Raw genomic sequence first — 115,343 nt, 5'->3', positions numbered from 1 at the left:
AAGTCATCATGCTGTAAAGCAGCGTGCCGCACAAAATCATCAACGGGCTCACAAACCACGGTATCTCCGACGTGTACGACAGCGTGGTGTAAGTCGCCACTGCCAACGTGCCGAAAGCAAAGGTGCGGTAACGCAAACCCACCGCGCCGGTTAAAGTAAACAGGAAAGTAAACGCCGTCATCATCAAGATAAAAGGCAAGCCCGTACCATGCGTCATCTGTGCGCCCAGCGACGACACAGAAAACAGCACCAGTGTAATCACAATGTTTTTCAGACGGCCTGTCAAACGGTTATCCAAATCCACCAAACCGCCCGCGATTACTCCCAGCACAAACGGCGTCGTCAGTTTGGGCACGTTGAAATACCAAACCAGCGAAGCGGCAATAAACACGCTGACGAAAATCGGCAGCGTGGCGATAACTTTAGGATTAACGGGAGGTGTTCTCATATCAGGTGTTTCGTGTGTCTGAAGCGCGAATTGTACAGGATTTGCAAGCTGTGTCGCCGAATACGGAGGCAAAGGTACCAAGAAACTGAAATCTTTCCAAACTCTTCATACGCTGCGCATTTTTGTGCACACACCGCTTATTCTCAATCTTGAGGTTTACAAACCATCAGGCCGTCTGAAAAATTTCAGACGGCCTGATCTTGCTAAACAATCAAGCAGCTGGTTTAGAATGTTTTTTCCAAGGTAATAAACCATTGTCTGTTTTGGCGTGAATAAAACACAGGAATATTACTGTCGATTTTCAGGTAGCGGAAATTCAGCTTGGGCGTAATGCCGTAAAGATGTACACTACGATGCCACAAAGCAACGTTGGCCTGATATTCCTTATCGCGCCGGATACTCGGTTCGTCAAAATCACGCACAGCATAGCGCAAATTCGCACGGGTACTCAAACCGTTGTTCCACTCTTTTATCACACCCACACGTCCGCCTTTACGGTCTGACGATTCAATTTTTTCAACCGTATGCTCACGGCTGTAATCAACACCACCGTAAATCATCAACCCGGCTGTCGGCAACCACGCGGCAGTAAACGAAGCACTGTTCAGATGGCCGTTGTAACGTTTGGCATGGTAATCTCGGGCATAGCGCCGCTGCATGTGTACGGCAGAACCAATCAGTTGCCAATTGTCATTTACCCAACCGCCGTATTCAGCAGTCGCACCGAAATTGCGGCTGTAAGATTCGCCGCCTAAACGGTTATAACCTACGAAAGGTTTAAACGAAGCCCAGCGGCGGATATTCTGGTTCTTATAGCCCGCACTCACACGCACGCTTTCCTCGCTGTAGTCTTTGTTATCCCAATACCAAGTGCCGTCTACCGATGCTTCGGTAGTTGCATAATGGTTACCGGTCAGATTCCAATCGCGCTCTACAGAAAAATTGTATTGCAGGCCGTTAGCACGCTTCGGCAGTGAATCCTCATCACGCACAAACCGTCTGCCGCCTATTTCAATATATTTAACAGAAGAAGCATTGTTCACATTGTCGTTGCGCTCATACTGTACCCCGGCATTAAACTGCCAACCGGCCTGCTTCTGAATACGCTCAAGATAAGCATCGGCCAGCATGCGGGCATTCGCGTCGATATTGTCAGCCTTGACACGCTCAAACTGATCTTTTGCCGCCTGATACTGTTTGTTTTCATATAGCATACCCGCCAAATCCAAACGTACATAGCTCAATTCGGGATGGGCAGAAATAATACGGCGGTAAGCCGCAATTGCCTGGGCATGCTTTTTCTGAGAACGCAAAAGCGCGCCCGATGCATAGTCATACAAAATCACATCATGCTCGGGTATCGTGCGGTAAAGGGACAACAGATCTGCCAACAACGGCCAGTTTTGGCTACGCATTGCACGCTCGATTAATTGGGCAGCCAACTCGGGATTCTGACGCAAATCATCTTCGTTCAGCTCTACCGATTCCGTCTGTTTTTCAGGTAAGGCATCTACGGCGGGAGCAACCTCAGGTTTTTTCGGTTTAGGTTTTGCCTCTATTTTCAAAGGATCATCAAAAAACGGGGTTTCTACAGTAGGCAAAACTTGAGGAGGCGGCTCATTAGCAAAAGCAGGAGCAAACACACCAATCGATGATATGATAAAAAGATATTTCAACATACTTAAGTGTCCGAAAGGCCGTCCGAAAGCTTTTCAAACGACCTTAATGGAATAAAAATAAAGAAGGATTCAGCCAAAACAATTATATAAAACAAAGGAATAATCGTAGCGGCAAATCATTCTTCGGAAATTATAAATAAACGTATTTTAACAAATTTCCTCCCCTTCCCATAATTTCCGGCAGCTTTAATCGAAAAGTGTCGTATATTGAACGTGCTGCCCGCCTTAATACTGAAGCCGTCTGAAACAAAACATCAGAAATGCCCCGTTTCCTTCCCATTCGCTCTATTCAAAACTTACCCAAATGATTACACTACATTTTTCGTTTGTTAAAAGTCTACAATGAAACGAATACTCACTTCTCTACCGATATGGATTGTCCTTACTGATATGGCATACGGTTTTTTTCTCAACATATCACAAAGCCTGAACCTGCACCAACAAGCTCGGCCCGTTAAAGACAACCTGCCTGTATCGCCCGATATAGCATTCAGTGGCCTACAAGTTTTAACCAACGGCGGTATGACCCTCATCATCGGCTTCGGGCTAATGGTTTTATTACAACTCAACCATTCTGTACTGCAAAAACAAATCCTGCCTATCGGCATCTTTCGTACCTTAGGTTTATTGGCTGTATTGGCATTCAGCTTACCTTCTCTTTGGGAATGGTTTTGGGCTGCTATCAACTTTGCGAAAGGACAATACACTATCGCTTTCGATAATCCCCGTTACCTGATTACCGCTATATGCCTCCCCTTAATCTCCTGCCTGTGCATAGTCCGTTTAACCGGCTGGTATCGATTGCATAAGAATCTATCGCAAGAAAACAATCTATAAAAAACTAAACACCATTCTCTCCAACCGGTATATCAGCGGATTTCTTTATAGGAAACTTTTCTTCATACACGGCACTTTAAAGTAAGCAGAGAAGAAATATATGAAAAAAGTGATAGTCTTTATTTATCTCTCTTTCTCAAGAAAGAAAAATTAACACTATTATTGTTGACTATGGCTCAAAAGAAATCGTACTTATTGTTATTATAAAAATTATATCTAACAACTTTACTCATAAAGAAAATTTAAAAATCATACCCACTTGGATGACTGTCGATTTCTACCATCATCGTATCAACCATAAAAATATTTTGCCAATACACAAAATCACACCAATAAATTTTCTTCGGTTTGTCCTGCCTTAAACGGGATACTGCATCCTATATTATTTCACCTGCCGAATGTAGCTAGCGATGCTCTAAAATATAAATAACTGCCAGCCTAATTCGGGATAAGGCCGCTATATTGCATGCTTTGTCCATACGGTCAGGTCGGGTGTTGAGCCCGCTTTCATGACAGGACTTCATCAACACCCACGACATTATCCCTCCCAACCTCCATTATCACCCTCTTTCCTGCCACATCGGCCTCTCCCACAAACGCCAAAGGCTGCGGAGTCACCCCCACAGCCCCAACATCCTTCCAGGCTTCCTTACTTCTTCAGCACCGGCTGCGCCTTCCCTTTCGCCGATCCATGACCGGATACCACCGCCTCCACTTTCAGCTTCGACAATATCCCCTCACCGATTCCCTTTACATTCTTCAACTCGTCCACACTCTTGAACTTGCCGTTCTGCGTCCGGTATTCCACTATCGCCGCCGCCTTCGACGGCCCGATTCCCGGCAGTGCCTTCAATTCTTCCGCCGTCGCCGTATTGATGTTCACCGCCGCCAACGACCACGCCGATACCAGCAGACCCACCAGAGCCAATACATACCGTTTCATGTTTTCCCTTTCATAATATGAATTCAAATAATCTTATTGCTGTCAATAACCGCACGAATCCGGAAACATACTTCCATATCGCAGAAACAGCTGCGCTATCATAAGCATATTTCCCCTCCCGCTCAAACATTTTCAGCGCAACGCTGCCGACCCACTCCCCCACTGTCGCCCTCCCGCGACAACACCCACGTCCCTCCCCTCCAAGTAAAAACCCCCGATACTTCTCAGTATCAGGGGTTAGCAATGAGTGTCTGGCAGTGACCTACTTTCACATGGGTATCCACACTATCATCGGCGCTGAGTCGTTTCACGGTCCTGTTCGGGATGGGAAGGCGTGGGACCAACTCGCTATGGCCGCCAGACGTAAACTGTACAAATCGGGAAAGCCGTCAGGGAAATGCATCCCTTCTCTTTATTCTTCAATCAACGGTGATGGGTATCGTCTTCAAGACTGATATAAGCTTTATTTTCGAAGCCTCAACACCCACTACGGTGCAAAAGTCCTTCAAATGATAGAGTCAAGCCTCACGAGCAATTAGTATCGGTTAGCTTCACGCATTGCTGCGCTTCCACACCCGACCTATCAACGTCCTGGTCTCGAACGACTCTTTAGTGCGGTTAAACCGCAAGGGAAGTCTCATCTTCAGGCGAGTTTCGCGCTTAGATGCTTTCAGCGCTTATCTCTTCCGAACTTAGCTACCCGGCGATGCGACTGGCGTCACAACCGGTACACCAGAGGTTCGTCCACTCCGGTCCTCTCGTACTAGGAGCAGCCCCCGTCAAACTTCCAACGCCCACTGCAGATAGGGACCAAACTGTCTCACGACGTTTTAAACCCAGCTCACGTACCACTTTAAATGGCGAACAGCCATACCCTTGGGACCGACTACAGCCCCAGGATGTGATGAGCCGACATCGAGGTGCCAAACTCCGCCGTCGATATGAACTCTTGGGCGGAATCAGCCTGTTATCCCCGGAGTACCTTTTATCCGTTGAGCGATGGCCCTTCCATACAGAACCACCGGATCACTATGTCCTGCTTTCGCACCTGCTCGACTTGTCGGTCTCGCAGTTAAGCTACCTTTTGCCATTGCACTATCAGTCCGATTTCCGACCGGACCTAGGTAACCTTCGAACTCCTCCGTTACTCTTTGGGAGGAGACCGCCCCAGTCAAACTGCCTACCATGCACGGTCCCCGATCCGGATCACGGACCTGGGTTAGAACCTCAAAGCCACCAGGGTGGTATTTCAAGGACGGCTCCACAGAAACTGGCGTCTCTGCTTCTAAGCCTCCCACCTATCCTACACAAGTGACTTCAAAGTCCAATGCAAAGCTACAGTAAAGGTTCACGGGGTCTTTCCGTCTAGCAGCGGGGAGATTGCATCTTCACAACCATTTCAACTTCGCTGAGTCTCGGGAGGAGACAGTGTGGCCATCGTTACGCCATTCGTGCGGGTCGGAACTTACCCGACAAGGAATTTCGCTACCTTAGGACCGTTATAGTTACGGCCGCCGTTTACTGGGGCTTCGATCCAATGCTCTCACATCTTCAATTAACCTTCCAGCACCGGGCAGGCGTCACACCCTATACGTCCACTTTCGTGTTAGCAGAGTGCTGTGTTTTTAATAAACAGTCGCAGCCACCGATTCTCTGCGACCCTCCAATGCTTACAGAGCAAGTCTTTCACATCGAAGGGCATACCTTCTCCCGAAGTTACGGTATCAATTTGCCGAGTTCCTTCTCCCGAGTTCTCTCAAGCGCCTTAGAATTCTCATCCTGCCCACCTGTGTCGGTTTGCGGTACGGTTCTGATTTAGCTGAAGCTTAGTGGCTTTTCCTGGAAGCGTGGTATCTGTCACTTCTTGTCCGTAGACAATCGTTATCACTTCTCGGTGTATAAACATCCGGATTTGCCTAAATGTTCCACCTACCGGCTTGAACGACCTATTCCAACAGGCCGCTGACATAACCTTCTCCGTCCCCACATCGCACTAAATCAAAGTACGGGAATATTAACCCGTTTCCCATCGACTACGCATTTCTGCCTCGCCTTAGGGGCCGACTCACCCTACGCCGATGAACGTTGCGTAGGAAACCTTGGGCTTTCGGCGAGCGGGCTTTTCACCCGCTTTATCGCTACTCATGTCAACATTCGCACTTCTGATACCTCCAGCAACCTTCTCAAGTCACCTTCATCGGCCTACAGAACGCTCCCCTACCATGCACTAGGTGCATCCGCAGCTTCGGTTATAGATTTGAGCCCCGTTACATCTTCCGCGCAGGACGACTCGACCAGTGAGCTATTACGCTTTCTTTAAATGATGGCTGCTTCTAAGCCAACATCCTGGCTGTCTGGGCCTTCCCACTTCGTTTACCACTTAATCTATCATTTGGGACCTTAGCTGGCGGTCTGGGTTGTTTCCCTTTCGACAACGGACGTTAGCACCCGCTGTCTGTCTCCCATGATTGCACTTTCCGGTATTCTTAGTTTGCCATGGGTTGGTAAGTCGCAATGACCCCCTAGCCATAACAGTGCTTTACCCCCGGAAGTGATACATGAGGCACTACCTAAATAGTTTTCGGGGAGAACCAGCTATCTCCGAGTTTGTTTAGCCTTTCACCCCTATCCACAGCTCATCCCCGCATTTTGCAACATGCGTGGGTTCGGACCTCCAGTACCTGTTACGGCACCTTCATCCTGGCCATGGATAGATCACTCGGTTTCGGGTCTACACCCAGCAACTCATCGCCCTATTAAGACTCGGTTTCCCTACGCCTCCCCTATCCGGTTAAGCTCGCTACTGAATGTAAGTCGTTGACCCATTATACAAAAGGTACGCAGTCACCTAATTAATAGGCTCCCACTGTTTGTATGCATCAGGTTTCAGGTTCTATTTCACTCCCCTCCCGGGGTTCTTTTCGCCTTTCCCTCACGGTACTGGTTCACTATCGGTCGATGATGAGTATTTAGCCTTGGAGGATGGTCCCCCCATATTCAGACAGGATTCCACGTGTCCCGCCCTACTTGTCGTATACCTAGTACCACTGATGAAATTTCGAATACGGGGCTATCACCCACTATGGCCAAGCTTCCCAGCTTGTTCTCCTATCTCAACAGCTATCATATACAGGCTCCTCCACGTTCGCTCGCCACTACTTGCGGAATCTCGGTTGATTTCTTTTCCTCCGGATACTTAGATGGTTCAGTTCTCCGGGTTCGCTTCGCTTATCCTATGTATTCAGATAAGGATACCGTACAAAATACGGTGGGTTTCCCCATTCGGACATCACCGGATCATAGCTTTATTGCCAGCTCCCCGATGCTTTTCGCAGGCTTACACGTCCTTCGTCGCCTATCATCGCCAAGGCATCCACCTGATGCACTTATTCACTTGACTCTATCATTTGAAGTACCTTTTTGACTTCGTTGCTACAGTGTTGACTACCTTCGCAACTTAAAGGCCTCTACTTTGATAAAACTTACTGCTTGTTGTGTACCGAACTGTGCCTTTTGTCTTTCACAGCCCGGTCGATACAATCATCACCCAAATACTGCGGCTTACCTGTTACGGCAAGCCGACATTGTCTTTGTTTGTTGATTTCGGCTTTCCAATTTGTTAAAGATCGATGCGCTTCTTAAAAAAAGGAATAAGTAAACTTTTCCTTCTCTAACCTACACAAATTAAAATATTCTTTACTTCATCTTTATCTATTCAGATGCCAAACATCTAAAGACTAAAGACAAACAAAAATACTTTGATTTGCAAAGTATTTGGTGGAGGCAAACGGGATCGAACCGATGACCCCCTGCTTGCAAAGCAGGTGCTCTACCAACTGAGCTATGCCCCCCAATCTCTTGGTGGGTCTGGGAGGACTTGAACCTCCGACCCCACGCTTATCAAGCGTGTGCTCTAACCAGCTGAGCTACAAACCCAGATTACTCCAACTTCGTCGGGATTCTCCCAACCAGTCTTGCATCTTTAATACACAGTTTACCGATAAGTGTGAATGCGACCAAACCTCTTTTTTCTCTAGAAAGGAGGTGATCCAGCCGCAGGTTCCCCTACGGCTACCTTGTTACGACTTCACCCCAGTCATGAAGCATACCGTGGTAAGCGGGCTCCTTACGGTTACCCTACCTACTTCTGGTATCCCCCACTCCCATGGTGTGACGGGCGGTGTGTACAAGACCCGGGAACGTATTCACCGCAGTATGCTGACCTGCGATTACTAGCGATTCCGACTTCATGCACTCGAGTTGCAGAGTGCAATCCGGACTACGATCGGTTTTCTGGGATTGGCTCCACCTCGCGGCTTGGCTACCCTCTGTACCGACCATTGTATGACGTGTGAAGCCCTGGTCATAAGGGCCATGAGGACTTGACGTCATCCCCACCTTCCTCCGGCTTGTCACCGGCAGTCTCATTAGAGTGCCCAACTTAATGATGGCAACTAATGACAAGGGTTGCGCTCGTTGCGGGACTTAACCCAACATCTCACGACACGAGCTGACGACAGCCATGCAGCACCTGTGTTACGGCTCCCGAAGGCACTCCTCCGTCTCTGGAGGATTCCGTACATGTCAAGACCAGGTAAGGTTCTTCGCGTTGCATCGAATTAATCCACATCATCCACCGCTTGTGCGGGTCCCCGTCAATTCCTTTGAGTTTTAATCTTGCGACCGTACTCCCCAGGCGGTCAATTTCACGCGTTAGCTACGCTACTAAGGCATCAAGTACCCCAACAGCTAATTGACATCGTTTAGGGCGTGGACTACCAGGGTATCTAATCCTGTTTGCTACCCACGCTTTCGGGCATGAACGTCAGTATTATCCCAGGGGGCTGCCTTCGCCATCGGTATTCCTCCACATCTCTACGCATTTCACTGCTACACGTGGAATTCTACCCCCCTCTGACATACTCTAGTCACCCAGTTTCAAACGCAGTTCCCAGGTTGAGCCCGGGGATTTCACATCTGACTTAAGTAACCGTCTGCGCCCGCTTTACGCCCAGTAATTCCGATTAACGCTCGCACCCTACGTATTACCGCGGCTGCTGGCACGTAGTTAGCCGGTGCTTATTCTTCAGGTACCGTCATCACCCAAGGGTATTAACCTCAAGCTTTTCTTCCCTGACAAAAGTCCTTTACAACCCGAAGGCCTTCTTCAGACACGCGGCATGGCTGGATCAGGGTTCCCCCCATTGTCCAAAATTCCCCACTGCTGCCTCCCGTAGGAGTCTGGGCCGTGTCTCAGTCCCAGTGTGGCGGATCATCCTCTCAGACCCGCTACTGATCGTCGCCTTGGTAGGCCTTTACCCCACCAACTAGCTAATCAGACATCGGCCGCTCAAATAGCGCAAGGCCCGAAGGTCCCCTGCTTTCCTCCTCAGAGAATATGCGGTATTAGCCATCCTTTCGGACAGTTATCCCCCACTACTCGGTACGTTCCGATGTATTACTCACCCGTTCGCCACTCGCCACCAAAAGAGCAAGCTCTTCCGTGCTGCCGTTCGACTTGCATGTGTAAAGCATGCCGCCAGCGTTCAATCTGAGCCAGGATCAAACTCTTATGTTCAATCTCTAACTTTAACTTCTGGTCTGCTTCAAAGAAACCGACAAAGATATTTATCTTGTCTGTTTTTGTCGCAGTGTGAGGCCCAATCGCACTCACACTTATCGGTAATCTGTTCTGTTAAAGAGCGTCCCGAACATCATCACAACCAATACTGCCTAACGCAAAATCTGTTATAATGAATATTCGCTTTCAAACACCGCCGAAGCAGCGAAGAACCGAACTATACCCGCCCTCCCCCAATAACGTCAACCCCACAGCAGAAAAATCCGACCGAAAAACAAACAGACCACTGTTTTATCAAGAAATTTTATTTAGCATACGATTTGCTCTATGTAAAACAAAATGAAATAAAGCCACCTGAATATGACAGGCGGCTTTATTTTACTGTTTGTTTGCTTTTTTAATCCGCAAATTGTTTTTTTAGTTGCTCGCGTCGCTCTTGAGCCTCTACGGATAAAGTGGCTGTAGGACGTGCCAGCAAACGCTTAAGTCCGATAGGTTCACCGGTATCTGTGCAGAATCCGTAGTCACCTTCATCTATTTTACGTATAGATGCTTGTATTTTGTTCAACAGTTTGCGCTCGCGATCCCGAGTACGCAATTCAAGAGCATATTCTTCTTCTTGAGTGGCTCGGTCAGCAGGATCGGGAGCAGACTCGTGTTCTTTCAGATGGCCTGTAGTAGTAGTGGCGTTTTCAATCAGCTCGTCTTGCAGCTTTACCAACAATTCTCGGAAAAAGGCCAGTTGATCTGCATTCATGTAATCTTCTTCCGGACCACTCCAGTTGAGAATATCTTGTTCTGTCAGCTTTGCCATAGTCGTTCTTTCTTTCCCAGTTAGTATTAAAGACTTTAAATATTAAAGTCTGCCATCATAGGCTTATTGTTGATTTTTCGACAAATTAATCAATATTTTTTTAGGCGAGCGGCATCATAACATGAATTTCAGTATACGGTTATGTTAAGAATAATTTCATCTGGCACTTTCGTTTTCAGACGGCCTGTCAATTTCCTTAATTCGTTGATAAATCAGTTTAACAGCCATAAATTCAACTTAGCAATCAACTGTGGCAAGATTACACTTAACCAGATCCACAGTATTAATACCAACACACTACCTGAAAAGTTGTAGCGTCTGAATTGTAGAAAGACAAACGGCTTGGATAATGGTTCAAAAATTTTATGCAAAGATACTTGCAAAGAAGAATAAGGATTGTTAAAACTCAAAATCATGCGCAACAGTAAACCGATAAATAATACGTAAGCAACAGCCTTGAATAAATTCAATACAGTAAGAAACAAATTGGCAGCGATAACTTTGATGCCGAACCCTTCAGGAAGAGCCAATAACGATAAAACTGTAAATACTAAGTAATACAATAGTATACAGGCTAAGATACAGGCGCTGTCCCACTGTCCTAACGGTGGAGTGGCTTTACGTAAAGGCTTTACCAGCCAATCTGTCGTCTGCATACAAAATTGTGCCAACGGGTGCCTGAAATCGAGTTTTGCCCATTGCAACAAACAGCGAGACAAACATACGATTGCCATGCTATCGGCAAGTAACATCAGCAGTTTGGGTAACATTTTCAGACGGCCTTCTTTATGATCGGAATTGTTTTTCTATCTCTCGCGAACGTACGATACACGCTTGTACGCCGGCATTAATACCTTCGGTAATCTGATGTGCTTTAAAGGTTTCTATTGCTTCATGTGTGGTACCGCCTTTGGAAGTAACATTTTGTTGCAGCAAAGTAAAATCTTCTCCGGTTTGTTCGGCTAAAGCTACCGCACCTTTGAAAACTGCCAAACTCAGCCGATGTGCTTCCTCAGGCTGAAACCCTTGTTGCCCGGCGGCTTCTTTTAAAGCATTTAAAAGATAGAATACATAAGCGGGGCCGCTGCCGCTGATGCCGGTAATGGCATGTATCCTGTCTTCTTCTTCGAGCCATACAATCTGGCCCGTTGCACTCATGATTCTTGCGGCAATTTGTTTATCCTCTTCACTTACCCCTTCTGCGGCAAACATACCCGATACACCCAAACCGATACGGCCGGGAGTATTGGGCATCACTCTTATGATTCGGCGTGTGCCGTTTAAATAACGGCTTAAAGTCTCCACGCTCAAACCGGCTGCCACCGACAGCACCAACGCGCCATTGGTTTGCACATTAATACATGCAGCCTGCATGTCTTGAGGTTTGACTGCCAGTATCAATACATTATCTGCGTTTAATTCAGGTAGTTTTTCCGATACGGCGACACCTAACTCCTGCTTCAGCTTTTCGCGCTTTTCCGCACCTCGGTTGGTAATGTGGACATGATACCCCTCCTCTTTAACCAATCTGCCTGCGATTGCCGCTGCCATATTGCCGCCGCCTAAAAAGTAGATATTCATGGTTTTCTTTCTATCTATAACTGATTTCAGGCCGTCTGAAATCTCTAATCAATAATTTTCTCGATACGGTAAACCGTATTGGGAGTAGTGTTCTAAAATGAACCAAGTTTTGCCGACCTGCTTAAAACCCACCGACTGCCAAAAACAACCTGTACGGATTACTTTCTCATCCTTTCAAAACGGATTTTCAGACGGCCTTGTTTTTTGAAACTGTTTTCCAACATTTGAAACGCTGCTTTACCTCAGCCTTTATTTCGACGGCTTGGCCGTTTTGCTGAATCAGGCCGAAATGCCTACAAACCAACAACGCGGCAAGTATTTCCACTGTGGCCGTCTGAAAACATCCCGCTTGCGAATAATACGCCTGCCAAGCCGATACTTTAGTCTTCCGGCATTAGGGTTTCCTGAAACGTTATTATGGTTTCAGACGGCCTTTTAGTTTCTCAACGGTAATCGCGCCGGCCGAAAATCGCACTGCCTGCCCGCACATGCGTCGCACCACATTCAACGGCAATCTCCATATCGGCGGACATCCCCATCGACAAGACATCCGCCGCAATACCTGCCTCATTCAAATCGGCCAAAAGCTGCCGCATTCTGCCGAACTGCCGCCGCAATTCTTCATCGCTGCTGCCGGCCTTGGCCACACACATCAAGCCGCGTACTTGTATATTCGGCAGCTTTGCCACTTCGACGGCCAGCGTAACCGCTTCTTCGGGCGCAACGCCGTGTTTGTTCGGTTCGGCGGCAATATTGACTTCAATACACACTTGCAGAGGCGGCTTTTCAGACGGCCTTTGGGCACTTAAACGCTGGGCGGTTTTCAGACGGCCTATGGTATGCACCCAATCCGCTCGTTCGGCCACATATTTGGTTTTGTTCGACTGGATATCGCCGATAACATGCCAAACGATATCGGGCAAATCGGCCAGCTCTTCAGTTTTCTCATACCATTCCTGAATATAGTTTTCACCGAAATCACGACACCCTGCGTCATACACTTTGCGGATATCGCTTGCGGGGAAAGTTTTACTGACCGCCACAAGTTTGGTGCCGCCCGGTTTGCGGTGTGCAGCCACTTCGGTTTGGGTGATTTCAGACAATACAGTTTGGTAATTGTGTTGCAGGCTTGTCATGATTGTTTCCGTATTGTGCCGTTTTTGGCTTGTTAGCAAAAATAATTAAATTTTTACTTGGTTTAACAGGCTATACCTATTTAAAATAACGGGCTATACCGATTAAATCGTCATTATTTTTTTACCTTAAACAGGTTATTTAATTTTAACTTAAAAAATCAAGGCCACATTATGCAAATTACCGACTTACTCGCGTTTGGTGTCAAAAACAAAGCATCCGACCTCCACCTTAGCTCAGACCTGCCACCGATGATCCGCGTACACGGCGACGTGCGACGCATCAATCTGCCCGAAATGGGCAGCGACGAAGTGGGCAATATGATTACTTCGGTGATGAACGACTATCAACGCAAAGTGTACCAGCAAAATCTGGAAGTGGACTTTTCTTTCGAGCTGCCCAACGTAGCCCGTTTCCGTGTGAACGCATTTACCACCAACCGCGGTCCTGCCGCAGTATTCCGTACTATTCCCAGCAACGTATTGACTCTGGAAGACCTGAAAGCTCCGCGTATTTTCCAAAAAATCGCCGATAATCCGCGCGGCTTGGTGTTGGTAACTGGCCCTACCGGTTCGGGTAAATCCACCACGCTGGCAGCCATGATCAACTACATCAACGACACCCAACCCGCACACATCCTCACCATCGAAGACCCAATCGAATTTGTGCATGAAAGTAGAAAGTCCCTAATCAACCAGCGCGAACTGCACCAGCACACACACAGTTTCGCCAATGCTTTGAAATCGGCTCTCCGTGAAGACCCCGACGTAATTCTGGTGGGTGAGATGCGCGACCCCGAAACCATCGGTCTGGCGCTCACCGCCGCCGAAACCGGCCACTTGGTATTCGGTACCCTACACACCACCGGTGCCGCCAAAACTGTTGACCGTATCGTCGACGTTTTCCCTGCCGGCGAAAAAGAAATGGTACGCTCCATGCTTTCCGAATCGCTGCGCGCCGTTATTTCTCAAACGCTGTTAAAAACCCGAGACGGCAACAGTCGTGTGGCTGCGCATGAAATCTTGGTATCCACCGCCGCCGTGCGCAACTTGATCCGCGAAAACAAAATCGCCCAGATCAATTCGGCACTGCAAACCGGCCAGGCCCACGGCATGCAGACTCTCGACCAAGCTTTGCAAAACCTCGTGCGCCAAGGCGTTATTTCTCCTGAAACGGCCCGCAGCAAAGCGCATAACAGCGATATGATTATCTAATTTTTCCTACACATTACCCGATGACGAGAAAACGACATGAGCGATTCAAACCAACTGCATAATCTGTTGACGGAAATGGTTCAGGCATATTCGCAAAAAAACCAACCGCCGCATATTCCCACGCCCGCCGAAATCGGTGTCCATCTGCATCCCATCCTCGACCGCATGTGTGCTGATGCCGAACAACGCAAAGCATCCGACATCTTCATCAGTGCCGGTTTCCCGCCTGCCATGAAGGTAAACGGCGTATTGACCCCGATGCCGCACAAAGCACTTTCCGGCGCAGATACAGCCGCTATCGTGCAATCAACCATGAACGAGAGCCAGCTTGAAGCATTCAACCGCGATCTGGAACTCAACTACTCGGTTCAATCCCGTTCAAACACCCGCTACCGTGTGAATGCTTATCACGAGCAAGGCCGTGTCGGTTTAGTAATGCGTCGCATCAACCAAAATATTCCGAGCATAGAAGAACTTGCCCTGCCGTCCAAGCTCAAGGATCTCGCCCTGACCCCTCGCGGCCTGCTGATTCTCGCCGGCCCTACCGGTTCGGGTAAATCCACTTCGATGGCTGCCATGGTCGACTACCGCAACCAAAAAATTCCCGGCCACATCGTTACCATCGAAGACCCGATCGAATACCTTTACAAACCGCGCCGCTGCATCATTACCCAACGCGAAGTCGGTATCGACACCCCCGACTGGAAAATAGCCGTACAAAGTGCCATGCGCCAAGCGCCGGATGTCGTATGTATCGGTGAGGTGCGCAGCGAACACAGTATGGAATACGCGTTGCAACTGGCGCAAACCGGCCACTTGTGCGTGTTTACCATCCATGCCAACAATGCCTCGCAAGCCATCGAACGTATCATCAACTTCTATCCCGAAGAACGCCAACATCAAGTATTGATGGACTTGGCTTTGAATCTGATCGGCATTATCGGCCAACGTTTGATTATCAAAAAAGGCCGCAGCCAACGCACCGCCATCATCGATTTGCTGCTGAACACCCCTGCCATGCAGGATACGATTTTCAAAGGCGAGTTGATGGAAATCAAAGACTTGATGGTACGTTCCACCGTGGAAGGCATGCAGACGTTCGACCAAAACCTGTTCGACCTCTATCTCAAAGGTCAAGTCGAATACGACGAGGCTTTGCGCCAAGCGGACTCTCCCAACGACTTGCGCTTGCGCATCCAATTGCATGAAGAAGGCGACAGCCCGGAAAAACTGTACGACCGCATCAGCGATTTAAACCTGATGTAAAACGACTTCCTGCCGTAAACAATCAAGGCCGTCTGAAAAATTTGTTTCAGACGGCCTTATCATAACCGGCCGTATCGGAGGATACGGCGGTAAAAACCAATGGTTCATACAAAACGGTAGGCCGCAAGCATAGTAAACGGCATGACAACGGTTTGATCGGTCTGCGACTATCGCATGATTCAATATCTGTCCGGTAAAAATACAAGGAGTTCCGCCCGTGCAGTTTGAGAAAAATCATATCAGGCGCAGAATGGCAGCTTTGTTTTTCCGTAAAATCGGTATAATTTAAGTCATTATCAATGAAGGCTGACATCATGAATACACTAAACTGGCTTACCCGTTTAATCTCCCACGACACCACCAGCCGCCATTCCAACCTTTCGTTGATTCACGAAGTGGCCGGTTTCCTTGAAGGGCAAGGTCTACAACCTTGGTTGGCCCATAACGCCGACCGCAGCAAAGCCAATTTATTCGTTACCATACCCGCTTCAGACGGCTGCACCGATGGCGGTTTGATTTTTTCGGGTCACACCGACGTTGTGCCGGTAGACGGCCAGCAATGGCATTCCAACCCTTTTCAGGCGGAAGTGCGCGAGGGCAAACTGTATGGGCGCGGTGCGGCCGACATGAAAGGTTTTATCGCTTCGGTGCTGGCCGCAGTGCCGCAAATGAAAGCCGCCCGCTTGAACCGCCCTCTGCATATCGCTTTATCGTATGACGAAGAGGTCGGCTGCCTCGGTGCGCCGGTGATGATTGAAGAATTGCAACGGCGGGGGCTGACACCGGAGCACTGCATTGTCGGCGAACCGACTTCGATGAAAATGGTGGTGGCACACAAAGGGCACCATTACTTCAGTTGCCGCGTACACGGCAAAGCCGTGCATTCTTCGTTGACTCCGCAAGGCGTGAATTCGATTGAGTATGCGGCCCGCCTGATTGTGTTTATCAACGATCTGGCAGGCCGTCTGAAAGAAGACTACGAGCAAGACGAGGCTTTCGACGTGCCGTTTTCCACATTGGGCGTGAACACCATACACGGCGGCACCGCGGTTAATATCGTGCCGCAGTTATGCGAATTTTCTTTCGACTACCGCAACCTGCCGCACATGGATGCCGCCGCCGTTATCGAACCGATCGAAGCCTATATCCGCAACGTACTGGAGCCGCAAATGCAAACCGTAGACCCTGCCTGCCATATCGAGCTGCGGCATCACGGCGCGGTACCGGCCATGCCGGAAGGTGATGCGCGGGCACTGTATGAATTGGTATCCGCTCTGGTGGACGAAAAAACCCGGCAGAAAGTGGCCTATGCCACGGAAGGCGGCCAATTCAAACAAGCCGGTATCCATACGGTCATCTGCGGGCCGGGCAATATCGAGCAGGCACACCGTCCGAACGAATTTATCGAGTTGGACCAATTGGCCCGCTGCGATGCATTCCTGAGCAAAATGATTGCCGCCCAAAGCCGTTAAAGCGGTCGAAAAACAGCTAAAGCCCCTGCAACATACCAATAGGCCGTCTGAACATAATGTTCAGACGGCCTTCTTCAGAAAAGGTCTGTTCTTCAAAAAACTAAGATTCTTCTGATAACCCCTTCAATTTATACACCCATTCCAAAGCCTCGCGCGGCGAGAGTTCGTCGGGGTTGACGGTTTTGAGTGCTTCTAATGCAGGATTAGGCGCGGATTCCGGTTCGGTTTCGTTTTCCTCCCATGCCGCATCTTGTCTTTCAGACGGCATCATATTAAAAATATCCATTTGCGGGCGGTTGGCGGCGGCTTGGGCTTCGAGTTCGTTCAAATGCTTGTGGGCGGACTTCAACGCGCGGGCGGGCAGGCCGGCGAGTTTGGCGACGGCGATACCGTAGCTTTTGCTGGCGGGGCCGGGTTCGATGTGGTGCAAGAACACGATGTCCTGCCCTTCTTCCAATGCCGACAAATGCATATTGACGGCGGTGGCATGGGCTTCTGGCAGGCGGGTCAGCTCGAAATAATGGGTGGCAAACAGGCTGAACGATTTGTTTTTCTGAATCAGATGCTCGGCGATGGCTTGCGCGAGGGCGAGGCCGTCGAAGGTGGAAGTGCCGCGGCCGACTTCGTCCATCAACACCAGCGATTGTTCGGTGGCGTGGTGCAGAATGTAGGCGGTTTCGCTCATTTCCACCATGAAGGTCGAGCGGTTGCCGGCCAAATCGTCGGACGCGCCGATGCGGGTGAAAATCTGGTCGATAGGGCCGATTTTGGCTGCGTCGGCAGGCACGAACGCGCCGGTGTGCGCCAGCAGCACAATCAAGGCCACTTGGCGCATGTAGGTGGATTTACCGCCCATATTGGGGCCGGTAAGCAGCATCAGGCGGTGTTTGTGGTCGAGGGCGGTGTGGTTGGCGGTAAAGTGGCGCACTTGTTGCTCGACGACGGGATGGCGGCCGTTGTCGATTTCGATTAAGGGGTAATCAGCAAACTCGGGGCAAACGTAACCGCGCTCTTCGCTGTGTTTGGCGAAGGTGGACAATACGTCCAGCGAGGCGGCGGCTTTGGCGGCTTTTTGAAGCTGCGGTAAGGCCGTCTGAAGTTCTTTCAGCAGGGTTTCGTAGAGTTGTTTTTCCAATGCCAACGCCTGCTCTTGCGCGGTTAATACTTTGTCTTCAAAAGTTTTGAGTTCGGGCGTGATAAAACGCTCGGCGTTTTTCAGCGTTTGGCGGCGTTGGTAATCGGCCGGTGCTTGTTCGGCCTGTACTTTGGAAAGTTCGATATAAAAACCGTGCACGCGGTTGAACTCTACTTTCAAGGTAGATAAGCCGGTGCGCTCGCGTTCGCGGGCTTCGAGGGCGAGCAAAAATTCGTCGCCGTGGTTTTGGATGTGGCGCAGTTCGTCCAATCCGGCGTGGAAACCTTCGTTGATCACGCCGCCGTCGCGCAGCCAAACCGAGGGTTCGGGCAGAATCGCAGCTTGCAGTTTTTCGGCAATCGGCAGGGTTTCGGGGAACACGTTTTGCAGGGTTTGCAGCAAACCGCTGCCGCCGGCGGGCAGTTCGGTTTCGGCCAAAACAAACAGGCTGTCGCGCAATGCGGCCAAATCGCGCGGGCGGGCGTTGCCCACGGCGATGCGGGCGGCGATGCGTTCGATGTCGGCAATGTTTTTCAGACGGCCTTGCAGGTCTGCATAATGGTTTTGCAGTTCCAACACCGCTTGTTGCCGAGCCTGAATATGGGCGCGATTGCGCAGCGGATGGTGCAGCCACAAAGCCAGCAGGCGGCTGCCCATATGGGTGGCGCAGTCGTCGAGCACGGAAAACAGCGTCGGCGATTTTTTGCCGGTAAGCGTTTGGGTGATTTCCAGATTGCGGCGGGTGGCGGCATCCATGCCGATATATTGGTTTTCGGTTTCGAGCGAGAGGCCGTCTAGATGCTGCGGCAGGTGGTTTTGGGTGAGGCGGATATAGTTGAGCAGTGCGCCGGCGGCACCGATGGCGGCGGCATGGTCGTCCAAATTCAAGCCGAAACCGAGCAAATCTTGACAGCCGAAATAATCGGTGAGCAGCTTGGCGGCGGTATCGGCGGCAAACTGCCAATGGTTCAGCCGCGTGATATTGGCCGCCTGAAGCGGCGGTGCGTTTTTGCCGTCGGGCAGCAGAATTTCGGCAGCCTGCAAGCGGGCAAGCTCGTCGGGCAGTTTGTCGGCGGTGGTAAGTTTCACTTTAAATTCGCCGCTTTGCAGCGATGCCCATGCCAAGCCGATGTGTTTTTTGTCGGCACACACGGCCACGATGCGGTTGGTTTCTTTGTCTTCGAGAAACGCGCTGTCGGTAAGCGTGCCGGGGGTAACGATGCGCACCACTTTGCGCTCCACCGGCCCCTTGCCTGCACCCACTTCGCCGGTCTGCTCGCAAATCGCCACGCTTTTGCCCATTTTCACCAGCCGCGCCAGATACTGTTCGGCGGCATGAAACGGCACGCCCGCCATCTTGATTGGCTCGCCGTTCATCTGCCCGCGCGTGGTGAGCGTAATATTCAGCAGCTTGGCCGCCTCTACTGCGTCGTCGAGAAACAGCTCGTAAAAATCGCCCATGCGGTAAAACACCAGCTTGTCGGTGTGATGCGCTTTAATGTCGAGATATTGCTGCATCATCGGGGAAACGGCAGGTTTGGTCATTTCAGACGGCCTTGTGGTGTGAATCTTGAAGAGGCGTATTGTATCGCAAATAAACTTAAATTTTGCTACGGCATTGCCGCGCCTTAGCTCGAAGAGAACGATTTTGTAAGCCGCTAAAGCGGCACAGAATCGCTTCCGTACTACTTGTACTGTCTGCGGCTTGCTGCTTTGTATCAAAATAAGTTTATTTGCTATAGCAAACGGAGGAAGGGTTGAGGCCGTCTGAAAGTTTTCAGACGGCCTCAAGAGCATGCAACCGGGCGTTTGCCTGCTTCAGGCGAATGTTCAGTTAAACTTTTTACAGCTCACACTATCATCTCTACAAAAGAAACCGTCTTGCTCTTTTGTACAGGCTTTACGGGAGGCGATGCGTGCCAAACCTTCGTTGTAATCGGTGGCTTCATAGGTTTTACCGAATACCGAAATACTGCATACATACACAGGATTTCTCGTTTTGCGGTGTTCGATAACGATACTCTGCTTATTCTGTTTTTCGAGCAATTCCAAGCGTTTTTCCAGATAAGTAATGCGGGATTCCAAGGCGGCAATACGTGCGTCGGTGTTGGCGAAGGCGGCAGTGGATGTTAAGAGTAAAGTGAGCAAGAGACCTTTTTTCATGTTTTCTTCCTAAAATTTTTCCAACAAAAATTGATTATGTCTTTTTATACTGAAATGCATAAATCGTCATAACCGTTATTAAGAAAGATTCATACTAAACTTAAAAGGCCGTCTGAAACAATCTTTCAGACGGCCTTTTACCTGAACATACAAGAATTAGCTGCGAATCCGCATCAACACTTCTTCTTTGCCGATTAATGCCAGTACTGCGTCCACGCTCGGGGTTTTGGCTGTTCCGCACACGGCCAAACGCAGCGGCATGCCGAGTTTGCCCATTTTTATGCCTTCGGCTTCGCAGAAAGGTTTGAACAAATCGTGGATGGATTCGGCATTCCAATCGCTCAGTCCTTCAAGTTTGTCGGCAAAGCGCAGCATGCGCGCGGGAGCCTCTTCGTCCCAATGTTTTTGTACGTCGGCTTCGGCCGGCGTGCCTTTTCGGTAGAAATAAATACATTCGTCGGCCAGCGTGTTCAAATCTTGGGCGCGGTCTTTAACCAAAGCCAACACGTCTTCCAAAGCGGGTTTGTCGGTAACGTCGACACCGCGCACGGCCAAGCGGGGTTTAACTAATTCTGCCAATTCTTCATTGGACGTGATTTTGATGTGCTCGCCGTTGATCCAGTAGAGCTTTTTCAAATCCATGCGGCTGGGCGAAGGGGAAACGTCTTTTAAATCAAACCATTCTACAAACTGCTTCATGGTAAAGAATTCGTCGTCGCCATGCGCCCAACCCAAACGGGCGAGATAGTTCAGCATGGCTTCGGGCAGGATACCCATCGCGCCGAAATCGGTAATCGCCACGGTGTCGCCACTGCGTTTGGAGATTTTCTTACCTTGCTCGTTCAAAATCATCGGCAGATGCGCGTATTCGGGCAGGGTGGCACCCATTGCTTTTAAGATGTTGATTTGCTTGGGGGTGTTATTCACATGGTCATCGCCACGGATAACATGGGTAACGCCCATATCGCAATCGTCCACCACCACGCAGAAGTTATAGGTGGGCGTGCCGTCGGCGCGGGCGATAATCAGGTCGTCCAAGGCTTCGTTGGGAATGCTGATTTGACCTTTAACCAAATCGTTCCATGTGGTCGTGCTGTCAATCGGGGTTTTGAAACGCACCACCGGCTCCACGCCTTCGGGTACGGGCGGCAGGGTTTTGCCGGCTTCGGGCCGCCAGCGGCGGTCGTAAGTGGCCGTGCCTTCTTTTTCGGCTTTCTCGCGCATGGCTTCCAGCTCTTCTTTGCTGCAATAGCAATGGTAGGCATGGCCTTTTTCGAGCAGTTCGGCAATCACTTCTTTATAGCGGTCGAAACGGCGGGTTTGATAAACCACGTTGTCGGCATTGTCGTAGTTGAGCCCTACCCAATTCATACCGTCGAGAATAATGTTGACCGATTCGGCGGTAGAACGCTCCAAATCAGTATCTTCGATACGCAACAAAAATTCGCCTTTGTGCTTTCTGGCAAACGCCCATGAAAACAGGGCAGTACGCACACCGCCGATGTGCAGATAACCGGTGGGGCTGGGGGCAAAACGGGTACGGACAGTCATGGTTTCGGCTCCGGTAATAGGGAAAGGCATTATTGTATAGAGGGGTGGGGAATTATGCTACTTTGCAGGTTGAACAGGCCGTCTGAAACTAAATTTCAGACGGCCTTTTATCCGTATCGATACAATTCCGCCGGTTACAGCACCCGTTCCAACAAATTCAACATATTCTGCCATGCCGCTGCCGCCGCAGTTTCATCATAAGCCAAATCCACACCGTTTTTCTCTCCGTTGCGGGTAGCCTGCGGGTTGGTAAAACCGTGTTTGGCATCAGGGAAAACATCCACATGATAATGCACTTTGGCGGCTTTCATTTCCTGCTCGAATGCGGCCACGTCATCCATCGAAACCATCACGTCTTTGCCCGCATGCTCAACCAGAATCTCACCCTTAACAATACCTTCCAGAGCAGGAACAACCGGCGCGAGAATGCCGTGGAAGCTGGTAACGGCTTTCAAATCTTCGCCGCGGCGCGCCATATCGAGCACCACTTTGCCGCCGAAACAGAAACCGATTGCTCCGATACTGTGCGGGTTCACTTCAGGCTGCGCTGCCAGAGTATGGAAAGCCAGTTTGGTGCGCTCGGCCAAAATAGCCGGGTCGGACAATACACCGGTCATCCATTCGTTGGCTTGGGCAGCTTCGTCGGTAAGCCGGCCTTCTCCGTATAAATCCATCACCATTGCGGCATAGCCTTCCGAAGCGAGCTTTTCGGCGGCTTGTTTGGCGTGATCGCTCATGCCCCACCATTCGGGAGCGACCAACACGCCGGAAAGGTCGTTAACGGCCTGTTCGGGCAGGCACAAATAGCCTTGCAGATTCAATCCGTCGGCAGTGGTGTAATTTACGGTACGGGTAGTAAAAGACATAATTTAATCCTCTATTTACGGTTTCAGACGGCCTTTAGCTTAATGGAACAAGCATTTATATACAAGGTGTCGGTATGATAGAGAAGGCCGTCTGAAAACAAACTAAAGTTTTCAGACGGCCTTATTTATATTGTTTACTTGCCGATACAGAATCTCGAAAAAATCACGCCCAGTAAATCGTCTGCCGTAAATTCGCCGGTGATTTCGCTGCATGCCGTTTGGGCCAGCCGCAGGTGTTCGGCCAGCAGCTCGATTTGGTTGTTGCCGCACAGGGCGGCGTTTTCGAGTTCAGTTTCGGCGGCGGAGAGCGCGGTAAGGTGGCGACTGCGGGCGAGAAAAAGGCTTTCGCTTTCGCCCTGCCAGCCGATTTCTTTCAATAATGCCTGTTTCAACAAGTTTAAACCTTCGCCGGTTTTGGCAGACAATCTGATTAAGGTATCGGCACCGCTGGCGGTGTTCAGGCCGTCTGAAATCATTTCCACGGTTTCGCCGGTGAGGTCGGTTTTATTGTGGATTTCGATTTTTTTCAGATTGTCGGGCAGGCCGTCGAGAATGGCTTGGGTTTTGGCGTTGATGCCTTCGCGCGGGTCGATCAGTATCAGCGCCACATCGGCTTCTTTTACGGCTTTATGGCTGCGCTCGATGCCGATTTTTTCCACCACGTCGTCGGTTTCGCGCAGGCCGGCGGTGTCGATGATGTGAACGGGCACGCCGTCTAAGGCGATTTGTTCGCGCACCGTGTCGCGGGTGGTGCCGGCGATGTCGGTAACGATGGCGATGTCGTCGCCCGCCAACGCGTTGAGCAGGCTGGATTTGCCCACATTAGGCGCACCCACCAGCACCACGTTCATGCCTTCGCGCAAAATCGCACCTTGTTCGGCGCTGGCCAACACGGTTTTGAGACGGCCTTGCAGCTCCGCCAGTTTGCCGCGTGCATCGGCGGCTTCGAGAAAATCGATGTCTTCTTCGGGAAAATCGAGCGTGGCTTCCACCAGCATCCGCAGAGTAATCAGTTCGTCCACCAGCGCGTGAATGTGCTGCGAAAACGCGCCTTTGAGCGAACGCACGGCCATGCGGGCGGCGGAACGGCTGGAGGCGTCGATTAAGTCGGCCACGCTTTCGGCCTGCGCCAAATCGAGTTTGTTGTTGAGAAAAGCGCGTTTGGTAAACTCACCCGGCTCGGCCATGCGCGCACCCAGTTGCAGGCAACGTTGCAGCAGCATATCCATCACCACCGGCCCGCCGTGTCCTTGCAGTTCGATCACGTCTTCGCCGGTGAAGCTGGCAGGCGCGGCAAAATAGAACAGCAGGCCGTTGTCGATGGCTTGGCCGTCTGAATCCAAAAAGTCGGTGTAAAGGGCAACGCGCGGCTTGGGGGTTTTGCCGCCGCTGATCTGCTGCGCCAACGGCAGCAGGTTTTTGCCGGAAATACGCACAACGCCTACGCCGCCGCGTCCGGGGGCGGTGGCGATGGCTGCAATGGTGGGAGTGGGTGCGGACATAGGGTTTATCTCGAAAAGTAACGGTGTGATTATAGCAAAAGGCCGTCTGAAAACGGTTTATCAGACGGCCTGTGTCGGAGGTCGGAATCTTCGCAAATTTAAAATACAGATTTAAACAATGCCTCAAACGGGTATTTTACAAAAAATCAAAACATAAAATACTTCTGTAAAGCCGATACGGAAGCGATATGCTTTTCAGACGGCCTTCCGGTTTTATTCGTAAACTTTTAATAATTCCACTTCAAAAATCAATGTGGCATTAGGCGGAATCACACCGCCCGCGCCATGTGCGCCGTAACCCATTTCTGGCGGAATGGTAAGTTTGCGTTTGCCGCCTTCTTTCATGCCGCCGAAACCTTCGTCCCAACCTTGAATCACTTGGCCTACGCCCAAAGTGATGGTCAGCGGCTGGCGGCGGTCGAGGCTGGAATCGAACTTAGTGCCGTCTTCAAGCCAACCGGTGTAATGTACCGTGATTTCTTTGCCTTTTACCGCTTCTTTACCGTGGCCGGTTTCGATGTCTTCAATAATCAGGCTCATACAGATTCCTTCTTTATCAGGTTGGAAATGCGGCAAGATTAACATAATTTACCGCAGGCGGCATGCGCATTTCAGTTGCCTACGCATTGATGCAGCGGAAAGCGGGCTTGCTCGGCTTCAACGTTTCTTTTACGTTCGATGCGGTTCCATGCTTTTTCGTGGAAATAGAAAACAACGGTGTTTACAATCGGCTCGATTAACGCCACCGCACCGGAAATACCGATGCTTCCGGTTAAAACGTAAGCGACACCGAAAGCGACGCTGAAATGTAAAATGGCAAAAGTAATGGTTTTCAACATAATGTATTCCTAAACAAACAGGCCGTCTGAAGATTTTGCAACCCGCTTCGGGTATCGGTTTAAAATCGGGTTAATGAATTATTTTGTTATGATAACTATTTTCAATCAAAAAATTAAAGTTAATTTTCTTAATCTATTATTAGCCAATTTTTATTGATTTTATAAACTTATAGAGAGAAGCAATAATGAAGACACTCAAAGTAGTTGTTCTCGACCGCGGTACCCTTCCCGAAAGGCCGTTCACTTTCCATTTCGAACATCAAACCGTCGAATACGAAAAAACGGCTTCCGAAGAAACAGCCGAACGCATTCACAATGCGGATATCGTCATCACCAATAAAGTGAAGATTTCCGCCGAACACATCGCCGCCAACCCGCAACTCAAACTCATCGCCGTTACCGCCACAGGGGTAAACAATGTGGATATTGCCGCCGCTAAAAAAGCCGGAACTGCAGTGTGCAATATCCGTGCATACGGCAATGAATCGGTGGCGGAACACGCTTTTATGCTGATGATTGCATTAATGCGCAACCTGCCCGCCTACCAACGCGACATGGCCGCCGGCATATGGGAAAAATCACCGTTTTTCTGTCATTTCAGTGCACCGATACGTGATTTGAACGGCAAAACCCTGGCTATTTTCGGCCGCGGCAATATCGGCGAAACTCTGGCGGGTTATGCACGCGCATTCAATATGAATGTAATTTTCGGCGAGCACAAAAACGCCGAAACCGTGCGTGAAGGTTATGTTTCTTTCGACGAGGCCATCCGCAGCGCAGACGCGGTTTCGCTGAATTGCCCGCTCACCGAAGAAACCGCCGATATGATCGGTGTAGAAGAATTGCAGCAAATGAAACCCGGGGCGGTATTGATAAACTGTGCCCGCGGCGGTTTGGTAGACGAGCAGGCACTTGTTGCCGCGTTGAAATACGGTCGTCTCGGCGGTGCGGGTTTTGACGTGCTTACCGAAGAACCTCCGCGCAACGGCAACCCGCTGTTGAAAGCACGTCTGCCCAATCTGATTGTTACCCCGCATATAGCATGGGGCAGCACCGAAGCCCATAACCGTTTGTTCGATATTTTGCTGGATAACATTAACGGGTTTGTTTTGGGGAACCCGCAAAACATCATATAAACCCGATACAAACCAAGAGGCCGTCTGAAAACTTATTTCAGACGGCCTCTTTAATCAAATAATATCTATTTAATTCAATCAAATATCGTAAGTGGTCGATGCCGTATCGCCGCCTTTGCCCGTCCAGTTGGTGTGGAAAAACTCGCCGCGCGGTTTGTCGGTACGCTCGTAGGTGTGCGCACCGAAATAGTCGCGTTGGGCTTGCAACAGGTTGGCAGGCAGGCGTTCGGTGGTGTAGCCGTCTAAGAAAGTGATTGCAGATGCCATGCAGGGCATGGGAATGCCGCACTCAACGGCTTTGGCCACCACTTTGCGCCATGCCGGCAAACAGTTTTCGAGAATGTTTTTGAAATACGGATCCGCTCCCAAGAAAACCAAATCGGGGTTGGCTTCGTAAGCATCGCGGATGTTGCCTAAAAACGCGCTGCGGATGATGCAGCCTTCACGCCACAGCAAAGCGGTTTGGCCGTAGTTCAATGCCCAATCGTTTACTTCGCTGGCTTCGCGAATCAACATAAAACCTTGTGCATAAGAAATAATTTTTGAAGCGAGCAAAGCTTCACGCAGGGCTTCCACCCATTCGGTTTTATCGCCTGCCACCGGCTTGATGGTTTTATTGAACAGTTTTCCTGCCTGAACGCGCTGTTCTTTAAAGGCGGAAACGCAGCGGGCGAACACCGATTCGGTAATCAGGGTCAACGGAATGCCCAAATCGAGGGCGTTGATGCCCGTCCATTTGCCGGTGCCTTTTTGCCCGGCGGTATCGAGGATTTTTTCCACCAGCGGTTCGCCGTTTTCGTCTTTGAAGCCGAGAATGTCAGCGGTAATCTGAATCAGGTAAGAATCTAACTCGGTACGGTTCCAAATGCTGAAGATTTCGTGCATTTGCGAATAATTCAAGCCCAAACCGTCTTTCATAAACTGATAGGCTTCGCAAATGAGCTGCATATCGCCGTATTCGATGCCGTTGTGCACCATTTTTACGAAATGTCCGGCACCGTCGCGGCCTACCCAATCGCAGCAAGGCTCGCCTTGCGGGGTTTTCGCGGCGATGGCCTGTAAAATCGGTTTCACATGCGGCCAAGCTTCTTCGTTGCCGCCGGGCATAATCGAAGGGCCGTTGCGCGCACCTTCTTCACCGCCCGATACGCCTGCGCCGACAAAGCGGATGCCTTTTTCGGCCAGCTCTTTGGTACGGCGGGTAGAATCGGGAAAATTAGCGTTGCCGCCGTCGATAATGATGTCGTCTTTATCCAATAAGGGAACAAGTTGGTCGATAAACTCGTCTACTACAGCACCGGCTCTCACCATTAGCATGATTTTTCTCGGTTTCTCGAGTTTGTCTACCAAGTCTTGCAAAGAATAAGCACCGATAATATTGGTGCCTTTGGCTGCACCGTTGAGAAAGTCATCTACTTTAGAAACAGTGCGGTTGAAGGCCACAATTTTGAAGCCTTTGTCGTTCATGTTCAAAATTAGGTTTTGACCCATTACGGCCAAACCGATAACGCCGATATCGCCTTTCATCGGAGAATCCTTTTGTTTGTGAAGTATCGGTCGTTTACTTTAACTGATTAGAACCGGATAAACAATGTTTGGCTCTCTGTTGCAGGAAATTTTTCTGAAGTTGGAACTGAGATCGGAGATTGTAAAAATATAATATTTAAATAATAAAAAGATTTTGATGTAGAGAAGCAGGCTATTTTGTGGATAAACCGTTTTTTGTTTTTATTTTAAATAAGATAGGCCGTCTGAAAGATTTGGGAAAAAACATATGGTTTATTGATGATAAATGTGGATAAATTTAAAATAGGACAGTGTTTTGTGGAAAACAAAAGAGCTGTACACAGTTTTCAGACAGCCTTCAACCGCTTAGGCCGTCTGAAAGACGGATACGGCGTATTTGTTTCAAAGAAATGGACAGTTGGGAGAAAAATGATGCAGATGAAAACCTTATACAGTTTGTTGGCTAGTTTGACACTGGCCGCTTATGTACAAACAGCTTCGGCCAACCCGCCGCCTTTGGACCGGCCTCAAGAAGTTCAGACGGCTGTGGAAAACCATGCACCCGAACAGGGCACGGGAATTACCGAGCAAAAGTTAGTGCGGGCCAAAGAGTTTATGGCAGCATCGGCCAACCCTTTCGCTACCGAAGCCGGTTATGAAATTTTGAAACGCGGCGGTAGTGCGATCGACGCCATGATTGCCATGCAGACTACATTGAGCTTAACCGAACCGCAGTCTTCAGGTTTGGGCGGTGGTGCATTTTTGGTGTATTGGGATAATAAAAAGAAAAAGTTGACAACATTTGATGCGCGGGAAACCGCACCGAAAGCCGCCAAACCGGAGCTTTTTTTAGATGAAAACGGCAAACCGCTGGAATTTATACAAGCGGTGGTTGGCGGCCGTTCGGTGGGTGTACCGGGCGTGCCGAAACTTTTGGAAGATGTCCACAAACGCTATGGCAGATTGCCGTGGCACACTTTGTTTGACAAGCCGATAGAGCTGGCACAAAACGGTTTTCCCGTATCGGCGCGGATGGCACGTTCCATCGAGCAAAATCGGGAGCAGTTGCAACGCCATCCCGCCACCGCTGCATATTTTATGCCCGAAGGCAAACCGCTTAAAGAAGGTACGCTGCTGAAAAATCCCGAATTTGCGGCTACGGTAAAACTGCTTGCCAAACAAGGCAGTTCACCGTTTTATAGAGGTATTCCCGCGTTCAATATCGTTAAAACCGTTATCGGTATGTCGGATAATCCCGGCCGGATTTCAATTGAAGACTTCAAAAATTATCAGGTAATCGAACGTGCCCCTGTTTGTATGCCTTACCGCGAATATGAAATTTGCGGTATGGATGCGCCGAGTTCCGGCGGCATCACATTAGGACAAATTTTCGGGATTTTGCAGAATTTCAATATGCGGGCCTTGGGTGCGGACAATATTTTAAGCTGGCGTTTGCTCGGTGATGCTTCCCGACTGGCTTTTGCCGACCGTAATCATTACATTGCCGATCCCGAATTTACCGATGTGCCGGTGAGTGCCATGTTGCATCCTGCTTACTTGAAATTGCGCGCCGATTTGATTGCCGACCATTACGGCGCATTGAAAGATGTGATGCCCGGCGGTTTTGCACGTACACAGGCTAAAGGCGAGGCTGTCGAGTTGCCGTCTACCAGCCATCTGGTGATTGTGGATAAAGACGGTAATGTTGTTTCTATGACCACGTCGATTGAAAATGCTTTCGGCTCTACTTTGATGGCCAACGGTTACCTGCTTAACAACGAGCTGACCGATTTTTCATTCAAACCCGTTGATGAAGAAGGCAGACCGGTAGCCAACAGCGTGGCAGGTGGAAAACGCCCGCGTTCTTCGATGGCACCGACTATCGTGCTGAAAAACGGCGAACCTTATCTGGCAGTCGGCTCGCCCGGCGGCAGCCGTATTATCGGCTATGTGGCCAAAACCTTGACCGCCCATCTCGATTGGGGCATGGATATTCAACAAGCTATTGATTTGCCGAATATGCTTAACCGAACCGGTACTTATGAGCTGGAACAAAACACGCCGGCCGCCGATAAAGCCTTTATTCTGGAAAGATTGGGCTATAAAGTGCAGGTGCGTGATTTGAATTCGGGCACACAAGGCATTGTTATCGGTGCCGATGGGTTGCAGGGCGGTGCCGATCCGCGCCGCGAAGGTAAAGTGATGGGGGATTGATTGTTTTAATACCACAGATGTATCAAGGCCGTCTGAAAACATAAATATGCTTTTTCAGACGGCCTTCGTATGGGTTTTCAATTCGTATTATGCAGCATTCGACAAGCTGTGGAACGCAGCGGGCAAGTCTTCATCATGCGGAAATTCCACCCATTCATAACAGGATTCGTCTGCCAAAATAGCACGCAGCAACGCATTGTTGATGGCATGGCCGGATTTATAGCCTTCAAACGCGCCGATGATCGGGTGGCCGACGATGTATAGGTCGCCGATGGCATCGAGAATTTTATGGCGCACAAATTCGTCGGGATAACGCAAGCCTTCGGGGTTCAACACATCGGTGTCGTCGATTACGATGGCGTTGGAAAGATTGCCGCCCAAACCGAGATTGTGCGAGCGCATCAGTTCCACTTCCTGCATAAAGCCGAACGTGCGGGCGCGGGCGATTTCGTCGATATACGATTTTCCGGCGAAGTCGATTTCAAAAGTGGGGCTGCTGCGGTTGAACACGGGGTGGTCGAATTCGATGGTCAGCGTTACTTTGAAGCCGTCGTAAGGGGTAAAACGCACCCACTTGCCGCTTTCTTGCACTTCTACCGGCTTCAAAATCTTTAAAAAGCGTTTTTGGGCTTTTTGATCGACAATACCCGCATCTTGCAGCAGATAAATAAAGGGCAGGCTCGAGCCGTCCATAATCGGGATTTCGGGCGCGTTCAATTCGATTAAAGCGTTATCCACACCGTAAGCAGCCAAAGCCGACATGATGTGCTCGATGGTGCCGACGCGCACGCCGTGTTCGGTAACCACGGTGGAAGACAAGCGCGTATCGTTAATCAAATAGGGATTGAGCTTGATGGTTTCGCCCTGCACGCCTTCCAAATCGGTGCGGCGGAAAGAAATGCCGCTGTTTTCAGGCGCGGGATTCAGCGTTAATGCCACACGCTCGCCGGAGTGCAGGCCGACGCCGGTAACATGAATGGATTTCGCCAATGTTCTTTGCTGCATGGAATGTTCCTCAACCAACGGGTATATCTGATCAGTATATCGTTTGAAACCTTTGCAAAACCCCCATCTGCGGCGCATTTCTGCGTTGTGCGCTGCTCGCTCGTTTGCCTATCTGTATGATATGTCTGCACTCGCTGTGCTGCTACGCCTTGAACTGCATCCGCATCTGGGGGTTTTGCAAAGGTCTCGGTTTGGATAATACGATAAAACACAACCACCAACATAATCTTTTTAATAGTATTTACTTATCGGCGGATTGGTTTTAAACGCTAAAGTAATAGATGCGGCGGCCGAAACGGCATGAAGTATGGGCTTACCGGATAAGTTGAAAGTTTATTTCATTTTTGCTACATATCGGCTAATGTTTAGAGCGCATCGTTTGATGCGTTTTTATTTTTTTAACTAGCTGTTTTTAAATTTTAAAACCGATTTTTCCTAATGTAAGTGCCTGAATGGTTTTATCATCTTTTTATTTTAAAATCATATATTAAATTATTCAGACGGCCTTTTGGGCCTTTTACTTAACTTAAATCAGATTTTATGTAGTTTTATGAAAATAATGCTATGAAGTAATTTTATTTCATGGTACAAATAAGGTATTGAAATCCATCCCTATCCGATTGCTAAGGAGCAGACAAATGAGCATTAAAGTAGCGATTAACGGTTTCGGCCGCATCGGCCGGCTGGCTTTGCGCCAAATCATCAAAACCGACGGTATCGAAGTAGTGGCGGTAAACGATTTAACGCCTGCCGATATGCTGCTGCACCTGTTCAAATACGATTCCACCCAAGGCCGTTTTCAAGGTAAAGCCGAATTAAAAGATGATGCGATTGTGGTAAACGGCAAAGAAATCAAAGTGTTTGCCGACCCCGATCCGGAAAACCTGCCTTGGGGCGAGTTGGGCATTGATGTGGTGCTGGAATGTACGGGCTTCTTCACAAAACAGGAAAAAGCCGAAAAACACATTAAAGCAGGCGCGAAAAAAGTGGTGATTTCCGCTCCCGGCGGCGATATGAAAACCGTGGTTTACGGTGTGAACGAACATGTTTTAGACGGCAGCGAAACCGTGATTTCCGCCGCTTCGTGCACCACCAACTGCTTGGCGCCGATGGCCGACGTGCTGCATAAAGAGTTCGGCATCGTAGAAGGCTTGATGACGACCATCCACGCCTACACCGGCGACCAAAACACCTTAGATGCGCCGCACCGCAAAGGCGACTTCCGCCGCGCCCGTGCCGCTGCATTGAACATCGTGCCGAACACGACCGGCGCGGCCAAAGCCATCGGCTTGGTGATTCCCGATCTGAAAGGCAAATTGGACGGCGCTGCGCAGCGCGTGCCCGTGGCTACCGGTTCGCTTACCGAATTGGTGTCTGTGTTGGAACGCCCCGTTACGGTTGAGGAAGTGAATGCGGCCATGAAAAAGGCTGCCAGCGATTATTATGCTTATAACGAAGACCCGATTGTGTCTTCAGACGTTATCGGCTTGGAAGCAGGCTCTCTGTTTGATGCGACCCAAACCAAAGTGATAACCGTAGGCGACAAACAGCTGGTGAAAACCGTGGCTTGGTACGACAACGAAATGTCTTATACCTGCCAACTGGTGCGTGTGTTGGCATATTTCGCCAAGCTGATCAAATAACCGGTTTACGCTTCACAAATTCAAAATAAAACTCAATATAACTCTGGCCGTCCGAAAAATATTTTTCAGACGGCCTTTTTTCAGGGTTTATATAAAAAAATCTGCTTCGGGTTGCCGACGGATTGATTTACAGGGATTTTTTTGCCGTTTTTGAAACCATCAGGCGAAAAAAATAGCCCTTGTGAAACAAGGGCCGGAATTCATTTGTTTTCCATAAAGGATAAACAGTTATGAAAAGTTGCTGTCTGGCATTATACTCACCACCTTGATAAAAGGCCAGTTTCAGACGGCCATGTGTTTATAATTGTGTGGTTTACGCTACAATGTTGTTGTTTTTAAAGATAATTTATTTGAAATGAATACAAATACCGTTTACGTGTCATTTTTGTTTTTCTTCACTTTCTCGACGGTTTTGCAACTTTACTTATCCGTGCGGCAAAGCCGTGCTGTATTGGCACACCGCCATGAAGTGCCGCGTGATTTTGCCGGTACGGTGTCGTTGGAAGAACATCAAAAAGCGGCGGATTACACTTTGGCCAAGCAGAGGTTAGCGCGTTACCATGTTTTGTTTGATGCGTTTTTGTTGTTGGTGTTCACTCTCGGCGGCGGTTTGAATTTACTGGCGGCATTGAGTATGAAGTTTTCAGACGGCCCTATCACACAGGGTGTGTTGTTGATTGCTCTGTTTGTAGTGGTAAACAATGTGCTTTCGTTGCCGTTTGACTGGTATGCCACATTTAAACTGGAAGCCCGTTTCGGTTTTAACCGCAGTACGGTGGCTACGTTTGTGGTCGATAACGTGAAAGCATTGCTGTTGGGTGCGGTAATCGGTGTGCCGTTGCTATATGCGGCGATTTATCTGATGGGTGTTACCGGTTCATTGTGGTGGATGTGGATATGGCTGTTGTGGCTGGCTTTTTCGTTTTTGCTGATGTGGGCATTTCCGAAGTGGATTGCACCGGTTTTCAATAAATTCGAGCCGATGCCCGAAGGTAGTTTGAAAATCCGTATCGAAAGCCTGTTGGAACGTACGGGGTTCAAAAGCAAAGGTATTTTTGTGATGGACGGCAGCAAACGTTCCGGCCACGGCAATGCTTACTTCACCGGTTTGGGCGACAACAAACGTATCGTGTTTTACGATACACTGCTGCAAGATATGCAGCCGGACGAAGTGGAAGCGGTGCTGGCGCATGAATTGGGTCATTTCAGGCGCAGGCATATCATCAAGCAGATGCTGGTTATGTTGGCTTTGGCTTTGGTGGTGCTGTTCATATTGGGTCAGTTGATGCCCGAAGCGGCGTTTTACCGCGGTTTGGGTGTGGTTTATCCCAGCCATGCGATGGCTTTGCTGTTGTTTCTGCTGGTGTTGCCGGTATTTACTTTTCCGTTTTCACCCTTACGCAGCCTGATGTCGCGCAGAAATGAATTTGAAGCCGACCGTTTTGCTGCGAAAACCGTATCGGTAAAGGATTTGATTACGGCTTTGACTAAACTTTACCGTAGCAATGCCGCTACTTTGGTGTCAGACAGATGGTATTCGTGCTTTTACGATTCCCATCCGAATGCGAGGGAACGGATAGCTGCTTTGAGGGCGTTGGAAAAAAATCAAAACCATGATAAGTCGCCGTAAGAAAGAAGCGGTGCGATACGGCAAGAAGCTTAGAGGCCGTCTGAAAATCTTTCAGACGGCCTCTTAATATTGGGAGCATACAGGCCGGACGATAAGCCGGGTTCTGTCGTCGGACAGTCATTCCTCTAGGCACACCATTGCTGATGCGCTCCAGCAACCTACCCGAACACTCGGCGAGCAGCGTCATGGTGTTCTGTTTGGTCTTGCTCCGAATGGGGTTTAGCCTGCTGCACCTTGTTACCAAGTGCACGGTGCGCTCTTACCGCACCTTTTCACCCTTACCTGTGCTGCCGAAGCAGCCATCGGCGGTATTGCTTTCTGTTCCACTTTCCGTCGCATTACTGCGCCCGGCCGTTAGCCGGCATTCTGCTCTTCGGAGCCCGGACTTTCCTCCCCGCATGCTTTAAGCAATGCGCAGCGACTGTCTGTCCGCCCTGTATGCGCAGTAGATTATAACATGGATGCGGGCGGTATCCGAACGGTGCGGCAACGGCGGAAAATAACCGAAGGCCGTCTGAAAAAAACTTTTCAGACGGCCTTCAGCTTATATGGAACGCAATATCATCAACGCAGCAGCTCGTCGGTAATTTTTTGCAGAAACGCCACCCTATCCCGCCGTACTTCTCCCGCTTCGGCTGCGTTTTTGACCGCACAGCCCGGTTCGGCGCGGTGGGTGCAGTTGTGGAAGCGGCATTGCCCCGCCAGATGGCGTAAATCGGGGAAATAATGCAGCAATCGGGCGGCATCGAGATGGAGCAGGCCGAATTCCTGCAAGCCCGGCGAATCGATTAACTGGGTTTCTTCATTTAAATCGTAAAGCTGGGCGTGGGTGGTAGTGTGTTTACCGGAATCGAGTGCAGTGGAAATATCGCCGACGCGGGCGGTTTGGCTGCCGAGCAAGGTATTGGTGAGGGTGGATTTGCCCATGCCGCTCTGCCCCAGAAAAATATTGGTATGGCCTTGCAAAACCGGTTTGAGCGGCTCGGCGTTATCGAGCGCGCTTACTTCCAAAACGGGATAACCGAGTGTTTCGTAAAATTTCAGTTTTTCGTGCCATGCGGCGGTTTCGGGCAGATCGGCTTTGTTCAGCACGATGACGGCGCGGATGTCGGCGGCTTCGGCGGCAAGCAGGGCGCGCTGGATGAAGGTTTCGCTGGGGCCGGGCACGGCGGCGGTAACGATTAAAAGCTGGTCGACGTTGGCGGCGATCAGCTTGGTTTTCCATGTGTCTTGGCGGTAGAGTAGGCTTTCTCGGGGCAGATAGTCTTCAATCACTGCCTGTTCGTTGTTGATCGGCGTGATGTGTACGTAATCGCCGCAGGCAAAATCGACACGTTTTTTGCGGGTGGTAGTGTCGTAGATGCGGCCGCTGCCGGTGCGGACGATGTAGCGTCTACCGTAGCTGGTGATGATTTGGGCGGTTTCGGGCATAGGGGAAAAGGGTTGGTGGCGGGAAAAGCCTATTCTACAAGATTTGATATGGAAAAGGCCGTCTGAAACGGAAGTTTTCAGACGGCCCCGATATTGCCTGCGGGTTAAGCGACGGTTAGACGTTACCTTTCAGCACGACACGGCTGTTCCAAGTACCGATATGGCATTCGTATTGGTCGCCGCCTACGGTTTTTTTGTCGAAATAGCTGACTAGGCGTACCGATTTGCTGTTATAGCGTTGGGCGGTGGACTGGAAGCGTTTTACCGCGCTCAGAAAAGCACGTTGGCAGGTTTCTTCCGGCGTTTTGCCTACGGCGTTGGCTATTTGGCGTGAAACGAGGGTTTTGCCGCCTACATTGCCGTAGCTCACGCGGATGTTGGGATTGAGCACTTGTTTGGCTTCGCTTGAATTCAATGCGGCGCGGGCGGAGCATAAGTAAGCGTCGTTTTTGCCTTTGTTGTTGATTTTACGGCCTTCGCCGATGCTTCGGCAGGCACTGCCGTTGGCGGCAGAAGCATGGGTATGTGCACCGTTTTCTTGTGCGGAAGGTGCAGTGTTGTTGGCGCAGGCGGAAAGGGCAAAAGCAGCGGCTCCTGCCAACAGCAATGTGGGGAAACGTTTGATTGTCATATTGATTCCTTTTAGGTTTCGGTTGCAACGGTAGCACTTACATTATACTGTTTTTTGTAAAGGTTTATAATGAAATGCCTAGCGGACCGGTGATGACGCGGACAACATTTCGGCATTTCTGCGTAATCCATTGTAATCATGACACAAATCAACAGTTGGGGCTGCGCGCCTTTACCGCTTTTTCCGCTTCCCGCATAATGCGGCCGATTGCTTTCATTTACTTCAGACAAGGAAACCGAACATGGCATTTTTGAAATTGACCGAACAAAACGTACAAGGCAAAACCGTATTGATCCGTGCCGATATGAACGTACCGTTTAAAGACGGTGCCATCAGCGACGACACCCGTATCCGCGCATCGCTCGCGTCGATTCAATATTGCTTGGACAACGGAGCGGCGGTGATTGTGATGTCGCACTTGGGCCGCCCCATCGAAGGCGAGTTCCACCCCGAAGACGACGTAGCGCCGGTTGCCGCCCACTTGGGCAAACTGTTGGGCAAAGAAGTGAAAGTGTTGAACGATTGGCGCGAAAACAAACCTGCGCTCAAAGCCGGTGAAATCGCCATGCTGCAAAACGTGCGCATCAACAAAGGCGAAAAGAAAAACGATTTGGAATTGGGCAAAGCTTATGCCGCGTTGTGCGACGTGTTTGTAAACGACGCATTCGGCACCGCCCACCGCGCCCAAGCCTCTACCGAAGCCGTAGCTCAAGCCGCGCCCGTGGCCTGTGCCGGTGTGTTGATGGCCGGCGAATTAGACGCTTTGGGCAAAGCCCTCAAAGAGCCCGCCCGCCCGCTGGCTGCGATTGTGGCCGGCAGCAAAGTATCGACCAAACTCACCATTCTCGAGAGCTTGGCCGACAAAGTTGACCAATTGATCGTCGGCGGCGGCATCGCCAACACCTTCCTGATGGCTGCGGGCAAACCCATCGGCAAATCGCTGGCCGAGCATGATTTGGTGGAAGAATCGAAAAAAATCATGGAAAAAATGGCGGCCAAAGGCGGCGTGGTTCCACTGCCGACCGACGTGGTAGTGGCCAAAGCGTTTGCCGCCGATGCCGAGGCAACGGTAAAAAATATCGACGATGTGGCCGAAGACGACATGATTCTCGACATCGGCCCGCAATCAGCCGCAGCCTTGGCCGAAGCCTTGAAAAAAGCCGGCACGGTGGTGTGGAACGGCCCCGTGGGCGTGTTTGAGTTCGACCAATTTGCCGGCGGCACAGAAGTGCTAGCCAAAGCAATTGCCGACAGCAGCGCCTTCTCGATTGCCGGCGGCGGCGACACTTTGGCGGCGATTGCCAAGTTCGGCATTACCGACCAAATCAGCTACATTTCCACCGGTGGCGGTGCGTTCCTTGAGTTTTTGGAAGGCAAAGAGCTGCCTGCCGTGGCGGTTTTGGGAAAACGCGCTTAAAAATGCTGAATCAACATAAAAAAGATTTCAGACGGCCTTTTTAACGACATGCACGGCTTGGTTTGGATATTCGCCATATTCGGTTAAAATATCGGATTTAAAACCAAAAATACCTTCTGTTTATGAATTTATACCGCAAGCTGCCCGTGCCGATTCTGCCTGAAAATATCCGCCGCGAAGTTCAGGCTAAAGAATCGTATCATGTGCTGAAGATTATTTCCGAGTTCGTCGAGGCAGGGGAAGAGTTACGTGCCATCCAGCCTGCCGTGAGTATTTACGGCAGTGCGCGTACACCGGTTGACAGTCCTGATTACCAGTTTACCGAACGCCTGTCGCGCAAACTTTCTGATGCCGGTTTTGCGGTAATTTCGGGCGGCGGGCCGGGCATTATGGAAGCGGCCAACAAAGGTGCGTTTGCCGGCAGAAGCCCCGCCGTAGGCTTGAATATCGTGTTGCCGCATGAGCAGACGGCAAACCCTTATCAAAACCTTTCGATTAAATTCCAGCATTTTTTCCCGCGTAAAGTGATGTTTGTGAAGCACGCCGTTGCCTATGTGGTGATGCCCGGCGGTTACGGCACGCTCGACGAACTGTTTGAAAGTCTCACGCTGGTGCAAACCGGCAAAACGCCCAGCCGCCCGATTATTTTGGTAGGCAAAGCATTCTGGCAGGGGCTGCTCGACTGGATACACCAACAACTGCACGGCAACAGCATGATTTCCGAAGAGGATTTGGATTTAATGAAAGTGATTGATGATGAAGACGAAATCATCGAACACATTTTCGCCCACTATGAAAAACGCGCCGACGGCTTGTGCGAACCGCAAGACAATACTTGGGAATTGGGTTTGTAGGCAGGCTGTCTGAAAACGGCTGCTGCCGCACATGGCGGCCGGAATTGAAATCCAGTAGAATACCTACAAACAAAATATTTCTAACCTTCAGATTTAAAAGAGAGAAAACCATGATAGAAGCAGAAGTAGTCAACCAATTGAATGCTGCGCTGGCCGACCTTGCCGAACGCAGCACCGACATTCGGGGGTATCTTTGACTACGACGGCAAAAAAGACCGTTTGGAAGAAGTAGTCGGCCTTTCCGAAGACCCCGATTTGTGGAACGACCCTAAAAAAGCCCAAGAAATCGGCAAAGAGCGCAAAGTGCTCGAAGGCATCGTGCTCACGCTCGACAACATCGCGGCCGGCATTGCCGACAACCGCGAGCTGTTGGAAATGGTGGTGGAAGAAAACGACGAAGACGGCTTTGCCGCCGTGCGGGAAGACATTGCCAACCTCGAAAAACAAATGGGCGAGCTGGAGTTCAAACGCATGTTTAACCAGCCGGCCGACGTAAACAACTGCTTTATCGATATTACTGCCGGTGCGGGAGGCACCGAAGCGGAAGATTGGGCGGGCATGCTCTACCGCATGTATCTGCGCTATGCCGAGCGTAAAGGCTTCAAAGTGGACGTGTTGGAAGAAGACGAAGGCGACATCGCCGGCATCAACCGCGCCACCATCAAGCTCGAAGGCGAATACGCCTACGGCCTTTTACGCACCGAAACCGGCATCCACCGTTTGGTTCGTTACTCGCCGTTCGATTCCAACAACAAACGCCACACTTCATTCTGCTCGGTATTCGTTTACCCCGAAGTGGACGACAGCTTTGAAGTGGAAATCAACCCTGCCGATCTGCGTATCGACACTTATCGCGCTTCCGGTGCGGGCGGCCAGCACATCAACAAAACCGATTCGGCCGTGCGGATTACCCACAACCCCACTGGCATCGTGGTGCAATGCCAAAACGACCGTTCTCAGCACCGCAACCGCGACGAAGCGATGAACATGCTCAAAGCCAAGCTGTTTGAATTGGAAATGCGCAAGCGCAACGAAGAAAAACAATCGCTCGAAGACAGCAAATCCGACGTAGGCTGGGGGCATCAAATCCGCTCGTATGTGTTCGACCAATCACGCATCAAAGATTTGCGTACTTCTTACGAAGTCGGCAACATCAAAGCCGTGATGGACGGCGATTTGGACGGCTTTATCGAAGCCAGCCTGAAACAGGGCGTTTAAACCGGCAGTAAGCTTGAGGCCGTCTGAAAACTTTGTTTTCAGACGGCCTCTTAGTATGCTTGTCTGGGCTGTTGTAATACGGCCGCCCTACCCTATCCGCTTAAACGGCGGCAGGCAGGCGAGCATTTGGCGGCCGTAGTTTTGGGTTTTGACGCGGTTGTCGAGTATGGTTACGCGGCCGTAGTCCTGCTCGGTGCGGATCAGCCGCCCGACGGCCTGCACCAGTTTGATGCTGGCTTCGGGCACGGTGATTTCGATAAACGGATTGCCGCCGCGCTGCTCGATCCAGCGGTTTTGGGTTTTTTCGATGGGGTTGTCGGGCATGGAGAACGGCAGTTTGGCGATGATGACCTGCACACAGGCTTCGCCGGGCAGGTCGAGTCCTTCGGCGAAGCTGTCCAAACCGAAAATGATGCTGGCGCGGCCGTCTGAAATGGCTTGGTAGTGTTTTTGCAGCAGCACGGCTTTGGGCAATTCGCCTTGCACGAGCAAAAGCGGCAGGTAGTCTTCGGGCAGGCGCAGGGCGACATCCTGCATTTGTTTACGCGAGGAAAACAGCACCAGCGTGCCGATGGCTTCGGCGGGCGAAATCAGCTTGGGCAGCCATTCGACGATGGCGGCGGTGTGTGCGGCGGGGTCTTTGGGGCTGGCGTGTACGGGCGGAATATACAATTCGCCTTGGGCGTCGAAATCAAACGGGCTTTGCAGGGCGAGCGTGGTGGTTTCGGGCAGCCATTGCAGGCCGGTTTGGCGCAGAATCAGGTTGAAGCTGCCGAGAGATTGCAGGGTAGCGGAGGTGAGCACAGCACCGGCGGCGCGCCGCCACAGGTTGTTGGCCAGATACGATGCGCTGCTGATGGGGCTGGCGTGGAAAAAGTAGTCGTTTTTGTCGTCGAGGCGGCGGGTTATCCATTTGGCCAGCGGCTCTTCGCCTTCGGCGGGCACGGTGGAAAGCAAATCCCATGTGGCGGTGATTTGTTCGATGCGGGCGCGGAATACGCCGAATTCGGTGCTCAGGCGGTCGATTTGCGCGCTGTTTTGGTCTTTGTCGCGGCGGGCGGCGGCCAAAGCGTCGTTGAGGCTGTTGATGTGTTTGTAGAGGCTGCGGGCGGTGATGGCGGTGTTGGACACGGCCAATTCCAACGCTTCGGGGATTTTGCCGTCTTGCCACAGCCACACCGATTCGTTGCTTTCAGACGGCCTCAATTCAGGCTCTTCGGATAAGTGGAACTGCCATTCGTGCAGGCTTTCGAGCAGCGCGGCGACGGCTTCGTCGGCAAGGTTCGCCAGCTCGGTTTTGTCGGTTAACGCGGCGATTTTGGCGATAACGGCGGGCAGTTTTTCCAACGCCCACACCGCTTGGTTCCACGAATGCTCGGCGGCAAACTGGCTCAGGGCTTTTTTGGGCAGGTGGTGCGCTTCGTCGATGCAGTAGAAGCTGTTTTCGGGAGCGGGCAGAATCACGCCGCCGCCCATGCTGATATCGACCATCAGCAAATCGTGGTTGGCCACGACGACATCAACGGTTTCCAGCGTGTCGCGGGCAAGGTAAAACGGGCACTCGGGGCGGTTGGGGCAGGCGGCTTTGAGGCAGCCGTAGTTGTCGTTGTTTACCTTCATCCAAACGGTGTCGTCGATTTTTTCCGGCCAAGTGTCGCGGTCGCCGTTGAAGCGGCGGGCGGAAAATTCGTCGGCGATGTCGCGCAGCAGCTTCAATTCTTCGGGCTTGGGTTTGCTGTCCCACAGTACGGCGGGGGCTTCGAAGCCGAGCAGGTTTTGCTGGGCGTTGCTTTGGGTGAGCTGGTAGAGTTTGTAGGGGCAGAGGTAGCGTCCGCGCCCTTTGGCAAGCGCGAAGGTTAATTCCAAGCCGCTTTGTTCCACCAAAAACGGCAAATCGCGGTCAACCAACTGCTCTTGCAGGGCAACGGTGGCGCTGCTCACAATCAGCCGCTTGCCACGCGTTTGCGCCATGATGCCGCCGGCCAAAAGATAAGCCAAACTTTTGCCCACGCCGGTCGGCCCTTCCACCACCACAATGCTCTCGCCTTCGCGTTTGGGCGCTTCTTCGCCTTCGGCGCGGGTTTGCGTGCGCGAAAAGGCGTTGGCAATGGCTGCAATCATCTCCCGCTGCGCGGCGCGCGGGCGGAAGTTGGGCAGGTTTTTACCGATGTTTTGGTAATGGTCGCGGATGGCGTTTTTTTCTAAATCGGTGAGCATTGAGGCCGTCTGAACATAGCTGGCAAGGGAAAGGAGTATTTTAACCGATTGCGGCGGGCGAGCCGAATCATTATGTTTGAAAACCGTGCTGCGGCCATTTTCTTCAACGGCCGGTTACATTGATGCGGAAAGGCCGTCTGAAAACCAACTTTTTCAGACAGCCCGGGGTTTGATTGCGGGTCGGTTTATCGGGATTCTTGCCCACCCAGCCATTTGGCGATGTCTTTACCCAACACATTGGCGGTACGGTTCAACACGGCGCATGAGCCTTTGAAGCCGCCCATAAAACCGCCTCCCGAGTGGCGCGTCAGGCTTGTTTTGCGAACTACTTCGCCGTTTTCAATCAGTTCCGCGTAGATGGAAATGCTTTTCGAGTGGCCGATATAGGCACTGCCGGCACTTACGGCCGAATCGATTTCGATCTTGGCATAGGTGTGTTGGCCGCTTAAATCTTCAGCCGCGCGTACAACGGTAATGCCTTGTTTTGCGGCATTTTTAGCTACCGATTCGGACATAAATTCGCCGATTTTGGTGCATTCCGAAGTGATGCGGCGGTCGATGCGGCTTTCGTCCTGATACGGAATACTGTGTGCAATGTGGATTTCGGTTGCGGAGGCGGAAGCGGCGGCTAATGCTGCGGCCAGAAAGATAGTATGTTTTTTCATATTGTCTCCCTTAAAGTGTCGGATGGTATCTGCAACAACTTGCTTTATACCGGTTGTTCGGTGCAGGTTCGGTTGATGCCGTCTGAAAAACCGCTCGAACGGCGGAGTGTTTGAAACGGATAGGGTTTTACCCATGCAATGTTAAATATTATTTTCGGCAAACTTGCCGTGTGGCCGTTGGAAAAATTTTGTTTTAAGACGGCCTTTTGGTTCCGGCATAGATTGAAAACGCTTATGCCGGCAAACGTTCCACAATACCCACGCCGATGGCGTTTTCGCCTATATGCACGCCTACTGCGGGGGAAACCGGTTTGCCGCATTCCAAATGCAGGCCGGTTTTCTGATGGAGTTTTTGGGTAAACCGTTGATACATTTCGTGGTTGCCGCAATAGCTGCCGCATATCACCAAATCGGCGGGGTTGATGTCTTTAATGGTGTCGGCAACGGTTTCGATGAGGGAATCGATCATATCTTCGCTGTCCGGCACTGTGGTAACGCGCGAAACGCCGCTTTGCGAGAAACGCAATATGTTTTTCAACCCCAGCCAATCGTTGAAAGATGCTCCCAGCCGCTCCAACGTGCCGGTGCGGGTGAGTTGTTTTAAAGAATGCAAGCCGAACAGCACTTGGCAGCGCGGTTTGAGCTTTTCGAGGTATTCCACCACTTCTTCCGGCGTTTTGCCCTCTTTGAGCAGGCGCACGGCTTCAAAAGCGAAAAAACCTTCGGGCATGCAGATCATGCCGGTGTCGACAACATAGATTTTCAGATCGTGAACCATCTCTTCGGCAATTTCTTGGATAATCGCGGCGGTTTGGCTTACCTTGCCGCTCACGGTAGTAACGATTGCTTCGTGATAGCCTTGCGTTTTCAGATAGTTGAATGTGTTGCGCAATGATTCCGGCGACGGTGGCGAAGTGGATGCTTCTTCGGCGGGATGGGAAAGCAGCCATTCGTGAAATTCTTCCGGTTTCAAATCAAGCCAGTCGGCATATTCGCGCCCGTCCAGATGGACGGTGGGGCGCAAGATATGGATAGGGCTGTCGCGGTCGACCACATTGTCCAAGGCACTTGTGGATGTGGCTAAAACTGCGCAACGGTAAAAAGAATATGAATGCGACATTTTAACAATCCTTCAGGGCAGAACATCAAATAATCGGTTTAAAATGATGATAAGCGGTATTTTTAATTTTGTCTATGGCATTAAAGTCAGTGATTGAAACTGATTTGGCATAACCATTTGAATTCAAAGCCATCTGAACAAACCGGATTGTAAAAATGCTTGATGCGGCCGTCTGAAACCCTTGTCAGACGGCATCGTGCGGCCAACCGAATGCTTTCGCGAGCTTCTGCCACTGTTCGTCTGCACCGGCAACCAGCCGCACGGTGTTACTGCTTTCAAGGCATCGGAACGTTAGCGAACGTGCATGCAGCATCAGCCGCGTGGTGCCGGTGTTTGCGGCAACGGCACGGTTTTGGGCGGTATCGCCGTGGGTGGTGTCGCCCACAATCGGGTGGAAAATGTGTTTCATGTGGCGGCGGAGCTGGTGTTTGCGGCCGGTATGCGGTGTCAGCTCCACCCATGAATAGCGGGAAGTCGGATAACGGGCGGCGGATTGGAACGGCTGCTCGGTTTGGGCGAGGCAGCGGTAATCGGTAACGGCGGGTTGTGCGGGTTTGTCGGGGTCGGCAAACAGGTCGGCGATTTTATCGGCTTCTTCTTTGAGCGGATAGTCGATGCGCCCTGCTCCGTTCAGATAACCGCGCACCACCGCCCAATAAGTTTTCTGCACGGTTTGGGCGGCAAATTGCTGTGTGAGGCCGTGTGCGCTTTTGCTGTCGAGTGCGAACAGCAGCACGCCGGATGTCGGGCGGTCGAGGCGGTGGACGGGATACACATGGCGGCCTATCTGGTCGCGCAGGGTCTGCATGACAAACTGTGTTTCGCGGCTGTCGAGCCAGCTTCGGTGTACCAGCATGCCGGCGGGTTTGTTGACGGCGATGCAGTAGGCGTTGCGGTAGATGATTTCGAGCATGGTAAGGTGTGTTTTATGATGCGGCCGCGGTATGTATGGAGGCCGTCTGAAAACAAAAGGAGGCTTTCAGACGGCCTGTTGCTGTCGGAATACGGTTTCGGTTCGGTAACGGCTGTGCCGTTTGGCGGACGGCGGCCTGTATCAGCTTGACGTGTCGGAGGTTTCGTTTTCCTGTGCCAGAATCGAGCGGATTTTGGCGACCAGAATGTCTATGGCGACGTTATTCGGTTGTTCGCTTGGGATAATCATGTCGGCGTGACGTTTGGTAGGCTCGACGAATTGGTTGTGCATCGGCCGCACCTGCCCGATATATTGGTTGACAACCGATTCCACCGAACGCCCTCTTTCGGCCTGATCGCGTAACAGGCGGCGGATAAAGCGCAGGTCGGCGGCGGTATCGACAAACAGTTTGATGTCCATCAGGCTGCGCACTTTTTCATCATGCAGGGCCAGCACGCCTTCGACGATGATCACGTCGACGGGCTCTTGCCGTTTGGTGTGCGGTGCGCGGGTGTAGCTTTTGTAGTCGTATTGCGGCAGTTCCACCGTTTCGCGTTGCAGCAGCAGTTGCAGGTGCCGGTAAAGCAAGGCGTTGTCGAATGCGCCGGGGTGGTCGTAATTCTGGCGCAGCCTTTCTTCAAAAGGCATGGTGGCCTGATCGTTGTAGTAGTAATCTTGTTCGATAATGGTAATCGGATAGCCGCTGAATTGCTCGAACAATGCGCGTGCAACGGTGGTTTTGCCCGAACCGGAACCGCCGGCCACGCCGATGATGATGGGTTTTTTAAACATAACGCTCGGTTGCAGTAATGGTTTGTATAAACCGGATAACGGCATTATAGCCGAATGATTGAGGCCGTCTGAAATCATATTCAGACGGCCTGATGGTTGCTTGCAACGGCGGTTTTACGAAATACGCTCGATTTTCGCGCCCACTTTGCCGAGTTTGGTTTCGATATGCTCGTAACCGCGGTCGAGGTGGTAGATGCGTTCGACGATGGTTTCGCCGTCGGCCACCAAGCCCGCCATCACCAAGCTGGCGGAAGCGCGCAGGTCGGTGGCCATCACGGTGGCGCCGGACAATCTTTCCACGCCTTTCACAATCGCGGTATTGCCTTCGGCGGTAATGTTCGCGCCCATGCGGTTCAATTCAGGCACGTGCATGAAGCGGTTTTCAAAAATGGTTTCCACCACTTTGCCGTTGCCTTCGGCGATGGCGTTCATCACCATAAACTGCGCCTGCATGTCGGTGGGGAAACCCGGGTGCGGCATGGTGCGGATATCCACGGCTTTGGGGCGTTGCTGCATGTCGATGGAAATCCAGTCGTCGCCTGCTTCGATAACGGCACCGGCTTCCACCAGTTTATCCAGCACCACTTCCATGGTTTTCGGTGCAGCGTTGCGCAACACCACTTTGCCGCCGGTCATGGCGACGGCGCACAGGAAAGTGCCTGCTTCAATGCGGTCGGGCACGACGCTGTGCTCGCAGCCGTGCAATTCTTTCACGCCTTCGACGGTCATGGTCGGCGTGCCGATACCACTGATTTTCGCGCCCATTTTGACCAAGCATTCGGCCAAATCCACCACTTCGGGCTCGATGGCGCAATTTTCCAAAATGGTGGTGCCTTCGGCCAAAGTGGCGGCCATCAGCAGGTTTTCGGTGCCGCCCACGGTAACCACATCCATTACCACGCGCGCGCCTTTCAGACGGCCTTTGGCTTTCACGTAGCCGTGTTCGATGGTGATTTCCGCGCCCATCGCTTCCAAGCCTTTCAAGTGTTGGTCGACGGGGCGCGAACCGATGGCGCAGCCGCCGGGCAAACTCACTTGGGCTTCGCCGAAGCGTGCCAGCGTGGGGCCGAGCACCAGAATCGAAGCACGCATGGTTTTCACCAATTCATACGGGGCAACGGTGTTGTTGACCGTGCCGCCGTTGATTTCAAATTCGTGCACATTGTCGGTCAGCACGCGCGCTCCCATGCCTTGCAGCAGTTTTTGGGTGGTTTTCACGTCGCGCAGCATGGGTACGTTTTTCAGGCGCAAAGTACCTGCGGTAAGCAAGCCTGCGCACATCAGCGGCAGGGCGGCATTTTTAGCACCGGATACGGTGATTTCGCCGTTTAACGGGCCGTTGGCGGAGATTTTGAGTTTATCCACAGTCGTTCTTTCGGTAGTTGGACGGCACAGGTTTTTTCAGACGGCCTGTGCGGGTGTGTCGATAGCTTCTTTATAAAGCGGTAAATCAAAAATTATAAAAGATTTTAAACGGTTCGGCAGACTTGCCCGGATAAACGGTATCAGGCCGTCTGAAATTGTATTTTCAGACGGCCTCTTCCAACTATGCAACGGTGGGTACGACGGCTTTCAGGTAGTTCAGCGCGATAAACTGTTTGTCTGCGTCCACTTCCGTTACCGACAGCAGCATCTGCGATTTGGGCAGCGCGTCGAACGGAATGCCGGTGGCGCGGGTCACCAGCGGCAGGCCGTCGATACGCACCAAGTCTTCTTTCAACAGCGTGGCTTTCAGCTCTTTGATGTTTTCCTGCTGCACATACACCAAGCTCCAATAGCTTTCCATCTGCCGCTGGAAATCGGCATAGGCGGTATAGGCCGAATCGAAATCGCGCAAGGCGGCAAACAGGTCGGCATCGTTGTGCTCAAACAGCGGCAGGCCGTCTGAAATCAGGCTGATAAGCTGTTTTTGGTTGATGTAGTCGGCGGCGCGGCGCAGCGGCGACGTAAACCAACCGTAATGCTGCACGCCCATGCCGCTGTGCGGTTCGGATTTGGTGCTCATGCGCACTTTGCTGTTGCCGGGCTGCACGCGGAAGAGACCGGGCAGGTGGTTGGCATCGAGCATTTCGGCCCATGTGCTGTTGGCGAGGATCATCATTTCGCTCACCAAAGTGTCGATGGGCGAACCGCGCTCGCGGCGGGCCACGCCTACGCTGCCGTCTGCGTTCAATTCGATGCTGTAATCGTATTGAACGGCGCGCTCCGGCTCGTATTTGCCGCGGGCTTTTTGGCGGGCGACGGCAAATCGGTGCAGCCAGATTAAATCGCGGTGGTGGTTGAACATGGCCTGCCCTTCGGCATCCAAACCGGTTTCGGCGTTGAAATGCGGCTCAATGGCTTGAATACGCAGGTTTTCGGCGATATACACGGCTTCGATTTTATGTTCCGGTGCGCTGATGTTGAAATCGGCATCCACGTCGAAATAAATGCTCACGGCGGGGCGGTATGCACCGGCATCGAGGCTGAAAGAAGCAATCCAGTTGTCGGGCAGCATGGTGATTTTGCCGCCGGGGAAATAGGCGGTGCTCAGGCGTTCCATGATGATTTGCTCGATGGCGCTGCCTGGCGCGACGGCCAGCGACGGGGCGGCGATGTGGATGCCGACGCGTTTGCTGCCGTTGCCCAGATCGGTGAGGCTGATGGCATCGTCGACTTCGGTGGTGCTGTCGTCGTCGATGGAAAACGCCTGCACGTCGGCTTTGGGCAGGTCGGCCAAAGCGGGGATGGCGGTATCGGGAAAGCCGATGCCTTTGGGGAAGTGCTTGATTTCAAAGCCGTCGTAGAGGTATTGCGGAATCGAAGCTACGCCGCCGGTTTGCATGGCGAGCGCGAGCGGTGCGAGTTTGAGGGCGTCGGCGGCTTTGGTGAAGGCTTTGTAGGTGAGTGCCTGTTTGTCGGGTGCGTGCAGGATGGTTTTTAAGTCGGCGGCGATTTCAGACGGCATCTGCCCTTGTTTCAATGCTTCGGCCCAGCTTTCGATTTGCTCTTCCTGCTGCTTTTTGCGCTCGATGGCGGCCAGCGCCTGCTTGAGGGTTTCTTCGGGCGCGGCTTTGAATACGCCTTTGGCCTTTTTGTAGAAGTACATCGGCGCGGCGTAGAGGGCGATCAGGGTGGCGGCCAGCTCGGTTTTGGTGGGCGCGTGGCCGAAATATTCTTCGGCGATGGCTTCGGCGGTGAACTCTTCTTCGCCGCACACTTCCCACAGCAAATCGGTGTCGATGTCGGCAGCTTCGGCTTGGGCTTTGTTCAGGAAGTCGTCGAGCGGGGTGTCGAATTCGACAAATACGTTGGCGGCTTTAACTTTGGTGCGTTTTCCGTGCTGGGTGTCGGCCTGATAGTTGGCATCGTTTTTCTGAACGACGGTAGCCACTTTGAATTGGCCGGATTCTTCGTAAAATATGTTCATAAATCAATCTGGTGTGCTGTGGGGTTGGGTAAAGGCCGTCTGAAACGATTTTTCAGACGGCCTTAATGTCTGTATGGGGTATCGGAACCGCTTCAGTTTTTCCGGGCGGTAACGAATTCGGCCAATAGCCGCAAGTGGGCGGCGTTGGCATCAAACGGTTCCAGTATGGCAACGGCTTCACCGACCAATGTTTCGGCATAGGTGCGGGCTTCAGTTAGCCCCATCAGTTTTACATAAGTGGGTTTGTCGTTGTCGGCATCTTTGCCGGCGGTTTTGCCGAGCGTGGCGGTGTCGGCTTCGCAGTCGAGCACGTCGTCGATCACTTGGAAGGCGAGGCCGAGTTTGCGGGCGTAATCGTCCAGACGTTCGATGTCGCTATCGTTCAAATCGGGGCAGCACAATGCGCCGAGCATCACGGCGGCGCGGATGAGTGCGCCGGTTTTGAGGCTGTGCATGTGTTCCAGCGCGGCTTGCGTCATCGGTTTGCCGACGTTGGCCAGATCAATCGCCTGCCCGCCCGCCATGCCGAGGCTGCCGGATGCTTGCGCCAGCATGCCGACCATTCTGAGTTGGCGTGCGGGCGGCAAGGCCGTGGGGCGGCTTAATACGTCGAAAGCCAAGGTTTGCAGAGCGTCTCCGGTAAGCAAGGCGGTGGCTTCGTCATATTGTATGTGGCAGGTAGGTTTGCCGCGGCGCAGGCTGTCGTTGTCCATTGCGGGCATGTCGTCATGTACCAGCGAATAAACGTGTATCAACTCCACCGCCGCCATCGCCTGCCCTACTGCTTCGACATCGGCACTGCCCAATTCGGAAGCAGCCAGCACCAACAATGGGCGCAGGCGTTTGCCGCCACCGAGGGTAACGTAGCGCATGGCTTGGTGCAGGGTGTGGTGCACCATGTTTTCAGACGGCATCATACGCTCGAGCACCAGCTCGGTTTGCGCCTGTGCTTTTTGCTGCCATGCTTTCAAATCATTCGCTTTGCTCAAGGTTCAGCTCCTTCAGTTCGCCCGCATCCAATACTTGCAGCTTCTGCTCGACTTCGGCGAGTTTGGCTTGGCAGTATTTCACCAGTTCGTTGCCTTCCTGATAGGCGGCAAGCGCGTCTTCCAGCGGCATTTCGCTGCTCTGCATGGCTTGGGTGAGGGTTTCCAGACGTTTGAGCGCGTCTTCAAACGATTTGGGCGCGGCAGATTTTTTCATAAGGCGGTAGGGTTGGATGGAAAAGGCGTTATTGTAGCATTTTTGGGGCGGTTCGGGCTGTTAGCATAGCGATGCAAATGCCGTGGATTGGAATGCGCTAAAGCAAGGGAAAAGGGATTAGAAACAGTATGGCAAACAAACTCATTTGGGATACTAGGGCAGTCGCAGACGGTACAAGCACCGATTACGTTGCCGCTTCGGCGGCTTACAAAACCGCTTTCTTCGAGCTGAGGTGCAGCAATGCCGTATGATCTCGGTTACGGCCGCGACAAGTCCGAGAAATCGTGTTATTCTAAATTTTCTAAAATAATCAAATATTTTAAATGACATCATCACGCAAGCAGGAGCTTAAAATGGCCTTCAGATTTTCTACTTTATTCGGATTGGCGTGTATTGGAGCGTCGGTGCAGGCGGCCGATTTGCCCCCGTTGCAAACGGTTGACCGGGTAGATATTGGCCGGTATGCCGGAACATGGTACGAAATTGCTCGTTTGCCGATGCCTTTCCAAAAGCAATGCGCCGCCAATGTAACGGCCACTTATACGCCCAACCCCGACAATACGGTTACGGTAATCAACCGTTGCTTGAAAGCCGACGGAAATTGGTCGGTTGCCGAAGGGCTTGCCCGTCCGCAAAGTGATGCAAATAACCGGTTGAGTGTTTCTTTTCTACCGAAAGTGTTGCGCCGCCTGCCGTTTGGTAAGGCACCTTATTGGATTATGGCGTTGGATGAAAATTATCGGACTGCTATGGTGGGCCAGCCTGATCGTAAATATCTCTGGATACTGTCGCGTACACCGCAAATCGATGAATCCGTTTATCAAGCCTATCTTAAACTGGCTGCCGAGCAAGGTTATGATTTGTCGGAATTAATCCGGACCAAACAAAATTGAATCATCTTGTTTGAAAGCAGCCGTCTGTTTTAAAAAACGGTGGTTGGAAGCAGTGCCTGCGATGCGGTTGCGACCGAATCGTGAAATGCTTGAGGCCGTCTGAAATAAAGTTTCAGACGGCCTCTTCCGATTTGACCGAATCAGGCTTTTTTCACGAATTCCGATTTCAGATTCATGGCACTGCCGTCGATTTTGCAGGCGATGTCGTGGTCGCCTTCTTGTAGGCGGATGCCTTTTACTTTGGTACCTTGCTTGATCACCATCGAGCTGCCTTTGACTTTTAAGTCTTTAATCAGCACTACGGTATCGCCGTCGGCCAGCGGAGTGCCGTTGGCATCTTTCACCACAAGGCTTTCTTCGGCGGCGGCTTCGCCTTCCTGCCATTCGTGGGCGCATTCTGGGCAGACGAGTTGTACGCCGTCGTGATAGGTAAATTCCGAGCCGCATCGCGGACAGGCGGGGTAAGTCATGGTGTTCCTTTATTCAGATTGTTATGGGTGGTTTGGGGCAGGCCGTCTGAAATTTTTTCAGACGGCCTCTGCGTTTTGGGACCTTTGGTAATGCACGAACGAGTAACGGATGCCGTTGGCGGCAGTGTGGCTTTTGCGGGCGGTTTCCTGCCATTCCGCGCGGTTGAAGGTGGGAAAAAATGCGTCGCCTTCCACGTTTAAATGCACTTCGGTAATACGCAAATCGGTGGCTTGCGGCAGGGCTTGGGTGTAAATCTGCGCACCGCCCATGATGATGATTTCTTCTGCTTCGGGGCATAAATCCAGTGCTTCTTGCAGGCCGGATACGGTTTCCGCGCCTTCGGCAACATAGCCTGTTTGCCGGGTAATCACGATATTGCGGCGGTTGGGCAGCGGTTTTTTAGGCAGCGATTCCCATGTTTTGCGCCCCATCACTACCGGTTTGCCCGATGTGTAGGTGCGGAAAAAGGCGAAATCTTCGGGCAGGTGCCACGGCATGGTGTTGTCGATGCCGATACAGCCGTTGTCGGCACAGGCGGCAATCAGGGTGATTTTTTGCATAACCGTTTTTTATGTGGGTTCAGACGGCTTCATTGTATAGCGAAAGAGGCGGGTTTGTCTGTTCGGACAGGAGATGGCAAATGGTAAAGGCCGTCTGAAAAATCGGATTTCAGACGGCCTTCGGCGGCTTTATTGCAAAGATTCGGCAGAGTCAACCGCCCTGCCCTCTTAATCCGACATTGATTCTACGATGCTGATAATATTGGCGTTTTTTCCTTGTATCTGAAATTTTACTTCGTAGTTGCAGATGGCCATTACATATATCCGCTCGGGAATATCCTGATAGGCGGGGCGCGGGTCTTGGGCGATGCTTTGGGCGATCACTTCGCGTTCGGCGGACGCAAGGTTGCCTGCACCGCTAGCCGGCAGCCAGTTTACGGTCAGCTCTTGCGGTTTTTCGGCGGCAAAACCGCCTGCCGCATCGGGTTTGGCTTCCACAAAAGGAATATACGGTTTGATGTCGATAACGGGTGTGCCGTCGAGCAAATCGGCACCGCTGCAATATAAACGTACGGTTTTACCGGTTTCGATGCGTTCGAGTTTCAACAGCGACAGGCCGATATGGTTGGGACGGTGCGGGCTGCGTGTGGCAAATACCCCCATTTTCTGCTTGCCGCCCAAACGCGGCGGGCGAACGAGCGGCGACCAGCCTTCAGTAATAACATCATGAAAAATAAAACTTATCCATACATAATCGAAAGTATCTAAACCGCGTATGCTGTCGGCGGTGAATTCGCGGTTCAGTTCGATGCATACTTTTGCGGCAGGCACCAGCCCGGGTTGGCGGGCAACGCCGAACTTTTGTTTGTATGGGGAATGTACGGTGGCAATGCTGTGAACGGTATGTTGCATGAGGCCGTCTGAAAAAATAAACACAAGTAAGCATGATAACAGCCGTTATCATGTATGAATACCCCTGTTCAGACGGCCTTTGTTATAATGGCGGCTGCTGGAATCGGAAAGCTGTATATGATAGTGTCGATAGATGTAGATGCACAGAAAACTTTTTCGCCTTTATGCCCCGGCGAATTACCGGTGGCTGAAGGCGATTTGATTGTATCGGAATTGAATGCACAGGCTGCATTGGCGGATTTGCGCGTGATGACTAAGGATGCGCACAGCCCGTCAGCCAAATGGCTGGTGGAAAATCCCACCGATATGCTCAAATCCACCGGTTTGCCGGATGCAGATTTAACATGGGTTTCCCACGCGATGGTCGGCACGAAAGGTTTCGAATTGCTCGACGGTTTACCTGCCGATAAAGAATACGATTATTGTGTATGGAAAGGCATAGACCCTGCGCTTCACCCTTACGGTGCATGTTTCCATGATATTGAAGAAAAACTCAGCACCGGTTTGATCGAATGGCTGCATTACAGAGGGGCGGAGACCTTAATCGTGGGTGGTTTGGCAACCGATTATTGTGTGAAAACAACGGTGTTGCAACTTTTAAAAGGTGGAAACTGGCAGGTAATTGTGAATGCGGCGGCTTGCAGGGGCATTGCTCCCGAAACGGTGGAAGCTGCGTGGAACGAAATGGTCGATAACGGTGCGATTGTGTTGGAAAACGCACGTTCGATTTATGATTATATTAAAAATCAATGAGTTGTTTATGTTTCACGTGAAACGTAAACACATATACGCACGGAAATCTTGATGAAAACGCTGCTTGTGCGACTTTCCAGTATGGGTGATTTAATCCACACATTGCCAGCAGTGGATGACTTGTCGCGTATGCGCCCCGATGTGGAATTGTATTGGCTGTGTGAGGCCGCTTTTGCCGATATTGCCCGCTTGCACCCTTTCGTGAAAGAAGTGCATGTCATGCGCTGGCGGCAATGGCGCAAGCAGTTGAAGCAAAAGGCAACATGGCAAGAGATAGGCCGTCTGAAAAGCAGTTTGCACCATAACCGCTTCGATTTTGTTTTAGACAGCCAAGGTTTATTGAAAAGCGCGTTGTTTGCCAAAACAGCCAATGCGCCGATAAAAGGGTTGGATTTCAATAGCGCCCGCGAGTGTTGGGCTGCGTTGCTGTACAACCAAACGTTTGCTGTGCCTAAAGGAAAAAATGCGGTTTGGCGCAATCGCGCGCTATTTGCCTCGGCTTTCGGTTATGAAATGCCTGCCGAGCAGCATTTCGGTTTGGTTGTGCCCGAAGCAGGCCGTCTGAAAGATTTGCCGTCGCATTATTATGTGGCCTTGCATGCAACTAGCCGCGACAGCAAATTGTGGCCGATTGAACATTGGTTGGCTTTGTCGGAAAAGTTGCACGGGCGTGATGGCGCGGTCGTATATTTGCCGTGGGGCAACGATACGGAAAAGCAGCGGGCTGAAAATATCGCCGGCAAGCTGCCTTTTGTGCGTGTGTGTGAAAAAATGAGCCTGCTGCAAGCAGCTTATTTGCTGGACAATGCAAAAGGCGTAATCGGCGTAGACACCGGCCTGCTACATTTGGCGAATGCGTTGGATAAACCGGTTGTCGGTATTTATACTGATACCGACCCGCTGCAAACCGGTGTGCAAGTTTCTGCATGGGCGAAAAATCTGGGTAATATCGGCAAAATCCCTAGCACCGATGATGTTTATCATGCCGTATTGCAATGTATGTCGGCAAAAGCGAATAGTGCGGATTAGATTTGCGGTTTTTGTCGGAACATTGATGCAGCCTTAAAATGGCTTAAAATCCCGTAAAAGCTGAAGAGTAATTGCTTTAATCGGGTATAATGTGAGGCCGTCTGAACAATAAATGCGTGGTTTTTACCAAGAAGGTTGGCAGAAGCCTGTTTGGTAAAAACTATGTTTTTAAGATTGATGATCAAATAATTATTGCCGGATCGCTCCGGCTTCAAGGAGATTTCATGAAAGCACTGGTCGCCGTAAAACGCGTGGTGGATTACAACGTAAAAGTCCGCGTGAAAACCGACGGTTCGGATGTGGATATCGGCAACGTTAAAATGTCGATGAATCCTTTTGACGAGATTGCCGTAGAAGAAGCGGTTCGTTTGAAAGAAGCAGGCAAATTGGCTGAAATCGTGGCGGTATCGTTGGGTGGTAAAAAATGTGAAGAAACCTTGCGCACGGCTTTGGCGATGGGTGCAGACCGTGCCGTGCATGTGGAAACCGACGAGAAGTTGGAGCCGTTGGCGGTTGCCAAGTTGCTTAAAGCCGTGGCTGAGAAAGAGCAACCCCAGCTTCTGCTGCTGGGCAAACAGGCGATTGACGATGATGCCAACCAAACCGCACAAATGCTTGCCGCCCTTTTGAACGCACCGCAAGGCACGTTTGCCAGTAAAGTGGAATTGGGCGAAAAAGAAGTGTTGATTAAGCGTGAAATAGACGGTGGCGAGGAAACATTGGCCTTGAGGTTACCCGCTATTATCAGTGCGGATTTACGGTTAAACGAGCCGCGTTTCGTGAAGCTGCCCAATATCATGGCCGCTAAGAAAAAACCGCTGGGAAAAACTACGCCGGCAGAGCTGGGTATTGACATTGCCCCGCGTTTGAATGTGGTAAAAGTGGCGGAACCCAAGGCGCGTCAGGCAGGCGTGAAGTTGGCGGATGTTGCCGAATTGGTTGAAAAATTGAAAAACGAAGCCAAAGTGATTTAAGGGGATGGAAATGAGTGTATTGATTATTGCAGAGCACAACAACCAACAGTTAAACCCCGCTACCCTTCACGCAGTAACGGCGGCTGCGAAACTGGGAGAAGTTCATGTTTTGGTGGCAGGTTCCAATGCCGTTTCAGTTGCGGATGCAGCCAAGCAAGTAAAAGGGGTTGCTAAAGTATTGCTGGCCGATGCCCCCCATTACGGTGAAGGTTTGGCGGAGGAAATTGCTCCTCTCGCGGTAAAACTGGCTGCCGATTACCGTTATATTGCAGCAACGGCTACCGCATTCGGTAAAAATCTGCTGCCACGCATTGCCGCCCTACTTGATGTGCCGCAAGTTTCTGATTTAACGGAAATTATTGATGGTAAAACATTCGTTCGTCCGATTTATGCCGGCAATGCTTTTGAAACCGTGCAAAGCGACGCGGCAAAATTAGTGCTGACTTTCCGTGCTACCGCGTTCGATGCGGCGGAAAATACAGGTGGCAACGCAGAAGTGGCTCATACCGAAGCATTAGCTGCCCAAAATCTGAGCCGCTTTGTAGGAAGAGAATTAACGCAATCCGGCCGTCCCGATTTAACGCAAGCCAAAGTGGTGGTGTCCGGCGGCCGGGCATTGGGTAGTGCCGAGCAGTTTCAAGCGGTATTAACGCCGCTGGCCGATGCTTTAGGGGCGGCAATCGGTGCTTCACGAGCTGCGGTTGATGCCGAATATGCACCGAATGATGTACAGGTTGGCCAAACCGGTAAAGTGGTTGCGCCGCAGTTATATATTGCGGTCGGTATTTCCGGAGCAATTCAACATACTGCCGGTATGCAAGACAGTAAAGTTATCGTAGCCATTAATAAAGATCCTGATGCGCCGATTTTCAATGTGGCTGACTATGGCTTGGTCGGCGATTTGTTTGACATTGTGCCGAAGCTGACCGCTGCTTTGAAAGATTAAGCAAAAGTGTTTCACGTGAAACATATTATATTATTGGATTAAACCGACAAAACTTTATACGGTTATTCGTATAAAGTTTTGTTTTTTTATTTCAGACGGCCTGATTTTTTTATAAAACCATCTTCGAGTTTAGTTATTGAAGGCCGTCTGAAAATGCGGAAAAGAAAAAATGACTGCTGCCGTTTATAAGACAATCACTGGGCCGGTTCAGGCTGAATTTAAAGATAAGGGGAGCCGTTTCATTGCTTTTGCTTATCCTATTCAATCTGCGGCGGAGGTAAAGCGGTATGTTGAATCTTTGCGTGAGGAACATCATAAAGCCCGGCATTGGTGCTATGCCTATCGTTTGGGCGTAGATGGTACCCAATTCAGGGCTAATGATGATGGAGAGCCTTCCGGCAGTGCAGGTCGCCCTATTCTCGGGCAAATAGATTCTGCCGAATTAACCGACGTGTTGATCGTGGTGGTGCGTTATTTTGGCGGCACGTTATTGGGTGTGCCCGGATTGATTCACGCCTATAAAACTGCTTCCGCAGAAGCGCTGAAAATAGCAGAAATGATTGAAAAGAATGTCGAAAAAACGGTTTGGCTGCGTTGCGAATACCCGAATTTAAATGATGCTATCCGAATTGCCAAGCAGCATCGCGCCGAAGTGGTTGAGCAGGATTTGCAGTTGGATTGCCGCTTAACCGTAAAAATCCCGTTAGCCCAATATAAATCGTGTGTCGCTGCATGGAGGCATACCCGATTGATTGATGTACAAGATGAGGCATTTTAAGTTTTGTTATATGTTTTATGGCCCGGAACTTAATATTTGTCGTATAGATCGGTTTGATGTTTTGCGTCGAATATTAAACTATAGAAATGGTTCTGCGTTATTGCTTAAGAGGCCGTCTGAAATGTTTTAAACTTTATCGGGAAACGTTGCGAGCGGCTTTGTTTTTGCTCAGGCCAGCAGATTAAATATATTGATAACACAAATATTTTGTTTTCAAGTTAATCGCCTAGTCAAAATAAGGCCGGCCATATCGTCATACAGAAAAATCGGAAAGTAAGATATTAGAACTATTCGGTTATTTGGGCATAAATTAGGCTATAATCCGACAGCTTTAATACCTATTTTAATCGGTTTTAATGGAAGGAAAATCCATGAAATTACTCGTTATCGGCAGTGGTGGGCGCGAGCATGCGTTGGCTTGGAAGTTAGCCCAATCGCCTAAAGTAGAAACCGTATTTGTAGCACCCGGCAATGCAGGAACAGCGTTGGAACCGAAGCTGCAAAATATTGTGTTGACCGCACATGCCGATTTGATTAATTTTTGTAAGCGTGAAAATATTGATTTTACCGTGGTCGGCCCCGAAGCACCGTTGGCGGCCGGCGTAGTGGATGATTTCCGAGCCGCCGGTTTGAAAATTTTCGGCCCTACCCGTTATGCGGCTCAGTTGGAAAGCTCGAAAGATTTTGCCAAAGCATTTATGGCGAAATACGGTATTCCTACCGCCGGATATCAGACCTTTGAAAATGTGGAAAAAGCACACCGATATGTAGAGGAAAAAGGTGCGCCGATCGTGATTAAAGCCGATGGCTTGGCTGCCGGAAAGGGTGTGATTGTTGCTATGACTTTGCAGGAAGCCCATGCTGCGATCGACGATATGCTGCTCGGTAATAAGATGGGCAATGCCGGAGCCCGAGTGGTGATTGAAGAATTTTTGCAAGGCGAAGAAGCAAGTTTTATCGTGATGGCTGACGGTATCCATGTGCTGCCGATGGCTACCAGCCAAGACCATAAACGGTTGTTGGACGACGATAGAGGCCCCAATACAGGCGGGATGGGTGCATACAGCCCTGCGCCGGTGGTTACGCCGGAAGTATACGAGCGGGCGATGAATGAAATTATTTTACCGACTATTAACGGTATGAAGGCCGAAGGCCATGAATTTACAGGTTTTTTGTATGCCGGTTTGATGATCGATAAAGGCGGTGCTCCATTTACCATTGAATTCAACTGCCGTTTCGGTGATCCCGAAACCCAGCCGATTATGAGCCGTTTGGATAGTGATTTTGTGGATTTGATAGAAGCCGGGATTAACGGTAAATTGGATGGTGTTAAAGCCGAATGGAACCCGCAAACAGCCGTCGGCGTAGTGGTGGCTGCCGAAAATTATCCGGAAACGCCGAAAAAAGGCGATGTGATTTCGGGTTTGGATGCTGCCGGAAAAATCGGTAAAGTGTTTCATGCAGGCACATCGGCAAATGAGAAAGGCGAAACGATAACCAATGGTGGGCGTGTTTTATGCGTGGTCGGTTTGGGTGATGATGTTGCTGCCGCGAAAAATAAAGCGTATCGAGCATTGGAAAACATTCATTTTAGCGGTATGCAGTATCGCAAAGATATTGCCGATAAAGCCATAAAACGTTAATGATATAGGCCGTCTGAAAAGTTTCAGACGGCCTCCCCCAATATTTGCCTGCCGGAATAGGCATATTTGCCTTTTTTGTATCCGTATCGCATCTATGATTGGGCGATAGTACCCATATGCTCCCGATAGCCTTCAAAGAAATCAACTGCTTTACCGCAGTATTTTCAATCATGATGGAATTTCCCGAATGCCTGCAGCCATTGCCTGTAAAAAACTTATTCATCATTTAAAGCATGGCGGCTTGATCGCTTACCCTACCGAATCTTGCTACGGCATCGGTTGTTTGCCCACACATCCGCATGCTTTAAAAAAATTGGTACGTTTGAAAAAGCGGCCTCAAAACAAAGGCATGATTGTGATTGGCCATAGTTTGGCGCAATTACAGCCGCTATTGGAGAGGCCGTCTGAAAAAATGCTTGCCTTGTTGCAAAACGAATGGCCAGCGCCTAAAACTTTCTTATTGGCTTGCCGCAGCCAAGTGTTGCCGCTTTTGCGTGGAAAAGGGCGCAGTAAACTGGCTGTGCGGGTGCCTGCGCATAATGGGGCACGGCGGTTGTGCAAAATGCTGAATATGCCTTTGGTGTCTACTTCATGTAATCGTGCAGGAAAACGCCCGTGCAAGAGCGAGCGCGAAGTGAGAAAGCAATTTGGTCGGCAGGTATGGGTTGTCGGTGGACGGGTAGGCAGCCGGAAAACTCCCAGCCAAATTATTGACGGCGAATCAGGTGTCCGCTTGCGTTGATTTAAATTTTAATCAAAATAATAACTCTGGGTATATTGTGCATTTTTTGTAGATTATGGTAACAAAGCAATAAACACGGCCGCATTATCATTCAAAGCAACCGAATACTCTATGATAATTAGGGCTGATTCAACAGAAGCCTGAGACATAGCTTGATGAAATGCAGCGCAGCTATTGCCAAATAGCTTGCAAGATTAATTTGTATCTTTGCCAACAAGTGCATTTTTGCTTTAACATTTTCGGGGTTTATGCGGATACCGACTTAACCCCAAATTATTTTCTCTGTTCTAACGTAAAGGCAAATTTGCACCGATAATGGTACGTTTAATGGCGGAAAAGACCAATTGGAGCGCTTGAACACTGCCGACACCGCTGATATGAAAGTCGATATTTCTACCTGACCCAACGATTGTGTATCGGCAAACCATTAATTTTCTCCAAGTTGTTCCGGCTTGCCTATAAATACGTTCACGTTTTCGGCAGGATTTTCTGACAATTCAAACATTCTATGAGTAATGGCGGCTTCTTGAGTTAATTCGGTGAACATAATATTTCCTTGCTTGATAGGCGGGCTTTTTATTACTCCTTTAGCTATATAAAAAATATTAATTTATTGATTTTATGTTAGAATATCGCCCAATTCTACCGACTGCCGACTTGATTTTCAGACGGCCTTTACTTTCCATATTAATGTGGAATCAAAATGAGTAAAAAATATCTGGAAAAGGAACCAAGTCGGCATGAAAACAGTCTTCTAAGTTTATCCGTTGATAACGATGCCGTCTGAAATGCTTACCCGGCCGGTTTCAGACGGCCTTAACATACAGCAAACCATGAATCGTCAGAAAATTTACCGTGTCGCCCTGTTGGGTATTGCCGCGGCTGTATTGGCAGCTTGCAGCTTCAAGAAGAGCAAACCTCCCGTTACCACTTTGCCTCCTGCTGCCAAAGTGCCGCCGGTTACCACGCCCAGTATGCCGATGCCTGTGGGTACGCCTGCGCCTCAAGGCCACGTTCATACTCCGGGCGGAGGTGCAAGCTACAAAGTGGTGTCGTACGGTGAATTACCCCAATGGCAGCAGCAAAGCTTCGCAAACAGTCTGCGCTCTTTCCGTTTGGGGTGCGAGAAACTGAAATCGCAGCAAAATTGGCGCAATGTATGTGCCCAAGCAGCCCAAACACCTTATCAAGACAGTGCCGCCAAAGCCTTTTTCGAGCGGTATTTTACGCCGTGGCAGGTAAGCGGTAACGGCAAGCTCGGCGGTACGATTACCGGTTATTACGAACCGGTATTACACGGTGATGTGAAAAATACCGGCAAAGCACGCTTTCCCGTTTACGGTATTCCCAGCGACTTCGTATCAGTCGATCTGCCCGCAAGCCTGCGTAACAGCAGGGCAACGGTGCGCATCCGTCCTACGGGGCAGAATAAAGGCGTGATTGACCCTGCCGGCCAGTATTCCGCCAACTTGGCCAAATTTCCGATTAGCGAGCGTACCAGAGCTTTAAAGGGCCGTTTTGTAGGCAGCCAGTTTGTGCCTTATTACACCCGTGCCCAGATTAACGGCGGCGCTTTGGACGGAAAAGCGCCGATTCTCGGTTATGCAGACGATCCTGTGGAGCTGTTTTTCCTGCATATTCAGGGATCGGGTCGTTTGAGAACGCCTGACGGTAGATATATCCGCTTAGGGTTCGCCGATAAAAACGAATATCCGTATGTATCTATCGGGCGTTATATGGCCGACAGAGGTTATCTGACTTTGGCGCAAACCACCATGCAGGGCATCAAGGCCTATATGCAGCGTAATCCGCAGCGTTTGGCCGAGGTATTGGGGCAGAACCCCAGCTATGTATTCTTCCGCGAGCTTCCCGGCAATGACGACGGACCGGTTGGTGCGCTCGGCACGCCTCTGATGGGGCAGTATGCCGGAGCGGTCGACCGCCATTACATCACGCTGGGTGCGCCTTTGTTTGTGGCGACTACTCATCCGGTGAGCAATTATGCGCTCAACCGGTTGATTATGGCACAGGACACCGGCAGCGCGATTAAAGGTGCGGTTCGTGTGGATTATTTCTGGGGCTACGGCGACGAGGCAGGTGCCGTGGCAGGCAGGCAGAAGCATACCGGCTATGTGTGGCAGTTGCTGCCCAATGGTGTGATGCCTGAATACAGACCGTAGGGAATGCCGGATATGCAAAGGCCGTCTGAAATCATTTCAGACGGCCTTTGCTGTTTTTAAATAACCGGTTACTTTTTGGTACATTTCATAAGTGCGTTTTGAACCGCTTCATCCAGTTTTTTAGCGGTTACTTCTCCGAGAAGGACTTGTTTGTAGCCGCATTTAGGCACTTCGACGGTAGTGAAAGGCAGTGCGCCGACGTTGTTACCGACCGACTTCATCCATGTGCGGCTGTCGTTGCCGGTATAACGCCAAATAGGATAACTGACCGGCGTTTGTTTCAAGAATTTGCCGATATTGTCGGTATTGTCCAGTGCGATACCCACCATATCCACGCTGCCTTTTTTCTGTTTTTTGTACCATGCCGACATTTCGGGCATTTCTTTGCGGCACGGGCCGCACCAAGTGGCCCACAAATTGATAATACGCACAGGGGCTTTCAGCGATTCGAATGTTTTGGGCGTATCGCTTTGCCAATCTTTAATATCGGCGGCAGCGGCTGCGGGCAAGCCTGCCGCCATTACGGTTCCAAGAAAAAGTGCGGATAGAATTTTCATAAAGGTTCGTCCTTCAGTTTCTGGTTGGATATTTTTCGGATACGGCTTTCCGGTGCGGCTTCATGTGCTTGCTGATTTCTTCCCATACTTTGTTGCCTTGGTGGGGAACACTGTCTTGAACCCAATACCACCAGAAGTAGCCGCCAACATAATTCGGTGTATATTTCGGCATGGAGTAGTAATGACGGATCATATCCGTTTTACTTTCAACCGATGCGTTTTTCCGTGTGTTGCCGCATTCGCCGATACCGAGTTTGGCATGGGGAAACAAGGTTTGCAATTCGTTGAAAACATTTTTCCAGTCGGGTTGGAATCCGTTGTTGTCGTCTTCATAATAGCTCACAAACACATAATCGACACGCTGTTTCATATCAGCGGGGATATGGCGTGCAAGCCAATTTCGCATGGTTGTTTTTTGCATGTTCGGTGCAAAGTAATAAGTTGTCAACGCAGTTGCCGCCTTTTTACTGCGAATGTAGCGGTAGGCAGCAGCAGCTTTGTCGGCAATGAATTGCGGGTTGTTACCGAGCCAGTTTTCGCCGTTGATCTCATTTCCGATTTCCCAAATATCTACATATTCCGCCAAGGCTTGGTAAGAGCTTTCAAAGCGTTTGAGATAGGCCGAAACGGTTGGATATTTCTTCATTTCGGAAGAATCTACCGGCGTGGCCATAATATATGCCGTTCGGTGTATGGCGGCAAACAGCTTTTTGTATTCGGCAGGCGGCTTTTCCGCCGACATCACAATACGCACGACCGGTTTTACCGGCATGGCTTTTAAAGCATTGGTAATGTGTATAGGTTTGATTTTGCCTTCCCAACCGTCGTCTATGGTTACGCCGTAGAAAAAATCGGGCAGCGGTCGGGCGGCATGGACAATACCGGACAGCACCGTCAAAATGCCGGTAAAAACCAGTGCCGCATTCTTATGCTGCATGGATTAAGTTCCTGTATGGCATTGATAAAATAAAGATATTACCGCCAAAATAGCCGAAATGGGGGCGACAAACTGTAAAGGGTAGTTTACAATCAAAAAACGGCCGAATTTGAATGAAGGAATTATTATGCCATTAACCGTAACGCTTTATCACAACAACCGGTGCAGTAAGTCCCGCGCCGCGTTGTCGCTTTTACAGGTGCGCGGTGTCAAAACCAAAGTGGTTGATTATTTGCACTCCCCGCCTTCTTTTGATGAGTTGCAGAGTATTTTTAAAAAACTCGGTGCAGAATCTCCGCGCGTGATGATGCGGGTAAAAGATGATTTGTATTGCGAGCTGGGTTTGGATAATCCTGATTTAAGCAATGATGATCTGCTCAGAGCCGTTGCCGAGCACCCCAAACTGCTTGAACGGCCGATTGTCGTGTCGGGAGACAAAGCCGCAATAGGCCGTCCGTTGGAAAATATCGAAGCATTGCTGTAAATAAAGAAAAGGCCGTCTGAAACATATGGGGATACCGCTTTTACGCAGCCGTACAGGTTTGCGCTGTTACTTGCTGCGGGGTATTGTACTGAGCCTGCTGCTGGTGTTGCTGATGTTCAGTAATTGCGTGTGGACGGTGTATCGTGCCGGCAACCGCACGTTACCTGCCGGCGTTCATGCAGATGCCGCAGTGGTGCTGGGTGCGGCGGCGTGGGACAAACGCCCGTCGCCTGTGTTTCAGGAACGTATCAATCATGCGATTGCACTTTATCAGGGCGGCAGGGTGGAAAAGCTGGTGTTCACCGGCGGTACGCCTAAAAAAGGCTTTATGACCGAAGCCGAAGTGGGGCGGCGTTATGCACTCAAGCAGGGAGTGCCCGCCCGTCATATCCTGTTTGAAAACACATCCCGCAGCACTTATGAAAATTTGTTAAATATCAAGCCGCTGCTAAGGGAAAACGGTATCCGGTCCGTTATTATCGTGAGTGATCCCTATCATACTGCCCGGGCAGCCGTGATGGCTCGGGATTTGGGTTTGAATGCAACGGTATCGGGTACGCCGACCAGCCGTTACAGTAAATCTCAAAAAAAAGCCAAATTTTTGATGCAGGAAAGTTATGCGCTGTTTTTGTATTACTGTGAGTATTGGGGCGATAGGATGTTGGCGTTTTTACGTTGAGTGAGATATCGATAAGATAGGAATAGAAGAGGCCGTCTGAAAACTTATTTTCAGACGGCCTCTTTGAATAATAAAAATTAGCGTTTTTTCTGATTGGTATTTTTACTGCCTTTGGGTTTTTTCTCGGCGGCAGCTAAACGCGCCGCTACAAATTCGACCATTAAATCTTTCTTTTCCCAAAAGAATTTCTGCATTTTTTCGAGCGAATATATTTTTTTCACCATCGCTGGCAGGCCGTCGTGAACAATGGCGGCAACTTCGCGGTTGAGCGGTTCGCTGTCCATGACGGTTTTCAAATCGGTGTTTTGCGCATCAAGATAGGCTTGAAGCTGTTTCTTCACTCCGCCGTGAATTTCAAATTGTTTGATCATTTTAGGTTTTCCTTTCCGTGAATGTGGGCGGTATTCTAGCAAAATACGCCGGCTTCCTACAAATCTTAACTTTTTGCGGCTACAATACGTTGTATTTTTGAAAAGGCCGTCTGAAAATGTATTTATGGTTCAAGCTGCTACATGTGTTTTTTATCATTTCATGGTTTGCGGGCTTGTTTTATCTGCCGCGTATTTATGTGAATCTGGCGCAGGTGGATACGGGCAACCGCGGCGAATACCAACGCTTGCTCGGCATGGCGCAACGGCTGTTTAAATTTATGACTCCGCTGGGCATCGGGGCGGTTATTGCCGGTTTTACCGTTCCGTTCGTTACCGGCTGGTGGGGCATGGGTTGGGTGCATACGAAAGTAACGCTTGGTGTGATTCTGCTCGGCTATCATTTCTACTGCTACCGTTTGCTTTTGGATTTTCAGGAAAACCGCAACCGCTATTCGCACAAGTGGTATCGTGCGTTTAATGAAATTCCCGTCGTGATTATGGCGGCTTCCCTATATTTGGTAATCTTCAAACCGTTTTAACAGTTAAAGGCCGTCTGAAAACATGACTATTGAAATCGAACGCCGTTTTTTATTGAAAAACGACTCATGGCGCGAACAGGCATCCACGCCGAAAATGCTGCGGCAAGGCTATTTGAGCGTGGATAAAGAATGCACAATCCGTGTGCGTATTGTCGGTGATAAGGCATGGCTGACTTTGAAGGGTTATATTTCCGATGCCGTCCGCAGCGAATTCGAATACGAAATTCCGCCGGCGCATGCCGAGCAAATGATGCAGACCATGTGTCCGTTTAAATTGGAAAAATATCGCTATGAAATCGAATACGATGGGTTTGTGTTTGAAATCGACGAATACTTCGGCGATAACGCCCCGTTGGTCGTGGCCGAGGTAGAGTTGCCGGACGAGCATACGGCATTTGCCAAACCGGATTGGTTGGGCGAGGAAATCACGTCCGACGGTAAATTTACCAATGCTTATTTGAGTAAGTATCCTTATTCAGCTTGGCATAGTCGAAAAACTTAAAGCCATCACGGTGCTTATTTCTCTGTTTCAGGCCGTCTGAAATCTTGCTTTGCGGTTTCAGGCGGCCTTTTACCGTTTGTCTCAGACTTTTCTTTTCCTGCTGGTTTTCTATTCAAACAAAACTTGATTGTTTTTAGCTTCTTTGAGCGGAAACTTGCTACGGCGGTTCATATCCAACCTGTTATGCAAAAAGTAATATTTTCCTGCGTTAAAAAGATTTTGGTGCTTGGCGCACTTTTTTTGTCGGCAGGGTGGTTTGCCGCCCTGGTTTGGGTTTGGTATGGAGATGTCCGCATTACCCGGCGGCCTGTCGGCAGTATTGAAGCGGCAGATAGTGCTGTTGTGTTGAGCACCAAGGTGCATCTGCAAGGCAAGTTGAATCCCTGTTTGGTTTCGCGTGTAGAGGCAGGCGTGGCACTGTGGCGGGCAGGTAAAGTAAAACGGTTGGTGATGAGCGGCGGTATCAATCGCGATTTTCATTACGGCTCGAAAACTATGAAAATCTTGGCGGAGCGGATGGGCGTGCCTGCCGAGGCAGTTGTGTTGGAAAGCGAATCGGCCGACACCTATCAAAATATTATTTACAGCACTGAATTGGTAAAAAACGACCATAGCGTGGTTTTGGTAAGCTCCGGTTTCCACTTGCGCCGAGCATCTTGGCTGGCCGCCCGACAATGGCCCGATAAATATATACAGGTATTTTCAGGCAGTTATTGTTATTCTGATATTGGTTTTTATCTATATGATTTAATTAGAGAAACAGGAGCCATCTTAAAAAACGGCCTATTAAACCGCTATTGAGAAAACCATTTGCCATAAGTGGTACAATAAGGCCGAATTTTTGACTTTTTAAATAATATGCTTAAAAAACAATACGTTGCTATATTTTTCGGCCTGCTGTTGATCGGTTGGTTGATATTGATGACATGGATTTATATGTCTGCTTTGCAAACACGGGGTATCAGTAAAGACGAAATCCGACCGGCTGATGCGGCATTGGTGTTGGGCAATGCGGTTAATAAAAACGGCCGTCCGAATCCGTGCCTGCGCTCCCGAGTGGTTGCTGCTGCCGAGCTGTATCACGCCGGTAAAGTGCCCAAGCTGGTGGTTGCCGGAGGTACGGGCAGCGATGGCAGCAATGAAGCCCAACACATGAAGGCGATTGCAATAGAATTAGGTGTGCCGGAGTCACGCATTGCGATGGAAGGGAAGTCTGAAAATACTTATGAAAACATCCATTTCAGCTCGGTGCAGCTTACCAATAACAGCAATGTGGTGATTGTAAGTGCCGATTTCCACCTGCAACGTGCTTTGTGGCTGGCTGAAAGGGAATGGGGAGATCAAAAAATGGTACAGGTTTATTCGGGCCAAGATTCATGTGAGGAACGAGGGTGGGATTATGCCCGCAAGCTGGTGCGTGAAAGTTTGGCATGGATAAAAGCGGTAGTAATCAAACCCGATTGATGCACCTATATTGGGATACCGTATTGTTTGAAGCGTAATTGTAATGCTGAATATCTGCAGCCTATGGGGTAAAATAGGTGTCAGGCCGTCTGAAAACGGTTTCAGACGGCCTGACATTTATCTAAGCACACATAACCTACTGATTCCTAAATACATGAATACCCCCGACCATTGGCAGATTCACCGCCATCTTGCCCGAGATATGGATGAGCGGTTGCAACTTGTCCGCCATGTTCCTCAACATATTATGCTTGTCGGTGCCGATGCCGACGAAAGCCGCAGTTTGTTGGCGGAGCGTTATCCCAAAGCCGTCTTTTCCGAATATGATCCCCGCCCTACATTTTTGCAGGCTGCCGCCGAAGTACGCAAACCGAATCTGTGGCAGAAGCTGACCGGCAAAAGTATTCCCCAGTACTGTCGGGATCTCGACGAACCTTTACCCGAAGCCGCTGCCGATATGTTATGGGCAAACCTCAGCCTGATTACCGCCGAATCGCCCGTGCCGGTGTTTGAAAACTGGGCGCGTGCTCTGAAAACCGACGGCTTGCTGTTTTTCACCCACTTCGGTATCGACAGCTTGCAAGCATTGGCAGGCCGTCTGAAAAAGTGCGGTATTGCTTGTGAAACGCCTATGTTGTTCGATATGCACGATCTGGGCGATATGTTGTTTCATCACGGGTTTTACGATCCGGTAATGGATACTGCCAAATTGGAGTTGAATTACCGCCATGCCGATACGTTTTGGCAGGATATGGATACGTTCGGTTTGTGGGCATCATTGGAGTTCGATGACAAGGCTGCCGCTAAAGCCGCTGTCGACAAAATGTTTGCCGACGGCAGCTTGAACAGTATCACGCTCGAAACCGTGTATGGCCATGCAGTTAAAAAACAGGCACTGTCGCAGGGCGAAAGTTTGTTACAGTTTTATCCAAAACATTAAGCGAAACACAGCTATCTGCTCAAATATATATGAAAAGGCCGTCTGAAAAAATTTCAGACGGCCTTTGAGTCGGTAAGTGTTACAGCTGGCCCTCTTTGCGTTGGCGGCCGTAATCCGCAGCAGCGGTAAACAGCACGTCGGTGGAAGAATTCAATGCCGTTTCGGCGGAATCTTGAATCACCCCGATGATAAAGCCTACAGCCACAACTTGCATGGCTACGTCATTGGAAATACCGAACAGGCTGCACGCCAGCGGAATCAGCAGCAGCGAGCCACCGGCTACACCGGATGCGCCGGCCGCACTTATTGTTGCCACCAAGCTCAATAGCAATGCCGTGGCAAAGTCCACTTGAATGCCTTGGGTGTAGGCGGCAGACATTGCCAACACGGTAATGGTAATCGCCGCACCGCCCATATTAATGGTGGCTCCTAACGGAATAGAAATGGAATACGTATCTTCATGCAGGTTGAGTTTCTTCGCCAAGGCCATGTTCACAGGAATATTAGCGGCTGAACTACGGGTAAAGAAAGCGGTCATACCACTTTCACGAAGGCAGGTTAACACCAGCGGATAAGGATTGCGGCGGATTTTCCACCACACAATGAGCGGATTGGCAACGAGGGCGATAAACAGCATGCAGCCCACCAACACCAAAATCAGCTTGCCGTAACTGGCAAGTGCGGTAAAACCGGTTTCGGCAATGGTGGAAGACACCAAGCCGAATATGCCCAAAGGCGCAAAGCGGATAACCCATTTCACCACTTGCGATATGGCGGAAGCCAAATCCGCCACCATAATACGGGTGGATTCCGCTGCATGGCGCAAGGCGAAACCGAGCACTAAAGCCCAAGCCAGAATGCCGATGTAGTTGGCGTTGGCAAGCGCGTTAATCGGATTAGACACCAGGTTCAACAACAGCGCTTTCATCACTTCGGTGATGCCGGAAGGCGGCGTGGTAGTTACATCGTCGGCATGAACCAGCACGATTTCAGTGGGAAAGAGAAAACTGGCCACTACGGCGGAAAAAGCCGCAGTGAAAGTGCCGATAATATAAAGAATCAGAATAGGGCGGATGTGTGCTTCATTGCCGCGTTGATGCTGGGCAACCGCAGCAACAACCAGCACAAACACCAGCACAGGGGCAACGGCTTTCAATGCGCCTACAAACAGCGTGCCGAGCAGGCCCGAAGCCAAACCGGCCGATGGCGACAGCCACGCCAATACAATACCTAAAACAAGGCCGACTGCAATTTGTTGAACCAAACTGATTCGGTTAACTGCATCGACAACCGGATTTCCGCTTGCCATGAGTGCATCCTTCTATATTAATGTTAAAAAAAGATAATATTTTAAAATAAAATGCCCATACTGGAATGGGTCTGAAAGAAAACAGCATAAAAGACCGCTAAATAGATGTATATTGCAATAAAAGCTATCAATTATCAGAAAAATTCAGAAAAAACAGATATTTTAGCATGATTAGTGAGACGAATATACTTCTTAGGGCCGTCTGAAACAAACCGTATCGGCTGGAAATCGGGAGCGGCACGGATGACCGTATCATTTTGCCGCATTACCGGTTTATTGATTCTGCATTTTGCATAATTATTTGGATTCCTCGCTACATCTCAACAGAAATTAAAGAAAATAATGCTAAAATCGACACTTAGTGAAAAGTATGCGATTTGATGCCATGAAAAAACACACAACTTCCCTGTTTCTGACCACGCTTTCGCTTGCCTGTGCCCAAGTGTTTGCTTCAGAACCCGTGCCTGAAGATTATGTGCCTATTAAAAAAGAAGCCAAAGACAGCGGAAAAAAAGATACTAACGGCAAACTGCAGATGAAATATCCGGTCGAAATCCGTACCGATAACGACGAAGTCAAAGCCATGCTCGAAGAGCACCTTCCACTGATTGTCCAGCAGCATGAGGAAGAGCTTGATAGGGAGCAAATCGGCTTTTTGGCGGAAGATGCGCCGGATAATGTGCGGACCATGCTGAAAACCAAAGGCTATTTCAACAGCAAAGTAAATGTCGAGTCTGCAGGGGCGGGCTATGTAGTGAATGTTACGCCCGGTAAGCGTACCAAGATCGACAATGTGGGCGTGGCGATTATCGGCGACGTGCTGCAAGACGATGATCTGGCTCAGTATTATAAAAGTGCGTTGGAAAACTGGTCGCTTCCGGTCGGCGATAATTTTGATCAAAACGAATGGAACAGCAGTAAAACATCGGTATTGTCTGCGGTAGTGCGCAAAAAATACCCGCTGGCCAGATTATCGCAAACACAAGCCACCATTGATCCCAATCGCAATACCGCCGATTTGAACGTAGTTGTAGAAAGCAACCGCCCCGTATATTTTGGAGACGTACACATTACCGGTACGGATCGTTATCCCGAAAAAGTAGTGCGGGGTATGGCGAAATTTCAGCCCGGTTCGCCTTATGATTTGGATTTGCTGCTTGATTATCAGCAAGCGTTGGAACAGGACGGGCACTATTCCGGCGCATCGGTGCAAGCCGATTTCGATAATATACAAGGCGACCGCGTACCGGTAAAGGTGGCCGTATCTGAAGTGAAGCGGCACAAACTTGAAGCCGGTGTGCGTTACGATTCCGAATATGGTCTCGGCGGGCGTATCGGATACGACTACTACAACTTGTTCAACCGCGGCTATATCGGTTCGGTTGTGTGGGATGCGGATAAATACGAAACTACCGTTGCAGCCGGTATCAGCCAGCCGCGAAACAGCAATGGCCATTATTTTACTTCCAATATCGGCTACACCCGTTCGACCACCCAAAATCTGGAAAAACATGCCTTAACCGGCGGCATTTGGCGGGTGCGCGACCGCAATAATATCGAATCCCGCCTCGGGGTCGAATACATCACTGAAAGCCGCCGCGTACCCGGTTCCAATTACGATTTGGGTCGAAGCAATGCCACTATGCTTACCGCTTCGTGGAAACGGCAGGAAATCCAAAGTACGCTGCGTCCTGAAAACGGTTACTATTTGGACGGTAAAGTCGGCTCCACGCTAGGCAAAATATTATCGTCTACCACCATTGCAAGGGCGCATGGTCGGGCAGGGTATTATTTCACGCCCGAAAATAAAAAAATCGGCACCTTTATTGCCCGCGGGCAGGTAGGTTATGTATATGCCCGCGAAAACGACGAAGTGCCGTCCACTTTGCAGTTCCGCACCGGTGGAGCTACGTCGATACGCGGTTACGAGTTGGACAGTATCGGTTTGGCCGGTCCCAACGGTTCGGTACTGCCCGAACGGGCGGTGGCGGTAGCAAGTTTGGAATATCAATATCCGGTAACCAAGAGTTTCTCTGCCGCCTTATTTCACGACATGGGCGATGCCGCGCGCAACTTCAAACGAATGTCTTTCAAACACGGCACGGGCGTGGGCGTGCGTTGGTTCAGCCCCGTTGCACCGTTTTCGTTTGATGTCGCTTACGGGCATCATGATAAAAAACTGCGTTGGCACATCAGCTTAGGAACACGATTCTAAAATGACGCAAAATACCGAAAACCTACAAAGGCCGTCTGAAACACCTTCCGGGCAGCCGGATACTCGAAGGCCGTCTGAAAAGCCTCGGAAAAGCGCAATCCGCCGTGTGCTGTTTGCCGTTCTGCTGGTGTTTCTGGCCGCTTTGCTGTTGCTGCTCGGCACCGTTGCATGGGTGTTGACGACAGAATCGGGATTGCGTTTCGGTTTATATAAAATACCGTCGTGGTTCGGTGTCAATATTACGTCGAAAACTTTGCAAGGCACCGTTTGGGATGGTTTCAGCGGCGATGGGTGGCGTATAGAAACCGCCGCCGCCGATGTGGACATCAGCCGCTTCGATTTTGTTTGGCAGCCGCAAGAGCTGTTGCGGAAAAAACTGCATGTACGCCGTATTGCCGCCGGAGATATTGAGATTGTGTCCAAACCCACGCCGCCGAAAGAAAAGCAGCCCCCTGCAGGCTTGCCTGAAAGTGTCAGTTTACCGTTTGAAATAGCGATAGACAGCATTGAAACCGGCAAAATCAGCAGTGGCCAGCGTAAAGACAAGCAAACCGTCTTTCTGAACCGCATCCGCGCTACCTACACCTACAACCACCAATTGCATAGTTTGAAGCTGGCCGAAGTAAGTACTCCGTGGAGCAGTGCGGCCGGTCGCGCCACTCTCGGCGTGAAAAGCCCGTTTGCTTTGAATGCTTCGGTAGACAGTGATGGCGAATTGGACGGCAAATCAGTCCATACCACCACCCGTTTTTGGGGCGATCTGAAAAATATGGAAACCGACATACGGCTCGACGGCGACGATATCCGCCTGCATGCCGAATCGGTGCTGCATCCCTTTGCACCCAAACTTAACGACAAAATTGACCATATCCAGATAAAGGGCTTCAACATCAACCCGCGGGCGTTTCTGCCCCAACTGCCTAAAGCAATGCTCGAATTCGATGCCACGGTTGTGCCGTCGTTTGAAGAAGGGTTGGCACTGGAAGGTTCGATTGATTTGGCCAATTCAGGTGCGGCTGCAGTCGATGCGGACGGCATTCCCGTACGGGAAATTCTGGGCGGGTTGACCATAAATGAAAACGGCTTGATCAAAATACAGGAAACCACCGTGAAGCTGCTTCAAAATGGTATAGTCAATGTGGGCGGCAGCGTCAATACTGCCAACAGCCAGCTTGCTGTGGCCATGGCCTTGCATAACATTACCGCAGCCGATGCCTTAAAACAGAAACTTGAAGGTAGCCTCAATGGAAACATTACCGTGGGCGGTAATTTCAATAATCTTGAAACCGGCTGGGAGTTGGATACCGGCACCGCCCAAACCAAAGGTAAAGTGCAGATGCAAACCGACCCGCATTTTGGTCAGCAAACCCTGCTTTTGAAAAAAGCCCAAATTTTGCCTAAAAGCGGCGGGGAAGTGAATGCGGAAGGTAAGTTGGAACTTTTTAAAGATCGGGTGTTAAAGCTCGTCGTAAGCAGCACAAACTTCAACCCGAACAAATTAAACAAGCAGTTTCCTGAAGGCAATGTCAACGGCACGATAAATCTCGACGGAGAAATCGCCAACAACAAATATGCAGGAAAAATGCAGTTCGGCACCAGCACATTATCCGGTGTGCCGTTGCAGGGTAAAGCCGACGTGGTGTATGAAAAAGAACACCTTTCCCGTGCCGTAGCCGATATTTTGTTAGGCAACAACGTGATCAAAACCAACGGCAGCTTCGGCAAAAAAAGCGACCGTTTGAACCTCGACATCAACGCGCCCGATTTATCCCGTTTCGGCTTCGGGCTGAACGGGTTGATTACCGCTAAAGGCTATATTTCGGGCGAACCGAAAAAAATCGAAGCCGATTTAAGCGGGCAGGCACGAAACCTGCGGATACAGAATGCATTGCAAATCAATGATTTGAATTTCAAGCTGCAGGGTTCGCCTGACTATACCCGTCCTGTTAATGTAGAGTTGAAAGGGCAGCGCATTGTGATACCGGGGCAGAGTTCGCCCACCGTTGTCGATGCCGTCAACCTCTTCATCAAAGGTACGGGGCGCAGTCACAGCATACGTGGCAATGCAGGTATGGCTTTGGGCGGCAAACCCTATCGTTTGGAAATTGCGGCAGACGGGGGATTGAACGACAAAAACCAATGGAAAGGCTTGGTTGATACCCTCGATATCAACGGCGCATTCAATCTCAAGCTGCAAAACCGCATGTCGCTTGAAGCCGGAGCCGAACGCGTGGTAATGAGTGCGGCGCGATGGGCGGCGATGGGCGGCAGCCTTAATTTGCAGAATTTCATCTGGGATAAGAAAAACGGCATCATCACCAAAGGCGATGCTTCCAATCTTGCCGTATCGCAATTGCACAATTTTTATACCCCGCCCGTACAGCATAATCTCGTTTTAAGCGGCGATTGGGATTTATCGTACAGCCAAAACGCACGCGGCTACTTCAATATCCGCCGTCAAAGCGGTGATGTTCAATTGCCCCACCGCAAGCAGATGCTCGGATTGAGTGCGCTTAATCTGAACACCCGCTTCCAAAACGGCCGTATCGAAAGCACGCTTGACGGCGTTACCGGTTACGGCAAACTCGACGGCAGCCTGATTATCAGCCAGCAGTTCGGTAACGACATCAAGCTCGCCCCGATTAGCGGCAAAATCAGCATCAGCGCGCCCAAGCTCGAAAACTTCCGTAATTTCCTGCCGGTCGGTCAAACTTTGAGCGGCAGCCTGCTTGGTGTGGCGACCATCGGCGGACGCGTCGGCCAGCCCCAGCTGAACGGCACGCTCAACGGCGACAACCTCTATTACCGCAACCAAGACCTCGGTTTGATCTTGGATAACGGCACCTTGCGTTCGCGTTTGCAAGGGCAAGCATGGGTAATCGACAGTTTGCGTTTCCACCGCGGCGGCACGGTAGAGCTGAAAGGCACCGTCGGCATGAACGATGCCGTGCCCAACGTAGACGTGGATGTGTTGTTCGACAAATACAACACGCTTGATAAACCGAACCGCCGTTTAACACTTAGCGGCGATGCCAAAATGCTGTATTCCGAAGCCAACGGCATCTCACTCAACGGTACGCTGAAGGCCGATTCCGGACATTTCGGTTTCCAGAAATCCAGCATGCCTACATTGGACGAAGATGTGGTGGTGTTGGGCGAGCCCGAAAAGCCACCGACCACGCCTACGCCCATCAGCATGAATCTCGTGCTCGATTTGAACAACAACCTGCGTTTCAGCGGCGAAGGTTTGGATGTTACCCTCGGCGGCAAGCTGAACCTGCTGGCCAAACCGGGCGAAGCCGTTCAGGGTGTCGGCACGGTAAGCGTGGTCAAAGGCCGCTATAAAGCTTACGGGCAAGACCTCGACATTACCAAAGGCCGCATCTCGTTTGTCGGCCCCTTGTCGGACCCCAACCTCAATATCCGCGCCGAACGCCGCCTTTCTCCTGTCGGTGCCGGTGTCGAAGTGCTCGGCAGCCTCAATAATCCGCGCGTTTCGCTGGTGGCGAATGAGCCGATGAGTGAAAAAGACAAACTTTCATGGCTGATTCTCAACCGAGCCAGCAGCGGCAGCGACGGCGATGAAGCAGCACTTTCTGCCGCAGCAGGTGCATTCTTGGCCGGCCGCATCAACGACAAACTCGGCTTGGTGGATGATTTCGGTTTTACCAGCAAACGTAGCCGCAACGCCCAAACCGGTGAATTGAATCCTGCCGAGCAAGTGTTGACGGTGGGCAAGCAATTGACCAACGAGCTGTATTTCGGTTACGAATACGGTATCAACAGCGCGCAGCAATCGGTAAAAATGATTTACCAACTTACCCGTGCGATTCAGGCTGTTGCACGTGTTGGTTCGGTATCTTGGGGGGGAGAAGTGAAATACACCGTTCGGTTCGATTAGCTTGATGGAAACCAAAAAGGCCGTCTGAAAATCACTTTTCAGACGGCCTTTTTGGTTTACTTTTATTCCTCAATATAAACCAGCCCGCTTTCTACATCTTTTTCAGACGGCCTCTTGTCTTGCAGCAAATCAACGGCAAGGCGTACGGCGGCGGCGGTAACGGCAGGGGCAATCATGAAGCCGTGGCGGAACAGGCCGTTGATTTCGATCAGCCGCCGGTTGCGGTTGAAGCGGATTTCGGGGTTGTGGTGGTTAAGCGTAGGGCGCAGGTTGGCAGCCAGTTCGAGAATGTGTGCTTCGCCGAATGCGGGGTGAACGGCGTAGAGGGCGGAAAGCAGTTCCAAGCCGGAGCGAACGCTGACGGGTGCATCGTTTTCGCTTTCGATTTGGGTGGCTCCGATAACAAACACGTGGTTTTCTTTCGGCGCGATGTAGAGCGGATAGCGCGGATGCAGCAGCCGCACGGGGCGGTTGAGGGTGATTTCGGGGGCATATACGCGGGCGACTTCGCCGCGCACGCCGCGAAGCCTGCTACGGTTTTCAGACGGCCTGTTCCACGCTTGTTGCGCCCCGAAGCCGCGGCAGTCGATTACCCAGTCAAACTTTTGGTGCAATGAGGCAGCATCGGTTTCATGCTGCCAATGGCAGGCAACGTTTTGCTGTTCGAGTGCGTCGGCCAAGGCGTTCAGCACTTGGCGGTTGTCGAGCTGGCCTTCTTCGGGCAAGTAAAAGGCCGTCTGAAAACGGCCGGCCAGTTGCGGTTCGTGGACGGCGATTTCGGCAGCCTGCCAGTGTTCGGCGGGATGGGGCGAACCGGTGGCGCGGCGCAAATGTTGCTCGAACTGCACGGCCAGCGGTTTGTCTTGCCCGTGCCATACGATCAGGCTGCCGTTCTGCTGCATGAATACGGGCGTGTTCAGACGGCCTAAGATATTGCGCCACAGAGGAAGGCTCTGCCTGCCCAAGGCAATCACTTCGGGTGTGGCTTCTATCGATTCGGCCAAAGGTGCGAGCATGGCGGCGGCAATATGGGCGGCGGCTTGCTCGCCTGCGCGGGTGCCTTTGTTGAATAAGGCCGTCTGAAAACCGTATCGGGCCAGTTGCAAGGCGGTGAGACGGCCGCACAAGCCGCCACCGAGTATGGCAATATTGGGCATGTTTTTCCCTTTATATTCAGAAGTATGTTGTTATAGAGCCGAGCCGGTTGCAATAATCCCGCCCTGTTTTCAGACGGCCTGATGATACAGTTTGGCCATCCACGCCAGCGGAAAGCCGATCTGCCACAGCATCAGCAGCAGGTTTTGGATAACCATGCCGCTGTCGCGCTGCCGTAGGGCGAGAATAACGGCGGCAATTGCAACCAGTGCGCCGGCAAACAGAAACACCACCGCCGCAAATGCCGCCATGCCTTGCGCTTGAGCATAGCGCCACAGCAGCAATGTGCCGACAACGGCAGTAAAGAGGGCGAGGTTGCGGTAAGGATGCGGGGTAAGCAGATAGGGCGTGGGCATGATGTTTTTACAGCAGTATCAGGCCGTCTGAAAAACACGGTTTCAGACGGCATCGGGTTGTTTGGTTCGGTTTTTAAACAAGGCAAGTGCTTTTTCGCGCTGCTCGGCATGGTTGACGATTGGGGCGGGATAGCCGTGGGTGTCGATGTTTTCTTTAACCAGCCACGGCGCATGAATAATTTCTTTGTTCAAATGCGCCAACTCGGGAATGTGGCGGCGGATAAATTTTCCGTCGGGATCGAATTTCTGCGATTGCAGCACGGGGTTGAAAATGCGGAAATACGGCTGGGCATCGCAGCCCGTGCTTGCCGCCCATTGCCAGCCGCCGTTGTTGGCGGCCAAATCGTAATCGACCAGTTGTTCGGCAAACCATGCTTCGCCCCAACGCGGGTCGATTAATAAATCTTTGACTAAAAAGCACGCCGTTACCATACGCATGCGGTTGTGCATCCAGCCGGTGTTTTTCAACTGGCGCATGGCGGCATCTATGATCGGATATCCGGTTTGGCCGGCTTTCCAACGTTCAAACCATCCGGCGTTGTTTTCCCAAACTATATCGCGGTATTCGGCGCGGAAACTTTCTTGTGCCGCCTGCGGATGATGGTAGAGAAACTGGCGGAAAAATTCACGCCAGATCAGTTCTTTCAGCCAAACCGACGCGCCTTCGTTATCGGCCTGCCGTGCCAGATACACTAAATGGCGCGGCGAAAGCAGACCCGAACTGATATAGGGTGAAAGTTGGCTCGTGCCTTTTTTGGCCGGAAAATCACGGGTAAGGTGATAGCTTTCGATGTGGGTAAGAAATTGGCCGAGCTGTCTTTGTGCGGCGGTTTCTCCGCCTTTGAACATGGTGCTTCGGTAATCGAAGCCGAGAATATCGGGGGTAGGGGCGGGCGGTACGGTGTTTGCGGATTCGGGCAGGCCGGTTTGCAGTGCCGCCAGTGTCGCCCAATCATCGGCGGGCTGCCATGTGCCGAAACGCTGTGCGTAAGTTTGCAGCCATGCGGTTTTGTAAGGCGTGAATACGGTGTAGGGCAGGCCGTTGTGCGTCATTACGGCGGCTTTGGGCAGCACCACTTGGTCGTCCACCCGCACCAATTCGCAGCCGGCGGTATCCAGCGTGCGCCAAATGCGGTTATCGCGTTCTATGGCTTGCGGCTCGTAGTCTTCCGCACAAATAACGACGGCGGCGTTCAGTTGCCGTGCGAGTTTGGGAATTTCCGTTTCCGCATTGCCGTGCAGTATATGCAGCGGTACGTTTTTTTCGGTTAAGGCCGTCTGAAGTTCGATAACGCTGTCGTAGATGAAACTCTGGCGGCGGTGGTTTTGCCGCTCTGTGCTTTCGGCTTCGGTGTCGAATACGAACACGCCCGCTACGGGTGAGCCGCGGCGGACGGCGGTTTGCAGGGCGGTATTGTCGAACAGGCGCAAGTCGCGGCGGAACCAAACAAGAGTAATCGGCGTGGACATAATAAAGAGGCCGTCTGAAAGTATAGGCGCATTGTAATACTAAACCGCAGAAAGAATCTAATCGCGGTGGTTTCAGACGACCCTGCCGGCCGATATAATTTCCGCTTTCCCGCATGCCTTGGAAAAACCATGACACCAAACGAACTACAAACCTTCCTCCATCAAAACATTCCCGCCTCGGCCGCGCTGCAACTGACCGTAGTCGACAGCCGCGCCGAAAAAGTGGCGTTGCTGGCTCCGTTTGCCGCCAACTGCAACCACCACCATTCCGTTTTCGGCGGCAGCATTTCACTGCTGGCTACTTTATGCGCTTGGTCGCTGGTGCATCTGAATTTTCCCGAATACCACGGGAAAATCGTGATTCAGGAAGGTTCGACCCGTTATCTGAAGCCTGCCAGAGGCGATTTGACGGCTGTATGCGAAACGGAAAACCCTGAGGAATGGGCGGAATGTGCAAAAATGCTGGCATCGCGCGGCAAAGGAAAAATCAATGTAAGCTGCCGTTTGTTCAGCGAAGGGGAGGTGGCGGCGGAGTTTGCCGGGCGGTATGTGGTGTTGGCGTAGGCCGTTATCGGTATGAAGCCGCTTGAACTTTTGTTTGTTTTTACTTGATTGTATCGGCAAATTCAAAGAGGCCGTCTGAAAACTTTTAGCTTCGCAGAAACAGCGTCGCACTTGTTTTCAGACGGCCTCTTTACAAACGGCAAACCTTATTCCGGCCGCATTTGCGGGAACAGAATCACGTCGCGGATAGACGGCGCGTCGGTGAGCAGCATTACCAATCGGTCCAAGCCGATGCCGCTGCCACCGGTGGGAGGCAGGCCGTATTCCATGGCGCGGATGTAGTCGGCATCGTAGTGCATGGCTTCATCGTCGCCGGCATCTTTCTGCGCCACTTGCGCTTTAAAGCGGGCGGCTTGGTCTTCGGGGTCGTTCAGTTCCGAATAGCCGTTGGCCAACTCACGGCCGACGATAAACAGCTCGAAGCGGTCGGTTAAGCCGGGTTTGGTATCGGATGCGCGTGCCAGCGGCGACACTTCCACCGGATAGTCGACGATAAACGTCGGGTTCCACAGTTTGCTTTCCGCACAGCCTTCAAACAAGGCCAATTGCAGGCTGCCGATACCGGGCGTCGGCGGGATTTTTTCGCCGTGTTTCACAATTTCTTTTTTCAGCCATTCGGCATCGTTCAATTGCTCGTCGGTATATTGCGGGTTGTATTTTTTGATGGCTTCGAGAATGGTCAAACGCTCGAACGGGCTTTCCAAATCCACTTCTTTGCCGTTGTAGCTCACTTTGGCGGTACCGCACGCTTCTTTGGCGGCATGTCGGATTACGCCTTCGGTCATTTCCATCATGCGCTCGTAAGTGCAGAACGCTTCGTAGAATTCCATCATGGTGAATTCTGGGTTGTGGCGGGTGCTCATGCCTTCGTTGCGGAAGCTGCGGTTGATTTCAAACACGCGCTCCAAACCGCCCACAACCAAGCGTTTCAGATACAGCTCGGGGGCGATGCGCAGGTAAAGCGGCATGTCGAGCGCGTTGTGGTGGGTAACGAAGGGCTTGGCCGTGGCACCGCCGGGAATCGGGTGCATCATCGGGGTTTCTACTTCGAGATAACGCTCGTTAACCATGTAGTTGCGCACGGCTTGGATGATTTTGCTGCGTTTGATGAAGGTGTCGCGCGAATCTTGGTTGGTAATCAGATCGGCGTAACGCTGGCGGTATTTCTGTTCTTGGTCGGTTAAGCCTTTGTGTTTGTCGGGCAGCGGGCGCAGCGATTTGGTGAGCAGATGCAGCTTGGATGCGCGCACGGTCAATTCGCCGTGGTTGGTTTTGAACAGCGTGCCTTCCACGCCGATGATGTCGCCCAAATCCCAATGTTTGAAGGCGTTGTGTACGTCTTCGCCTACGCCTTGGTTGTTCACATACACTTGAATCTGGCCGCTCACGTCTTGGATGGTGGCGAAGCTGGCTTTACCCATGGCGCGTTGCAGCATCATGCGGCCGGCCACTTTAACGGGGATTTCCTGCGGGTCGAGTTCGGCCTTTTCCTGCGAACCGTATTGCGTCTGCAAATCGCCTGCGAAAGCATCGCGCTGGTATTGGTTGGGGAAGGCGATGCCGTGTTTGCGCAGTTCGTTTAATTTTTCGCGGCGCAGGGCGATGATTTGGTTTTCGTCAAGCTGCGGCTCGGTTTGTGGGTTGTTCTGTTCGCTCATGGTGTTGTTTTCCAAAAATAAGCAGGCCGTTTGCTGCGGCCTGAAGCGGTTGAATATTTGGGGCGTTATTGTACGCGGTTTCTGTATTTTTATCCATGATAAAGGCCGTCTGAAAACGTTGCCGGTGCTTTCAGACGGCCTTCGGGCGGGGTGTTGGCAGGGCGGTTGGAAAGCCGCCGCCGATTTTGATGCCGGCGATTGAAGCTCCGTGCCGCTCCGACTGCTTGCCGTTTTTAGCGGGGCAACGCGATTTAACCGAGTGCCGGTTTGTGTAATAAATCAGAAACTTCTTGACCTGTCGCTCCATGCCCCCCATACTGCACATACTTAGTTGGTACGAAGTTGCTTAGTTTCTGTTGTTCTCTGTATTCCGTTTGGCATTCTGTTCAAGTTTCTCATCTGTGTTTCCGTAGTATTCAGTTTCCCTGCTTTTAGTTCTGACTGGTTTATTTATTTTTTTAAGGAAATACACATGGATACCCAACAATTCGGTTCAGTAAAATGGTTTAACGAGAGTAAAGGTTTCGGTTTTATCACGCCCGAAACAGGCGGCAAAGATTTGTTTGTGCACTTCTCCGCCATCGCTTCGGACGGCTTCCGTACTTTGCAGGAAAACCAACGCGTAAGTTACACTGCAGGCAATGGCCCTAAAGGCCCGCAGGCATTAAACGTTAAAGCTGTCTGATGGCCGCATCGCAAAGACGGGCGCGCATTTTTTATATGCTGCAAAAGCAAAAAGAGCTTGCCGCCGCCCGCAACGATAAAGTTTGAATAAAAAAGCCCGGAACATAACGTTCCGGGCTTTTTTATTCAGTTTACGTTTCGTTTGGCTTTCGATTGGGAATCGACAATAGATAAGTTTTTGTCTAGCCATAATTTAGCGTCTTGGTATTGGTAAGCATGGTAATCCACACCGTTTTTCTGTGTGGTTTTACCAGTTTTCTGCCATTGGCTGCCGAGCACGACGTTGCTTTGCGGCGAACCTTTCACCCACACATTCAAACCTTTGCGCTTGTTTAGGCTGGCTTCCTGAAGCAAATGCAGAGTTTGCTTGTTGTTGACTTTCAAATCGACAATGGTTTCGTTTTTAATCTGTTCTAAATCCAGATAGGCCTGTTCCAACAGAGGAGCGTTGTGGGTTATGGCGTTTCTTTTCTGTCCTGTAACCGTTACGGGTTCGTTCCCCCGGGTTTTCCATATCACCGACTCCAACAGCCCCGCGGTATATTTTTGAATAGTGCTGCTGTTGAGTGAGCCGGCATTTTCTCCCCAGATAGCCAATGAAGCACCTAATATTTTGCTGGTGTCTTTAATGGCGTTGTGATGATTTTCACCGTCCCACACGCCCAAATTCCAACGTTTTAACACATCGCGTGCGGCAAAGTCACTGTTGTGTGAAGTGCCCCAATTTTGTTTCGGCACAACGTATAAATAGTAAGAGTTGTAGTTCATCACGCCGAAACCTTTTTCCACCAGTTCGGGCATGCTGGAGCGGATTTTACGCCGCTGCACAGCAGTGGCTTTGTTTTCGGGATCACCGTCGTAGCTCCAATAGGTGATTTGGATATTGCGGTCTAGTTGGTCAAGCGTGGATTTGATCAAGCCGTCGTTCCACATGCGGGTTTTCAGTTTTTTTTCAGACAAAAAGGCAGCCAGCGAATTGGCATAGGTAATGAATTGGTGGTTGCTGTCGGCGCTGTAACTGAACTCATCTCCGCCGATGTGGAAATGTTTGCCGCTGCCGCTAAAGGCATCGGCCACTTCGGTAATCAGCGATTTTACCAATGCAACGCTTTTAGGGTTGGTAATATCAATTTCTTCGTCTTCGGAATCTTTTAATTTCAAAGACTGCACGTAATTTTTGCCGCGGTGGTGTTCGAGCAGTTGGAAAATGGCAGCCATGTGGCCGGGACTGTCTACTTCGGGAATAAGTTCTATATTTTTAGATTTGGCATAGCGTTTGATTTCGTCAAGCTGGCGGTAACTTAAAAACGGTTTGCCGGTGTTGGGATTGATGTAAACACCTTCTGCATTTTGGGTGGCATTTTTCGCCAATTGGTTGAGTATCTTGCTTTCTAGGGCATAGTTTTCATTGTCGGAAAAGTGCAGATGCAAGAAATTGCCGCCGGAAGCTGCGATGGTGTCGATGAAGTCTTTTATAACAGGCACCGGGTAAAAATGCCGTGCGGTATCGAGCATCAAACCGCTTTGTTTGCCGGCAATTTCTTCTTTTTTAGGTGCGGTTTTCATATTCTGATGTTTAACGGTTGCTGCATCGCATGCGACATTAGCAAAGGAAACCAAGGCTGCTAAAGCAGGCAGAGCAAGTTTACTTAAATATTGTGAAGCGGAAAAATTTTTCATAATTATAGCGTGTGATGTTATGAGGTTATTTACAAAGAGGAGCCGAAATGCAGGCTGCTCCGTTAGATTTGTTTAATTTTATTTTATATCTTGATTCTCTTTAAAGTTGCGATAATTTTTATAATATTTTGCTTAGATGCGCAGAATAATTGTGGAGATGATACCGTGAGGCCGTCTGAAACAATGTTGCTTCAGACGGCCTGATTCGGCTATACAGCTAATGCTTGCGGATTGCGATACAATGCCGTCGTTTCTCCCATTTAAACAACAGATAACGTAAAAATATAATGAAATTATTTCCCGCTTTAGAAGAACGGTATTCCACAGAACAACTTTCCGCCGAAGCGGCCCAGCGTCTTGCCCAAGAAATCGCATTCGCACCGGTGGTTTTTCAAGTATCGCGTTTGATGGTCAAATTCGGCATTTTAGACTGCTTGAACGGGCGGCAGGAGGGTATGACATTGGCTGAAATTGCCGAAAGTGTAGGCCTGAGCCGTTATGCCGCCCAAGTGTTGCTTGAAGCCTCGTTGTCTATCGGCACTGTTATCACACAAAACGACCGTTATCTGATCACTAAGGCAGGCTGGTTTCTGATTAAAGACTGGATGGTAGGCGTGAACATGGATTTTATTCATGAAGTTTGCTATCAGGGGCTGTTTGATTTGGAAGCCACTTTGCTGAACGGCAAACCCGAAGGACTGAAAGTGTTCGGCAACTGGCCGACAATCTACGAAGGCCTGTCGCAACTGCCAGAAACCGCACGCGAAAAATGGCTGGCATTTGACCACTATTATTCCGACAACTCCTTTCCCGAAGCATTGGAAATCGTGTTCGCCAAACCGGTGGCAAAACTGCTTGACGTCGGCGGCAACACCGGCCGCTGGGCATTACAATGCGTGGGCTACAATCAAGGTGTGGAAGTAACGATTATGGACTTGCCGCAGCAGCTCGACCTGATGCGCCAAGCCGTGCAGGGTAAAGAAGGAGCAGAGCGCATACACGGACACCCGGCCAATTTGCTTGATCCCGCCGTGCCGTTTCCCGAAGGTTTCGACGCGATTTGGATGAGCCAGTTTCTCGACTGTTTCTCCGAAGAAGAAGTAACCAGTATTTTGAGCCGTGCTGCTAAATCAATGGGTGCCGATACCGACCTCTATATCATGGAGCCTTTCTGGGACAGGCAAAAATACGAAACTGCCGCCTACTGCCTTACCCAAAGCAGCATATATTTTACCGCTATGGCCAACGGTAATAGCAAATTCTACCACTCCGAAGACATGATCCGCTGCGTGGGCGATGCCGGATTGAAAGTAGCGGAAATACACGACGGTTTGGGCAGAGGCCACAGCATTTTACGATGCCGTAAAGCCTGAATGCTCTTTGATTAAAAGGTGCCAATAAACATAAAGAGAGACATGAAGAGGCCGTCTGAAACAGGTTTTCAGACGGCCTCTTCCATAAAACCCACTCTGTAAATAAGGTGGCATTTCTTATTGAAGCAGGGTGGGGTTCCGATAATCAGTCTTTAAACTTATCGTGGCAGGCTTTGCAGCTTTGGCCCACTTTGCCGAAAGACACTTTCACCGCATCGTAACTGCCGGTTTTGGCCGCTTTATCCAATTCGGCAGCCGCATCGGTAAAACGCTTGATGGCCGCTTGGAATTCCTGCGGTTTTTCCCAAACTGCCGCTTTAGCATCCGAACCTTCACCTTGGCTGTCGGCATCATAATGTTGCCACGGCTCGTTGGCCGTTTCGTTTAATTGCACCGCCAGCAAAGCAAATTCTTTGGCAGGGAAAGATTGCGCATCGCTTTTTTTAATAATCGCGCCCATTTTCTTATTCAGGCCGCGCCAGTCTTTCATATACTGCTGGCGAGCCTTGATATCGCCCGCGTCGGCATGAGCAAAAGGAGCGGTTAGAGAAAGGCACAATAGTGCCCAAAAACATTTTTTCATGGCGTGTTCCTTAAATATTTTTTAATTAAGATTATTGGTAATGTTTAGAAAGAAAACCGATATACATTCGGCAAGGATGGAAAGATACGCTAACTGAAGTTAGTCGTCTAGCATTACAAAAAGGCTGTTTTAAAATCATGTTTTCAGACGGCCTTTTTTCATTAAAATAAGCCGAGCGGCGGATAATACAGTGCCGCTGGCAAGGAGGATATTTATTTTGCCGGCATTGCAATATCAGCCAGCAACTAAAGTACCCGCAACTGCGCCGCCGAAGTATTGATGAACGGCACAGAAGCCAAACTCATCCACCATTACGAGATCATTGGACAGCAACTTGCTAACGAACAGGTCTGTTTATAACGAATATCGGTCATAACGCTCGAAATCGTTGAAATACAAGAAGGTTGTCTGAAAATGAATTGCCTTGAGTTTAAGGGGTGGTTTATTTTCAGACGGCCTTATTGCTTCTCAAGGCTCGATCAATGCACCAGTAGGTAGTGTGTGTGGCATAGCCACGCACGCGGTTTTAGTTCACATCGGCACACAACGCGTGCGTGCCAAAGGCACACATCCTACATGCAGGCTGCGGATTGCTGTGAGTTTTGATAATCTTAAATTTACTGATTCAATTCTTCGGGATTAGATAAATTCATTTTAATCAAATCAAGATTTTTGAGATTATTATCTTTGTGTCCTAAATCTTTTCGTATAGCCATATACATGTCATTTGCTTTTTGTAGAGGAGTAAGTAAATCTGAATTTGGGGAAGAGATGTTTCTAAAATTTAACCATGCTTTAATAACATCATCAGATGCCCACAGAATTAATCCTCTTGTCAATTTCTGAAATTTGTCTTGCAGTTCCTTGTTATCAATGTTGATTTCTTGATTACGTTTTATTGACGCTTGAAATTCTTCAATAATGTCAAAGAATAGCATATAAACTTCAATTTTTTTTGTACGATGACTTTCTTGAATTTCTCGTGATTTAGATTGCCATTGAACATACATAATACCAATTAAGCTGATTAGAGCTGTAATTACAGGTACTACTAGAGTGGAATTGTCCTTAATCCATATTCCTGTTAAATAGACAAAATATATGAATAGAATAATAAGTGCTATTCTAAAATTTAAGTGAATAATTTTTTTCATAACAAAATATCTTTCATTAAAATACTTCCTCCTTATTTTTATTCAATTACTCACAAATAGTACAGTCAATATCTTATAGACAATTAGGTAAATTGATAGCCAAAGACATAACGCAGTGAACATATAGTTTAATTTGCTATTTTTTGAATGTATTGGGTTACGCTTTTGTAAAGCTCAATTAAGCTTACATGTATTATTGGTTTTTATTGTTTAATTTTGGAAGAAATTTTTGTATTGCAAGCCATCGGATTAAATATATAACCATCCTTTGTTTTTCTTATTGTAATAATTTCATTCTCATTTATTGGAAGAACTCTTGTATTTAATGGAATATTTTTACATCTTGAAAATCGTACGGATTCTACATAATAGATAAACGCAGACGTATAGTCTTTAAGAAATTTACTATAACTAGGAAGAAGATTTGTCAGCAGAGTAAAGGTAAATGAAAATACTAGAATGTATGATATAAACCTTATTGTAAAAGTCCACCATGGATAATATTCTAATTTAATTTTAATTTTTAAGTCTTTAATAAGTTGAATGAATAATATATAAAAATATCCTAAAATACCAAAAATAACAAAAATAATAGCAAGTATTATGAAAATAAATAAAGGAATTAATAATATGGCAACAAAGTTTATCGTTCTTGTCATTGCTGATGTGTCAAATTGGATTATTTCATTTACGATTTGCCCTGATAATCCGTAAGCAATTGTTGTTCCTAAAGCATATATAATGAGAAGAAATGCTTTTCCTATTAAGGTTGACCAAATTTTGTTATAAATTACCAATGTATCTGAAATAACTCCTAAAAAAAGAAGAAAGATGCCAAAAGAAAACCCGTGTAGCCATATTTCTTGACTGAAAGGATACCAAACAAAACTATAAATTGTGAATAGTGTTCCTACAAAGAATAACTTTTGACTTCTATTCAATCTAGAGAATATTCGCTTTGTCAGTACATTAATTTTTCTACATAATTTTCTTATTTTTGTTACGGGGAGAATGTTTTGGTTACCCATTTCTTAAATCCTTGGTTATGTATCTAACAAATTTGTATTCAGCCATATTTCAAAGGTATTTGAAAACACATTGTGAGTACTGAAAATCAATGCGCCTCTTCCCAATTCTCCCCCACGCCCACTTCGGCCACCAACGGCACGCCCAGCATGCCTTCTGCCACGCCTGCCATAATTTCGGGCAGTTTGGTTTTCACTAAATCCAGTTCCGATTCGGGCACTTCCAGCACCAATTCATCATGCACTTGCATGATGAGCTTGCTTTGGAGGCCGTCTGAAACGAGCCAGTTGCGGACGGCGATCATGGCGCGTTTGATGAGGTCGGATGCGGTGCCTTGCATGGGGGCGTTGATGGCGGCGCGTTCGGCTCCGGCGCGGGCGTTGGCGTTTTTGTTGTGGATGTCGGGTAGGTAGAGGCGGCGGCCGAACAGGGTTTCTACGTAGCCTTGGGCGGCGGCCTGTTCTTTGGTGCGCTGCATGTAGTCGGCCACGCCGGGGTAGCGGGCGAAGTAGCGGTCGATGAAGTTTTTTGCGGAAAGGTTGTCGATGCCCAGCGATTTGGCGAGGCCGTATTGGCCCATGCCGTAGATGAGGCCGAAGTTGATGGTTTTGGCGTAGCGGCGCTGTTCGCTGCTCACGCTCTCTTGGGCGACGCCGAACACTTCGGCGGCGGTGCGGCGGTGGATGTCTTCACCGTTTTTAAAGGCTTCGATCAGGGTTTTGTCGCCGCTCAAATGCGCCATGATGCGCAACTCAATTTGGGAATAGTCGGCGGACACGATTACGCTGCCTGCGGGAGCGGTAAAGGCGCGGCGCACGCGGCGGCCTTCTTCGGTGCGGATGGGGATGTTTTGCAGGTTGGGGTTGTTGCTGGCCAGCCGCCCGGTGATGGCGACGGCTTGGGCGTAGGTGGTGTGCACGCGGCCGGTGTGCGGGTTGATCATTTCGGGCAGTTTGTCGGTGTAGGTGGACTTGAGTTTGGCTAGGCCGCGGTTTTGTAAGATGATTTTGGGCAGCGGGTAGTCAGGCGCGAGTTGTTCGAGCACGGCTTCGTTGGTGGAAATGCCGCCGGACGCGGTTTTTTTCAGGCCTTTGGTGGGAATGCCCATTTTGTCGAACAGGATTTCTTGCAGTTGTTTGGGCGAGTTGAGGTTGAAGGGCTGGCCTGCGGCTGTGTAGGCTTGCTGCTCCAGCGCCAGCAGTTGGGTGCCGAGTTCGTGGCTTTGTTGGGCGAGTTCGTTTTTGTCGATGAGCACGCCGTTGCGCTCCATTTCAAACAGCACTTGGGCTACGGGCAGCTCCATGTTTTGATACATTTCAAGCTGTTTTTCGTCCATTTGTGCTTTCAGATGGCCTTCGATACGCAGGGCGAAATCGGCATCTTGGGCAGCGTATTCGGTGGCTTGTTCGAGGCCGACATCGGCAAACGAAATCTGCTTGGCGCCTTTGCCGCACAGGGATTCGTAGGTAATGGTGGGCAGGCCGAGCCAGCGTTCGGAAAGCTCGTCGAGGCCGTGCCCCAAGTGGCTTTCGATGATATAGGAAGCGAGCATGGCATCGCCGGCAATGCCGTTCAGGGCAATGCCGTAGTTAGCAAAAATGTGCTGGTCGTATTTGAGGTTTTGGCCGATTTTTTTCAGACAGGCATTCTCTAAATGGGGTTTCAGACGGCCTAATACGTCTTGCAAATCAAGCTGTTCGGGCGCGGCGGTGGGCGTGTGGCCAAGCGGGATATACACGGCTTCGCCTGCTTTGAAAGCGATGCTGATGCCGACGAGCTGGGCTTCCATCGGATTGAGGCTGGTAGTTTCGGTGTCGATGCCGATGATGTCGGCTTGCGACAATTTGCTCAGCAGGGCGGCGAATTGGCTTTCGGTGGTAATGGCTTGATAATCCAGCGTTGCAGGGGCTTGGGCGATGCCGATTTCTTTTTCAGACGGCCTCTCTGCGGCTAAAGCGGCTTGTTCGCCGATATGTGCCGCGCCGAACAAATCGCCGTTGCCTTCGTGCATGCGCTCTTCGGCTTCTTTCAGCCAGGTGCGGAAGTTGAGGCGTTTGAATTCCACTGCCAGTTGCGACCATTTCGGCGTGGTGCGGCGCAGGCTTTCGAGGCCCTCTGAAAGATCGCCGTGCAAGTCCACATCGGTTTTGATGGTAACGAGTTGGTAAGACAGGGGCAGTTGCGGCAGCGCGGCTTGCAGGTTTTCGCCGACTTTGCCTTTGATTTCAGACGCATTGTCCATCACGTTTTGCAGCGAGCCGTATTGATCCAGCCATTTCACGGCGGTTTTGGGGCCGCATTTGTCCACGCCCGGCACGTTGTCCACTTTGTCGCCGATTAAGGTCAGATAATCAATGATTTGGTCGGGGCGAACACCGAATTTGTTTTTCACGCCTTCGATGTCGAGCTTTTCGTTGCTCATGGTGTTGACGAGGGTAACGTGCTCGGACACCAGCTGCGCCATATCCTTATCACCGGTGGAAATCACCACGTTCCAGCCCGCTTCCTCACCTTGTTTGGCCAGCGTACCGATCACGTCGTCGGCTTCCACATCCGGCACAATCAGCACCGGCCAGCCCATCAGCCGCACCATTTCGGGCAGCATTTCGGCCTGCGGGCGAAGTTCGTCGGGCATCGGCGGGCGCGTGGCTTTGTAGTCGGGATACATTTTGTGGCGGAAGTTTTCGCCCTTGGCATCAAACACCACCGCGCAATAGTCATGCACATAATCGGCACGCAGGCGGCGCAGCATGTTGAGTACGCCGTAAAGTGCGCCGGTGGGCGTGCCGTCGGGCGCGGTGAGCGGTGCCATGGCGTGAAACGCGCGGTAGAGATAGGAAGAGCCGTCGACAAGAAGAAGGGTTTGGGACATGGTATGAGGCCGTCTGAAAAGGTTATAGATGGGTGGATTATAAAGGATAAGGCTGTCTGTTTCAGACAGCCTTTGTTTAAAAAACGGTTTCGAAAGAAATAAAAAAGCCCGTCAGTGCGGGCTTGGGTTGTTTAAATAATTTGCATATAGAACAATTAATTGTTGTTCAACCAATCATCAAGCTCTTTTTCGGCCTGCTCTTTGGTATATCCGTAACGCTCTTGGATTTTACCGGCCAGTTGGTCGCGTTTGCCTTCGGCAACTTTCCAGTCGTCATCGGTTAGTTTGCCCCATTTTTCTTTGGCTTTTCCGACAAATTGCTCCCATTTTCCTTCGATTTGATCCCAATTCATATTATCAATTCCTCTCTAAAGTTTATAAATATCAATCATTTGAAATAACGCATTGTGCGTAAAAAAGAATTAGAGATACTTTGGGCGTTTTTCAAGGAAAAAAGGAGTGATTTAACATAATTAATATGAAATTATTATAAAAATCAATAAATTGATTTTATTTTTTGGTGTTTTTTTACAAAAAACAGGCATATGTTAATAATAAACATATGAGATTTTTTATAAAAGATGAATTAAATTAGGTGCTTAAAAAATAATTGTACTTGCGAGAAACAATAAATCAAATGATTGCCAGTTGTTTTTTTGATTATCATTAACAAACTTTGCCCGAGATGTAAAAACTATTTCGAATCATAATGTTGTGAAAATACATGTAATTGGTGAAGTATGGATGCTATGTTAAGATAAACCACATCCTCTTGTTTATAAAAGAAAAACTAGAGGATTTTGCAGTAAAGGTACTGTAAGCCATTTTTTAATAAAAAGGAAAAGCCATGTTACGTTATTCTGTAATCTTTTTTATCATTGCAATTGTTGCCGGTGTATTAGGTTTTGGCGGCATTGCAGGTAGTGCTGCGAGTATTGCGAAGATTTTGTTTATCGGCTTTTTGATTTTGGCAGTGTTATCGTTAATTTTCGGCCGTAAAAAATAAAAAGCATAATGAAGTGAATTTAGTTTTATTGTTATTCGTTATGGATCAGTAGACTAAGAGGCCGTCTGAAAAATTTTCAGACGGCCTCTTAATTTATTCAAGCTGTAAGCATCCTGGAGTATCATTTGGTTTTACGGCAGAGAGTTGCTAAGCTGAACAGCCATATATTTCAAATCGTTAACATAAAAAATCAACGAACTTCCAAAACAAAATAAGCTTTCAGTTTTTCGTATACATCATTGTTAACATTGATACAGCCGTTAGTCATAATGCGGTCTTTAACGTTTGAAGAAGCAATCCGTTCCAAGCGGCGCTCTTCCGGTTTGAGCGTCCACACCCTGTGAACGGCAAACATAAAATCGTTTTCTTCTTTGAATTTCATCACATCGCCACCGTAACCACGCCAGTTGGTTTTGACAATATTTAAGTCAAATGTACCTTTAGGAGTGGTTTTACCGATTAAAACGGGATGACAGCGGTTGTCTTCAAGGCAGATTTCGGCTCTGTCGGTGTAAACAACCGCTTTGCGTTTTTTCACATGCTGAATGCTGCCGGCTTGAATAATAGAACTCAAGCCGAGCAGCATTGTAAGTACTACCAATTTTTTCATTACAAATTATTGACGGATACGTTTGGGAGAAGTTTCCACTTCACGGATAATCACTTCACGTACAGGTTCTTTTTCTTTCGGGCCGCAGCCTTCGGGTAGCCAGAAGAAGCTTTGGGCATTCATTTTCTTGTCAAATAGGATTTTGTATTGGCAAGTTTTGTGTTCGCCGTTTTCACGGTAGTTGAATAAGTAATCCCATTCGCGAACGCCATACAGACCTTCGTTGAAATGAGGACGGCCGATCAGGTTGTAAATTTGGTCCTTATTCATACCGGCTTCGATTTGGCGCACATTGTCCCAGTTCGGCCAAGAACCATGCTGTGAACCACTGTGGCGGAATGTGGTTTTTTCCGGGTTCGGCCATACCGGATTATCGGTAGTGCCTTCTTTGCTTACTTTGCTTAAGTTACCGCATGCAGCTAAAGCCAACGCAGCAGCCAAAGGTAAAATCAGGGCAGACAGTTTCATGGAAAATCCTTTCTCTTATCTTATCTCAGGAGGCCGTCCGCTTTTCAGACGGCCTGATTCGGTTTTTTACCACTGGTAGCCTATGCTGCCACCCCAGTTAAGGTCTTTGCGGGTATTCACACCAACACCCAATTTAGTTGACCATTTATTGTTGTCAGAATTGGTTGCATAACCGATAGCCAAAGCTTGTTGGTTTTTATAACCGCCAACTGCGGCAGATACCAGACTTTTACCTGCTTCGTTGGGGCGTTGCAGGAAGCTGATTGCAGTGGCTCCGGCGATACCGGCACGAAGATCTTTATCTATATCGCCGATGCGGTTGTTTTGGTTTTGAAGAACACTGTAAAGCTGGCTACCGTTGATTGCATCTGTACTGTCGGCAGTAATGCGGCCGGCTGCTACGTTAGTAAGTGTACGTTCGAGCCCAGGAGCACCAACACTTACTGTACCAATGGGATTGCTGCCGGCAAAACCGCCGTAACTTACACCGCCCACAGTAGCACTGTTGGTTCCAACTACTGGAGCCGTAACAGAGTTACTACCCAAGGCAACGGAGAAGTTGTCTTTGGCATTTGCACCGACACCGATTGCTACTGAGTCGGCACCGCTCGCTTGTGCACTGGTTCCGTTGGCAATACTGTTCGCGGCAGTTGCTTTAGCACCGCGACCGACGGCAATCGAATTAGATGCGCTGGCAGAAGCATTATTACCTTGGGCAATGGAACCCAAGCCGATTGCTTTAGCACCTGCACCGATACCTACGGAAGCAATACCGTTGGCTTCTGCTCGGGTACCGAAAGCGATAGAAGAGTGGGCCGAGGCTTTGGCACCGCTGCCTATCGCGGTACTATGGGTACCAGAAGCAGTAGCATTCGCGCCGAAGCTATTGGCAGATTCTGCCAGTGATTTCGCATTGGTGCCTATAGCAGTGCTTTGACCGCCTTTTGCATGTGATTGGCGGCCGAGTGCGGTTGTAGCGTTACCTTCGGCTTTAGCTTGATGGCCTATTGCGGTAGCTTCCTTCCCTTCAGTTTTTGCGCTGGAACCGACACTCACTGAAGCGTCTGCGGGAGTGCCGTCTTTACTGGGATTATTTGACGAGTTGACACCAATAGACACAGAACCGATACCGGTTGAAGTGGAATTCGCTCCGATTGCAATGGCATTCAGACCGGTTGCGCCATCACTGGCTTTATTGCCTGCAATACTACTTTTGATACTTACATAACTAGCGGTCGCAGCTTGTGTGTACGGAGCAAAGGCCAACAAACCTGCAGCAACGGAAATGGCTAGTAAATTAGGCTTTAAATTATTTTGAACAACTTTATTTTTGCGGTTCATGACTATCTCCCAAACAAGTATCAAAGCTAACCTTAATTCTGCTTTCTGCTGCGTAACTATTTCCCGCAGTCTGTTGGGCAGGTTATGCTTGATACAGTTGTAAATTAATTAAACATTTGGAACCCGGTAAAGCAGCTCCCACAAATTAAGGCCTATTTAGCACGGCCTGTTTTGTGCAGCATTAACAACATAATATAGCTTTACAGAATTTTGTCCAAAGTAAAATTGAACAGGTGGAGTGTTGGATTAAGGGACATTTTAGATAATTGGGGAAATGTGAATTTATAGGTATAGTAAATCAAGTTATATTTTTTAATTTTGTTATTTACTTTTTTCAAACTATATGAAAATAAAAATTTACATATTTTAAATATAGAAAATAAAAATCATGCAAAAATTAATAAAAAAAGGTAGGCTAAGTATTTTTTGTGTTAAATACTCAAATCTTAGAATGGTAATATTAAATTTGTTTAATTATGAATAATGCATATTGAGAGATATAATATGCCATTTCCCATTATGAAAGTCTAGCCTTAAAACTGTTGTATTTTGTACACTTTGGTAAAGTGTGGCGGTCGGATTTATACTTTTCAGCAATGTATTAATAGCCATGCCGTGCGATACCATAAGTACCCGTTCATTTCTATGCGAATGAAATAAAATCTTTTCCATTCCTCGTTTCAAACGCCGGATAAATGCCTCTTCTGTTTCTGCCAAACCCAGAGGATCAAGCTCGCTAACGCTTTCTGCCAACATGTTGTAGCTTCCGTGCCGGTATTGTTCCAACCAGGTGTCTACATCAGGCAAACCTCGGTGTTCTGCAATGGTTTCATGGACTTTTCGTGCAAATTCGCCTTCAAAACCGCCGAAACAATATTCACGCAGCTCTTCGATAGTATTTAAGGGCAGGTTTTCCTGTCCTTTGGCTGACAAAATAATACGGGCGGTTTCGACAGCACGGGGGCTGGTACTGCTGAAGGCGGCATCAAAATCTACCTTGCCGCTCAGAGCGTGCCCGAGTTGTGCGGCAGCTTCCTTGCCTTCTGCGGTGAGAGGTGAATCACTCCAACCTTGAAGACGACCTAAGGTGTTGAATACGGTTTTGCTGTGGCGGACAAGATAAAGCTGTACGGTCATAGAGAAGTCCTGATATTCGGAAAGTCGGGTAAATTTAAACCGATGGAGGCCGTCTGAAAAGATAAAAATGCAAAGAAATAATTTTAACTCAAGTGATAGATGTAATATGATGTTGTTTTTGCCAAGAGTTAAAATGTTGCCAGTAATGTTTGATTTAGCGCAAACTCAAGGCTAACTGTCACCTAACTTTTACCATTGAGGTAAAATAGTAATCCACAAAAAAATCTAAAACGGCTTAATCACTATGTATTCTTTTCTCCGTCCTTTTTTATTTAAAACTGATCCTGAAAAAGCCCATAATTTTGCGCTTTCAGGCTTAAACAGTGCCTATAAACTCGGATTGTTACCCAAGGTCAGCCACCAAACTTGTCCCGTAAATTTGATGGGGCTTGATTTGCCCAACCCTGTGGGATTGGCGGCCGGTATGGATAAAAACGCTGAATATATCGATGCCTTAGCTGCATTAGGGTTCGGCTTTATCGAAGTGGGCACAGTAACACCGCGTCCTCAGCACGGTAATCCTCAGCCTCGTTTGTTCCGTATACCGGAGCATCAGGCAGTTATTAACCGTATGGGGTTTAATAACCATGGTATTGATGCTGTGGTTAAAAATATTCGAAACAGCCGTTACAGCGGCGTGCTCGGCATCAATATCGGTAAAAATGCCGATACCCCTATAGAGAAAGCGGTGGAAGATTATCTGATCTGCTTGGAAAAAGCTTATGCTTATGCAGGCTACATCACGGTAAATATTTCTTCCCCCAACACTAAAAATCTGCGTGCGTTGCAGGGTAGCGACGAATTGAGTGCACTGCTTTATGCGTTGAAAAACAAACAAGCGCGTCTTGCGGCCATTCACCGTCGTTATGTGCCGTTGGCAGTAAAAATCGCTCCGGATTTGGATGAAGCACAAATTGCCGATATTGCACACGTGGCGCTACAAACCGAAATGGACGGTATTGTTGCCACTAATACGACGATAGATAAAGCTGCACTCGGCAACCATACGCTTGCAGGAGAACAGGGCGGTTTAAGCGGCCTGCCTGTACGTGAGAAAAGTAACCGGGTATTGAAACTCTTGGTCGAGCACCTTGAAGGTAAACTGCCTGTAATCGGAGTGGGCGGCATTATGAGCGGCGAAGATGCGGTCGAGAAGATGCAGTTAGGCGCGGCGGCCGTTCAGGTTTATAGCGGCATGATATATACCGGGCCTCAGCTGGTGAAAGAGTGTATTCGCGCTTGCTGTGCTGCAAAAGGATAACGGATATTTTTTTAATGATATTCGTGCGACTGCTATGTTCAAACTGATTTGGGCATAGCAGTTGTGTGTGTTTGAAGTTCAAGCGTTTAATCTTGTTATGGTTTGCCTGTGCTTGCATTGCTCCTGCATTCATAGAGCTTTTACAAAGGTTGGAGGCCGTCTGAAAAATATGATGGGGTTGCTGTTTGGGTCTGCCAAAGTAACGGCTTGAAAAATTATGGATTCAAGCCGTTGTAAAGCAGATAGGATTAATAATCAATGCGCGAAGACAAGATTTTGCCGTTGCGGGCATCGATAACGACATCATATTCTCTGCCGTCTTTGGTAATCAAATCGACATCGTAATGTGCGCCGCGGTAACGGTTCATGTCGAAATCAACTTCTTTGATGTAGGCATTGGGAAATTTTTTTAACGCAGCTTTGGCTGCGGCATCATGGGTAATCTATTTGCCCGGGTTTTGATGCAGGTAATAGTCATCGTCGGCCATGACGGGCGGGGCGGCAACTACGAAAACGGAAGCCAGCAGGACGGCGATGGTTTTATTCAGGTTTAACATAACGGTATCCTTTTTAAGCCATTTAAAACAAGAAATCTCTGTCCCGATGTTTTATTGTATGTCGGTACCATTAGCTAAAAATTAGCCCGCTATGGCAAATAAAATTAACTCGCAGCGTCTTAGCTTGAAGGGAACGGTTTTATAAGCCGCCGAAGTGGTACGGCATCGGTTCCGCGTTGCTTATACTGTCTGCGGCTTGCCGCCTTATATTAGAAATAATTTTATTTGCCATACCAAAACGGACGAAGTGTTTCAGACGGCCTGAGGCTAAAGTAATCCGCAAGATCAAATGAAAAAAGCAGACCGATACCGGTCTGCTTTTACTTTTTCCAAAGATTAGCGTACAACAAATACTTGCAACATATTGGTCGAACCGGTTTCGCGCATACGCGAACCGCTGGTAATGATGTATTTATCACCGCTGGAGAGCACTTTGCGCTCGACCAGCATGGCTTCCACTTCGTCCAAAGCAGTATCGTGATCGGTGCTGGTGGCGAGCCTCAGCGGGCGCACGCCGCGATACATGGCCATGCGGCGTTGGGCGGAAATGCTTGGCGTGAGCGCGTAAATCGGCAGTTGAATGCTGTGGCGGCTGATTTCGAAGGCAGTGGAACCACTCTCCGTTAAGGCCACAATCGCCTCTGCATTAACGGCACGGGCTACATTGACTGCACCGCCGGCAATCGCTAGATTGATGCCGACCGCTTCTTCATTGTGTTCTTCGCTGACACCGTTGAGCGAGTCTTGTTCGGCTTCGGCGGCGGCGCAGATAATCGCCATTTGGCGCACGGTTTCAAACGGATATGCACCTACGGCGGTTTCGGCGGAGCACATTACCGCATCGGTACCGTCAAGTACCGCATTGGCCACGTCGCTCACTTCGGCGCGGGTCGGCACGGGATTGGTAATCATGCTTTCCATCATTTGGGTGGCGGTGATGCTGAAACGGCGCAGCTCGCGGGCGCGGCGTATCATGCGTTTTTGCAGGGCTGGTACGGCGGCATTGCCGACTTCCACCGCCAAATCACCGCGGGCAACCATGATGCCGTCTGAAGCCAGAATGATTTCGTCCAAATTGGTAATGGCTTCCACACGTTCGATTTTAGCCACCAAACCGGGGCGGACGGCATCGCTGCCTTTCATTTCTTGCTCGACCAACTCACGGGCAATTTTCATGTCTTCGGCGGATTTTACAAAACTGACGGCCAAATAATCGCAACCGATACCGACGGCGGTTTTCAGATCGCGGAAGTCTTTTTCGGTCAGTGCGCCGGCAGACAGGCCGCCGCCTTGTTTGTTGATGCCTTTATTGCTTTTCAGTACATGGCTGTTTTGGACAGTGGTCAGGATTTCGCTGCCGTTGACGCTGTCGACAATCAGGGTCAGCAAGCCGTCGTCAAGCAGTAGGATGTCGCCCGCTTTCACATCGTTGGGTAAATCGCGGTAGTCAAGGCCGACGCGCTCGCGGTTGCCTTCACCTTCCAGTGCGGCATCCAAAAGCAGTTTTTCGCCCGCTTCCAGTTCGATGCTGCCGCCTTCGAGTTTGCCCACGCGGATTTTCGGGCCTTGCAGGTCGGCCATAATCGCCACTTCGCGGCCGGCGCGTTGGGAGGCTTCGCGTACGATACGGGCGTTTTCTTGATGGAATTCGGCGGTGCCGTGGCTGAAGTTGAAGCGTACTACATTCAGGCCGCCGATACGGATCATATCTTCAAGCAGTTGGACATTATTACTGCCGGGGCCGAGTGTGGCGACAATTTTGGTATTGTGTCTGATGCGGGTTAAATCGCGTTTTGGCGTGCTCATCGACATTGTCCTTTCATTAGAACTGGAATTGGGTTTGTTGCGGAATTGTAACTCGAATTGTTTTTATATGTTGGAAAATTACAGGTTTTTATGATTTAGGCTAAACATTTAGATAATTTTTATAGAAGACAGTGTTTGTATTGTGGGAAAGATAACAATGATATTTGGATTAATTTTTTGAAAGAAAGGGAATATTTTCCGTTTCTATATAAGAAAGGCCGTCTGAAATATGGAGTAGTAATATTTCAGACGACCTTGGGAACGCCGTTATTTATATTGTTCAAACAGCCAATCACGGATGTTTGCAATACCGTAGGCAATGCGCCATGTGTTCATATGGTTTGCGTAGGAATCGCCATTCTGGCCTTCGGGTGCGGGTGCGCCTTGTCGCAAAGCAACGTAGCGGATATCAGCATCTTGGGCGTGCATGGCTTTGGCCGCAGCATTGAGTTCGACGGGGGTGGCAAAACCACTCCATGTCGCGCGGGCTACTTTTGCACCGTGGTTTTCCAAATTTGCGGTAACGGCACTCATACCCGGGTGGGCTTTTTCATCGCTTTCGGCAACGGTAATCCACATTTTGTGATTAAGCGGCGGTATAACCGGTGCGGCATCCCATTTTCCGGCCACAAGGTAAGAGGCGGCAAACAAATCGGGATATTTGATGTTCATCACCATAGCCAGCGTAGCGCCGTCGGATTGGCCGGTAACGTAACGTCGGGCGGGGTTGATGCGGTATTCGGTTTCCAGATGTTTAATCAGGTTGGCAATAGCTGCAGGAATAAGGGCGGTTTGGTGCCGAACGTTGGCAACGGAATAGTCGAATTGCGGTGCCAATACGAAAGCGGAGTGTTTTTCCTGCTCTTCGGGAGAAGCCCATACCACAGCTCCCAAACCCTGCCGTAAAGCCGTTTGCGTGTCGCTGCCGTTTACGCCTGCATCGTGGAGGAACAGCACTAATGGGTAGGTTTTTTGCGGATTATAGTTTTTCGGCACAAACAGGTTGTATTTGACGGTAATGCCGGTCTGCGGATCGGTAAAGCCGTATTGTCGGAAATCATCGACAATACGGTTGATGACTTGGCTGCTTCGGACGGCATTGTCGGCGGCTGCCAAAGTACGGCCGTGTACGGTGGTGATCGTGCCTTTCTGCATCACGTTCAATACGGGCTTGCGGCGGATGATGTCCCGTCCTTCGCGTCCGAAAGCCACGGCATCTTCGTCGGCGGGAGAAAGCTCGATAACGACATATTCACCGTTGTTTTTAGGTTGTCCGGTTTCGGTGGTGTCGCTGGCATAAACATGGGTAACGGTGCGCCCCGAAACGCTGTAATCGTTTGTGCTCAACGAAGCGCCGTTGATGGGCGTATCGTATTGTATGATGGCGGAGGTGATTTTCTGGCCGTCGCCGAATACTTCGGTTACGGCGGTGATATTGCGGATATGGCGGTTGCTGTCGGCCGACGGCAGCAGGCTTTGGCAGGCCGATAGTGAGGCAGTTAAGCTTGCGGCGGCTAAAACAGTAATGATTTTTTTCATGGGTTCCTGCTTTCGGTGGAAAGGAATAACAGTAAGGTTTATGCAATTGATATAATATACCGTTCGTGAAAATACTGTCCTTAAAGAAAGTCGGAGCGGCGGTATAGATGAATAAGCGTTGCTATTTATGGCAAGAGGCCGTCTGAAATGTTTCAGACGGCCTCTTTGAAAAGGAAACCGATAAACGGCATTTTGATTGTCCTAAACCACGATGGCTCCCAAAGAATCGGTGGGTTTGAAGGCAGCCAAAACGCCTTCGATAATACCCACCACAGTGGGAATGAATGTCCAGCTGAACAGAAAATACAGAATGCCCATCCCAACCCGACCGGCACAGAATTTGTGTACGCCGAACGTACCGAACAGCAGAGCCATCGCTACATACAGGGCTTTGTTGCAAGTGTGCGGGTAAGACGCGGCATAAGAAACGGGTACTTGCATGGGTTTTCCTTTTGAATGTGAAAATATTACGGCTTTTTAAATGGCGTTGGCCGTCTTAAATTAAAGTAGGCGTTGAGTAAAAACAGGCAAACCGTAGGTTGATATGCGGCTTTCAAGTGGGTGCGGCAGTTTTTTCAGACGGCCTCTCCTCCGTTTTGTTATAGAATACCGCCACACACGATTGAGAGATTCAGCTTTATGAACATTTCAGCCATACAAGCCGCACTCGATGCGGTGTTTGTTCCCCAAAGCAGCCGCACGCTCGGCGGTGAAAAAGCCGTTAAATCAGTAGAAGAACATTCAGACGGCCTGCATATCGGATTGCAGTTCGGCTATCCCGTCAGCCACATCAGACAAGAGCTGGGCCAACGCATTCAGACGGCTTTAAACGGACTTGCCGGCGATATGGCGGTGCATCTGAGCATAGACGTGCTTATCGACACCCATAGAGTGCAGCCCGGCGTTTCCACCATCAAAGGCGTAAAAAACATCATTGCCGTTGCATCGGGTAAAGGCGGTGTGGGTAAATCGACCACCACTGCCAATCTGGCAGTGGCCATGTCGCGTATGGGTGCACGTGTAGGAGTGTTGGACGCAGACCTCTACGGCCCCAGCCAGCCGACCATGCTCGGCGTGGCTGACGGTAAGCCCGATCAGAAAAATAAGAAGCTGATACCCGTTACGGCCGAAAGTGGTGTGCAGGTAATGTCTATCGGTTTTTTGGTGGATACCGACCAAGCCGTTGTCTGGCGCGGCCCGATGTTGAGCCAAGCCTTGCAGCAGTTGCTGTTCCAAAGTGAATGGGACGATGTGGACTACCTCTTTATTGATCTGCCTCCGGGCACCGGCGACATACAGCTTACCTTATCGCAGAAAATCCCCGTTACCGGTTCGGTAGTGGTTACTACGCCGCAAGATATTGCCCTGATTGATGCCCGCAAGGCGGTGGATATGTTCCAAAAAGTGAATATCCCGATTTTCGGTGTGTTGGAAAACATGTCGGTACATATCTGCTCGAAATGCGGCCACGCCGAAGCTATTTTCGGCAGTGACGGCGGCAAAAATCTGGCGGAAAAACTCGGCGTGCCGCTGCTCGGCCAGCTGCCTTTGAGCCTGCCCGTACGCGAAGCCATGGATAAAGGCACGGCGGAGCAGTTGCAGGCGGGTAACCCGGCCGTTGCCGAAATTTATGCTCGGGCTGCATGGCAGATTGCCCAAGCCGTTGCAGACAAAGGAAAAGATTTCAGCAGCCGCTTTCCGAAAATCGTGGTCGAATAAAATATCCCTCGCAGCATAATGCACAATCGGAATCCTTTCCCAACGGATTCCGATTGTTTGATTTTGATCCGCCCAATGCCGGTTTTACACTTGCAAATTGCCCTTTTCATAGAATTTCAAAACAGTTCACGATATAATTCCCGTTCGCTCTTAAGGGAGTAGCCATTCGGCCTGTTTCATGCAGGCCGGAGCTGTTGTCAACATAATTGCCTGCGGGCATGGCAACGGCATCTTCTGCGCAAGCCGGAGACAGGCAAGACTTAAGGCACGTTAGCCGTCGTTTGGGCGCGGCTGCCGTGCTTTTTTAGTCTGCCCATAACGGTTTGAATGTCTAGATGGAAGCTTTATTTTCTTCAACGATAGGTGTGTCTATTGCCGAAATTGGCGATAAAACCCAATTGCTCGCTTTGTTTCTTGCCGCCCGGTTTGCCCAAAAAAACGCTATTGTGGCCGGTATGTTTGTCGCTACTTTGTTAAACCATTTGATTTCCTCCGTAATCGGTGTGTGGTTGGCGCATCTTATTTCGCCAGACATGATGAAGTGGGGCGTGGGAGTAAGCTTTATCGTCATCGGTTTATGGGTGCTTTTACCCGATAAAGGCGGCAATCCCGACAGCCGTTGGTTGAAATACGGTGCATTCGGTGCCGCATTGACGCTGTTTTTCTTGGCCGAAATCGGCGATAAAACCCAAATCGCCACAGTGCTGCTAGCGGCAAAATACCAAGAAATGTTTTGGGTGTTGAGCGGCAGTGTGTTGGGCATGTTGCTGGTTAACGTGCCGGTGCTTTATCTGGGTGAAATGCTGTTGAAGAAAATTCCAGCCAAAGCCATGCGTATTTCGGCATGCGTGCTGTTTTGTTTTTTGGGTATGCTTACTGTGATAGGGCAGGGTATCTTATTAAGTTAGGTTGGGGCCGTCTGAAAAATGTTGGACATTTTATTTCGACATCATGATTTTGTGGCCGTGAACAAGCCCCAAGGGCTTTGTGTACAAGGCGGAGACGGTTCAGACGGCCTCACAAGTATGCTGGCAACGCAACTCAACTTGCCGCGCGTATGGTTGGTGCACCGTTTGGACAAACCCACCAGCGGCGTACTGTTGTTGGCTCTGAATGAGAAGGCTGCTTCCATGTTGGCGCAACAGTTTGCCGCCAAAACCATGCGTAAAACCTATATTGCTTTAAGCGACCGCAAGCCGTTGAAAAAACAAGGCTGGGTAAAAGGCGGCATGGAAAAGGCGCGGCGCGGGGCGTGGAAACTCACCCGCAATATGGAAAAACCCGCCGTTACCCGTTTTTACAGCCACAGTATTTCTCCCAACCTGAGGCTGTTTGTGTTGGAACCGCATACCGGTAAAACCCATCAATTAAGAGTGGCGATGAAAAGTTTGGGCAGCCCGATTTGGGGCGACGCGTTATACGGCGGCACGCCTGCCGAACGGTTGTTTTTACATGCTTCAAACCTCTCATTCGACTATGGCGGTACGCACTTTGACATTACCGCACCGCCAGATGAGGTATGGTTGCGAGCCGTGCCGGATTGGGAAGAGTTTGTTCCGCAAAATTGCCGTTTAACCATTTGAACTTATTTTTACAGGCGGTATGGTTATAATTACCGCCCATGTTTTTTTATTAACACCTGAATATTGTCTGAATGAAACTGATTGTTTACTGCCTGATTATGGTTTTCGGCTTCACCGTTTTTTTGCCTGCCCGTGCTGCTACTTATATTTGTAACGACGGCGGCAGAGCCGTGTTTTCGACCGAAAAAATCGGCAGAAACTGCAGGCTCTCGCAGATGAACGGTATCAGCGATACATGGCCTGCCGATGCTTTGGAAGAAAGGCAGCCCATCGACCAAATCGAGCAGATTTGGGAAGTGGAGCAGTTCGGTACTTATGACGACATTAAAATTGTGCCGTCTCAGCGCAACGGCGGCATAACCAATACGATTGATGCCGCTTCTACGCCGGTGGAAATCAAATTGCGCAACCAACCGAGAAAAGGCTCCCGCAAACCGCGCGTACCGGCTCCGGTAGTTACCGAACCGGCCAAACCGAAATTTTCCCGCACGCAGATTCTGCAAAACGAAATCCGCAATGAGCAAACCGCATTGGTGCGCACCCAAGCCCAGTTGAATGTGGCGCGTAAAAAAGGCGAAAAAGAAAAAATTATTCGTTTGGAGCAAGCCGTGCGTGACCGGCAGGCCAATATCCGTGCGATTCAGAACGAGATGAAACGCTAATGCCGATTGCTGTAAATACTGTCAGGCCGTCTGAAAAAGGTTTTCAGACGGTTTTGTTAGGTTTTGCAATAAACACCGTCAAAATAAAGTAAATAACAATTGTTGGAAAACATTAAGTACCCGAATAGAGAGTAGCTGTGTTTGCCCGATAGTTTTCAGACGGCCGTCTAAAATATAACCGCAGCCGTATCCTTTATATTTCGATACAATAATCACCTGCCATAAACCACGCTTTATTTCATGAACCCACCTACTCAACACCACCGCCCCGTTACCATCGCCTTGTGCGTAGGCGAAGCATCGGGCGACCTACTCGGCGCGCACTTGATGGATGCCGTCAAACAGCGTTGCCCGCAGGCGCGTTTTGTCGGCATCGGCGGCCCGCGTATGCTGGCCCGTGGGTTTGAAAGCCTGTACGACCAAGAAAAACTGGCCGTGCGCGGTTTTGCCGAAGTGGTGAAACGGTTACCCGAAATTTTGGGCATCCGCAAAGGGCTGGTGCGCGACATGAAAAACATCCGCCCCGATGTGTTTGTGGGCATAGACGCGCCCGACTTCAACCTCGGCGTGGCGGAAAAACTCAAAAAAGCCGGCATTCCCACCGTGCATTACGTCAGCCCTTCCGTATGGGCTTGGCGGCGCGAGCGGGTCAACACCATTGTCCACCAGACAAACCGCGTGTTGTGCCTGTTTCCGATGGAACCCGCTCTGTATCACGAAGCCGGCGGACAAGCCGAGTTTGTGGGGCATCCGATGGCGCAAACTATGCCGCTGGATGCCGATCAGCAAGCCGCACGCCGGCAAATGAAAATCGATTTGTGGGAAACCGTGTTCTGCTTGATGCCCGGCAGCCGTGTGAGCGAAGTGGACTATATGGCACCGCTGTTTTTTCGTACGGCCAAACTGCTGTTGCAGCGTTATCCGAGCGCACGTTTTCTGTTACCCGTCGCTACCGTCGCCACCCGTTTACGCTTATTGCAGATTCTCGACCAGCCCGAATTCAGAGCTTTGCCGATACAGCTGATGTCCGCCCATGCCGACCTCGCCTGCACCGCCGCCGATGTGGTGCTGGTAACCAGCGGCACGGCTACGCTGGAGGTGGCTTTGTGCAAACGGCCGATGGTTGTCAGCTATAAAATTTCGCCATTGACCTATGCTTATGTGAAGCGCAAAATCAAAGTGCCGCATGTCGGTTTGCCCAATATCCTGCTGGGCAAAGGAGCCGTGCCGGAGCTGCTGCAACATGATGCCAAGCCGCAAAGGCTTGCAGCTGCCGTGGCCGAATGGTATGAGTCGCCGCAAGACGTAGCCGCATTGCAGAAAGATTTTCATAATCTGCATCTGCTGTTGAAGAAAGATACTGCGGCATTGGCGGCAAAGGCCGTGCTGGCGGAAGCAGGTGTCCATATAGCGGAGTAAAATATTTTCAGACGGCCTCTCGATAACAAGAGGCCGTCTGAAAAACAGGAGCCACATAAGAAATGACTACTTCCTTTACTGCCGGAGTAGACGAAGCAGGGCGCGGGCCGTTGGTGGGCAGCGTGTTTGCCGCCGCCGTGATTCTGCCGCCCGATTACCATCTGCCGGGCTTGACCGATTCTAAAAAGCTCACTGAAAAAAAGCGCGACGAGCTGGCCGTGCAAATTAAAGAGCAGGCGGTGGCGTGGAACGTAGCATCGGCGAATGTGGCCGAAATCGCGGAATTGAATATCCTGCATGCCACTATGTTGGCGATGACCCGTGCCGTGCACGGCTTGGCGGTGCCGCCGCAGAAAGTGCTGATAGACGGCAACCGCATTCCGAAAAATCTCGGTATCGAAGCCGAGGCGGTGGTGAAGGGCGACAGCAAAATCATCGAAATCTCCGCCGCTTCGGTGCTGGCCAAAACTGCCCGCGATGCCGAAATGTATGCGTTGGCGGCGCGTTATCCGCAATACGGGTTTGATAAACACAAGGGCTACGGCACGGCGGCACATCTGGCAGCGTTGGCGGAGTTCGGCGTATTGGGCGAACACCGCAAAGACTTTGCGCCGGTGAAGCTGCTGCTGGCACAGGGAAAGTTGTTTGAATAATGCAGGAGGCCGTCTGAAAGTTTTCAGACGGCCTCAATCTTTAGTGAACCGTAGGGTCGGCTTAAAAAACAATGCGAGCCATATTCGGGCTTGACCGGAGTATAACCAGCCGCGATAAAGCAAGTTTATCCTCTATATCCGCCTCAGATTAAACATGTTAAAAAACTTGAGACGGCTGTCTTTGTAAACTTTCAAAATGCAGGATTTAGGAGAAACATGACTGTCATAATTGACAGAGTAATAGGCGATACACATGATTAAGCCCCTTTCACTTGGCTGAGTTAAAGGGGCGTTAAAGTTTGTGAGTTATGCCCTTCGTATGGGGCGTGGTATATAAGGCCGTCTGAACATCTTTTCAGACGGCCTCTTTTCGTTTGTACCGCTTATTTGGCTATCGGGCGGTAATCTTCGGCTCGCGGCATAAACGGCGGCACGGTAACGGATGTAGCGGATTTGGGCAGGCGCGGATTGGACGTGCCCCAGATGGTATACAAGTCGGCCAGCAGCGCGCCGTTGATTTCTTCTATTTCCGCCTGCGTGATTTCACTCTCGCCCTGTTTGCCGAACAAAACCGCTTCGTCTCCGGCGCGGATGTCGGGGAAGTCGGTTACGTCGACCATCGTCGTGTTCATCGACGTTTTGCCGACCACCGGCACTTTATGCCCGCGGATCAGCACATGGCCTTTGTTGGTAAAGGCGCGGCGGTAGCCGTCCGAATAGCCGATGGGCAGGTTGGCGAGCTTGGAATCGCGTTGTAGGGTGAAAGTGCGGTCGTAGCCCACGGTGCTGCCTTTGCCGTAATAGTTTACGGTGGCGACGCGGCTCTTCAGGGCGAAGGTTTTTTTGTATTCGGTGCGTTCGGGAATGGAATCGCCGTAAAGCAAACCGCCCGGGCGCACCATATCCAAACGGGATTCGGGTACGGCCAAGGTGGCAAACGAGTTGGCCGCGTGCAGAATGATGTCGCGGCGTTTGAGTTCGGCGTTGTGCAGCAGCCAGCCGCTTTCTTTATGGAAGGCTTCCAAGCCGCGTTTTACATCGTCGGCATCTTCCACGGCAAAGTGAGTCATGATGCCGACGGTTTGGAGGTTGGGCAGTTTAGTAACGGCTACGGAAGATTCACGGATATCGGGGTCGGTCATATCAAAGCCGTTCCGCCCCATTCCGCCGGAGTTCAGCGCGATATGGATGCGCAGGGTTTTGCCCGCCGCTTGGGCAAGTTCGTTGATGCGGCTGGCTTGGCCGTAGTTGCCGACCAGCTCTTCCATATCGTATTGCATGCCGTGAACGATTTCATCTTCGGTAGCCGCCCGCACCCGCATAATTTGGCCGTTATAACCGTGTTCGCGGATGATGCGGGCTTCTTCGTTGCTGGCGATACCGATGCAGGGAATGCCTGTTTTGATAACAGTCGGCATCAGCAAATCAATGCTGTTGCCGTATGCGTCGGCTTTCATGACGGCACAGATTTGCGATTTGCCGTCGAGTTCTTTTTGTAGGGTGCGGATGTTGTCTTCAAAGGCCTGCACGTCGATTTCCATCCATGCGTTGGCACCGTGGATGCTTATTGCGGCACTGTCGGCAGGAGTGCCCAGCGGCGGGGCGGCATAAAGCGGAGATGCGGCCAGCAGAGCGGTCAGGCAGGCGGCCAACAAGGTTTTTTTCGGGTTCATTTCAGCCTCTCTATGATTTTATTTTGGGTAAAAGCACGATAGGCAGGCGATTATCGTTGTATTGTTTGCCGCACCTGCCGTTATCTTTAACTAAGAGGCGGATATGACGTAAAAATTCCCTGAAAACCGTTGCCTTGCATAAAAAATTGCGCCCGTACGGGCATGCTTCGGCAACGGCGGATTGCACATACCGCCGCAGCAGCAGTACACTTTTGTCAAATACAACAGATACATCCGATATCAGATTGCAATCGAGAGGCCGACATCATGATGAATATCGTCAACCGGCTCCCCGTACCGGTATATCCCATCGACCGTGACCGTGCCGATTACGCGGTTTCTAAAAACAAGCTGCGTGATTATTTTGTACGCAACCCCGAAATGTTCCGGTTGGCAATGGATGCCGCGCGAACCGAGCAAGCCGTGAAAATGGCGGCACATGCCTGCGGTTTGTGGTTTTCGCGCTGGGAAAATCCCGAAAGCGGCAAAGCAGTTATCGTGGTAGCAAACAAGGAAGTGATGCCGTTTCAGAATATGTTCCGACACGCTTTGCAAAGCGAAGCGGTGCAGGCGGCGTTGAAACGGCGCAGCGGATGAGCGGGGAAGCTGTGATGCCGTCTGAAAACAGCATATCTTGATTAACAAAGAATATTGATTACGGTTCTAAGCCGGAATATACGGTGGGGTAATTGAGTTTTGCGGGCACCAAACGTAAAAAACACAGGGCGGAAGCAAATCCACCTTGTGTTTATCAGGTATGCTGGTGTTTTCAGACGGCCTGAGGGTTTGGGCCGCTATCGGTAAACAGTTATTTTAAGACGGCACCTTCTCTTCAAAACGCTTGGCCGCTTCGTCCCAATTCACCACATGCCAGTAAGCTTTGATGTAGTCGGGGCGGCGGTTTTGGTATTTCAGATAATAAGCGTGTTCCCACACGTCCAAACCGATAATCGGCCAGCCTTTGCAGCCCGCTACCGCCTCGCCCATCAGCGGCGTATCCTGATTGGCAGTAGACACCACTTTCAGACGGCCTTCATCCCATACCAGCCAAGCCCAGCCCGAGCCGAAACGGGTGGCAGCGGCTTTTTCGAATTCGGCCTGAAAATTCTCCACCGAGCCGAAATCGCGTTCGATGGCTTCTTTCAGACGGCCTTTCAGCTCCGTACCCTGTTTTAGGTTTTTCCAGAAAAACGTATGGTTGGCATGGCCGCCGGCGTTGTTGCGCAGCGCCGTTTGCTTGTCGGCGGGCAGCTCCGCCAAACGCGCCACCAACTCTTCCGCGGGCAGGGCGGCGAATTCGGGCAGCGATTCCAGCGCGGCGTTGGCGTTGTTCACGTAAGCCTGATGGTGCTTGGTGTGGTGGATATTCATGGTCTGCTCGTCGAAATAAGGTTCGAGCGCATCGTAAGCGTAGCCGAGTTCGGGCAGAGTATAGGCCATATCATTGTCTCCTGTTGGCGGTAAACGGTCTTTACTTAAAACGATATTAATTATTATTCAGTATTGAGGCAAGCGGGAAAAGCCCGAAAAGCAGTAAGGTTTTTTCAGACGGCATCCGGCTTCCCATGTTCCCGGCTGGATTTAGGTACTTCTAAGCCGTACAATCCGCACCATGAATACCGAACTGCTCAAAGGCTTGAATGCCGAACAACTTTCCGCCGTAACTTGGCCGCCGCAATCCGCCCTCGTGCTTGCCGGAGCGGGCAGCGGCAAAACCCGCGTGCTCACCACCCGCATCGCATGGCTGCTGCAAAGCGGCCAAGCAAGCGTGCACAGCATTATGGCCGTTACCTTCACCAACAAAGCCGCCAAAGAAATGCAAACCCGCTTGAGCGCGATGCTGCCCGTTAACGTGCGCGCCATGTGGCTCGGCACTTTCCACGGCCTGTGCCACCGCTTTTTACGCCTGCACCATAAAGATGCAGGGCTGCCTTCCACCTTTCAGATTCTCGACAGCACCGACCAGCTCGCCTTAATCAAACGCCTGCTCAAACAGCTCAACATCGCCGAAGAAATCATCGCCCCGCGCACCTTGCAAGGCTTTATCAACGCCCAAAAAGAAAGCGGCCTGCGCGCCTCCGCCCTGCAAGCTCCCGATCCGCATACCCAGCGCATGATCGAGTGCTATGCCGAATACGACAAAGCGTGCAATCGCGAAGGCGTGGTCGATTTTGCCGAACTGATGCTGCGCAGTTACGAAATCCTGCAAGCCAACGAAATCCTGCGCCGCCATTACCAAAACCGCTTCAACCATATTTTGGTGGACGAATTCCAAGACACCAACAAACTGCAATACGCATGGTTGAAGCTCATCGCAGGCGAACACGCCGCCGTATTTGCCGTGGGCGACGACGACCAATCCATCTACCGCTTCCGCGGCGCACACGTCGGCAACATGACCGCCCTGATGCGCGAGTTTCACATCGACGCACCCATCAAGCTCGAGCAGAACTACCGTTCAGACGGCCACATTCTTACCGCCGCCAACGCCGTGATCGAAAACAACGCCGAACGCCTCGGCAAAAACCTGCGCACCGATGCCGCCGCCGGCGACAAAATCCGCTTTTACTCCGCCCCCATAGATTCCGACGAAGCCCAATTTATCGTAGACGAAGCCAAATCCCTGCAACGCGAAGGCCGCACACTCGACCAAATGGCCGTGCTTTACCGCAGCAACGCCCAATCGCGCATCATCGAACAAGCCCTGTTCCGTGCCGGCATTCCCTACAAAATCTACGGCGGCCTACGCTTCTACGAACGGCAGGAAATCAAACACGCACTCGCCTACCTGCGCCTCTCCGTCAACCCCGACGACGACAACGCCCTCCTGCGCGTTATCAACATGCCCCCGCGCGGCATCGGCACCCGCACCATCGAAAACATCCAAGCCGCAGCCGCCGAACAAGGCATCTCCCTATGGCAGGCCGCCTGCGGCATGGGCGCAAAAGCCGCCAAAGTCGCCGCCTTCGTACGCCTGATAGAAAACCTCCAAGCCCAAGCCCCCAACGTATCCCTGCAAGAAATGATGCTCGGCATCACCCGCGACAGCGGCCTCGTCGAATACTACCAAACCCAAAAAGGCGACCACCAAGACCGTCTCGACAACCTCGACGAACTCGTCAACGCCGCCGTCGCCTTCAGGCCGTCTGAAAGCAACTTCGAAATCCTGCCCGAAAACGCCGCCGAAAACCCGCTCTTCCCCATCCTCGCCTTCTTAAGCAACGCCGCCCTCGAATCCGGCGAAAACCAAGCCGGCGAAGGCGAAGAAGCCCTGCAAATGATGACCGTGCACGCCGCCAAAGGGCTGGAGTTCGACACCGTATTCCTTACCGGCATGGAAGAGGGTCTCTTCCCCAGCGAATACAGCCTCGCCGAACGCGGCGGCCTCGAAGAAGAACGCCGCCTCATGTACGTTGCCATCACCCGCGCCAAAAAACGCCTCTACATCAGCATGTCCCAACAACGCCTGCTGCACGGCCAAACCCACTTCGGCATCGTCTCCCGCTTCGTCGAAGAAATCCCCGAAGACGTGCTGCACCGCCTCTCTCCCCCGCCCAAACGCTTCAACAGCTTCACCGACATGCCCAAAACCAAAAACCGCACCGCCGTCGAACACTACGACCTGCCGCAAGAATACGCAGGCTTCCGCATCGGCCAAAACGTGCGCCATGCCAAATTTGGCACCGGAGTCATCATCGATGCAGTCAACAAAGGCGAATCTGCACGGCTCACCGTCAATTTCGGAAAAGAAGGGATTAAAGAACTGGATACCAAGTTTGCCAAACTGGAGGCCGTCTGAAAAAAGGCCGTCTGAAAAAGGTAGGCAGTTGGGAAGTTTGATGCGCTGTTTTTCAGACGGCCTCAGATGCGAATGATGTAGGTCGGATTCTTGAATCCGACATTGTGGGGCGTTGCGGGAAGTTTGGGCAGATTGTCGGATACGAGTATCGGACCTACGATCAGGAGGCCAGTTTGCCAAATTGGAGGCTGTCTGAAAGAGATATAGGCAGTTGGGAAGTTTGGTGTGCTATTTTCAGACGGCCTCGTTGTTTATTTCAGGTAGGGTGTGTGCCACCGGCACGCACGCAGGCTACTAAATACACTTATGATTTTTTTAGGAAAAACATAGTGATTTGAAAAGCATAGCATGTTTAATTAATTTAAATAAGAAAACTAAATTATGGATACTGAATTTAATACAAATGAATTTACAAAAATTCTTCAAGAGCATAATTTATGGATTAATAGCGGAGGGGAAAAAGGAACACAAGCCGACCTTAGAGGGGCAAATCTTAAAGGTATTAATATTGCGAATGGGAACCTTAAAAAAGCTCTTCTTCGCTCAGCTAATTTTGAAAATGCTTACCTTGAAAAGATTAACCTCGAAGAAGCTGAACTCTTGGGAGCAAATTTTCGCGGAGCTAACCTTCAAGGTGTAAATTTTCAATGGGCTAATTGTGAAGATTCAACTTTTGAAAGAGCCAACCTTCAAAATGCTAATTTCCAAGGAGCATATTTGGGATATGGCAATCTTAGAGAAGCTAATCTTAGAGAAGCAAATTTAGAGGGAGCGTATTTACGAAGTGCTAATCTTGAAGGCGCTAATTTAGGAGCAGCCAACCTTAAAAGAGCAAGTTTTGAATTGGCTAATCTGGAGAGGGCCAATTTGAGAGAAGCCAATCATGAAGGAGCCAATTTTAGGGATGCGCATTTTGGGGCCTCGTTAGGTACAGCTATTGCTTTAGGCATTATTAATTCTGCCGATATATTTCAATTAACACAAAGTATTCATCAATATGAGCTAGTAATTGATGAATTAAATAAACAGCTACAAAATACTCAATATAATGGTAGACAAGTAGAAGAGATAAAGCAAAAGCTAGAAGAAACACTGACTAGTAAGCAGCAAACCGAAGTACAACTGAAACAATTACAAGAGCAAAATGAAAAGTTAAAGGGTGAATTAAACAATCGTATTGGCGATGCTAAAAAATCATTAGAAAATTCTCTGAAAAATACAACCGACCAAATTAACAAAAATGTTGAACTCGCAGAAGAATTCGGAAAAATTGCTAAAGTTATCCTTGCTTTGGTTGCTTTGGGAATATTCCTTATTCCGCTTTATGCTATTTGGAGGCTTGAGCAATTTCCGAAAGAAAGTTGGCATATGGTGTTCTACACCTTCCCCGTGATTGCCATGATTTTGATCGCCACCACCTTATTGCGCCATCAAAAAGCCCTGCTTAACGAAGTCCGCTATTTTTCGATGATGAAGCACCAAATTGAGCTATATAGCGGCTTACTTGAAGCCTCACAACACACAGCTGCAAGTATGGGTGATCCTCAAAAAGCCAACGAATATGTACAGGAAACCTTTACCCAAATCCGCAACCGCTTGCTGTCGGAACAGATACGGCAAGATCATTATCAAATGTCGGAGGGTAAAGAAGAAGACTTGGGTTCGGATAAGATCATCAATCTGCTGGATAAAATTACCAACTTGGCCAACAAAAGGCCATCTTAAAACCGTAGGTCGGGTATCATTGCCCTACTTTACTATTGGATAAGTTTTTTTTCGGTTTGGCGGTAAAAATTACGGAGGTATAAGGCAGATGCAAACCTGCCTTTATCTTTTTTAGACGGCCTTACCAGTTAAATCGCAGTGGTGCAATTTAACCATGCCGGAAGATGTATGGTATTCAATTTACGGCTCTTGAGGGAGCCATTGTGTTTTGCCACATTATTGTGCTGTATGCGTTTTGCCACGCTGTGGCGGGTGTGTTGAATATTTCTAAAAATCTCAAAAAATCAAAATTTTATTTTATTTTGGGTGGATTCGTTATTTGATCCTGCTTAATAAAATACAACATATGCAAAATCTTTACACCCTTCATCTTGTCTATTTTATTTCAAATTCGTACACTTATTAATCATAAAGTTGCATGTTTGTAGGGTTTTGTGGTTGTTCGGAAGTTCGGATACTTGATTTCTATTTAAATCTGACTAACTTTAAGGAAACATTATCATGAAAACGTTTAATTTATTAATTGCAACAAGTATCGCATGTTTGGCGCTTTCTGCCTGCGGTGCGAAGGAAGCTATTGAGTCCATCCGTCCGCCTTCAGGTAAAAATGGCTATCGTGTGATTACAACGCCTGATTTAAGCAGTACTAATACCTATAATGTGAAGCTCAAAATCAACGGTAAAACGTATCAAAGCGGCGACAAAATAGACATTGCTACTTTGCATCAGGATACAGTGCATAACCAATCTTATGAAATGTCTGCTGAAAGAGTGGGAATGCCGGGGTTATTAGAAGAAAAAGGTACGGCACGGATTTATAAGAATAAGTATTCCGTTGTATTGGCCGCACATGTTGAAAAAGAAATACAAAATAATATCAGCAAGGATGTCGATAAATCCAAAGTACTTGCCATACAAGGGGAAGCTACTGAGTTGGCCAAACTACCTACACGCGGAAGTTTCCTTTATGCAGGCCAAGCGTTTACAGGGAAAAATGATACTGGTAGGCTGATTTACAATGTTGATTTTGATCGTATGGAAGGTTCGGGTACGATCAGTGGTTTAGGGGGATACAATAGCATTTCCTTAGAAAAGGGCAAGATTAAAGGGTTTAATCCTAATGGAACCTTTGGCGGTAAAGCAGGTATTGAAGGTAAAGCCAGTTATGGTAATTCTTCTGGTTCATATAAATTGGGCTTTTTCGGACCGAAGGCAGAGGAAATTGCCGGTCAAGCAGGGCTTAAGATCGGAGATAAAGACGTGAATATAGGCTTCGGCGGCAGAAAACAACCGGGTTCCAAATAACTTTGCTCGGGCCGTCTAAATACGTGTAGGGTAGGTTACAATAAGGTATCGTCCGCCTCCGGTATAAACGTTTTGTAATCGGTTTGTTTCCTGCTGTTGTTTTCAGACGGCCTACTTTGATTTGATATTTCTGTTTTTATTGTGCTGTTGTACAGACGGTTGCTGGTTTCTCTACCGGTTGTTCGTAATACGGTTTCGGCGGTTTTCATCAGATGGCGGTATAACCGCCTGATTCCTAAAGTGAAACGGATTGCAGAGCCATGTGGGAAACCATCAACCATTATCTTTATAACGGCCCGGTAAAGGCGGAAATCATTGAGTCAGTGTTGATGATTGCCGGTGTTTTGCTGTTGCGCGGAGTGGTGTTGCAAATGCATTTCCGCAGCCACCCGCAAATGGAGATTGAAGACAAGCGCCGTTGGGTGGTGGCCAGCCGTAATATCACATTGATTATGGTGGTTTTCGGTTTAGCAATCATTTGGGCAGCGCAAATCCAAACGTTGGCGTTGTCGATGTTTGCGGTAGCCGCTGCAATCGTACTGGCAACGAAAGAGCTGATTATGTGTTTGTCAGGTAGCTTGTTGCGGGCGACAACTAATCAGTATTCGGTGGGAGATTATATTGAAGTGGGTGGCCTGCGCGGGCGGGTTGTCGACATCAATATGCTTAACACCTTGATGATGCAGGTAGGACCTAATCTGTTGATTGGGCAGTTAAGCGGTAAAACGGTTTCTTTCCCCAACAGCCTGTTGCTGTC

General features: G+C 49.9%; 102 protein-coding genes, 2 tRNA genes, 3 rRNA genes and 1 other RNA gene (2 of these 108 only partly in view). 48 read left to right on the top strand and 60 right to left on the bottom strand.

Annotation, left to right across the window (positions count from 1 at the left end; translation table 11 throughout):
* Together yccS and EL216_RS07155 are read right to left on the bottom strand one after the other, a co-directional pair.
* Positions 1–448, bottom strand: partial view of a YccS family putative transporter gene (yccS, locus tag EL216_RS07160; RefSeq protein WP_085390551.1) — the 5' portion only. Its footprint begins 1,706 nt before the window's first position; only the first 448 of its 2,154 coding nucleotides appear in the window; the start codon lies at positions 446–448; its stop codon lies off the left edge, out of view.
* Between the two features lie 224 nt (positions 449–672).
* Positions 673–2,127 (bottom strand): surface lipoprotein assembly modifier, encoded by a 1,455-nt coding sequence (locus EL216_RS07155; RefSeq protein ID WP_085390549.1) that lies wholly within the window; start codon positions 2,125–2,127, stop codon positions 673–675.
* A gap of 342 nt (positions 2,128–2,469) precedes the next feature.
* Here EL216_RS07155 and EL216_RS07150 point away from each other — a divergent pair, with 342 nt between their 5' ends.
* Positions 2,470–2,964 (top strand): hypothetical protein, encoded by a 495-nt coding sequence (locus EL216_RS07150; protein ID WP_085390547.1) that lies wholly within the window; start codon positions 2,470–2,472, stop codon positions 2,962–2,964.
* Between the two features lie 649 nt (positions 2,965–3,613).
* Here the strand turns inward: EL216_RS07150 and EL216_RS07145 are convergent.
* The 10 genes from EL216_RS07145 to EL216_RS07100 form a co-directional block, all read right to left on the bottom strand.
* Entirely contained in the window at positions 3,614–3,907 is a 294-nt protein-coding gene (locus tag EL216_RS07145; protein WP_085390361.1) for a ComEA family DNA-binding protein, read from the bottom strand.
* A 249-nt stretch (positions 3,908–4,156) separates the two neighbouring features.
* A 5S ribosomal RNA gene (rrf, locus tag EL216_RS07140) occupies positions 4,157–4,269 on the bottom strand.
* Positions 4,270–4,421: 152 nt separating this feature from the next.
* Positions 4,422–7,307, bottom strand: a 23S ribosomal RNA gene (locus EL216_RS07135).
* A gap of 375 nt (positions 7,308–7,682) precedes the next feature.
* Positions 7,683–7,758 (bottom strand) — tRNA-Ala (locus EL216_RS07130).
* 8 nt (positions 7,759–7,766) lie between these two features.
* A tRNA-Ile gene (locus EL216_RS07125) sits at positions 7,767–7,843 on the bottom strand.
* A gap of 101 nt (positions 7,844–7,944) precedes the next feature.
* A 16S ribosomal RNA gene (locus tag EL216_RS07120) occupies positions 7,945–9,485 on the bottom strand.
* The 16S, 23S and 5S rRNA genes sit together here with 2 tRNA genes alongside, the layout of an rRNA operon.
* 400 nt (positions 9,486–9,885) lie before the next feature.
* Entirely contained in the window at positions 9,886–10,302 is a 417-nt protein-coding gene (dksA, locus tag EL216_RS07115) for an RNA polymerase-binding protein DksA (protein ID WP_085389943.1), read from the bottom strand.
* 212 nt (positions 10,303–10,514) lie between these two features.
* Complete coding sequence (locus tag EL216_RS07110; RefSeq protein ID WP_085389944.1) at positions 10,515–11,072, bottom strand: YggT family protein; 558 nt, start codon at positions 11,070–11,072, stop codon at positions 10,515–10,517.
* Positions 11,073–11,088: 16 nt separating this feature from the next.
* Positions 11,089–11,883 (bottom strand): pyrroline-5-carboxylate reductase, encoded by a 795-nt coding sequence (proC, locus tag EL216_RS07105; RefSeq protein WP_085389945.1) that lies wholly within the window; start codon positions 11,881–11,883, stop codon positions 11,089–11,091.
* Positions 11,884–12,326: 443 nt separating this feature from the next.
* Positions 12,327–13,019, bottom strand: coding sequence for a YggS family pyridoxal phosphate-dependent enzyme (locus tag EL216_RS07100; RefSeq protein WP_085389946.1), 693 nt, complete (start codon positions 13,017–13,019; stop codon positions 12,327–12,329).
* A 171-nt stretch (positions 13,020–13,190) separates the two neighbouring features.
* Between EL216_RS07100 and EL216_RS07095 the strand changes: the two genes are divergently transcribed.
* The 3 genes from EL216_RS07095 to argE all read left to right on the top strand — a co-directional run bounded on the left by EL216_RS07095 (position 13,191) and on the right by argE (position 16,969).
* Complete coding sequence (locus EL216_RS07095) at positions 13,191–14,231, top strand: type IV pilus twitching motility protein PilT (RefSeq protein WP_085389947.1); 1,041 nt, start codon at positions 13,191–13,193, stop codon at positions 14,229–14,231.
* A gap of 36 nt (positions 14,232–14,267) precedes the next feature.
* Positions 14,268–15,497, top strand: coding sequence for a PilT/PilU family type 4a pilus ATPase (locus EL216_RS07090; protein WP_085389948.1), 1,230 nt, complete (start codon positions 14,268–14,270; stop codon positions 15,495–15,497).
* 314 nt (positions 15,498–15,811) lie between these two features.
* Complete coding sequence (argE, locus tag EL216_RS07085) at positions 15,812–16,969, top strand: acetylornithine deacetylase (protein WP_085389949.1); 1,158 nt, start codon at positions 15,812–15,814, stop codon at positions 16,967–16,969.
* Positions 16,970–17,069: 100 nt separating this feature from the next.
* Here argE and mutS read toward each other — a convergent pair whose 3' ends face one another.
* The 7 genes from mutS to EL216_RS07050 form a co-directional block, all read right to left on the bottom strand.
* A complete protein-coding gene (mutS, locus tag EL216_RS07080; RefSeq protein ID WP_085389950.1) occupies positions 17,070–19,649 on the bottom strand; it encodes a DNA mismatch repair protein MutS in 2,580 nt (859 codons plus the stop codon).
* A gap of 285 nt (positions 19,650–19,934) precedes the next feature.
* Positions 19,935–20,267 carry a hypothetical protein gene (locus EL216_RS07075; protein WP_085389951.1) on the bottom strand — a complete coding sequence of 111 codons (333 nt, stop codon included), beginning with the start codon at positions 20,265–20,267 and terminating at the stop codon, positions 19,935–19,937.
* 156 nt (positions 20,268–20,423) lie between these two features.
* Entirely contained in the window at positions 20,424–21,818 is a 1,395-nt protein-coding gene (gltX, locus tag EL216_RS07070) for a glutamate--tRNA ligase (RefSeq protein ID WP_085389952.1), read from the bottom strand.
* A 134-nt stretch (positions 21,819–21,952) separates the two neighbouring features.
* Positions 21,953–22,684 (bottom strand): dienelactone hydrolase family protein, encoded by a 732-nt coding sequence (locus EL216_RS07065; protein WP_085389953.1) that lies wholly within the window; start codon positions 22,682–22,684, stop codon positions 21,953–21,955.
* Positions 22,685–22,818: 134 nt separating this feature from the next.
* Positions 22,819–24,186 (bottom strand): tRNA uridine-5-carboxymethylaminomethyl(34) synthesis GTPase MnmE, encoded by a 1,368-nt coding sequence (gene mnmE, locus EL216_RS07060; RefSeq protein ID WP_085389954.1) that lies wholly within the window; start codon positions 24,184–24,186, stop codon positions 22,819–22,821.
* Positions 24,187–24,399: 213 nt separating this feature from the next.
* Positions 24,400–24,726 carry an FKBP-type peptidyl-prolyl cis-trans isomerase gene (locus EL216_RS07055; protein ID WP_085389955.1) on the bottom strand — a complete coding sequence of 109 codons (327 nt, stop codon included), beginning with the start codon at positions 24,724–24,726 and terminating at the stop codon, positions 24,400–24,402.
* Positions 24,727–24,797: 71 nt separating this feature from the next.
* Positions 24,798–25,025: a DUF2061 domain-containing protein gene (locus EL216_RS07050; protein ID WP_085389956.1), complete on the bottom strand. Its 228-nt coding sequence runs from the start codon at positions 25,023–25,025 to the stop codon at positions 24,798–24,800.
* A gap of 185 nt (positions 25,026–25,210) precedes the next feature.
* Between EL216_RS07050 and EL216_RS07045 the strand changes: the two genes are divergently transcribed.
* On the top strand, positions 25,211–26,161 hold the full coding sequence (locus EL216_RS07045; protein WP_085389957.1) for a D-2-hydroxyacid dehydrogenase: 951 nt from the start codon (positions 25,211–25,213) through the stop codon (positions 26,159–26,161).
* 78 nt (positions 26,162–26,239) lie between these two features.
* Here the strand turns inward: EL216_RS07045 and gnd are convergent, their stop codons facing one another.
* A complete protein-coding gene (gene gnd / locus EL216_RS07040) occupies positions 26,240–27,688 on the bottom strand; it encodes a decarboxylating NADP(+)-dependent phosphogluconate dehydrogenase (RefSeq protein ID WP_085389958.1) in 1,449 nt (482 codons plus the stop codon).
* A 417-nt stretch (positions 27,689–28,105) separates the two neighbouring features.
* On the opposite strand from gnd, the gene ggt reads away from it, so the two are divergent.
* On the top strand, positions 28,106–29,881 hold the full coding sequence (gene ggt / locus EL216_RS07035) for a gamma-glutamyltransferase (protein ID WP_408633985.1): 1,776 nt from the start codon (positions 28,106–28,108) through the stop codon (positions 29,879–29,881).
* Positions 29,882–29,968: 87 nt separating this feature from the next.
* On the opposite strand, the gene lpxC is transcribed toward ggt, so the two are convergent.
* Positions 29,969–30,886, bottom strand: a complete 918-nt coding sequence (gene lpxC, locus EL216_RS07030) for a UDP-3-O-acyl-N-acetylglucosamine deacetylase (protein ID WP_085389959.1) — start codon at positions 30,884–30,886, stop codon at positions 29,969–29,971.
* A 43-nt stretch (positions 30,887–30,929) separates the two neighbouring features.
* Here lpxC and EL216_RS11305 point away from each other — a divergent pair, with 43 nt between their 5' ends.
* The 3 genes from EL216_RS11305 (at position 30,930) to EL216_RS07015 (ending at position 34,159) form a co-directional block, all read left to right on the top strand.
* Positions 30,930–31,085, top strand: coding sequence for a lipoprotein signal peptidase (locus tag EL216_RS11305; RefSeq protein WP_232005225.1), 156 nt, complete (start codon positions 30,930–30,932; stop codon positions 31,083–31,085).
* A 439-nt stretch (positions 31,086–31,524) separates the two neighbouring features.
* On the top strand, positions 31,525–32,529 hold the full coding sequence (gap, locus tag EL216_RS07020) for a type I glyceraldehyde-3-phosphate dehydrogenase (RefSeq protein ID WP_054600346.1): 1,005 nt from the start codon (positions 31,525–31,527) through the stop codon (positions 32,527–32,529).
* A gap of 355 nt (positions 32,530–32,884) precedes the next feature.
* A complete protein-coding gene (locus EL216_RS07015) occupies positions 32,885–34,159 on the top strand; it encodes a M48 family metallopeptidase (RefSeq protein ID WP_085390137.1) in 1,275 nt (424 codons plus the stop codon).
* Between the two features lie 76 nt (positions 34,160–34,235).
* Here the strand turns inward: EL216_RS07015 and rnpB are convergent.
* The 3 genes from rnpB to EL216_RS07000 all read right to left on the bottom strand — a co-directional run bounded on the left by rnpB (position 34,236) and on the right by EL216_RS07000 (position 36,215).
* Positions 34,236–34,596, bottom strand: an RNA gene (gene rnpB, locus EL216_RS07010) — RNase P RNA component class A.
* Positions 34,597–34,723: 127 nt separating this feature from the next.
* Complete coding sequence (gene rsgA, locus EL216_RS07005) at positions 34,724–35,590, bottom strand: ribosome small subunit-dependent GTPase A (RefSeq protein ID WP_085389961.1); 867 nt, start codon at positions 35,588–35,590, stop codon at positions 34,724–34,726.
* 115 nt (positions 35,591–35,705) lie between these two features.
* On the bottom strand, positions 35,706–36,215 hold the full coding sequence (locus EL216_RS07000; RefSeq protein ID WP_408633984.1) for a hypothetical protein: 510 nt from the start codon (positions 36,213–36,215) through the stop codon (positions 35,706–35,708).
* A 247-nt stretch (positions 36,216–36,462) separates the two neighbouring features.
* On the opposite strand from EL216_RS07000, the gene EL216_RS06995 reads away from it, so the two are divergent.
* The 3 genes from EL216_RS06995 (at position 36,463) to prfB (ending at position 39,710) form a co-directional block, all read left to right on the top strand.
* Positions 36,463–37,638 (top strand): phosphoglycerate kinase, encoded by a 1,176-nt coding sequence (locus EL216_RS06995; protein WP_085389962.1) that lies wholly within the window; start codon positions 36,463–36,465, stop codon positions 37,636–37,638.
* Between the two features lie 122 nt (positions 37,639–37,760).
* Complete coding sequence (locus tag EL216_RS06990) at positions 37,761–38,492, top strand: LOG family protein (RefSeq protein ID WP_085389963.1); 732 nt, start codon at positions 37,761–37,763, stop codon at positions 38,490–38,492.
* A gap of 113 nt (positions 38,493–38,605) precedes the next feature.
* Positions 38,606–39,710 (top strand): peptide chain release factor 2 gene (gene prfB, locus EL216_RS06985; RefSeq protein ID WP_126300882.1). Its coding sequence is split into 2 segments (ribosomal slippage): positions 38,606–38,686 and positions 38,688–39,710, totalling 1,104 coding nucleotides; the frame shifts between segments, so codons are not numbered across the junction.
* 87 nt (positions 39,711–39,797) lie between these two features.
* On the opposite strand, the gene dinG is transcribed toward prfB, so the two are convergent.
* From dinG to EL216_RS06940, 9 genes are all read right to left on the bottom strand, one after another.
* On the bottom strand, positions 39,798–41,927 hold the full coding sequence (gene dinG, locus EL216_RS06980; protein WP_085389964.1) for an ATP-dependent DNA helicase DinG: 2,130 nt from the start codon (positions 41,925–41,927) through the stop codon (positions 39,798–39,800).
* A 185-nt stretch (positions 41,928–42,112) separates the two neighbouring features.
* Positions 42,113–42,592 carry a hypothetical protein gene (locus EL216_RS06975; RefSeq protein ID WP_085389965.1) on the bottom strand — a complete coding sequence of 160 codons (480 nt, stop codon included), beginning with the start codon at positions 42,590–42,592 and terminating at the stop codon, positions 42,113–42,115.
* Between the two features lie 232 nt (positions 42,593–42,824).
* Positions 42,825–43,712: a DegV family protein gene (locus tag EL216_RS06970; protein ID WP_085389966.1), complete on the bottom strand. Its 888-nt coding sequence runs from the start codon at positions 43,710–43,712 to the stop codon at positions 42,825–42,827.
* 184 nt (positions 43,713–43,896) lie between these two features.
* Positions 43,897–44,625 (bottom strand): tRNA pseudouridine(65) synthase TruC, encoded by a 729-nt coding sequence (truC, locus tag EL216_RS06965; RefSeq protein ID WP_085389967.1) that lies wholly within the window; start codon positions 44,623–44,625, stop codon positions 43,897–43,899.
* Between the two features lie 141 nt (positions 44,626–44,766).
* Positions 44,767–45,417, bottom strand: coding sequence for a uridine kinase (gene udk, locus EL216_RS06960; RefSeq protein ID WP_085390139.1), 651 nt, complete (start codon positions 45,415–45,417; stop codon positions 44,767–44,769).
* A 114-nt stretch (positions 45,418–45,531) separates the two neighbouring features.
* Positions 45,532–46,782, bottom strand: a complete 1,251-nt coding sequence (murA, locus tag EL216_RS06955; RefSeq protein WP_085389968.1) for a UDP-N-acetylglucosamine 1-carboxyvinyltransferase — start codon at positions 46,780–46,782, stop codon at positions 45,532–45,534.
* A 181-nt stretch (positions 46,783–46,963) separates the two neighbouring features.
* The gene (locus tag EL216_RS06950; protein WP_085389969.1) at positions 46,964–48,826 is read right to left on the bottom strand and encodes a ribonuclease catalytic domain-containing protein; all 1,863 of its coding nucleotides are present in this window, start codon (positions 48,824–48,826) and stop codon (positions 46,964–46,966) included.
* Between the two features lie 92 nt (positions 48,827–48,918).
* Positions 48,919–49,815: a polyprenyl synthetase family protein gene (locus EL216_RS06945; RefSeq protein ID WP_085389970.1), complete on the bottom strand. Its 897-nt coding sequence runs from the start codon at positions 49,813–49,815 to the stop codon at positions 48,919–48,921.
* Positions 49,799–50,029 carry an exodeoxyribonuclease VII small subunit gene (locus EL216_RS06940; RefSeq protein WP_085389971.1) on the bottom strand — a complete coding sequence of 77 codons (231 nt, stop codon included), beginning with the start codon at positions 50,027–50,029 and terminating at the stop codon, positions 49,799–49,801. Before EL216_RS06940 ends, EL216_RS06945 begins: the two co-directional genes overlap by 17 nt.
* Before the next feature lie 128 nt (positions 50,030–50,157).
* Between EL216_RS06940 and EL216_RS11440 the strand changes: the two genes are divergently transcribed.
* Together EL216_RS11440 and EL216_RS06935 are read left to right on the top strand one after the other, a co-directional pair.
* Positions 50,158–50,280: a hypothetical protein gene (locus EL216_RS11440; RefSeq protein WP_267894210.1), complete on the top strand. Its 123-nt coding sequence runs from the start codon at positions 50,158–50,160 to the stop codon at positions 50,278–50,280.
* Positions 50,281–50,382: 102 nt separating this feature from the next.
* Entirely contained in the window at positions 50,383–50,922 is a 540-nt protein-coding gene (locus EL216_RS06935; RefSeq protein ID WP_085389972.1) for a lipocalin family protein, read from the top strand.
* Between the two features lie 140 nt (positions 50,923–51,062).
* On the opposite strand, the gene EL216_RS06930 is transcribed toward EL216_RS06935, so the two are convergent.
* The 3 genes from EL216_RS06930 to tsaA all read right to left on the bottom strand — a co-directional run bounded on the left by EL216_RS06930 (position 51,063) and on the right by tsaA (position 52,805).
* Positions 51,063–51,392 carry a zinc ribbon domain-containing protein YjdM gene (locus EL216_RS06930; protein WP_085389973.1) on the bottom strand — a complete coding sequence of 110 codons (330 nt, stop codon included), beginning with the start codon at positions 51,390–51,392 and terminating at the stop codon, positions 51,063–51,065.
* A gap of 57 nt (positions 51,393–51,449) precedes the next feature.
* Complete coding sequence (locus EL216_RS06925; protein WP_085389974.1) at positions 51,450–51,953, bottom strand: dihydrofolate reductase; 504 nt, start codon at positions 51,951–51,953, stop codon at positions 51,450–51,452.
* Between the two features lie 168 nt (positions 51,954–52,121).
* Positions 52,122–52,805 (bottom strand): tRNA (N6-threonylcarbamoyladenosine(37)-N6)-methyltransferase TrmO, encoded by a 684-nt coding sequence (gene tsaA / locus EL216_RS06920; protein WP_085390140.1) that lies wholly within the window; start codon positions 52,803–52,805, stop codon positions 52,122–52,124.
* 117 nt (positions 52,806–52,922) lie between these two features.
* On the opposite strand from tsaA, the gene EL216_RS06915 reads away from it, so the two are divergent.
* The 8 genes from EL216_RS06915 (at position 52,923) to mltA (ending at position 61,850) form a co-directional block, all read left to right on the top strand.
* On the top strand, positions 52,923–53,558 hold the full coding sequence (locus EL216_RS06915; RefSeq protein WP_085390141.1) for a nicotinamidase: 636 nt from the start codon (positions 52,923–52,925) through the stop codon (positions 53,556–53,558).
* Positions 53,559–53,609: 51 nt separating this feature from the next.
* Positions 53,610–54,587 (top strand): lipopolysaccharide heptosyltransferase I, encoded by a 978-nt coding sequence (gene waaC / locus EL216_RS06910; RefSeq protein ID WP_085389975.1) that lies wholly within the window; start codon positions 53,610–53,612, stop codon positions 54,585–54,587.
* Between the two features lie 224 nt (positions 54,588–54,811).
* Positions 54,812–55,561 (top strand): electron transfer flavoprotein subunit beta/FixA family protein, encoded by a 750-nt coding sequence (locus tag EL216_RS06905; protein ID WP_085389977.1) that lies wholly within the window; start codon positions 54,812–54,814, stop codon positions 55,559–55,561.
* A 10-nt stretch (positions 55,562–55,571) separates the two neighbouring features.
* Positions 55,572–56,507: an electron transfer flavoprotein subunit alpha/FixB family protein gene (locus EL216_RS06900; protein WP_085390142.1), complete on the top strand. Its 936-nt coding sequence runs from the start codon at positions 55,572–55,574 to the stop codon at positions 56,505–56,507.
* 169 nt (positions 56,508–56,676) lie between these two features.
* Positions 56,677–57,285 (top strand): IMPACT family protein, encoded by a 609-nt coding sequence (locus tag EL216_RS06895; protein WP_085389978.1) that lies wholly within the window; start codon positions 56,677–56,679, stop codon positions 57,283–57,285.
* Between the two features lie 371 nt (positions 57,286–57,656).
* Positions 57,657–58,928, top strand: a complete 1,272-nt coding sequence (purD, locus tag EL216_RS06890; protein ID WP_085389979.1) for a phosphoribosylamine--glycine ligase — start codon at positions 57,657–57,659, stop codon at positions 58,926–58,928.
* 187 nt (positions 58,929–59,115) lie between these two features.
* On the top strand, positions 59,116–59,670 hold the full coding sequence (locus tag EL216_RS06885) for an L-threonylcarbamoyladenylate synthase (RefSeq protein WP_085389980.1): 555 nt from the start codon (positions 59,116–59,118) through the stop codon (positions 59,668–59,670).
* An 833-nt stretch (positions 59,671–60,503) separates the two neighbouring features.
* Positions 60,504–61,850 (top strand): murein transglycosylase A, encoded by a 1,347-nt coding sequence (gene mltA / locus EL216_RS06880; RefSeq protein WP_085390143.1) that lies wholly within the window; start codon positions 60,504–60,506, stop codon positions 61,848–61,850.
* A gap of 68 nt (positions 61,851–61,918) precedes the next feature.
* On the opposite strand, the gene EL216_RS06875 is transcribed toward mltA, so the two are convergent.
* Together EL216_RS06875 and EL216_RS06870 are read right to left on the bottom strand one after the other, a co-directional pair.
* Positions 61,919–62,407 carry a TlpA disulfide reductase family protein gene (locus EL216_RS06875; protein ID WP_085389981.1) on the bottom strand — a complete coding sequence of 163 codons (489 nt, stop codon included), beginning with the start codon at positions 62,405–62,407 and terminating at the stop codon, positions 61,919–61,921.
* Between the two features lie 13 nt (positions 62,408–62,420).
* On the bottom strand, positions 62,421–63,344 hold the full coding sequence (locus EL216_RS06870; RefSeq protein WP_085389982.1) for a hypothetical protein: 924 nt from the start codon (positions 63,342–63,344) through the stop codon (positions 62,421–62,423).
* Positions 63,345–63,471: 127 nt separating this feature from the next.
* On the opposite strand from EL216_RS06870, the gene arsC reads away from it, so the two are divergent.
* Both arsC and EL216_RS06860 read left to right on the top strand, forming a co-directional pair.
* Positions 63,472–63,828, top strand: coding sequence for an arsenate reductase (glutaredoxin) (gene arsC, locus EL216_RS06865; protein ID WP_085389983.1), 357 nt, complete (start codon positions 63,472–63,474; stop codon positions 63,826–63,828).
* Between the two features lie 25 nt (positions 63,829–63,853).
* Positions 63,854–64,507: a YdcF family protein gene (locus EL216_RS06860; protein ID WP_085389984.1), complete on the top strand. Its 654-nt coding sequence runs from the start codon at positions 63,854–63,856 to the stop codon at positions 64,505–64,507.
* A gap of 77 nt (positions 64,508–64,584) precedes the next feature.
* Here EL216_RS06860 and EL216_RS06855 read toward each other — a convergent pair whose 3' ends face one another.
* A complete protein-coding gene (locus EL216_RS06855; RefSeq protein ID WP_085389985.1) occupies positions 64,585–64,878 on the bottom strand; it encodes a hypothetical protein in 294 nt (97 codons plus the stop codon).
* Between the two features lie 116 nt (positions 64,879–64,994).
* Between EL216_RS06855 and EL216_RS06850 the strand changes: the two genes are divergently transcribed.
* The 5 genes from EL216_RS06850 (at position 64,995) to EL216_RS06830 (ending at position 68,323) form a co-directional block, all read left to right on the top strand.
* The gene (locus EL216_RS06850) at positions 64,995–65,417 is read left to right on the top strand and encodes a CopD family protein (protein ID WP_085389986.1); all 423 of its coding nucleotides are present in this window, start codon (positions 64,995–64,997) and stop codon (positions 65,415–65,417) included.
* Positions 65,418–65,439: 22 nt separating this feature from the next.
* The gene (locus EL216_RS06845) at positions 65,440–65,919 is read left to right on the top strand and encodes a CYTH domain-containing protein (protein ID WP_085389987.1); all 480 of its coding nucleotides are present in this window, start codon (positions 65,440–65,442) and stop codon (positions 65,917–65,919) included.
* A gap of 183 nt (positions 65,920–66,102) precedes the next feature.
* The gene (locus EL216_RS06840; RefSeq protein ID WP_085389988.1) at positions 66,103–66,720 is read left to right on the top strand and encodes a YdcF family protein; all 618 of its coding nucleotides are present in this window, start codon (positions 66,103–66,105) and stop codon (positions 66,718–66,720) included.
* A 135-nt stretch (positions 66,721–66,855) separates the two neighbouring features.
* A complete protein-coding gene (locus tag EL216_RS06835; protein ID WP_232005223.1) occupies positions 66,856–67,383 on the top strand; it encodes a YdcF family protein in 528 nt (175 codons plus the stop codon).
* A 154-nt stretch (positions 67,384–67,537) separates the two neighbouring features.
* Positions 67,538–68,323, top strand: a complete 786-nt coding sequence (locus EL216_RS06830) for a methyltransferase domain-containing protein (protein ID WP_085389990.1) — start codon at positions 67,538–67,540, stop codon at positions 68,321–68,323.
* Positions 68,324–68,402: 79 nt separating this feature from the next.
* On the opposite strand, the gene sstT is transcribed toward EL216_RS06830, so the two are convergent.
* Positions 68,403–69,632: a serine/threonine transporter SstT gene (gene sstT, locus EL216_RS06825; RefSeq protein ID WP_085389991.1), complete on the bottom strand. Its 1,230-nt coding sequence runs from the start codon at positions 69,630–69,632 to the stop codon at positions 68,403–68,405.
* Positions 69,633–70,017: 385 nt separating this feature from the next.
* Between sstT and EL216_RS06820 the strand changes: the two genes are divergently transcribed.
* Positions 70,018–71,847: an autotransporter assembly complex protein TamA gene (locus EL216_RS06820; protein WP_085390144.1), complete on the top strand. Its 1,830-nt coding sequence runs from the start codon at positions 70,018–70,020 to the stop codon at positions 71,845–71,847.
* Position 71,848: 1 nt separating this feature from the next.
* Positions 71,849–75,748, top strand: coding sequence for a translocation/assembly module TamB domain-containing protein (locus EL216_RS06815; RefSeq protein WP_085389992.1), 3,900 nt, complete (start codon positions 71,849–71,851; stop codon positions 75,746–75,748).
* 62 nt (positions 75,749–75,810) lie between these two features.
* Here the strand turns inward: EL216_RS06815 and EL216_RS06810 are convergent, their stop codons facing one another.
* From EL216_RS06810 to EL216_RS06800, 3 genes are all read right to left on the bottom strand, one after another.
* The gene (locus EL216_RS06810) at positions 75,811–76,905 is read right to left on the bottom strand and encodes an FAD-dependent oxidoreductase (RefSeq protein WP_085389993.1); all 1,095 of its coding nucleotides are present in this window, start codon (positions 76,903–76,905) and stop codon (positions 75,811–75,813) included.
* Between the two features lie 69 nt (positions 76,906–76,974).
* Positions 76,975–77,259, bottom strand: a complete 285-nt coding sequence (locus EL216_RS06805; protein ID WP_085389994.1) for a hypothetical protein — start codon at positions 77,257–77,259, stop codon at positions 76,975–76,977.
* A 42-nt stretch (positions 77,260–77,301) separates the two neighbouring features.
* Positions 77,302–78,729: a cryptochrome/photolyase family protein gene (locus EL216_RS06800; RefSeq protein ID WP_085389995.1), complete on the bottom strand. Its 1,428-nt coding sequence runs from the start codon at positions 78,727–78,729 to the stop codon at positions 77,302–77,304.
* A 129-nt stretch (positions 78,730–78,858) separates the two neighbouring features.
* Between EL216_RS06800 and EL216_RS06795 the strand changes: the two genes are divergently transcribed.
* Complete coding sequence (locus EL216_RS06795) at positions 78,859–79,293, top strand: YiiD C-terminal domain-containing protein (RefSeq protein WP_085390145.1); 435 nt, start codon at positions 78,859–78,861, stop codon at positions 79,291–79,293.
* Positions 79,294–79,439: 146 nt separating this feature from the next.
* Here the strand turns inward: EL216_RS06795 and lysS are convergent, their stop codons facing one another.
* Positions 79,440–80,951: a lysine--tRNA ligase gene (gene lysS / locus EL216_RS06790; protein WP_085389996.1), complete on the bottom strand. Its 1,512-nt coding sequence runs from the start codon at positions 80,949–80,951 to the stop codon at positions 79,440–79,442.
* 4 nt (positions 80,952–80,955) lie between these two features.
* On the opposite strand from lysS, the gene EL216_RS06785 reads away from it, so the two are divergent.
* The gene (locus EL216_RS06785) at positions 80,956–81,153 is read left to right on the top strand and encodes a hypothetical protein (RefSeq protein ID WP_126300850.1); all 198 of its coding nucleotides are present in this window, start codon (positions 80,956–80,958) and stop codon (positions 81,151–81,153) included.
* Positions 81,154–81,423: 270 nt separating this feature from the next.
* A complete protein-coding gene (locus EL216_RS06780; RefSeq protein WP_085389998.1) occupies positions 81,424–81,636 on the top strand; it encodes a cold-shock protein in 213 nt (70 codons plus the stop codon).
* Positions 81,637–81,761: 125 nt separating this feature from the next.
* Here EL216_RS06780 and EL216_RS06775 read toward each other — a convergent pair whose 3' ends face one another.
* Positions 81,762–83,315 (bottom strand): family 20 glycosylhydrolase, encoded by a 1,554-nt coding sequence (locus EL216_RS06775; RefSeq protein ID WP_197720422.1) that lies wholly within the window; start codon positions 83,313–83,315, stop codon positions 81,762–81,764.
* Positions 83,316–83,602: 287 nt separating this feature from the next.
* On the opposite strand from EL216_RS06775, the gene EL216_RS06770 reads away from it, so the two are divergent.
* The gene (locus EL216_RS06770) at positions 83,603–84,688 is read left to right on the top strand and encodes a methyltransferase (protein ID WP_085389999.1); all 1,086 of its coding nucleotides are present in this window, start codon (positions 83,603–83,605) and stop codon (positions 84,686–84,688) included.
* Between the two features lie 145 nt (positions 84,689–84,833).
* On the opposite strand, the gene EL216_RS06765 is transcribed toward EL216_RS06770, so the two are convergent.
* From EL216_RS06765 to EL216_RS06745, 5 genes are all read right to left on the bottom strand, one after another.
* On the bottom strand, positions 84,834–85,271 hold the full coding sequence (locus EL216_RS06765; RefSeq protein ID WP_085390000.1) for a c-type cytochrome: 438 nt from the start codon (positions 85,269–85,271) through the stop codon (positions 84,834–84,836).
* Positions 85,272–85,888: 617 nt separating this feature from the next.
* Positions 85,889–86,425 (bottom strand): hypothetical protein, encoded by a 537-nt coding sequence (locus EL216_RS06760; protein ID WP_085390001.1) that lies wholly within the window; start codon positions 86,423–86,425, stop codon positions 85,889–85,891.
* 203 nt (positions 86,426–86,628) lie between these two features.
* Complete coding sequence (locus EL216_RS06755; protein WP_085390002.1) at positions 86,629–87,453, bottom strand: hypothetical protein; 825 nt, start codon at positions 87,451–87,453, stop codon at positions 86,629–86,631.
* A gap of 86 nt (positions 87,454–87,539) precedes the next feature.
* Positions 87,540–90,323 (bottom strand): DNA polymerase I, encoded by a 2,784-nt coding sequence (gene polA, locus EL216_RS06750; RefSeq protein WP_085390003.1) that lies wholly within the window; start codon positions 90,321–90,323, stop codon positions 87,540–87,542.
* A 155-nt stretch (positions 90,324–90,478) separates the two neighbouring features.
* The gene (locus EL216_RS06745) at positions 90,479–90,676 is read right to left on the bottom strand and encodes a CsbD family protein (RefSeq protein WP_085390004.1); all 198 of its coding nucleotides are present in this window, start codon (positions 90,674–90,676) and stop codon (positions 90,479–90,481) included.
* Positions 90,677–91,170: 494 nt separating this feature from the next.
* Here EL216_RS06745 and EL216_RS06740 point away from each other — a divergent pair, with 494 nt between their 5' ends.
* The gene (locus EL216_RS06740) at positions 91,171–91,329 is read left to right on the top strand and encodes a DUF1328 domain-containing protein (RefSeq protein ID WP_085390005.1); all 159 of its coding nucleotides are present in this window, start codon (positions 91,171–91,173) and stop codon (positions 91,327–91,329) included.
* A 190-nt stretch (positions 91,330–91,519) separates the two neighbouring features.
* Here the strand turns inward: EL216_RS06740 and EL216_RS06735 are convergent, their stop codons facing one another.
* From EL216_RS06735 to EL216_RS06720, 4 genes are all read right to left on the bottom strand, one after another.
* The gene (locus EL216_RS06735; protein ID WP_085390006.1) at positions 91,520–91,939 is read right to left on the bottom strand and encodes a L,D-transpeptidase; all 420 of its coding nucleotides are present in this window, start codon (positions 91,937–91,939) and stop codon (positions 91,520–91,522) included.
* A gap of 6 nt (positions 91,940–91,945) precedes the next feature.
* A complete protein-coding gene (locus EL216_RS06730; protein WP_085390007.1) occupies positions 91,946–92,407 on the bottom strand; it encodes an outer membrane protein assembly factor BamE in 462 nt (153 codons plus the stop codon).
* A 66-nt stretch (positions 92,408–92,473) separates the two neighbouring features.
* Positions 92,474–93,748, bottom strand: a complete 1,275-nt coding sequence (locus EL216_RS06725) for a YadA family autotransporter adhesin (protein ID WP_085390008.1) — start codon at positions 93,746–93,748, stop codon at positions 92,474–92,476.
* 474 nt (positions 93,749–94,222) lie between these two features.
* Positions 94,223–94,885: a histidine phosphatase family protein gene (locus EL216_RS06720; protein WP_085390009.1), complete on the bottom strand. Its 663-nt coding sequence runs from the start codon at positions 94,883–94,885 to the stop codon at positions 94,223–94,225.
* Positions 94,886–95,129: 244 nt separating this feature from the next.
* On the opposite strand from EL216_RS06720, the gene EL216_RS06715 reads away from it, so the two are divergent.
* Positions 95,130–96,146 (top strand): quinone-dependent dihydroorotate dehydrogenase, encoded by a 1,017-nt coding sequence (locus EL216_RS06715; protein ID WP_085390010.1) that lies wholly within the window; start codon positions 95,130–95,132, stop codon positions 96,144–96,146.
* Between the two features lie 248 nt (positions 96,147–96,394).
* Here the strand turns inward: EL216_RS06715 and EL216_RS06710 are convergent, their stop codons facing one another.
* The 4 genes from EL216_RS06710 to EL216_RS06695 all read right to left on the bottom strand — a co-directional run bounded on the left by EL216_RS06710 (position 96,395) and on the right by EL216_RS06695 (position 100,489).
* Entirely contained in the window at positions 96,395–96,535 is a 141-nt protein-coding gene (locus EL216_RS06710; protein ID WP_232005285.1) for a PepSY domain-containing protein, read from the bottom strand.
* A 504-nt stretch (positions 96,536–97,039) separates the two neighbouring features.
* Entirely contained in the window at positions 97,040–98,509 is a 1,470-nt protein-coding gene (pyk, locus tag EL216_RS06705; RefSeq protein ID WP_085390012.1) for a pyruvate kinase, read from the bottom strand.
* Positions 98,510–98,776: 267 nt separating this feature from the next.
* On the bottom strand, positions 98,777–100,048 hold the full coding sequence (locus tag EL216_RS06700) for an alpha/beta hydrolase-fold protein (RefSeq protein WP_085390013.1): 1,272 nt from the start codon (positions 100,046–100,048) through the stop codon (positions 98,777–98,779).
* A 201-nt stretch (positions 100,049–100,249) separates the two neighbouring features.
* The gene (locus EL216_RS06695; protein ID WP_085390014.1) at positions 100,250–100,489 is read right to left on the bottom strand and encodes a TM2 domain-containing protein; all 240 of its coding nucleotides are present in this window, start codon (positions 100,487–100,489) and stop codon (positions 100,250–100,252) included.
* Positions 100,490–100,687: 198 nt separating this feature from the next.
* On the opposite strand from EL216_RS06695, the gene apbC reads away from it, so the two are divergent.
* The 6 genes from apbC to rnhB all read left to right on the top strand — a co-directional run bounded on the left by apbC (position 100,688) and on the right by rnhB (position 106,084).
* On the top strand, positions 100,688–101,767 hold the full coding sequence (gene apbC, locus EL216_RS06690) for an iron-sulfur cluster carrier protein ApbC (RefSeq protein WP_085390015.1): 1,080 nt from the start codon (positions 100,688–100,690) through the stop codon (positions 101,765–101,767).
* Positions 101,768–102,102: 335 nt separating this feature from the next.
* Positions 102,103–102,675 (top strand): TMEM165/GDT1 family protein, encoded by a 573-nt coding sequence (locus tag EL216_RS06685; protein WP_085390016.1) that lies wholly within the window; start codon positions 102,103–102,105, stop codon positions 102,673–102,675.
* A gap of 18 nt (positions 102,676–102,693) precedes the next feature.
* Positions 102,694–103,350: a TIGR01621 family pseudouridine synthase gene (locus tag EL216_RS06680; RefSeq protein ID WP_085390017.1), complete on the top strand. Its 657-nt coding sequence runs from the start codon at positions 102,694–102,696 to the stop codon at positions 103,348–103,350.
* A gap of 71 nt (positions 103,351–103,421) precedes the next feature.
* Positions 103,422–104,012 (top strand): hypothetical protein, encoded by a 591-nt coding sequence (locus EL216_RS06675; RefSeq protein ID WP_085390018.1) that lies wholly within the window; start codon positions 103,422–103,424, stop codon positions 104,010–104,012.
* Positions 104,013–104,252: 240 nt separating this feature from the next.
* Positions 104,253–105,431, top strand: a complete 1,179-nt coding sequence (lpxB, locus tag EL216_RS06670; RefSeq protein WP_085390019.1) for a lipid-A-disaccharide synthase — start codon at positions 104,253–104,255, stop codon at positions 105,429–105,431.
* Positions 105,432–105,493: 62 nt separating this feature from the next.
* The gene (rnhB, locus tag EL216_RS06665) at positions 105,494–106,084 is read left to right on the top strand and encodes a ribonuclease HII (protein ID WP_085390020.1); all 591 of its coding nucleotides are present in this window, start codon (positions 105,494–105,496) and stop codon (positions 106,082–106,084) included.
* 383 nt (positions 106,085–106,467) lie between these two features.
* On the opposite strand, the gene alr is transcribed toward rnhB, so the two are convergent.
* Positions 106,468–107,757 (bottom strand): alanine racemase, encoded by a 1,290-nt coding sequence (gene alr / locus EL216_RS06660; protein ID WP_085390021.1) that lies wholly within the window; start codon positions 107,755–107,757, stop codon positions 106,468–106,470.
* 267 nt (positions 107,758–108,024) lie between these two features.
* On the opposite strand from alr, the gene EL216_RS06655 reads away from it, so the two are divergent.
* The gene (locus EL216_RS06655; RefSeq protein WP_085390022.1) at positions 108,025–108,354 is read left to right on the top strand and encodes a hypothetical protein; all 330 of its coding nucleotides are present in this window, start codon (positions 108,025–108,027) and stop codon (positions 108,352–108,354) included.
* Positions 108,355–108,570: 216 nt separating this feature from the next.
* Here EL216_RS06655 and sodA read toward each other — a convergent pair whose 3' ends face one another.
* Positions 108,571–109,197 (bottom strand): superoxide dismutase [Mn], encoded by a 627-nt coding sequence (gene sodA / locus EL216_RS06650; protein WP_085390023.1) that lies wholly within the window; start codon positions 109,195–109,197, stop codon positions 108,571–108,573.
* 172 nt (positions 109,198–109,369) lie between these two features.
* On the opposite strand from sodA, the gene EL216_RS06645 reads away from it, so the two are divergent.
* The 4 genes from EL216_RS06645 to EL216_RS06630 all read left to right on the top strand — a co-directional run.
* The gene (locus tag EL216_RS06645; protein WP_085390024.1) at positions 109,370–111,556 is read left to right on the top strand and encodes a UvrD-helicase domain-containing protein; all 2,187 of its coding nucleotides are present in this window, start codon (positions 109,370–109,372) and stop codon (positions 111,554–111,556) included.
* A 381-nt stretch (positions 111,557–111,937) separates the two neighbouring features.
* Positions 111,938–113,281 carry a pentapeptide repeat-containing protein gene (locus tag EL216_RS06640; protein WP_085390025.1) on the top strand — a complete coding sequence of 448 codons (1,344 nt, stop codon included), beginning with the start codon at positions 111,938–111,940 and terminating at the stop codon, positions 113,279–113,281.
* Positions 113,282–113,782: 501 nt separating this feature from the next.
* Entirely contained in the window at positions 113,783–114,586 is an 804-nt protein-coding gene (locus tag EL216_RS06635) for a factor H binding protein domain-containing protein (RefSeq protein WP_085390026.1), read from the top strand.
* 260 nt (positions 114,587–114,846) lie between these two features.
* Positions 114,847–115,343: the 5' portion of a mechanosensitive ion channel family protein gene (locus EL216_RS06630; protein ID WP_085390027.1), read on the top strand. 358 nt of this gene lie beyond the right edge of the window; 497 of the gene's 855 nt are visible here — the first part of the coding sequence; its start codon is at positions 114,847–114,849; the stop codon falls past the right edge of the window.

Source organism: Neisseria animaloris, from assembly GCF_900637855.1.
Lineage (GTDB): Bacteria > Pseudomonadota > Gammaproteobacteria > Burkholderiales > Neisseriaceae > Neisseria > Neisseria animaloris.
Note: the sequence above shows the minus strand (reverse complement) of the source record. Positions and strands in the feature narration are given on the sequence as shown.

What these genes read in the sequence shown, in the direction of transcription:
- EL216_RS07150 (WP_085390547.1), top strand. Translation starts at nt 2,470, where the DNA reads ATGAAACGAATACTCACTTCTCTACCGATATGGATTGTCCTTACTGAT.
- EL216_RS06655 (WP_085390022.1), top strand. Translation starts at nt 108,025, where the DNA reads ATGATGAATATCGTCAACCGGCTCCCCGTACCGGTATATCCCATCGAC.
- EL216_RS06795 (WP_085390145.1), top strand. Translation starts at nt 78,859, where the DNA reads ATGACACCAAACGAACTACAAACCTTCCTCCATCAAAACATTCCCGCC.
- argE (WP_085389949.1), top strand. Translation starts at nt 15,812, where the DNA reads ATGAATACACTAAACTGGCTTACCCGTTTAATCTCCCACGACACCACC.
- EL216_RS07065 (WP_085389953.1), bottom strand. Translation starts at nt 22,684, where the DNA reads ATGTCTTTTACTACCCGTACCGTAAATTACACCACTGCCGACGGATTG.
- EL216_RS06760 (WP_085390001.1), bottom strand. Translation starts at nt 86,425, where the DNA reads ATGAAAAAAATTATTCACTTAAATTTTAGAATAGCACTTATTATTCTA.
- EL216_RS07050 (WP_085389956.1), bottom strand. Translation starts at nt 25,025, where the DNA reads ATGTTGAAAACCATTACTTTTGCCATTTTACATTTCAGCGTCGCTTTC.
- EL216_RS06740 (WP_085390005.1), top strand. Translation starts at nt 91,171, where the DNA reads ATGTTACGTTATTCTGTAATCTTTTTTATCATTGCAATTGTTGCCGGT.
- gltX (WP_085389952.1), bottom strand. Translation starts at nt 21,818, where the DNA reads ATGACTGTCCGTACCCGTTTTGCCCCCAGCCCCACCGGTTATCTGCAC.
- EL216_RS06640 (WP_085390025.1), top strand. Translation starts at nt 111,938, where the DNA reads ATGGATACTGAATTTAATACAAATGAATTTACAAAAATTCTTCAAGAG.
- EL216_RS06990 (WP_085389963.1), top strand. Translation starts at nt 37,761, where the DNA reads ATGAATTTATACCGCAAGCTGCCCGTGCCGATTCTGCCTGAAAATATC.
- sstT (WP_085389991.1), bottom strand. Translation starts at nt 69,632, where the DNA reads ATGGCAAGCGGAAATCCGGTTGTCGATGCAGTTAACCGAATCAGTTTG.
- EL216_RS06745 (WP_085390004.1), bottom strand. Translation starts at nt 90,676, where the DNA reads ATGAATTGGGATCAAATCGAAGGAAAATGGGAGCAATTTGTCGGAAAA.
- mnmE (WP_085389954.1), bottom strand. Translation starts at nt 24,186, where the DNA reads ATGTCCGCACCCACTCCCACCATTGCAGCCATCGCCACCGCCCCCGGA.
- EL216_RS06870 (WP_085389982.1), bottom strand. Translation starts at nt 63,344, where the DNA reads ATGCAGCATAAGAATGCGGCACTGGTTTTTACCGGCATTTTGACGGTG.
- gnd (WP_085389958.1), bottom strand. Translation starts at nt 27,688, where the DNA reads ATGAAAGGCGATATCGGCGTTATCGGTTTGGCCGTAATGGGTCAAAAC.
- EL216_RS06845 (WP_085389987.1), top strand. Translation starts at nt 65,440, where the DNA reads ATGACTATTGAAATCGAACGCCGTTTTTTATTGAAAAACGACTCATGG.
- EL216_RS06775 (WP_197720422.1), bottom strand. Translation starts at nt 83,315, where the DNA reads ATGAAAAATTTTTCCGCTTCACAATATTTAAGTAAACTTGCTCTGCCT.
- EL216_RS06855 (WP_085389985.1), bottom strand. Translation starts at nt 64,878, where the DNA reads ATGATCAAACAATTTGAAATTCACGGCGGAGTGAAGAAACAGCTTCAA.
- EL216_RS06730 (WP_085390007.1), bottom strand. Translation starts at nt 92,407, where the DNA reads ATGAAACTGTCTGCCCTGATTTTACCTTTGGCTGCTGCGTTGGCTTTA.
- gap (WP_054600346.1), top strand. Translation starts at nt 31,525, where the DNA reads ATGAGCATTAAAGTAGCGATTAACGGTTTCGGCCGCATCGGCCGGCTG.
- EL216_RS06715 (WP_085390010.1), top strand. Translation starts at nt 95,130, where the DNA reads ATGTATTCTTTTCTCCGTCCTTTTTTATTTAAAACTGATCCTGAAAAA.
- EL216_RS07055 (WP_085389955.1), bottom strand. Translation starts at nt 24,726, where the DNA reads ATGAGCCTGATTATTGAAGACATCGAAACCGGCCACGGTAAAGAAGCG.
- truC (WP_085389967.1), bottom strand. Translation starts at nt 44,625, where the DNA reads ATGCTCGAAATCATCTACCGCAACGCCTACTGCATCGCCGTCAACAAA.
- EL216_RS06975 (WP_085389965.1), bottom strand. Translation starts at nt 42,592, where the DNA reads ATGAAAAAACATACTATCTTTCTGGCCGCAGCATTAGCCGCCGCTTCC.
- EL216_RS06700 (WP_085390013.1), bottom strand. Translation starts at nt 100,048, where the DNA reads ATGAAAAAAATCATTACTGTTTTAGCCGCCGCAAGCTTAACTGCCTCA.
- EL216_RS07145 (WP_085390361.1), bottom strand. Translation starts at nt 3,907, where the DNA reads ATGAAACGGTATGTATTGGCTCTGGTGGGTCTGCTGGTATCGGCGTGG.
- EL216_RS06685 (WP_085390016.1), top strand. Translation starts at nt 102,103, where the DNA reads ATGGAAGCTTTATTTTCTTCAACGATAGGTGTGTCTATTGCCGAAATT.
- EL216_RS06950 (WP_085389969.1), bottom strand. Translation starts at nt 48,826, where the DNA reads ATGAACATATTTTACGAAGAATCCGGCCAATTCAAAGTGGCTACCGTC.
- EL216_RS06810 (WP_085389993.1), bottom strand. Translation starts at nt 76,905, where the DNA reads ATGCCCAATATTGCCATACTCGGTGGCGGCTTGTGCGGCCGTCTCACC.
- lpxC (WP_085389959.1), bottom strand. Translation starts at nt 30,886, where the DNA reads ATGCAGCAAAGAACATTGGCGAAATCCATTCATGTTACCGGCGTCGGC.
- EL216_RS07015 (WP_085390137.1), top strand. Translation starts at nt 32,885, where the DNA reads ATGAATACAAATACCGTTTACGTGTCATTTTTGTTTTTCTTCACTTTC.
- EL216_RS06805 (WP_085389994.1), bottom strand. Translation starts at nt 77,259, where the DNA reads ATGCCCACGCCCTATCTGCTTACCCCGCATCCTTACCGCAACCTCGCC.
- EL216_RS06900 (WP_085390142.1), top strand. Translation starts at nt 55,572, where the DNA reads ATGAGTGTATTGATTATTGCAGAGCACAACAACCAACAGTTAAACCCC.
- EL216_RS06930 (WP_085389973.1), bottom strand. Translation starts at nt 51,392, where the DNA reads ATGACTTACCCCGCCTGTCCGCGATGCGGCTCGGAATTTACCTATCAC.
- EL216_RS11440 (WP_267894210.1), top strand. Translation starts at nt 50,158, where the DNA reads ATGGCAAACAAACTCATTTGGGATACTAGGGCAGTCGCAGACGGTACA.
- EL216_RS07045 (WP_085389957.1), top strand. Translation starts at nt 25,211, where the DNA reads ATGAAGACACTCAAAGTAGTTGTTCTCGACCGCGGTACCCTTCCCGAA.
- EL216_RS06995 (WP_085389962.1), top strand. Translation starts at nt 36,463, where the DNA reads ATGGCATTTTTGAAATTGACCGAACAAAACGTACAAGGCAAAACCGTA.
- EL216_RS06755 (WP_085390002.1), bottom strand. Translation starts at nt 87,453, where the DNA reads ATGGGTAACCAAAACATTCTCCCCGTAACAAAAATAAGAAAATTATGT.
- EL216_RS07095 (WP_085389947.1), top strand. Translation starts at nt 13,191, where the DNA reads ATGCAAATTACCGACTTACTCGCGTTTGGTGTCAAAAACAAAGCATCC.
- apbC (WP_085390015.1), top strand. Translation starts at nt 100,688, where the DNA reads ATGAACATTTCAGCCATACAAGCCGCACTCGATGCGGTGTTTGTTCCC.
- purD (WP_085389979.1), top strand. Translation starts at nt 57,657, where the DNA reads ATGAAATTACTCGTTATCGGCAGTGGTGGGCGCGAGCATGCGTTGGCT.
- EL216_RS06905 (WP_085389977.1), top strand. Translation starts at nt 54,812, where the DNA reads ATGAAAGCACTGGTCGCCGTAAAACGCGTGGTGGATTACAACGTAAAA.
- waaC (WP_085389975.1), top strand. Translation starts at nt 53,610, where the DNA reads ATGAAAACGCTGCTTGTGCGACTTTCCAGTATGGGTGATTTAATCCAC.
- EL216_RS06770 (WP_085389999.1), top strand. Translation starts at nt 83,603, where the DNA reads ATGAAATTATTTCCCGCTTTAGAAGAACGGTATTCCACAGAACAACTT.
- EL216_RS06840 (WP_085389988.1), top strand. Translation starts at nt 66,103, where the DNA reads ATGCAAAAAGTAATATTTTCCTGCGTTAAAAAGATTTTGGTGCTTGGC.
- EL216_RS06720 (WP_085390009.1), bottom strand. Translation starts at nt 94,885, where the DNA reads ATGACCGTACAGCTTTATCTTGTCCGCCACAGCAAAACCGTATTCAAC.
- EL216_RS06835 (WP_232005223.1), top strand. Translation starts at nt 66,856, where the DNA reads ATGTCTGCTTTGCAAACACGGGGTATCAGTAAAGACGAAATCCGACCG.
- EL216_RS06860 (WP_085389984.1), top strand. Translation starts at nt 63,854, where the DNA reads ATGGGGATACCGCTTTTACGCAGCCGTACAGGTTTGCGCTGTTACTTG.
- EL216_RS06850 (WP_085389986.1), top strand. Translation starts at nt 64,995, where the DNA reads ATGTATTTATGGTTCAAGCTGCTACATGTGTTTTTTATCATTTCATGG.
- proC (WP_085389945.1), bottom strand. Translation starts at nt 11,883, where the DNA reads ATGAATATCTACTTTTTAGGCGGCGGCAATATGGCAGCGGCAATCGCA.
- dinG (WP_085389964.1), bottom strand. Translation starts at nt 41,927, where the DNA reads ATGCTCACCGATTTAGAAAAAAACGCCATCCGCGACCATTACCAAAAC.
- alr (WP_085390021.1), bottom strand. Translation starts at nt 107,757, where the DNA reads ATGAACCCGAAAAAAACCTTGTTGGCCGCCTGCCTGACCGCTCTGCTG.
- tsaA (WP_085390140.1), bottom strand. Translation starts at nt 52,805, where the DNA reads ATGCAACATACCGTTCACAGCATTGCCACCGTACATTCCCCATACAAA.
- arsC (WP_085389983.1), top strand. Translation starts at nt 63,472, where the DNA reads ATGCCATTAACCGTAACGCTTTATCACAACAACCGGTGCAGTAAGTCC.
- EL216_RS06940 (WP_085389971.1), bottom strand. Translation starts at nt 50,029, where the DNA reads ATGAAAAAATCTGCCGCGCCCAAATCGTTTGAAGACGCGCTCAAACGT.
- EL216_RS06830 (WP_085389990.1), top strand. Translation starts at nt 67,538, where the DNA reads ATGAATACCCCCGACCATTGGCAGATTCACCGCCATCTTGCCCGAGAT.
- EL216_RS07155 (WP_085390549.1), bottom strand. Translation starts at nt 2,127, where the DNA reads ATGTTGAAATATCTTTTTATCATATCATCGATTGGTGTGTTTGCTCCT.
- EL216_RS06680 (WP_085390017.1), top strand. Translation starts at nt 102,694, where the DNA reads ATGTTGGACATTTTATTTCGACATCATGATTTTGTGGCCGTGAACAAG.
- EL216_RS06645 (WP_085390024.1), top strand. Translation starts at nt 109,370, where the DNA reads ATGAATACCGAACTGCTCAAAGGCTTGAATGCCGAACAACTTTCCGCC.
- udk (WP_085390139.1), bottom strand. Translation starts at nt 45,417, where the DNA reads ATGTTTAAAAAACCCATCATCATCGGCGTGGCCGGCGGTTCCGGTTCG.
- EL216_RS06885 (WP_085389980.1), top strand. Translation starts at nt 59,116, where the DNA reads ATGCCTGCAGCCATTGCCTGTAAAAAACTTATTCATCATTTAAAGCAT.
- polA (WP_085390003.1), bottom strand. Translation starts at nt 90,323, where the DNA reads ATGTCCCAAACCCTTCTTCTTGTCGACGGCTCTTCCTATCTCTACCGC.
- EL216_RS06935 (WP_085389972.1), top strand. Translation starts at nt 50,383, where the DNA reads ATGGCCTTCAGATTTTCTACTTTATTCGGATTGGCGTGTATTGGAGCG.
- pyk (WP_085390012.1), bottom strand. Translation starts at nt 98,509, where the DNA reads ATGAGCACGCCAAAACGCGATTTAACCCGCATCAGACACAATACCAAA.
- lysS (WP_085389996.1), bottom strand. Translation starts at nt 80,951, where the DNA reads ATGAGCGAACAGAACAACCCACAAACCGAGCCGCAGCTTGACGAAAAC.
- rsgA (WP_085389961.1), bottom strand. Translation starts at nt 35,590, where the DNA reads ATGCCCGAAACCGCCCAAATCATCACCAGCTACGGTAGACGCTACATC.
- EL216_RS06800 (WP_085389995.1), bottom strand. Translation starts at nt 78,729, where the DNA reads ATGTCCACGCCGATTACTCTTGTTTGGTTCCGCCGCGACTTGCGCCTG.
- EL216_RS06915 (WP_085390141.1), top strand. Translation starts at nt 52,923, where the DNA reads ATGATAGTGTCGATAGATGTAGATGCACAGAAAACTTTTTCGCCTTTA.
- EL216_RS06635 (WP_085390026.1), top strand. Translation starts at nt 113,783, where the DNA reads ATGAAAACGTTTAATTTATTAATTGCAACAAGTATCGCATGTTTGGCG.
- EL216_RS06675 (WP_085390018.1), top strand. Translation starts at nt 103,422, where the DNA reads ATGAAACTGATTGTTTACTGCCTGATTATGGTTTTCGGCTTCACCGTT.
- sodA (WP_085390023.1), bottom strand. Translation starts at nt 109,197, where the DNA reads ATGGCCTATACTCTGCCCGAACTCGGCTACGCTTACGATGCGCTCGAA.
- EL216_RS06780 (WP_085389998.1), top strand. Translation starts at nt 81,424, where the DNA reads ATGGATACCCAACAATTCGGTTCAGTAAAATGGTTTAACGAGAGTAAA.
- EL216_RS06815 (WP_085389992.1), top strand. Translation starts at nt 71,849, where the DNA reads ATGACGCAAAATACCGAAAACCTACAAAGGCCGTCTGAAACACCTTCC.
- EL216_RS06895 (WP_085389978.1), top strand. Translation starts at nt 56,677, where the DNA reads ATGACTGCTGCCGTTTATAAGACAATCACTGGGCCGGTTCAGGCTGAA.
- EL216_RS06925 (WP_085389974.1), bottom strand. Translation starts at nt 51,953, where the DNA reads ATGCAAAAAATCACCCTGATTGCCGCCTGTGCCGACAACGGCTGTATC.
- EL216_RS06875 (WP_085389981.1), bottom strand. Translation starts at nt 62,407, where the DNA reads ATGAAAATTCTATCCGCACTTTTTCTTGGAACCGTAATGGCGGCAGGC.
- ggt (WP_408633985.1), top strand. Translation starts at nt 28,106, where the DNA reads ATGAAAACCTTATACAGTTTGTTGGCTAGTTTGACACTGGCCGCTTAT.
- EL216_RS06725 (WP_085390008.1), bottom strand. Translation starts at nt 93,748, where the DNA reads ATGAACCGCAAAAATAAAGTTGTTCAAAATAATTTAAAGCCTAATTTA.
- EL216_RS06695 (WP_085390014.1), bottom strand. Translation starts at nt 100,489, where the DNA reads ATGCAAGTACCCGTTTCTTATGCCGCGTCTTACCCGCACACTTGCAAC.
- mutS (WP_085389950.1), bottom strand. Translation starts at nt 19,649, where the DNA reads ATGACCAAACCTGCCGTTTCCCCGATGATGCAGCAATATCTCGACATT.
- mltA (WP_085390143.1), top strand. Translation starts at nt 60,504, where the DNA reads ATGAATCGTCAGAAAATTTACCGTGTCGCCCTGTTGGGTATTGCCGCG.
- EL216_RS06765 (WP_085390000.1), bottom strand. Translation starts at nt 85,271, where the DNA reads ATGAAAAAATGTTTTTGGGCACTATTGTGCCTTTCTCTAACCGCTCCT.
- EL216_RS06735 (WP_085390006.1), bottom strand. Translation starts at nt 91,939, where the DNA reads ATGAAAAAATTGGTAGTACTTACAATGCTGCTCGGCTTGAGTTCTATT.
- lpxB (WP_085390019.1), top strand. Translation starts at nt 104,253, where the DNA reads ATGAACCCACCTACTCAACACCACCGCCCCGTTACCATCGCCTTGTGC.
- dksA (WP_085389943.1), bottom strand. Translation starts at nt 10,302, where the DNA reads ATGGCAAAGCTGACAGAACAAGATATTCTCAACTGGAGTGGTCCGGAA.
- EL216_RS06970 (WP_085389966.1), bottom strand. Translation starts at nt 43,712, where the DNA reads ATGTCGCATTCATATTCTTTTTACCGTTGCGCAGTTTTAGCCACATCC.
- rnhB (WP_085390020.1), top strand. Translation starts at nt 105,494, where the DNA reads ATGACTACTTCCTTTACTGCCGGAGTAGACGAAGCAGGGCGCGGGCCG.
- EL216_RS07110 (WP_085389944.1), bottom strand. Translation starts at nt 11,072, where the DNA reads ATGTTACCCAAACTGCTGATGTTACTTGCCGATAGCATGGCAATCGTA.
- EL216_RS06820 (WP_085390144.1), top strand. Translation starts at nt 70,018, where the DNA reads ATGAAAAAACACACAACTTCCCTGTTTCTGACCACGCTTTCGCTTGCC.
- EL216_RS07100 (WP_085389946.1), bottom strand. Translation starts at nt 13,019, where the DNA reads ATGACAAGCCTGCAACACAATTACCAAACTGTATTGTCTGAAATCACC.
- EL216_RS07090 (WP_085389948.1), top strand. Translation starts at nt 14,268, where the DNA reads ATGAGCGATTCAAACCAACTGCATAATCTGTTGACGGAAATGGTTCAG.
- EL216_RS07075 (WP_085389951.1), bottom strand. Translation starts at nt 20,267, where the DNA reads ATGAAAAAAGGTCTCTTGCTCACTTTACTCTTAACATCCACTGCCGCC.